Source organism: Delftia sp. JD2 (assembly GCF_001682645.1).
GTDB lineage: Bacteria > Pseudomonadota > Gammaproteobacteria > Burkholderiales > Burkholderiaceae_C > Comamonas > Comamonas acidovorans.
On the sequence record NZ_LFJT01000003.1, the window covers coordinates 110,258 to 218,024 of the forward strand.

Annotated in this window: 87 protein-coding genes and 2 pseudogenes; 18 read left to right on the plus strand and 71 right to left on the minus strand. The window is 57.4% G+C overall.

Going from position 1 to position 107,767, the window contains the following annotated elements:
• Nucleotides 1-130 precede the first annotated feature (130 nt).
• The 5 genes from ACM14_RS02705 (at nucleotide 131) to ACM14_RS02725 (ending at nucleotide 8,138) form a co-directional block, all read left to right on the plus strand.
• Nucleotides 131-388, plus strand: a complete 258-nt coding sequence (locus tag ACM14_RS02705) for a hypothetical protein (RefSeq protein ID WP_065345221.1) — start codon at nucleotides 131-133, stop codon at nucleotides 386-388.
• Entirely contained in the window at nucleotides 385-2,724 is a 2,340-nt protein-coding gene (locus tag ACM14_RS32350) for a tyrosine-type recombinase/integrase (protein WP_065345222.1), read from the plus strand. The genes ACM14_RS02705 and ACM14_RS32350 overlap by 4 nt, the downstream gene beginning before the upstream one ends.
• Before the next feature lie 232 nt (nucleotides 2,725-2,956).
• Complete coding sequence (gene imuA, locus ACM14_RS31275; RefSeq protein ID WP_065345223.1) at nucleotides 2,957-3,757, plus strand: translesion DNA synthesis-associated protein ImuA; 801 nt, start codon at nucleotides 2,957-2,959, stop codon at nucleotides 3,755-3,757.
• On the plus strand, nucleotides 3,702-5,006 hold the full coding sequence (locus ACM14_RS02720; RefSeq protein WP_065345224.1) for a DNA polymerase Y family protein: 1,305 nt from the start codon (nucleotides 3,702-3,704) through the stop codon (nucleotides 5,004-5,006). Before imuA ends, ACM14_RS02720 begins: the two co-directional genes overlap by 56 nt.
• 9 nt (nucleotides 5,007-5,015) lie before the next feature.
• A complete protein-coding gene (locus ACM14_RS02725) occupies nucleotides 5,016-8,138 on the plus strand; it encodes an error-prone DNA polymerase (RefSeq protein ID WP_065345225.1) in 3,123 nt (1,040 codons plus the stop codon).
• Nucleotides 8,139-8,201: 63 nt separating this feature from the next.
• Here ACM14_RS02725 and ACM14_RS31280 read toward each other — a convergent pair whose 3' ends face one another.
• The 25 genes from ACM14_RS31280 to ACM14_RS02840 all read right to left on the minus strand — a co-directional run bounded on the left by ACM14_RS31280 (nucleotide 8,202) and on the right by ACM14_RS02840 (nucleotide 36,136).
• Complete coding sequence (locus tag ACM14_RS31280; RefSeq protein ID WP_139093339.1) at nucleotides 8,202-9,260, minus strand: hypothetical protein; 1,059 nt, start codon at nucleotides 9,258-9,260, stop codon at nucleotides 8,202-8,204.
• 583 nt (nucleotides 9,261-9,843) lie between these two features.
• Nucleotides 9,844-12,750, minus strand: coding sequence for a hypothetical protein (locus ACM14_RS31285; protein ID WP_139093340.1), 2,907 nt, complete (start codon nucleotides 12,748-12,750; stop codon nucleotides 9,844-9,846).
• Nucleotides 12,751-13,391: 641 nt separating this feature from the next.
• Nucleotides 13,392-15,263 carry a DUF4942 domain-containing protein gene (locus tag ACM14_RS02740; protein WP_175403228.1) on the minus strand — a complete coding sequence of 624 codons (1,872 nt, stop codon included), beginning with the start codon at nucleotides 15,261-15,263 and terminating at the stop codon, nucleotides 13,392-13,394.
• 78 nt (nucleotides 15,264-15,341) lie between these two features.
• Entirely contained in the window at nucleotides 15,342-16,052 is a 711-nt protein-coding gene (locus ACM14_RS02745; protein ID WP_065345229.1) for a hypothetical protein, read from the minus strand.
• 22 nt (nucleotides 16,053-16,074) lie between these two features.
• Entirely contained in the window at nucleotides 16,075-16,272 is a 198-nt protein-coding gene (locus ACM14_RS31290) for a hypothetical protein (RefSeq protein ID WP_139093341.1), read from the minus strand.
• A 673-nt stretch (nucleotides 16,273-16,945) separates the two neighbouring features.
• Nucleotides 16,946-17,368, minus strand: coding sequence for a hypothetical protein (locus tag ACM14_RS31295; protein WP_139093342.1), 423 nt, complete (start codon nucleotides 17,366-17,368; stop codon nucleotides 16,946-16,948).
• 466 nt (nucleotides 17,369-17,834) lie between these two features.
• Nucleotides 17,835-18,458: a hypothetical protein gene (locus tag ACM14_RS02750; RefSeq protein WP_139093343.1), complete on the minus strand. Its 624-nt coding sequence runs from the start codon at nucleotides 18,456-18,458 to the stop codon at nucleotides 17,835-17,837.
• Nucleotides 18,459-18,544: 86 nt separating this feature from the next.
• Nucleotides 18,545-19,150, minus strand: coding sequence for a hypothetical protein (locus ACM14_RS02755; protein WP_065345231.1), 606 nt, complete (start codon nucleotides 19,148-19,150; stop codon nucleotides 18,545-18,547).
• Between the two features lie 980 nt (nucleotides 19,151-20,130).
• Complete coding sequence (locus ACM14_RS31985; protein WP_167368409.1) at nucleotides 20,131-20,268, minus strand: hypothetical protein; 138 nt, start codon at nucleotides 20,266-20,268, stop codon at nucleotides 20,131-20,133.
• Nucleotides 20,269-20,311: 43 nt separating this feature from the next.
• A complete protein-coding gene (locus ACM14_RS02760; protein WP_065345232.1) occupies nucleotides 20,312-20,596 on the minus strand; it encodes a hypothetical protein in 285 nt (94 codons plus the stop codon).
• 121 nt (nucleotides 20,597-20,717) lie between these two features.
• Nucleotides 20,718-21,050, minus strand: a complete 333-nt coding sequence (locus ACM14_RS02765) for a hypothetical protein (protein ID WP_065345233.1) — start codon at nucleotides 21,048-21,050, stop codon at nucleotides 20,718-20,720.
• Nucleotides 21,051-21,395: 345 nt separating this feature from the next.
• Nucleotides 21,396-21,692: a hypothetical protein gene (locus ACM14_RS02770; RefSeq protein WP_065345234.1), complete on the minus strand. Its 297-nt coding sequence runs from the start codon at nucleotides 21,690-21,692 to the stop codon at nucleotides 21,396-21,398.
• Nucleotides 21,693-22,065: 373 nt separating this feature from the next.
• On the minus strand, nucleotides 22,066-23,553 hold the full coding sequence (locus ACM14_RS02775) for a DNA cytosine methyltransferase (RefSeq protein WP_084027265.1): 1,488 nt from the start codon (nucleotides 23,551-23,553) through the stop codon (nucleotides 22,066-22,068).
• A gap of 71 nt (nucleotides 23,554-23,624) precedes the next feature.
• Nucleotides 23,625-24,071, minus strand: a complete 447-nt coding sequence (locus ACM14_RS02780; protein WP_065345236.1) for a hypothetical protein — start codon at nucleotides 24,069-24,071, stop codon at nucleotides 23,625-23,627.
• A gap of 104 nt (nucleotides 24,072-24,175) precedes the next feature.
• Entirely contained in the window at nucleotides 24,176-24,358 is a 183-nt protein-coding gene (locus ACM14_RS02785) for a hypothetical protein (protein ID WP_065345237.1), read from the minus strand.
• A gap of 283 nt (nucleotides 24,359-24,641) precedes the next feature.
• Nucleotides 24,642-25,673 carry a hypothetical protein gene (locus ACM14_RS02790; RefSeq protein ID WP_065345238.1) on the minus strand — a complete coding sequence of 344 codons (1,032 nt, stop codon included), beginning with the start codon at nucleotides 25,671-25,673 and terminating at the stop codon, nucleotides 24,642-24,644.
• Between the two features lie 157 nt (nucleotides 25,674-25,830).
• Complete coding sequence (locus ACM14_RS31300; RefSeq protein WP_139093344.1) at nucleotides 25,831-26,061, minus strand: hypothetical protein; 231 nt, start codon at nucleotides 26,059-26,061, stop codon at nucleotides 25,831-25,833.
• A 1,083-nt stretch (nucleotides 26,062-27,144) separates the two neighbouring features.
• Complete coding sequence (locus tag ACM14_RS02805; RefSeq protein ID WP_065345241.1) at nucleotides 27,145-32,076, minus strand: helicase-related protein; 4,932 nt, start codon at nucleotides 32,074-32,076, stop codon at nucleotides 27,145-27,147.
• A gap of 243 nt (nucleotides 32,077-32,319) precedes the next feature.
• On the minus strand, nucleotides 32,320-32,622 hold the full coding sequence (locus tag ACM14_RS02810; protein ID WP_139093345.1) for a hypothetical protein: 303 nt from the start codon (nucleotides 32,620-32,622) through the stop codon (nucleotides 32,320-32,322).
• Nucleotides 32,615-32,980 carry a hypothetical protein gene (locus tag ACM14_RS02815; RefSeq protein WP_139093346.1) on the minus strand — a complete coding sequence of 122 codons (366 nt, stop codon included), beginning with the start codon at nucleotides 32,978-32,980 and terminating at the stop codon, nucleotides 32,615-32,617. The genes ACM14_RS02810 and ACM14_RS02815 overlap by 8 nt, the downstream gene beginning before the upstream one ends.
• Nucleotides 32,981-33,103: 123 nt before the next feature.
• Complete coding sequence (locus ACM14_RS02820) at nucleotides 33,104-33,556, minus strand: hypothetical protein (protein WP_065345243.1); 453 nt, start codon at nucleotides 33,554-33,556, stop codon at nucleotides 33,104-33,106.
• A 335-nt stretch (nucleotides 33,557-33,891) separates the two neighbouring features.
• Nucleotides 33,892-34,107 carry a hypothetical protein gene (locus tag ACM14_RS31305; protein ID WP_139093347.1) on the minus strand — a complete coding sequence of 72 codons (216 nt, stop codon included), beginning with the start codon at nucleotides 34,105-34,107 and terminating at the stop codon, nucleotides 33,892-33,894.
• Between the two features lie 389 nt (nucleotides 34,108-34,496).
• On the minus strand, nucleotides 34,497-35,030 hold the full coding sequence (locus ACM14_RS02825) for a hypothetical protein (protein WP_065345244.1): 534 nt from the start codon (nucleotides 35,028-35,030) through the stop codon (nucleotides 34,497-34,499).
• A gap of 75 nt (nucleotides 35,031-35,105) precedes the next feature.
• Entirely contained in the window at nucleotides 35,106-35,426 is a 321-nt protein-coding gene (locus tag ACM14_RS02830) for a hypothetical protein (RefSeq protein ID WP_139093348.1), read from the minus strand.
• A 488-nt stretch (nucleotides 35,427-35,914) separates the two neighbouring features.
• Complete coding sequence (locus ACM14_RS02840) at nucleotides 35,915-36,136, minus strand: hypothetical protein (RefSeq protein WP_139093349.1); 222 nt, start codon at nucleotides 36,134-36,136, stop codon at nucleotides 35,915-35,917.
• A 697-nt stretch (nucleotides 36,137-36,833) separates the two neighbouring features.
• Between ACM14_RS02840 and ACM14_RS31990 the strand changes: the two genes are divergently transcribed.
• Nucleotides 36,834-36,986, plus strand: a complete 153-nt coding sequence (locus tag ACM14_RS31990; RefSeq protein WP_175403229.1) for a hypothetical protein — start codon at nucleotides 36,834-36,836, stop codon at nucleotides 36,984-36,986.
• A gap of 107 nt (nucleotides 36,987-37,093) precedes the next feature.
• Here the strand turns inward: ACM14_RS31990 and ACM14_RS31995 are convergent, their stop codons facing one another.
• The 12 genes and pseudogenes from ACM14_RS31995 to ACM14_RS02895 form a co-directional block, all read right to left on the minus strand.
• Nucleotides 37,094-37,528 carry a hypothetical protein gene (locus ACM14_RS31995; protein ID WP_175403230.1) on the minus strand — a complete coding sequence of 145 codons (435 nt, stop codon included), beginning with the start codon at nucleotides 37,526-37,528 and terminating at the stop codon, nucleotides 37,094-37,096.
• Nucleotides 37,529-38,072: 544 nt separating this feature from the next.
• The gene (locus tag ACM14_RS02850) at nucleotides 38,073-38,465 is read right to left on the minus strand and encodes a hypothetical protein (RefSeq protein WP_074921996.1); all 393 of its coding nucleotides are present in this window, start codon (nucleotides 38,463-38,465) and stop codon (nucleotides 38,073-38,075) included.
• Nucleotides 38,466-38,475: 10 nt separating this feature from the next.
• The gene (locus ACM14_RS02855) at nucleotides 38,476-39,408 is read right to left on the minus strand and encodes an ArdC-like ssDNA-binding domain-containing protein (RefSeq protein ID WP_065345250.1); all 933 of its coding nucleotides are present in this window, start codon (nucleotides 39,406-39,408) and stop codon (nucleotides 38,476-38,478) included.
• A 64-nt stretch (nucleotides 39,409-39,472) separates the two neighbouring features.
• The gene (locus ACM14_RS02860; protein ID WP_065345251.1) at nucleotides 39,473-40,126 is read right to left on the minus strand and encodes a hypothetical protein; all 654 of its coding nucleotides are present in this window, start codon (nucleotides 40,124-40,126) and stop codon (nucleotides 39,473-39,475) included.
• 248 nt (nucleotides 40,127-40,374) lie between these two features.
• Nucleotides 40,375-42,375 (minus strand): adenosylcobalamin-dependent ribonucleoside-diphosphate reductase, encoded by a 2,001-nt coding sequence (locus tag ACM14_RS02865; RefSeq protein ID WP_065345252.1) that lies wholly within the window; start codon nucleotides 42,373-42,375, stop codon nucleotides 40,375-40,377.
• A 491-nt stretch (nucleotides 42,376-42,866) separates the two neighbouring features.
• Nucleotides 42,867-43,148, minus strand: coding sequence for a hypothetical protein (locus tag ACM14_RS02870; RefSeq protein ID WP_139093350.1), 282 nt, complete (start codon nucleotides 43,146-43,148; stop codon nucleotides 42,867-42,869).
• 35 nt (nucleotides 43,149-43,183) lie between these two features.
• Complete coding sequence (locus tag ACM14_RS02875; protein WP_254661983.1) at nucleotides 43,184-44,020, minus strand: toprim domain-containing protein; 837 nt, start codon at nucleotides 44,018-44,020, stop codon at nucleotides 43,184-43,186.
• A gap of 66 nt (nucleotides 44,021-44,086) precedes the next feature.
• A pseudogene (locus ACM14_RS32700) lies at nucleotides 44,087-44,371 on the minus strand (primase-helicase zinc-binding domain-containing protein); the annotation flags it as partial.
• A gap of 157 nt (nucleotides 44,372-44,528) precedes the next feature.
• The gene (locus ACM14_RS02880; RefSeq protein WP_084027271.1) at nucleotides 44,529-45,020 is read right to left on the minus strand and encodes a single-stranded DNA-binding protein; all 492 of its coding nucleotides are present in this window, start codon (nucleotides 45,018-45,020) and stop codon (nucleotides 44,529-44,531) included.
• Between the two features lie 215 nt (nucleotides 45,021-45,235).
• Nucleotides 45,236-45,892: a hypothetical protein gene (locus ACM14_RS02885; protein WP_065345297.1), complete on the minus strand. Its 657-nt coding sequence runs from the start codon at nucleotides 45,890-45,892 to the stop codon at nucleotides 45,236-45,238.
• Nucleotides 45,893-46,114: 222 nt separating this feature from the next.
• Nucleotides 46,115-47,410 (minus strand): recombinase RecT, encoded by a 1,296-nt coding sequence (locus ACM14_RS02890; RefSeq protein ID WP_065345256.1) that lies wholly within the window; start codon nucleotides 47,408-47,410, stop codon nucleotides 46,115-46,117.
• 111 nt (nucleotides 47,411-47,521) lie between these two features.
• Nucleotides 47,522-48,370 carry a PD-(D/E)XK nuclease-like domain-containing protein gene (locus ACM14_RS02895; protein ID WP_065345257.1) on the minus strand — a complete coding sequence of 283 codons (849 nt, stop codon included), beginning with the start codon at nucleotides 48,368-48,370 and terminating at the stop codon, nucleotides 47,522-47,524.
• 1,445 nt (nucleotides 48,371-49,815) lie between these two features.
• On the opposite strand from ACM14_RS02895, the gene ACM14_RS02900 reads away from it, so the two are divergent.
• Together ACM14_RS02900 and ACM14_RS02905 are read left to right on the plus strand one after the other, a co-directional pair.
• Nucleotides 49,816-50,781: a hypothetical protein gene (locus ACM14_RS02900; protein ID WP_139093351.1), complete on the plus strand. Its 966-nt coding sequence runs from the start codon at nucleotides 49,816-49,818 to the stop codon at nucleotides 50,779-50,781.
• 7 nt (nucleotides 50,782-50,788) lie between these two features.
• Nucleotides 50,789-52,576: an ATP-dependent helicase gene (locus tag ACM14_RS02905; RefSeq protein ID WP_065345259.1), complete on the plus strand. Its 1,788-nt coding sequence runs from the start codon at nucleotides 50,789-50,791 to the stop codon at nucleotides 52,574-52,576.
• A gap of 77 nt (nucleotides 52,577-52,653) precedes the next feature.
• On the opposite strand, the gene mobH is transcribed toward ACM14_RS02905, so the two are convergent.
• Genes mobH through ACM14_RS02920 form a run of 3 tightly spaced genes read right to left on the minus strand, consistent with a single transcriptional unit; the run spans nucleotide 52,654 to nucleotide 56,183 of the window.
• Nucleotides 52,654-55,425, minus strand: a complete 2,772-nt coding sequence (mobH, locus tag ACM14_RS02910; RefSeq protein WP_065345260.1) for a MobH family relaxase — start codon at nucleotides 55,423-55,425, stop codon at nucleotides 52,654-52,656.
• Between the two features lie 7 nt (nucleotides 55,426-55,432).
• The gene (locus ACM14_RS02915; protein ID WP_046989155.1) at nucleotides 55,433-55,897 is read right to left on the minus strand and encodes a FlhC family transcriptional regulator; all 465 of its coding nucleotides are present in this window, start codon (nucleotides 55,895-55,897) and stop codon (nucleotides 55,433-55,435) included.
• A 10-nt stretch (nucleotides 55,898-55,907) separates the two neighbouring features.
• Complete coding sequence (locus tag ACM14_RS02920; RefSeq protein ID WP_065345261.1) at nucleotides 55,908-56,183, minus strand: hypothetical protein; 276 nt, start codon at nucleotides 56,181-56,183, stop codon at nucleotides 55,908-55,910.
• A 95-nt stretch (nucleotides 56,184-56,278) separates the two neighbouring features.
• On the opposite strand from ACM14_RS02920, the pseudogene ACM14_RS32705 reads away from it, so the two are divergent.
• Nucleotides 56,279-56,476 (plus strand): annotated as a pseudogene (locus ACM14_RS32705) (helix-turn-helix domain-containing protein); the annotation flags it as partial.
• A gap of 36 nt (nucleotides 56,477-56,512) precedes the next feature.
• On the plus strand, nucleotides 56,513-56,857 hold the full coding sequence (locus ACM14_RS30400) for a hypothetical protein (RefSeq protein WP_065345262.1): 345 nt from the start codon (nucleotides 56,513-56,515) through the stop codon (nucleotides 56,855-56,857).
• 2 nt (nucleotides 56,858-56,859) lie between these two features.
• Here the strand turns inward: ACM14_RS30400 and ACM14_RS02930 are convergent, their stop codons facing one another.
• The 3 genes from ACM14_RS02930 to ACM14_RS02940 are packed head-to-tail and all read right to left on the minus strand — an operon-like array spanning nucleotide 56,860 to nucleotide 61,334.
• Entirely contained in the window at nucleotides 56,860-60,081 is a 3,222-nt protein-coding gene (locus ACM14_RS02930) for an ATP-binding protein (protein WP_065345263.1), read from the minus strand.
• Between the two features lie 21 nt (nucleotides 60,082-60,102).
• Nucleotides 60,103-60,975, minus strand: a complete 873-nt coding sequence (locus ACM14_RS02935) for a hypothetical protein (RefSeq protein WP_065345264.1) — start codon at nucleotides 60,973-60,975, stop codon at nucleotides 60,103-60,105.
• A 2-nt stretch (nucleotides 60,976-60,977) separates the two neighbouring features.
• Nucleotides 60,978-61,334, minus strand: a complete 357-nt coding sequence (locus ACM14_RS02940) for a hypothetical protein (RefSeq protein ID WP_065345265.1) — start codon at nucleotides 61,332-61,334, stop codon at nucleotides 60,978-60,980.
• A 220-nt stretch (nucleotides 61,335-61,554) separates the two neighbouring features.
• Here ACM14_RS02940 and ACM14_RS02945 point away from each other — a divergent pair, with 220 nt between their 5' ends.
• The 3 genes from ACM14_RS02945 to ACM14_RS02955 are packed head-to-tail and all read left to right on the plus strand — an operon-like array spanning nucleotide 61,555 to nucleotide 64,554.
• Nucleotides 61,555-62,817, plus strand: a complete 1,263-nt coding sequence (locus tag ACM14_RS02945) for a GspE/PulE family protein (RefSeq protein WP_084027282.1) — start codon at nucleotides 61,555-61,557, stop codon at nucleotides 62,815-62,817.
• Nucleotides 62,814-63,551, plus strand: coding sequence for a hypothetical protein (locus tag ACM14_RS02950; RefSeq protein WP_139093352.1), 738 nt, complete (start codon nucleotides 62,814-62,816; stop codon nucleotides 63,549-63,551). Before ACM14_RS02945 ends, ACM14_RS02950 begins: the two co-directional genes overlap by 4 nt.
• Nucleotides 63,541-64,554, plus strand: a complete 1,014-nt coding sequence (locus ACM14_RS02955) for a hypothetical protein (protein ID WP_065345268.1) — start codon at nucleotides 63,541-63,543, stop codon at nucleotides 64,552-64,554. Before ACM14_RS02950 ends, ACM14_RS02955 begins: the two co-directional genes overlap by 11 nt.
• 71 nt (nucleotides 64,555-64,625) lie before the next feature.
• Here the strand turns inward: ACM14_RS02955 and ACM14_RS02960 are convergent, their stop codons facing one another.
• From ACM14_RS02960 to ACM14_RS02975, 4 genes are all read right to left on the minus strand, one after another.
• The gene (locus ACM14_RS02960) at nucleotides 64,626-64,952 is read right to left on the minus strand and encodes a hypothetical protein (RefSeq protein ID WP_065345269.1); all 327 of its coding nucleotides are present in this window, start codon (nucleotides 64,950-64,952) and stop codon (nucleotides 64,626-64,628) included.
• A 198-nt stretch (nucleotides 64,953-65,150) separates the two neighbouring features.
• Nucleotides 65,151-65,885, minus strand: a complete 735-nt coding sequence (locus ACM14_RS02965; RefSeq protein WP_065345270.1) for a DsbC family protein — start codon at nucleotides 65,883-65,885, stop codon at nucleotides 65,151-65,153.
• A 570-nt stretch (nucleotides 65,886-66,455) separates the two neighbouring features.
• A complete protein-coding gene (locus ACM14_RS02970; protein WP_139093353.1) occupies nucleotides 66,456-67,340 on the minus strand; it encodes a hypothetical protein in 885 nt (294 codons plus the stop codon).
• Nucleotides 67,294-68,211 (minus strand): tetratricopeptide repeat protein, encoded by a 918-nt coding sequence (locus tag ACM14_RS02975; RefSeq protein WP_065345272.1) that lies wholly within the window; start codon nucleotides 68,209-68,211, stop codon nucleotides 67,294-67,296. The genes ACM14_RS02970 and ACM14_RS02975 overlap by 47 nt, the downstream gene beginning before the upstream one ends.
• Before the next feature lie 227 nt (nucleotides 68,212-68,438).
• Between ACM14_RS02975 and ACM14_RS31310 the strand changes: the two genes are divergently transcribed.
• Nucleotides 68,439-68,663, plus strand: a complete 225-nt coding sequence (locus ACM14_RS31310; RefSeq protein ID WP_139093354.1) for a hypothetical protein — start codon at nucleotides 68,439-68,441, stop codon at nucleotides 68,661-68,663.
• 26 nt (nucleotides 68,664-68,689) lie between these two features.
• On the opposite strand, the gene ACM14_RS30405 is transcribed toward ACM14_RS31310, so the two are convergent.
• From ACM14_RS30405 to ACM14_RS03090, 24 genes are all read right to left on the minus strand, one after another.
• The gene (locus ACM14_RS30405; RefSeq protein ID WP_084027293.1) at nucleotides 68,690-72,550 is read right to left on the minus strand and encodes a conjugal transfer protein TraG N-terminal domain-containing protein; all 3,861 of its coding nucleotides are present in this window, start codon (nucleotides 72,548-72,550) and stop codon (nucleotides 68,690-68,692) included.
• 8 nt (nucleotides 72,551-72,558) lie between these two features.
• The gene (locus tag ACM14_RS30410; RefSeq protein ID WP_074924355.1) at nucleotides 72,559-74,061 is read right to left on the minus strand and encodes a conjugal transfer protein TraH; all 1,503 of its coding nucleotides are present in this window, start codon (nucleotides 74,059-74,061) and stop codon (nucleotides 72,559-72,561) included.
• 1 nt (nucleotide 74,062) lies between these two features.
• A complete protein-coding gene (gene traF / locus ACM14_RS02985; RefSeq protein WP_217491951.1) occupies nucleotides 74,063-75,016 on the minus strand; it encodes a conjugal transfer protein TraF in 954 nt (317 codons plus the stop codon).
• Between the two features lie 2 nt (nucleotides 75,017-75,018).
• Nucleotides 75,019-75,990, minus strand: coding sequence for a hypothetical protein (locus tag ACM14_RS02990; RefSeq protein ID WP_139093355.1), 972 nt, complete (start codon nucleotides 75,988-75,990; stop codon nucleotides 75,019-75,021).
• Between the two features lie 566 nt (nucleotides 75,991-76,556).
• Complete coding sequence (traN, locus tag ACM14_RS02995; protein ID WP_065345299.1) at nucleotides 76,557-80,477, minus strand: conjugal transfer protein TraN; 3,921 nt, start codon at nucleotides 80,475-80,477, stop codon at nucleotides 76,557-76,559.
• A gap of 87 nt (nucleotides 80,478-80,564) precedes the next feature.
• Nucleotides 80,565-81,746 carry a TraU family protein gene (locus tag ACM14_RS03000; protein ID WP_139093356.1) on the minus strand — a complete coding sequence of 394 codons (1,182 nt, stop codon included), beginning with the start codon at nucleotides 81,744-81,746 and terminating at the stop codon, nucleotides 80,565-80,567.
• 2 nt (nucleotides 81,747-81,748) lie between these two features.
• Nucleotides 81,749-82,756, minus strand: coding sequence for a TrbC family F-type conjugative pilus assembly protein (locus ACM14_RS03005; RefSeq protein WP_254661984.1), 1,008 nt, complete (start codon nucleotides 82,754-82,756; stop codon nucleotides 81,749-81,751).
• A 154-nt stretch (nucleotides 82,757-82,910) separates the two neighbouring features.
• Nucleotides 82,911-83,438 carry a signal peptidase I gene (gene lepB / locus ACM14_RS03010; protein WP_254661985.1) on the minus strand — a complete coding sequence of 176 codons (528 nt, stop codon included), beginning with the start codon at nucleotides 83,436-83,438 and terminating at the stop codon, nucleotides 82,911-82,913.
• On the minus strand, nucleotides 83,435-83,998 hold the full coding sequence (locus ACM14_RS03015; RefSeq protein ID WP_139093358.1) for a TrbI F-type domain-containing protein: 564 nt from the start codon (nucleotides 83,996-83,998) through the stop codon (nucleotides 83,435-83,437). The genes lepB and ACM14_RS03015 overlap by 4 nt, the downstream gene beginning before the upstream one ends.
• Before the next feature lie 52 nt (nucleotides 83,999-84,050).
• Nucleotides 84,051-86,492, minus strand: a complete 2,442-nt coding sequence (traC, locus tag ACM14_RS03020; protein WP_065345277.1) for a type IV secretion system protein TraC — start codon at nucleotides 86,490-86,492, stop codon at nucleotides 84,051-84,053.
• Nucleotides 86,493-86,521: 29 nt separating this feature from the next.
• Entirely contained in the window at nucleotides 86,522-86,890 is a 369-nt protein-coding gene (gene traA, locus ACM14_RS03025; protein WP_167368404.1) for a TraA family conjugative transfer protein, read from the minus strand.
• A 38-nt stretch (nucleotides 86,891-86,928) separates the two neighbouring features.
• On the minus strand, nucleotides 86,929-87,417 hold the full coding sequence (locus ACM14_RS03030) for a TraV family lipoprotein (protein ID WP_074921724.1): 489 nt from the start codon (nucleotides 87,415-87,417) through the stop codon (nucleotides 86,929-86,931).
• Nucleotides 87,418-87,420: 3 nt separating this feature from the next.
• The gene (locus ACM14_RS03035) at nucleotides 87,421-88,920 is read right to left on the minus strand and encodes a TraB/VirB10 family protein (protein WP_254661987.1); all 1,500 of its coding nucleotides are present in this window, start codon (nucleotides 88,918-88,920) and stop codon (nucleotides 87,421-87,423) included.
• Nucleotides 88,917-90,026, minus strand: a complete 1,110-nt coding sequence (locus tag ACM14_RS03040; RefSeq protein ID WP_065345279.1) for a type-F conjugative transfer system secretin TraK — start codon at nucleotides 90,024-90,026, stop codon at nucleotides 88,917-88,919. The genes ACM14_RS03035 and ACM14_RS03040 overlap by 4 nt, the downstream gene beginning before the upstream one ends.
• On the minus strand, nucleotides 90,026-90,850 hold the full coding sequence (locus tag ACM14_RS03045; RefSeq protein ID WP_065345280.1) for a TraE/TraK family type IV conjugative transfer system protein: 825 nt from the start codon (nucleotides 90,848-90,850) through the stop codon (nucleotides 90,026-90,028). The genes ACM14_RS03040 and ACM14_RS03045 overlap by 1 nt, the downstream gene beginning before the upstream one ends.
• The gene (traL, locus tag ACM14_RS03050) at nucleotides 90,847-91,125 is read right to left on the minus strand and encodes a type IV conjugative transfer system protein TraL (RefSeq protein ID WP_065345281.1); all 279 of its coding nucleotides are present in this window, start codon (nucleotides 91,123-91,125) and stop codon (nucleotides 90,847-90,849) included. Before traL ends, ACM14_RS03045 begins: the two co-directional genes overlap by 4 nt.
• Nucleotides 91,125-91,730 (minus strand): hypothetical protein, encoded by a 606-nt coding sequence (locus ACM14_RS31315; protein WP_139093359.1) that lies wholly within the window; start codon nucleotides 91,728-91,730, stop codon nucleotides 91,125-91,127. Before ACM14_RS31315 ends, traL begins: the two co-directional genes overlap by 1 nt.
• Before the next feature lie 143 nt (nucleotides 91,731-91,873).
• Nucleotides 91,874-95,626, minus strand: a complete 3,753-nt coding sequence (locus tag ACM14_RS32355; RefSeq protein ID WP_254661988.1) for a hypothetical protein — start codon at nucleotides 95,624-95,626, stop codon at nucleotides 91,874-91,876.
• Nucleotides 95,627-95,657: 31 nt separating this feature from the next.
• A complete protein-coding gene (locus ACM14_RS03065; protein ID WP_065345284.1) occupies nucleotides 95,658-96,080 on the minus strand; it encodes a lytic transglycosylase domain-containing protein in 423 nt (140 codons plus the stop codon).
• A 280-nt stretch (nucleotides 96,081-96,360) separates the two neighbouring features.
• Entirely contained in the window at nucleotides 96,361-97,047 is a 687-nt protein-coding gene (locus tag ACM14_RS03070; protein ID WP_065345285.1) for an EAL domain-containing protein, read from the minus strand.
• Nucleotides 97,048-97,049: 2 nt separating this feature from the next.
• Nucleotides 97,050-97,661 (minus strand): DUF4400 domain-containing protein, encoded by a 612-nt coding sequence (locus ACM14_RS03075; RefSeq protein ID WP_065345286.1) that lies wholly within the window; start codon nucleotides 97,659-97,661, stop codon nucleotides 97,050-97,052.
• 2 nt (nucleotides 97,662-97,663) lie between these two features.
• Nucleotides 97,664-99,577: a conjugative transfer system coupling protein TraD gene (gene traD / locus ACM14_RS03080; protein ID WP_065345287.1), complete on the minus strand. Its 1,914-nt coding sequence runs from the start codon at nucleotides 99,575-99,577 to the stop codon at nucleotides 97,664-97,666.
• 17 nt (nucleotides 99,578-99,594) lie between these two features.
• The gene (locus ACM14_RS03085) at nucleotides 99,595-100,014 is read right to left on the minus strand and encodes a hypothetical protein (protein WP_065345288.1); all 420 of its coding nucleotides are present in this window, start codon (nucleotides 100,012-100,014) and stop codon (nucleotides 99,595-99,597) included.
• A gap of 200 nt (nucleotides 100,015-100,214) precedes the next feature.
• A complete protein-coding gene (locus ACM14_RS03090; protein ID WP_046987403.1) occupies nucleotides 100,215-100,547 on the minus strand; it encodes an H-NS family nucleoid-associated regulatory protein in 333 nt (110 codons plus the stop codon).
• Nucleotides 100,548-101,075: 528 nt separating this feature from the next.
• Here ACM14_RS03090 and ACM14_RS03095 point away from each other — a divergent pair.
• From ACM14_RS03095 to ACM14_RS03105, 4 genes are all read left to right on the plus strand, one after another.
• Nucleotides 101,076-102,233 carry an AAA family ATPase gene (locus ACM14_RS03095; protein WP_046987402.1) on the plus strand — a complete coding sequence of 386 codons (1,158 nt, stop codon included), beginning with the start codon at nucleotides 101,076-101,078 and terminating at the stop codon, nucleotides 102,231-102,233.
• The gene (locus tag ACM14_RS31320; RefSeq protein WP_139093360.1) at nucleotides 102,220-103,482 is read left to right on the plus strand and encodes a hypothetical protein; all 1,263 of its coding nucleotides are present in this window, start codon (nucleotides 102,220-102,222) and stop codon (nucleotides 103,480-103,482) included. The genes ACM14_RS03095 and ACM14_RS31320 overlap by 14 nt, the downstream gene beginning before the upstream one ends.
• A gap of 1,800 nt (nucleotides 103,483-105,282) precedes the next feature.
• The gene (locus tag ACM14_RS31325; RefSeq protein WP_139093361.1) at nucleotides 105,283-106,218 is read left to right on the plus strand and encodes a hypothetical protein; all 936 of its coding nucleotides are present in this window, start codon (nucleotides 105,283-105,285) and stop codon (nucleotides 106,216-106,218) included.
• Nucleotides 106,219-107,183: 965 nt separating this feature from the next.
• The coding region (locus ACM14_RS03105) for a ParB/RepB/Spo0J family partition protein (RefSeq protein WP_368072931.1) at nucleotides 107,184-107,767 on the plus strand (584 nt) is incomplete at its 3' end.

Here is a 107,767-nt window from a genome sequence, read left to right on the forward strand (position 1 = left end):
CAGCCGCCTGGTGATCCAACTCGACCGTTCCCAGCAAATTCTGGATGCGCTTGCGAGCCGCGCTTCACCCTGGCCAGCGCGGTTGCGCCCCGAAAAAACTAAAGATCAGTGGCGGAAAAACTAATGTGTAGTGGCGTTCCGCACGCAGCAGCAGCGCCAGCAGCCCATGCCTGTGATTTCATACAGCGTTGCTCGCTCAGGCTACCAGAATACATTTAATTTTTTCATCATGTTAATGATACTTAACACAATGAAAACGAAGTGGCTAAAATTGGGTGGCGATGCCCTGCTTCAGTTTGTGGGGTTCCGGCCGCTCCGGCTGCAGGCCTTGGCCAAGGTGTTCAAGGCGTCGCTGCTGTCAACGATCCATTTCACCCCGCTGCCATGACGAGTGACCCACAACAGAACGACATCCACGCCGAAGTGGGCTTTGGCACTGCCGCCGTCGATGAGAACGACCAGGTGCTCGAATCACCGGTCGCCGCTCGCACAGCTCGCCGGCGCGGCCGCCCGCCCGGGGCCAAAACCCGCGCGGCCAACACGCACATCACGGCAGACGAATTTGCGGTGCTTCGAGCGGTGGCCCAGGGCATCGATGTCGGCATCGCTTCGCGGCAGTACCTCCTGTGGACCAGCCGCGTTCCAGAACGCGCCAAGTTGATCGAAAACTTCGGCCTGATCTTGGCCAGAATTGAAGCCGGCGCAAAGAGGCTCACGGACGCTGCTGCGGCTCGGGGAATGGTTCGAGAGCTGCTAGCCCTACAGGCCGACGTTGTCGGCGCTGCAGCATCGATGCTCTCTGAGTCGGCGCCGCTCGTGGTCCAAAGCACCGCAGCGCCCGACGCTCCCGAAAGACCATCGCTCGAAGAGTTTGCATCGCGGTTCCCTGAGGATATGTACTCCGAGGCGGATCTCATAGAAATGTACGAGGCGGAGTATCCCGACGAGCCGAGCGCTGCGGCAGCGCCAGCAGGGCAACCGCTGGAGGCGTCTGGCCAAGACCCTTCCCAGCGAGGTTCAGAGGGTACAAAGGCCGCTTCCGCCCTGTCAGCGACTGAGCGCACGGAGCGCCTACTAACGGCCATCGACTGGTTGGATAGCCAGCTGGGCAGGCGCCCGAGCCGGGATGATCGCGTCGAGCAGTGGTTGAGGATCAACCCCCAGCAGCGCCAGGCGCTCAATGAGGCGGGCGTGCTCACTCTCGGCAATCTGGTCGATTGGATGGCCCTTCGCGGCGATCAGTGGTACGGCTACGTCCCAGGCTTCGGCGTCCGGCGCGCCGAGGATATCGGGCTGTGGATGGCCAGGTGGAACATCTGTGCGGCCCAGGGCCTCAAGCAGCGTGCCTTGGTGCCCCAGCAAGATCCAGCTGATGAGCCACGGCCCCAGCTGGCTCCACTGTCCCAGCTGAATTGGCCCGAGCATCTGCGCGGCCAGGACGGCATGCTGAGAACGCATGCACCGAACAGCTTGGATGCCAGCAACGACATGGAGGCCGTTACCGCCTGGTTCCAGCTCATCCTCCAGAAGTCGGCGGCGACGCAGGTGGCCTATCGCAGGGCTATTGAGCGCTTGGTGCTGTGGGCCGTGCACGTTCGGTTTGTCAGCTTGTCCTCCATGACGCTACACGATCTGCTGGCGTTCAAGGACTTCCTGTCGGACCCGCCCCCGCAATGGGTCCAGGACCGCAATGCGCCCCGCACAGGCAAAGCCGAGGACTGGCGCCCTCTGCGAGGCCCGTTGTCCGATACGAGCCTTGAAGTCACCTTTGTCGCGATTGGCTCCATGTTCAGGCGGTGGCACACGAGCGGCTACCTCACCTCGGATCCCGCAGACGGCATCGTTGGCTCCAAGCGCAAGGACGCCAAGATGGACGTGATGCGCTCGTTCAGCGAGCAGGAGCTCGAAATCATCGGGCAGACTTTTTCTGAGATGAAGGATGGGTATGCCAAGCGACGGCTTGCGGCGATCATTCGGATACTGGAGTCAGCTGGTCTGCGGCGCGAGGAACTGGCAAATGCCACCTGGGGTCATCTGAGCCGCTTGCGCATCGACGGTCGTGATACCGAGCAATGGGGCCTTAAAGTTGAAGGAAAAGGCTTGCGTGTAAGAAACGTGCCTATTAATGTAGATACCTACGCAGCACTCCTTGCTCATAAGGAAGATAGGCTCGCATTGCAGGCCCGTGGAGTCATCCCCAAGCCAGACAAAGAAAATGATATGCCTTTAATTGGCTTGCTGGATGAACGATGGATAGAGTCACGTAAAAAGATGAAGGCGATCAAAGAAAATGAAACTGACTCAGAGAATGATGGCCGTCAACTGGTTGTGGCAAAGGACCATAGGTTTCAAATGGTTCTCACTAGGGAGGATGGCTCCCATCCGCAAATAAAGGCTGAAGAAAAGGCAGACCAGAATAACTCGAAGAGTCATGCCGGAGGCCTATCAGCTGCTGCCATTTATTCACTCCTCAAACAGTTCTTCCTTAAATGCTCCGAAGTGGCTGGTGAGTTGCCTAGCGAGAAACGCACCACCTTCAAGCGGGCCTCTACGCATTGGCTTAGGCACACATTTGCACACCACGTGCTCAAGGCCACGGGAAAAGATCTTACGGTCGCGCAGTCACTGCTGGGGCATAGCTCCATCAATACGACCGCGATCTACGTGAAGGCCGACATGCAGGCTCGCGCTGCCGCCGTCAACGCCGTCCGGCCTTCTGTGTGAGGTCATCCCTGTTCCTGATGCGTGGTTGGGCGACGATGCGAGACCCGGGCCATGTCCCCTACGCAGACTCAAGATTGAGGCGGACTGCCACGGCTTGGGTCGCAAAGTCCGCAGGGCGCTGCTGGAACTGCCTGGCCCGCTCCCGATTCGGAAGCGCAGCTGGGACACCCGTTTCGACCCTAGGCAGCGGAGAAGCAGGGCCTCTATACTGTATGCAAATACAGCTATTGCCATGCTCCACGAACCTATCAACCCTACCCGCTGCCCTGCGGCCTTCGACCGGTGGCAGTTGCCCACCCATGTTGCCGAGGCGGTATGGCGTGGCTCGGAGTTAGGTGCTGCTGCAGGGCGCACCATACCGTCCGGCCATCCGGCGCTGGACGCGGCGCTTCCAGGCCAGGGGTGGCCAACCGCCTGCCTTTCTGACGTTCTTATGCCTCAGGCAGCTGTGTGCGAGTGGCGGCTACTGGGCCCCTCCCTCGCATCGCTCTTGGCAGAGAAAGGCAGCTGTCTCTATCTTGTCGCACCCCCGAAGCAGCCCCATGCCATGGGCTTGGCACAGCTAGGCGTAAGGCCAGAGCAGTTGGTCTGGATCGACGCGAAGGGGCCGGCAGACCGGCTTTGGGTCACGGAGCAACTGATCAAATCCGAGCCGGTGGGCGCTGTGCTGGCCTGGCTTCCCCAGGCGCGGCCCGAACAGATCCGGCGTCTGCAATTGAATGCACATAGCTGCGATGCCCCCGTGTTTTTGTTTCGTCCGGAAACGGCTGTGCGCGACACGTCGGCCGCGCCGCTGCGGCTCTCCGTCAAGCCCGGCATGGGCTGGCAAATCGACGTGCAAATAATCAAGCGCCGGGGCGCTCCGCTCGAAGACATGCTGCATCTTGACGCGATGCCCAGCAACTTGGGGATCGTGATCCCGCCAAGGTTGCGCAATCTTGCGCAGCCCGCGCATATCCCTTGCTCGGAGGTGACCCATGTACTGGGCCGCTTTAGTCCCGCTCAGTTCGACGGCGTCCGAGTCGCAAATTGATCAACACTCGCTAGGCATCTGGGCCCTTCAATTCTCGCCGCGCGTGGCGTTGGTTGAAGCCTCGGTGCTGGTGGAAGTTGAGGCCAGTGCTCGCTTGTTCCATGGCATGGATATGCTGCGCGAGCGCATTGAGCAAGGGGCATGCGAACTGGGGGCTCGCGTTGCGTGGGCACCGACTGGTCTGGCAGCGCTGGCGTTGGCCAAGCATGGCGTCGGCGACGGGTTCAGCATGCCGCTGCAACAGGTGCTCGACAGGTTGCCACTAGACACTATCACCGCCGTAGCTCGCCATCAACCTACGCTGGCCAGAGTCGGGTGCCGCACCCTCGGGCAAGTACGTGCGCTACCGCGTGGCGGGATCGGCAGGCGCTTCGACAAGTCTTTGTTGTCTGCACTGGACGAGGCGTATGGTCTGCGGCCTGAAAGCTATGACTGGCTCACGCTTCCCGAGAGTTTTCATGCACGCCTCGAATTGATGTCGCGGGTGGAAACGGGTCCTGCACTGCTATTCGGTGCCCGCAGACTGCTGTTGCAGATGGTTGGATGGCTGCGAGCTCGACGGTTGGGGACCACGGCGTTCACGGTGCGCTGGTGCTATGACGTGATGCGTGGCAAAAGCACCAATTCGAGCGGTGAATTGACGGTACGAACTGCCACGGCCACGCAAGACGTTGAGCACTTGGTGCGGCTGCTGGCCGAGCATCTGGCGAAGGTCGAACTGGAGGCACCTGCAGGCGAGTTGGAGTTGCGCGTTGCCGAGGCGGAGCCGCTCGTTGAGGAGAGCCGCGCGCTCATCCCGGACACGAGACGCAAGGGTGCGTCCATGGCCCTCACGCTGGAACGCATCCAGGCTCGCCTGGGAGAAGACTGTGTGCGGCGGCCGATTCTTCGCGAAGACCACCGACTGGAATGGATCCAGACCTGGGTGCAGTCGGCGGGGCGCACGCGCGCCCCTAGCGCTGAAGGGGCCCACCTGCCCTTGCCGAGTTGGATTCTGGACAAGCCGCTGCAGCTGCTGGAGCGGGAGAACCGACCGGTTTATCAAGGCACGCTGCAGCTGCTGCTGGGGCCAGATCGAATTGAGGGCGGCTGGTGGCACCGGATCAATGCGCAGGGGGAGGAGACCGCTCTGAACGTGCAGCGCGATTACTGGTTGGCGATCAGCCCATATGCGGGAGTGCTGTGTGTGTTCCAAGCCCGCTTGGCGGGCGACAAAACGGCCTGGTTCCTCCATGGCCACTACGGCTGATCTTTCTCCATGTCCTTCGTGCCATCCTCGCTTCCTTCGTATGCAGAGCTTCGTTGCATGACGAACTTCACCTTCTTGAAAGGCGCCAGCGAGGCCGATGAACTCGTGGAGCGCGCGCAGGAACTTGGCTACGCAGCGCTGGCCATTGCCGATGAATGCAGCATGGCAGGGATCGTGCGCGCACACGTTGCCGCCAAGAACGCCGGTCTGCCGCTGCTCGTCGGGGCGCATTTCGCGGTGCAGCCGCGCACAGAGCGAGACGGGACGTTCACGCTGGTCGTCCTGGCGCAGAACCTCGAAGGATACGGAAACCTTTGCCAATTCATCACCCGGCTGCGGCGCGCCTCGGCCAAAGGCGAATACCACCTAGACACAGCTGGGCTCAAGCATGGCGAGCTCCAGCACTGCCTGGCGCTGCTCTGCCCTGATCGCTCTTGCACCGACACCAAGCTGGAAGCCATGGGCCGCTGGGCCTTGAAGCACTTTCTGGGGCGCGCTTGGATCGGCGTGGATCTGGTACGCCGCATGGACGACGAACTTTGGCTCCACCGCATGCGTGAACTTTCCTCCCTGACCGCGCTGCCGCTGGTCGCCGTGGGCGACGTGCATATGCATGTGCGCTCGCGCAAGCCGCTGCAGGATGTGTTGACGGCGACCCGCATCGGGAAGCCGCTCACTGAATGCGGCTACGCGCTGGAGCGCAGCGCCGAACGGCATCTGCGCAGCCGCCTGCGCCTGGCCCAGACCTTTCCTGCCGATCTGCTGGCCGAAACGCTGAACGTCATGGCACGCTGTAGCTTCAGCCTAGACGAGCTCAAGTATCAGTATCCCGAGGAGGTAGTGCCGCCCGGACACACGGCCGCCAGCTTTCTACGCCAGGCCACTTATGAAGGCGCCGGCCGTCGCTGGCCACAGGGCATCCCCGTCAAGGTGCAAAAGCAGATTGAGCATGAGCTAGACCTCATCTGCGAACTGAAATATGAACAATATTTCCTCACTGTATATGACATTGTCTTGTTCGCGCGCTCGCGGCATATCCTGTGCCAAGGCCGGGGCTCGGCCGCGAACTCGGTCGTCTGCTATTGCCTGGGTATCACCGAAGTGGATCCGGCGCGCATGAGCGTTCTATTCGAACGTTTCATCTCGCGCGAACGCAACGAGCCACCGGACATTGACATTGACTTCGAGCACCAACGGCGCGAGGAAGTCATCCAGTACCTTTACGAGAAGTACGGGCGCGACCGCGCGGCCCTGGCCGCTGCCGTCGCCACGTACCGACCGCGCTCCGCGATCCGTGACGTGGGCAAGGCGCTGGGCTTCGACCTGGAGACGGTCGATGCGATTGCCAAGGGACAGATGTGGTTCGATGGCAAGCGGGTCCGGCTTGAGCGGTTCGACGAGCTGGGCATGGATGCGGACTGCCTGCAGGTGCGCCAGTTGCTGGAACTGACCGACCAGCTCATCGGCTTTCCAAGGCATCTATCGCAGCACACAGGCGGCTTCGTGTTGACGAGGGGCCTGCTGTCCCGCATGGTCCCCGTGGAAAACGCATCGATGGTCGATCGCACGGTCATCCAGTGGGACCGGGACGACCTCGATGCAGCAGGCCTGCTGAAGGTCGATGTGCTGGCGCTTGGCATGCTCTCAGCGCTCAGGCGAGGCCTGGAGTTTGTCGGGCAGCGTCGCGGCTTTCAGTTCAACATGCAAGACATCCCCGCCGAAGACCCTGCCACATACGACATGATCTGCAAGGCCGACACGGTGGGGGTCTTCCAGATTGAAAGCCGCGCGCAGATGTCGATGCTGCCGCGTCTGAAGCCCCGGACCTTCTATGACTTGGTGGTTCAGGTTGCCCTCGTGCGGCCAGGCCCAATCCAGGGAGGTATGGTGCACCCGTATCTCAAGCGCCGGCAGGGGTACGAGCCCGTGACCTATCCCAGTGATGCGCTCAAGGAGGCCTTGGGACGCACGCTCGGTATCCCGATTTTTCAGGAACAAGTTATGCAGGTATCTATGCAGGCGGCGGGCTTCACCCCCGGCGAGGCCGATGGCTTGCGCCGGGCGATCGCCGCGTCGAAGAACAAGGGCGGGGTGGAAAAATACTACGACAAGCTCGTCCGGGGTATGACGGAGCGCGGCTACGAAAAGTCGTTCGCCGACGCCATCTTCGAGCAAATAAGGGGCATGTCGGCCTATGGCTTCCCTGAGTCGCACGCGGCCAGTTTTGCACTGCTGGTCTACGCCTCATGCTGGCTCAAGCGTCATGAGCCCGCAGCGTTCCTCGCCGCGATGCTCAACAGCTTTCCCCTCGGCTTCTATTCGCCCAGCCAACTCGTCCAGGACGCCATCCGACATGGCGTCGAAGTGCGCCCGGTGGACGTGATGCATAGCCAGGTTGATTGCACGTTGGAAGACATCGAGCACCGACCCGCCGTGCGCCTGGGCTTGCGCCTGATTGGGGGCCTGAGGGCGGATAGCGCGAGACGCATCGAGGCGGAGCGGGCCCAGGCGCCGTTCGATAGCGCCGAGCAACTTGCCAGGCGCGCAGGTCTTGAACAGCACGAAATGAAGCAGCTCGCCGCCGCTGATGCACTGGCCTCGCTGTCGGGGCACCGGCGTCGGCAGGTTTGGGAAGCCGCAGCGCTGTACGCTCCGCCGCAACTGCTGCGCGACGCGCCAATCGATGAAGACGAGTTGGAGCTGGAGGCCGCGCGCGAAGGCGAAGAAGTGCTTTGGGACTACACCTCGATCGGCCTGACCCTGCGCAGCCATCCCCTCAAGCTACTGCGACCCAGGCTCGAACGCTACAAGCTCAAAACCTCCGCGCAATTGCGCTGCGTCCCTAACGGCCACATCGTCCGCACGGCCGGCATCGTCACGCTGCGGCAGCAGCCGGATACGGCCAGCGGCACGATCTTCGTGTCGCTGGAGGACGAGGACGGCGCGACTCAGGTCATCGTCTGGCCAGATGTGCGGGATGCGCAACGGGAGATCCTGCTCAGCGCTCGACTGTTGGCCGTCAAAGGCCGGTGGCAACGCAACGGCGCGGTATGCAACCTGATCGCGGACAGGCTCGCCGACCTGAGCCACCTGATGGGCCGCTTGGCGACAGAAAGCCGGAATTTCAAGTAGCCCAGGCCGTTCAATGAAAATGGCCGGATGCTCCGGCCCTTCCTTCTGTGTCAGTGCACCTAGTCAGTCCTCATCGTCGCGTACGTTTTTCACCGTAATCCGAATTTCAGGATTGAGGTGTTCACGAAGGTGGTAGAGGCCCTTGACGTTCTTCAGCCCTGCCCAGACCGCAACTTGGCTGGCTGGCACGCCTTCATTGAGCCACATCACCAAGCGGGTGTTGCGAAGGATCTGCGGACCCAGACGAGCGGGGAGCGGCTCACCCGCCGTCTTAGCCGCAGCGACGAGAAGGTCTCGCACCAGCAGGAGCAGGGTCACGGGTGTCATCTGCCCAGCCGGTTTTCCGCCAGAGCGGCTTGCCCCACGATTCGTGCAAAAGAGACTCTCAACTTCTGGCTTGCATGCGACGCGGGACCGAATGGCGAGCCAATCCTGAAGGGCCGCAACAGCGACCGTGGGTAGAACAACCCGGCGCCGCTGGTTCTTGCCTGGGCCATCAAGCTGGAGCTGATGAGGTCGCTCCGTCCCCTCCTCCGTGGCATACACGACCGAATCCAGCGTGAGCGTGCGAACTTCCATAGGTGTCAATGCCATCGCGGTCAGGCAGACAAGCAGCGCGCGATTTCGGGCACTGATCGGATCTCCATCGACAGGTGCAAGCAGGATGGAGTTCAGGGCCGCCCACACCTTCGGCGTGACGATCGCACCAAGTGGATCTTCGCTCGGCGGCGTATCCATTCTTTCGAGAGCCTTTGCAGGGTTGGACGATACCCATCCTTGTTGCAGCGCGAAATCGTAAATGCGCTCTAGCAAACGCCAGTATCTGCGGCGGGTAATATCACTGACTTGAGTGTCTTCTTTGCGGCTTTCTGGTCCAGATGTCAGAAAGCCGACGACATCCTCACTAGTAACGGCCTGCCACTCTATAGGGGCTGGCAGCTCCGCATTTCTGCCAGTTTTCAGATACTTCGTCCAGGTACTCCAGAAGTACCGATACGATGGCTCGCCTTTCAGGCCAATAGGATCTGAGTCAGCGGAATAACCATGATCGAGCCACAGATCAAGCAGGACCTCTGCGCTCGGCGGCTCTCTGAAAAGCGATCCTTGAAATAGCTCAGACATTAGTCTACCTTTCGAGCATCCTCAATTTCCATATTATTACCCAAGCTACCGAAAACTGCGAGCAACAGGCTTGATAAGCAGGATAATTTAGGCAATACGACAGGTCATGTAATATCAATACAACACTTATCCAAACTTAACTTCAGGATTCACAGGGTTCTGAGAAATGCAGTGCCTTCCTCAACAGCACCCTGCGTCGCTTACGGAGAATCGGATAAACGGCCGGAGTTCCCTCTTCCACCACTCACTAACTAGCGCAATAGTGAAAGCGTTATCAACTTTCCTATGCTGCATCTACCAATAAGACTCCCCTCCTCCAGACACTGATTGGCCGTGTCTTTAGCGCCAGTTGGCGAGGTCATGTAATATAAATTGAATCTTTCTTGCGGCGAAGATCGTGCCAGCTCCTCAGGTTAATCACCAATTCCGACCAGGCTTCCCTCACCCTTGGCCAGGTGAGGCCCCGGTCGTCTTGGTGATGTGCCCATGCCCGCTGAACGCCTCCGGACTAGCGACACAGGCTCCTCAACCCCCCAAAAAAAGAAGGGGCCGAGGAAATAATCCTCGGCCCCTTACGGCTCCATCATTTCACTTCTTCGGCAAACCCGATACCCGAGCCACCTTCCATCCGAACACCGAAACGACCAATCGACGTTGCATCCTGCCCCGCCTTCGCCGGAGAGCCATCGTAGGTGATGGTGAGATCGTTGACCGCGATTGAAGCTCGGTTCAGCTGAAACGGCATGTCATAGGTCCGGTTCGCGTTCAGCACAACGCCCTCGCTTGCCAAGCCGAGGTGGAGTACGTGAGGACCATCCTTCAAATTCAACGGGACGGGGACGCTGAACGCCTTGTATGACTTCGCCCCTTGGAGCTCCAGCCCCAGAGGTGACAAAGCATCGATAGTGCTCGTACCAGCAAGGCTCACCAGGCATGGCCATTGTTCTATGAGGCCGTTGATCGCACTCATATCGGCGTTCAAGCTCGCGCCGACCAAGCGTGCTGCCCTGCACGCAGGCATGTGGCCCGGGTCAATGGCCTCACCGCTCTTGGCCACATTCAAGGCGGCAACGACGCGGTAGTTGTAGATTTGGCCGCGCACCGGTGGCACGTCGTCCACAACCCTTACCGACTTGCTGGATTGAATCAGCTCTGCGTCACGGTATACGTCGTACGTGAAACCTGCTGCGCCATCCGCCGGCGCATCCCAAGTAACACGTACCATATCCTCCAAGGTGCCATCCGTGGCCTGAAGGTTCTTGACCGGCATTGTCGGCACGCTCGCAATCGTTGTAACCTCAATGGGCTTCAACAACGAAACACCTGCTGGTGCAACGGCACGAGCTGTGCCCACCAGGCTCTTTCCGTAGAGGACGTTGTAGTCCAATGCATGTTGGCGGCTGCCGGATTCGCCCATCGGCAAGAAGCTGTCCAAATCCGACCCGCCCTGTACGCCGAGCTTCGAGACCCAGCTCCCTTGAGGCCCGCTTGCGTAGGGAAGCGATCCCCCTCGGCCCATTGTGGTGGAAGCAGTTAATGGGTGACCCGAGCCGAAGCTTAGCGAGAGGGTGTTGTTGGCAGGGGCAAGAATCAACTCTATTGGAATTTCGAGGTTCTTGCCTTGGTCTGCGGCCGCAGGATCCGCGTATTTTATACGGAGCAGGTACCCACGCGTACCCCACGCGCCTGGCCTCCATCGCACGACGCTAAGGTTCGCCGCCTCTGCACCGGCAGACAGGGCAGCAGTCCCTCCAACTTCGGTGGGACCATTGGCCAACACGAGCTCCAAAACCATTGGCAAGCCTTCAGTGCGATTGACTGAGACTTTAACGAACGGGTCAACATCTGTTTGTCCCGTGACGAAACTGTTACTACCAGGCCCTGTGCCGATAAGCGCCTGAAGCTGAACAATCGGCGTTTCGAGCGGACGCAACTCAAACGTTATCTCGCAGCTAGACGAAGTAACCACGTTACTCACGTCAACCTTCACTCGATAGGTACCAATACGCCCACCGTGGTCGGAAAGAGGGACGTCAAACTTGTAGACACCAGCCGCTGCCGTGGGATTGTAGATCCTTGCCCCCAACGCCCCACCCGCTTCGTTCCAGACGCTTGCTGACATTACTGTCGTCTGGTTGTTCGCCGAAAATTGAACGCTCACCGTCCCATTAAGGTCGTACAAATAGGCCTTGTTGACAGAAATTCCACTGCAGGTTGCATCGCCCCAAACTCGGATATTCACAGGCGCGGAAGGGGCGCCGTACGGGATGCCCTCCTTGAAAAACTGGCGAGAAAGGACGTAAACACCTGGCACGGAAGGTGCTATAAGGGAAACTTGGGAAGTGGCGCTCGAATTCTGTGTGACATTTCCGGGGAAGATGGCCTTGCCATCACCAAAATTACCAGAACCTGTTGCTTGTGCTAAATAGAACCTGCCGTCGCTTGTCCAAGTTGTGTAGCCGTTATTCTTCCAAGTTTGTGGAACTATGAACGTAGACCCGGCTCTTACGTTTTCTGGCGCAGATTGCGATACAAACAAGGGCATTATCTGTGGAATAATGAATCCTTTAGCTATATTACTCCAGTCTCCGGCACCAGCGGCGTTGGTTCCTCTCACTCGAAACTCAAATATCGATTCGTCAGTGGTGGCAAAGATATAGCCAGTACTTGCAACGATAGAAGTCCAATTCTCCTCCGGCTGACGACGATATGAAAGCTCATACCCGGAAGCCCCTTCCACCGCGCCCCATGTGACTTGGATTTTTCCAACCAGTGTCCCTTGAGTAGCGGAAATAGTCGCAGGCTGCACCATGCTGGCAATGCAACTACCAGTCACGCTCCAACCATTAGGAACCCTGCATGTAGCTGTCCCGTCACCGCCGACCCCCGTTGCATTGTTGGAAATAGCCACAACCGCATTCGGCTGACCGACGCCAATAGAGGCCTTGCAAATACCCCCTGGCCCCCAAGCAACGGTAGCCGCAGCACAGTTATATACTTTGATCTCGTAAATAACGTAAAGCGTCTGGAACCCACGATACTCTGGATTCGCACTTGGCGTTCCGCCAGTCGAATAGTCATATCCACCAAGCATCGCTCCATCACGCTCCTCACACGGCTTTGTTTGAGCATCTGCGTAGGACGTAGTACTAAATCGACTACACAATTGGCCCAAACCAATAGTGTACTTATGCCGGACCATCAAGCCATCACTCGATTTAGCGTGATTGATGGTCTGACTTGCACCTGGTGCGAGGGTAATTTTCGTTCCATCGCCCGTCCCGCCGAACACGGCACCATCATTCTGGGCGGTGAGCTCTAGAGACATTGTCGCGTTGTTTCGGACATAAGCAGTCCCGGCATGCGAGCTTATGGCGGCGAAGGATAACAGTGCAAAAATCAAGGACTTGCACAGTCCAATGGATAGCACTAACAAAAACCAATTTTTTTGAGCAATCGGCAATACGGGCGCGCGAGCTTGAAAACTCATGATTTTCTCCAAGTGAAGAGAGTTGCCATATCGGCGGACAGCACACGAATACTTCCACGTGCTGGCCCCTGGCGTGCCTCTGATAGTACAGAGTACCCTTAGCGAAAATCAGGCGAAAAGCTTCCGTGTAAGTAGCTGTTCGAGGGAAAACGCCCTACGGGGTGTGGCCGCGAGCTGTTCAACGTGTTCCACATCGTCAATATGTAGCGGCCCTTGCTTGAGGACTGCTCAGGCGGCTCTTGGGCAGCCCCTGCTACTATGTCGGCCATAGAACGTCTTTCTGCCTTAGGTCGTTCATATCCGAATTGCCCATCGACTGTACCGCTTAGGCCGAAAGGGGCAACGAACTGCTGAGCCCGCTGATCAACATCAAAACCGTAAGTTTCGAAGAAGACTGCTTAGCAACAGAATGCTTTAACACACTTAATATTAGCTATACATTTACATGATCGCGGCAGCCCATAATTGGCAGCAGTGGAATTCATAACCTCCAGAAAGACACGCCACGATTATGTCGCTTTCCGAAGAGCAAACGGTTGACTCTTGGGAAAGCCCCCACCGAAGTGGAAGCCTGTCAGCACCAGTCACAGCGGAGGCGAAGAAGTCGGAAGACTCCTTCGCCTGCACGTGGCGGTTCCGCTTTACGCTGCAAGCAAGAGCAATTGCTCCTGCCTGGAGTGTTCATTACTATGAGGTCGGTCCCCCATGCAAATTGATTTCACAGGATGTGATGTCGTCAACGCAGGACCGCAATGAAGGCCTCGCTGGGTATGCACCATGTCAACCGCTGCACTCAAACGGTCAAGCTGGAGCGTATCTCCTTCATCCTTTCCTTTAAGGTTCCGAAGGAGCGCGATCGCGGGACGATCATAACCGTAGGAATTGCGAGCACTCAACTCGTAGGCCTTCATGTATTCCTTCGTTAGCGCCTCCCCGCCCTCGTATTGCTTCTGAAAATCGCTATTTGCCTCGTCCATATTCCCCGGAATCCACTGACGCAGCTTTCCGACAAATTTATTGATTTTCTCCACAACCTCGCTGGACTTAGGATAGAAATGGAGTGTTTGAACCCCCTTGTAATAGCGCACGTCGAAATAGCGCGAGGCTATTCGTTCACTTGAACGCAGATCGGATTTCTTCATGGCAGCAACCAGACCATCATACCCATGGGGCTCGCCCATCAGATATCCCCACACCTTGTCTACGTCCGCCAAGAACCGTTCAGACTCGTAGTCCAAAGTTCCGCCGAACGAAAGTTGAAAGCGAGGCATGATAAAACGCGATTTTCGAATGCGCATACCTATACGGTGCTTCTGATTTGATTTCCAACTCCTGTAAAACACCACATTGTCGGACGATCGCTCAATAATGGCATCGAACAGATCCACAATCATCTCCTCGTAGATAGATGGCAGCGATTGAATGACCCCCGCAAGGAAGCCGTGGATGTTTGCCACACTGAACTCCATGGCATAGATGCTTTCCGCCGATGCCTCGACTTTCCTTCGCGCTTGGTTGCTCAGTCGGTCATTCAGGAGCGAAGAGCGCAGGATCTGCCCCCAGGCTCGCTTCTTAAGGTTTTCGTACCGCACCGTGAAGTCTGCGTTGGCTGCAGCACGAACGTTGCCAGCCTCGGTGCGGAAATCACTTCCCACTCCCTTAGCTTGCATCTCATCGAGCGTAAGTCCCATGCCCTCAGCGAAGTGATCTGCCAGTGCCACGGCTTCGCTTGCAGCGCGAGCTGCAGCTACTGCTTGGCGAAACCGGTAGGACGTGTCCTGAATGAAGTTTGAAGGAAGGGAAAGGGCAGTACAGACCTCAACCTCTATCTCGCCCCTCAAGGCATCCCCCTTGGTGAGCCCTCCAAGCAACCTGTCCAAATCCATGTAGCGCGCAGGCGTCTTCTCCAAGTAAATGAGAGCTACTTCGACGTCCGTCGTTCGTTCAACATCGTCTATGAACTGGTCGCGCAGAAACTCGACTGTCCCGTGTGCCGCAATCAACTCGACCAAGCGCTGGCGCTCTTGAGTCCGTGGATTCCGGATAGACTCTGCGTTGATAATGGCTACAATTTCTGCATCGTATACAACGTCCCACGCGTGCAAAACATGAGCCTCACCCCGAGCAAACGGTGGATTCATGAGAACAGACGTAACCGTTGCCAACGACTGCACGTCCATGAAGTCGTAACCCAGTATCTGGATATCCAACTCCTTTAGGCTATCGTGATGCCGCGCATCGATTTCTGCGGCCGATACCTGTCTAACGTCACCGAAGCGTTTACGCGCATAGTCGAACACTCTAGCGCCGTTTCTCCCAAGCGGCCGATCTTCAATATCTGCAAGCCACGGTAGAGCTGCGTCTGGAACTCCGATAAACCCTTCTCGGGCATGACGGATTAGGTGCCCTTTCCCAGCGCTCGGATCGCAGAGGTGGTTGACTGGCCTTTTAAACTTCGCATACATGCGGGCTGCCGTATGGGCGCCGGTCGGGTAATACTGATAAGAACTCATGGTGATCTCCAGTGATAATCCGGAATCACCCCCCATCCGGGAGGTGAATCCCGGATGGGGTTAGTAACGTTTAGCTAATCAATCCAGGCTTGCGCCGGGGTATGACTCAGGTTGTTCGCCTGCTATTTCCTCGAATGTGAGAGAGGTGAAAGCAGGCAGCAATAATGCCTTGCGGCAAAGCAGTGGATCATGGGCTTCCCAGCACTGAAGCGCGTCGTCCCAGATCGAACGGTCCACCTCGTTTGCGTCGAGCGGACACTGCTTCACTGAGGGAAACCGCACGTCGCCGTCTTCGCGCATTGCCAAGCCGTGAAGTACTCCATCCACCAGGATTAGGTATCCATGGAATGGAGCATCGATCAGGGCCGTGCCCGAAGGCTTGTCTGCCAGCAGCGCAGCTGCCGCAGCGCACCAGCCCTTGAAGGTTCGCAAATCCAACCCTTGAAGAGCTGGCTTAAGTTCCTGTAGGCTGGACTCTGCTGCCGCGACCAGATCAGCATCTCTCTGCGCTATCGCGATTTCAAGCTTGAGGCCGTAGATCGCCTGCGCTAGACACGCGGTGTTGAGTGCCCCAGCGCCAGCTAAAAGGCTATGCATTCGGTCGAACGCGTAGTCGATGGCCGAGAGCGCCTCAAAGCGTTCTGCACCGGCGACCTCGAAATCGACACTCGCATAGTTTGTGTTGCAGTTCAAGCAAGTCTTCACCCATTCCAACATTGAAGCCTCATTGCGGAATACGCCGTCGGCCTTGTTGATCTTCATTTTTAGAAACACCGTTTGCGTGCTCATAGATAAATCTCCAAGAAAGACGTTAATAGGCGCGTGCCTTAATGCGAACCCTGTCGTTGGGGTTGAAGTAGGCAGTCCAAGTGTCACTATTGGCGTGAATACCTATACGGCCTGACGAATTGTGCGAGACACGTTCGACACGAATTTCTCGCTTCGGGTTGCCGAAGCAGAGAACATCGTTTTCGCGCGCCTCTCTTGCCCTGATGTAGAACTTGCTCATGGCGTCTACTGCGGGCTTTCCACGAACAATGGATAGGGACTCCACCCATTGGCTGTTTCCAGTTTGATGACCCGGCCACGCAATGGGCACTGCTCCACCGCATAAGCCAGCGAGCCACCCTCTGCCACCGATTGTCTGGCCTTTGCAATAGCCGTGATGAAAGCGCCCATCCGACGAGCGGGTGCGCTGATTGCATGAGTAATCATACTGACCTCCAAATGAAAAGCAGGTCAGCACCCCTTGCGGGTAGATGACCCGCATGGGTTAAAAGGCCCGGTGAAGGGCTGCATTTGCTGGTTGCTTTGATTCCCCCGAGCTGGGAATGTTGATCGTCAGGACTAACCTGGCGAAACAATGCTGCTTTCCAAAGATCCTTTGGATAAGGGCCTTTGGAAAGCACTGCAGAACCCCGAAGGGTCTGCAGATGCATTAAAGGGACTACTTGCCCCAGAAGTACCCCGATGGAGCACTGCAATTACCTGCTATAGATTGAAGCCCTGGCATCCTCCGACGCAGCAGCTTGCTCAGAAACGAGTGGTCACCTCCCTTCCAGAACCGAAGTTTGGATGTGACGTGGTACCGCCCGTCCTCGGTTCTCCTTATGAAGACACGCTTACAACTCAGCCGCTCCAGGTCGCGATCACTGTCAATTATGATCTCCAGTTCTCGTCCTTTATTCACCGTTGTCTTCCTCGTAGAGCGATCGCAGTTCGTCGGAAACGAATATCAACTCGTTCGGCGCGGATTCGGTGAGCAACTTTTCCAATGAAACGAAGTCCATGAGTTCCGATTCAATATTGCAGTCGGCATCCTTGGCAAATTGACTGAACCAAAAACACCGAGTGGCTACCACGACCTCTGGCTCGGAGAGCTTAGCTTCCTCCTTTGTGTCTCCTGGCCCCCAAACATCGGGTTCGTAATAGAACCTCGCCTCGGAAAGCCCGGCTTCCTCTACTAGACGATGCACTTGAACGAGTCGTCTGAGAAATTCCAAAGATATCCTAGTAGCGCAGTACTGAGGACCTTCAACAAATTCATGTGTGGCACGAGCACCAATGACCAAAATTTGTTGCTTAGCCATATTTTCGAGATTCATCCGTCGCTCCTATGAAAAGCGAGGACACTGGACCCGTGAGGCCATCAAGTGCCCTCGCGGGTTAAAAACTCTCCCGAAGGAGAAAACGCATGCTAAATTGACTCTTCAGCCCATAACAGCCGGCTTGGCGGTCTGCAGTTCTCCGCTATACATGGACATATGTCCTTACCGAATCTGCGTGTTCGACTCGACATTCCCAGAAATGCTGATTCCCTCGATCCCCAGCCACCGCTCGGTGAAGAAGGAGGTGGAGTGCATGTACCTGGCACCCCGGTGCGATCGGGGGCTAAGACGAGTAATCGCCCCTGCCTGACGTTGTCAGCGATTTACGCGTCCAACTCATACTCAAGGTTGTAGAGGTGCACTCCAACACTCCCCGCGCGCTTGTAGAGGCCATGCACCGCGCCGTGGCCCTACGACCCCAAGGAGACAACTAGCCTTTGTTGAAAGCAAACATCGCTGTCTCCTACGACCTCGACTTAGCCTTCGGCCAGAAGTCATCTTGCTCCGCGACAAGCTTCTGCGCATCCATGTTCATGAAGAACTCACGCATCGTGGACGCTTCCGCATAGGCAGCCTTGCCTTTGAGCAAGAACTTCACAGTGAGAAGACGAAGCAGCGCGGAGGGATCTCTTCTGTTGATATGGTGCATCACGTACACCAAGGTGCCTTCCGACGTATCCTCGTCAACGAGGAACGATATATCGGGGGCATCGGGCCAGTCCACTGAGGAGCGAAGCCAGCGGGCGTCTACTCCAGGTGCTGTGACCCAGTGTACTGAGGTCGCTGCCGCGATCAGGTAGCGCTCCAGAGCATCAGCCACAACGGTTGCGTTCGGCCGGGACACGCCTGGCTTGGCCCCACTCGACTCCAGTTGCATCGCTGCACTCTCGAAGAGGTCAGCTTCCTTGGCGAGTCTGGCAATGCGATCCCGGTTGCCTTGCGCTTCTTGGCGCAACGTGGCCTCTGCGGTAATGCCCTCGCGAATCAGAACCATCTGATCGATCCGCTCAGTTTTGATCTTGAGGTAGTGATTCCCACCGATGGTCGTCTGCAACAGATTGAGATTACTCGGGTTAGTTCTTGACATGGTTCATCCTTAAGAAAATGGATGAGCCCCACCCGGAGGGATGGAGCCCGTCCGGGGTTGGTCAGGCACGCGCCTGAAATCGATTTCTACTCAGCGTTCAGCGCCCAAGCGGGCAGTTCAGTCGAACCCTTCAGTCCAAAGTCTGCAGGGCTGAGAAGTGCTTCATTGACGCCGATGACGCTTTCCTCGATGTTCGTGCGCATGGACTCGCTCATGTTCTCGAATCGAAGGCCAGTCCACACATGCGCCGCCACGACACGAGCAGTGCGAACTGCTATGGCGATGCGGCAGCGCGTTTCCCGGCGCCCTGGGCCGAACAAGTGGAGCCATTCGCCCGCGTAGTACGTCGGCTTGCTGGCGATGGAGGTGTCGAGCGCTTCCCGGTCGCGACCACCCTGGGCGATCACCCGCGCTGCGGCGGAACCATCCAGGGAGAGTCCAAAGCCCTCGGCCATGGGAAACATTGGGCACTCGGGGTTTGACTGCTTCACATAGTCGTTGAGACCCGCCTCGACCTTGTAGATGAGATCGGTTGCGCCGGCTTTTAGCCCCATGGCGCGGAGGCTCCTCATCAGTTCAGCGCAGGTGTCGCCAAAGAGCTCGTTCAGGTCTTTCGCCTGCTGGTACGTTCCCTCGGGTGCACCGTCAGCGCAGCGCTTGAAGGCGTCAAAATTGCTGTTGAGTATTGTCATCTGAGTATTCCATTGAATAGCCAGGCACACCGACCCACGCGGGCGATGCCACCCGGCAGGGTTGAAAATAGAAATGTCTAGGCTATTGGATGTAGCCCTGCAGCGTAGCTACCAACTCTTCCTGCCCAAAACGGTACGCAGTTAATACATCTTTACACCCGTCATGCGTGACGACCAGGAATTCACAACTACTGGGGGCAACCTGCTTCGCAATAAGGAAACAATCTTCCGAGCGGGAAAAGACAAATATTTCGCCTTGGCTCCAAATCTTGCTCTCGCGTTGCCGCGTAGCCATGGACTCGATGTCTGGGTAGTAAGAGACTTGCGCAGGATTACATGACTCATCGCATGCAAACAGAGCGCTTCGCACGATATCAATGGAAAGTTTGTGATGTGGGCGCTGCGAACTCGGATCCACCGGCTCGCGGTAATCGAGCGCCTCGCGTCCCACGCACTGCGGGGAAGGGTTTTTAGAAAACATACGACTCCTTTTCGGGAATCGTCTTCCCACTGGAAGAGATTCCCAGTGAGGTGAAAAAAGCCGTGCAAGCACGACCGTAAGTTGCTGAATCGCCCTAGGCGCGGCCAGCTACCGCTTTGACTCCATCGCACCAGGCGGATGGAAAGAAAAACTAGTTCTTCTAAGCGCCCCAAGGGCACTTAGAACAACAAGCTCGAAAGGGCTCGCTAGTTTGTCGCGGGCGTCAACGGGCTTCCTCGGCACAAGGAAGGCCTTAGCCCTGCTTCCGCGCGCGTTCCCACCGCAACCCGATCGCACCCAGATTGACGAGAACGGCTACGACGATTGTTCCGAGCAAGATGCGGTCAGAGAGGATCTGGTGAAGGATGTCAGGCATGTCCTTCTTATATTCCAGGCAGCTTGCTGCGTCAAGGCTTTACCGACACTCGTTAGACAAAAAGGCAGACCACGCGATGCGTAGCCTGCCTTTTCATTCTAGGCGCCATACTGCGCCTACCAACTATTCGTTATTGCCTTCACACAACGTGGCACCCTCGTTCGATGACATCTGCCATTTAAGGCCGATGACAGCAAGGTTGATGAGTACGGCAAAAATAACCGTACCCAGCGCCACAGGATCGTTCAAAAACTCATTCATGATGTTCCTTCTCCGTACGCAGCTGCATAAGTCTAACGCGAAGTTACTTATGCAGCGCATGCTTCATGATCGACCGGATACCCAGCACGATGGCAGCGAACGCCGCCAAGTACACCAGGGTGAGCGAGGTATTGCCAGACATCGCTGCATCGTACATCCCGTCAAGCGACTTGGAGGCCAAGTGCGGCATGAGCAGAGCGGTGACGATCCAAGTAGACCGGGAGTTAAGAAATGCTCGCAGCGCCATTCCGCCTAGCATCGGCAGAGCCACGAATGCAGGGAACAGAAATACGAACAGCAGGAACAATAGTCCAAGCAAATGCGCCATAGGCAGACTCCTTTATTGATTGCGCTGGCTCACCCCCTTGCCGGGGAGGATCCCCAGCAGGGTTGGTAAGCCGCGCCTCAGGAGGCGCGTAGACGTGAAGCCCTTGGCAAAAGGGTTCGGTTCAACGGGCGTTGCCCGCTTGTTGCTCCGGATATGGCGAACGATTACCGTCCGTTACTCTCAGAGGTGGAACGATGCTGCGCAAGGCGTCATCGATGTGCCTGTCGTTGAGATAGGCGTACAGATTGAGATCGCCCCGCGCCAACATGCCACCGCCGAGACGAAGGCGACTGGCGCGCAGCAAATCCCAGCGGTATCGAAGATCCCAGTTCTTGCACCGCTTTGCCTGGGCGAAATTCCCCAAGGTGTACGCTTCACGCCGTTCCGGCGTGTCCTCCGGTACCACTGCGTCTTGCAGCGTCTGGAGATCTCGCGGTCTTATCCTCAAGTCCATCTTGTGCTCCATCCAAAAAGTCGGACAGAGCCCCCTGCGGGAACTCTGCCCCGCAGGTTGAAAAGGCGATTTCGGTTAAAACCAACTACACCCCAAAGTACGCCCGGACAAGCCTGCGCCTCTCCGAGTAGCAGCGCCCACGAGTAATCTCGATGGGCGCCGAGCAGACCAGGTTGCGAAGTGCCGCAGCACGCATCAGCGGCGAATACGACTCAGCGGACCGGATGATCCGTATCAGGTGAAAGCTGGGCAGCACAGATGTGGCGCGAACGTGCAACCAAAAGCGTTGACGCTTCTCGCTGGCTAGAACGTACACCTCATCTAAGGTTGGACTTCCCATGCGCGTCACGCGACGACGAGCCGTTCGCGGCGCATGCGGCGCGCAAGAGCCGCAACACGGCTGCGAAGTTCATTGGCCTCGGCGGAGCGGAACGGCGCCAGCGCGCGAAAGGTGATAAGCCCCATCGCTTCAGGGACGCCCATTACGCTTGCCATGCCTTCGCCAGGCTTGAGCTGGACTCCGCAGAGCTGGCGCGCGAGGTTCGCCGTGAAGCAATGGGCCATATACACAGGCCGCCGCTTCCATTCCTCGAACCTCTGGGCGCTTGCAGTACAAGCCAACTTAGCTGATGGCATAGTCATAGAACTCTCCTTTGAAGTGGGCGAGTCCATCCCCGGCAGGGATGAGCCCCGCCCGGGGTTTAAAGCGCATTGATCGGTAGCATCGCGGGTGCGTGCCGTATGGATCAAATTGCTCAGACAGGGGACCAAGAAATCGAGGCGCCCTACCCCGCTGGGCTAGTGCACCCACAGGGTTAACAGTTCGCACAGATGTGCGTGACGAATGCTGATGTGCACGAGGCGCGGACAGCTACCGCTTCAGACCAAGGCAGAAAGCCATGGAGATGAATTTGCTTTCCAAAGCCACCTGCTGGAGGCTTTGGAAAGCCCGCGCACCGAAGTGCACGAGCAGGATCGCCGAAGCGGGAATGCCTAGGTCATCGACCTGCAGCCCTCACTCAAGAAGTGAAAGTTGCGCTGGTTCGACGATGGGCGCATGTTGCAGTGCCGTGGTAAGCACGCGCACTAAAGAGGCATTGGAGACCTGGTCGGCGGCCAACTGAGCAGGTGATGGCAGCACGCCGGCATCGGCCAACATGAAGATACCGAGCAGTTCTCCCACGGCCTTGAATGGCTGGTAGCACACGCTCTGCCCAAGCAGCTCATGGCCCAAGGTCAGCCCCAAGCCCTTGATGAGATGTGGCGGCACTCCCTTCAACAATGCGTGCTCCAGCAGGGTGAACTGGCGAAGCAAGCTCGGATCGTGGCTGCTGCGCAGCTTGGGATCCGTGCTGCGCACCTTTGCATAGCCTTTCGTGATCGTTGGGCAGGATGTGCTGTCCGCCGTGACGATCTGCATCTTGAAACTGTTCCCCTTCTCGCGATCGCGGTCTTGCTTGGCCAAGAGGCCCGCCATGGTTGACCAGCGATCATCAGCCGGGGCTACTGTTTCAAGAATCTCGGCGATGCGTCGCTCCACCTTGACTGGGCGGCTCAGCAATGCGAAATCAAAGTCGAGCCCCTCAGTAGTAGCAACCATGCACAGGCGTTCACGGTTTTCTAGGACATTCCACTCGGACGCCTGAAGCACTGCTTCGTGCACCTGGTACCCGAGGTCTCGCAACTGGTGCCGCAAGATGAACATCGAGGCCGAAGTGCGATAAGGCACCACGTTCTCGACGAGCACGACAGCAGGCTGTGTCTTCGCGACGATTGCAAGAAACGGCGCGATGAGATGTCCCACTTCCGGATGCTCCTCAGCGTGGCCAGCGCCGCGCTTTGCCCTACCGCTGCGGGAAGCTCCACTGCAGGGAATGCCAGCGCACAGCACCTCAACCTTTTCGATGCGGTCCATGGCCCATGCATCAAAGGCGAGCAGCTGCATAGGAGCAGCCAGCGAGACCGTCTCATCATCCCAAGCGTCATTGTGCGCACTGGCGTGCTCCAGCAGCTCGGGACGGATGTCGTTTGCGAAGGCGAGACGGGACTTCACTCCTGCGGCCTTCATTCCGGAATGCAGTGCATGATCCAGGATGCCACCACCGTGCGAGATCGACCCGACTGAAATGGCTGCTGCCGCTGCGATCTTTGCCCGCAAACGCGCAAGCCGCTCTTTCTTTGCCAGCTCGACAGCACAGGGCAGGATGACGATTCGCAGCTTCTGCGAAATCACACGCACTCGCGTGAAGCCGGTCAGGACCGCCAGGTCCTCAGCGCTATTGATGTCGATCACAGGCAACTCACCAGCGCCAGCAATCTTGCGCGAAACCCCGCGCTCACCGTCGGCATCAATTTCCAGCACCAGCATGCTCCGTGTTTCGTCCTTGCGGACACGGAAGCGCTTGCCAGGGTGAAACCCAGCGCGCGAGGCCTTGCGGCCCTGCAGCCAGAGACGGGGATTGCCCCGGTGATGACCGATTTTTGTGGTCTCGTAAGCTTTCATGTGAACTCCGTATAGAACGCGGAGCCCTGCCCCAAACGGGACAAAAGCCCCGCAGGTTGGGAAGTGAGCGATCAGACGCCCTGTTCGATCAGCAACGCTTTGAGCGTCTGGAGGCGATGGGAGTCCATTTGAAAAGTGGTGCCCAAATAGCCCGTGTACGTCTCAGCGGTGCGGAAGACCCGGCAAGGTATCGAGAAGTCCACACGGCCGCCAGGCTGCGCACGCCCATCGCGGAAGAACCAGAACGTACCAGGCAGAGTTGCGCGGGTCAGCTCCAGCGATTGCCTGGGTGTGTGAGGGTTGAGAGCCCCTGAAAACTCGCCGCTTCCAGAGGCATGCAAAAAGAATGACCCGCTGGGGGAAGTCTGGAGGCAGTCGTCCCAGGCGTGACTGAAGCGTTCAATCTGACCCGTGGAGAACACCACGAAATCGCCGATTCGGGGACCTTCAATGCGCTCTCGGTTTGCCTGAATTTGCGTCAGGCGCTCTTGGTCATGCTTACCCATTTCGAGTGTCATACCCGTTTCCTTTGAGTGGTGGAGACGGGCACCAGCCTTGGGGGCTTGCGGGGCCCGTCAGGGATGGTGATAGCGCAAGGGGTCTCCTGGCGCCTGGAGGTGGTTCAGGCTTCCGCGCGCGCTTCCATTTCGAGTTGCTCGCGAGTCAGTCCTTCTTCCTCCATCCGTTGGTTGCACAGGGATACCGTTTCTGCAGAGCGATCACGCACCTCTTGAGGAAGGCTCGGATCATCGCGACGGGCCTCTGCTTCCAGCAGGATGTTCAGGAGCATGGAAAAAGTCATCATGGCAGTGCCTTTCATTCGAAGAACGGCAGGCACTTCCCCATCGCGGGAGCTGTGCCCGCCAAGGGTTACAAGAAGCCAGGGTTGAACTTGCCCCCGGCTGGGCTGTTGACTTACCGACTCAAACGAGCGGAAGGAACGTGATGCTGATTTTGACTCTCAGCTGGAGTTTTCGCAGCAGGCGTAGCCGTGCTGATGGAAAGCTTTCCAAAGGTGCTAGCACAGCACCTTTGGAAAACCCTCGCGCCCGAGGGCGCAAGGATCATGGGATGTGGTCAAACCACTGTCAGGTGTTGGAAACAAGCCCGGAAACCCAGCTGGAGGGCGGGCTTTGTGGCTTGCTTTCATCGGTAGAGTCACTGGTGGAGCACGATGCCGTGTCCGTTGCAGCCCCCTCCTCGGCCGACTCCTCTCCAGAGGTCGAGCCCTTGTTGCGCTTGCCTTTCTGGGCTTCGGCCAGTCGGAAGACCTGCATCAGTTGGTACAGCGCGTGAGCGTCAACTGACACGGTCTTCCCATGCAGAGTCTCGGGGTCACCCTCGAAACCTTCTTCCTTGAGGCTGCCCACCAAGGAGCCGACCGAAGCATAGATCGCAATCGCGCTCTTGCGAGGAGGTGTCCATTCGCGAACAGCTGCAGGACGGATCTTGGTCTTGCCCTTTGCCTGCTCTTCCTGAAGCTTATTGCGCAAGAACTCAAGAGCACCGTCGCCTCGCTCGCGCAGGACCTCGATGGCAGTGGTAGCCGATACCTGGTCGATATTGACCATCCGCTGGATCTCAACCGGTGCCTCGGCCAGCACAAGCATGGCCTGCACGTGAGACAGTTCCTTGTTGCGCCGCTTAGCGATCTCCTCTTCGGTGGCGCCCATGTGGACCAGCTTGAGATAGTTGCGAGCGATGCCCACCGGGGTGAGCTTGAGGCCGTCTTGGCTGTCCATCTGGCAGTGCACGCGGTCCATGTCGTTGCCCCGGAAAGGGATGCACACGAGAAACGGGACGGATGTGCCGCGCGAGATTGCGAGCATGGCGCCCCGCGTTCGCTGGTGGCCTTCAACGATGTAGAACTTTCCAGTGCCGGCGTCGATGCGAACCACCAGATGCGGCACGAATTGCCCTCGGGCATAGGCCTGAGCGAACTCCTCGATCTTGGCCACTACGCGCGGATCGTCGTAGTCGCGTTCGTTGAACCCTGGCTCCTCCAAGAGGAGATGCGGCGGGATCTTGAACACATCATCCTTCTTGACGCCCGTCTGGTCCGAATGCGAGGCCTGGGCTTTGAAGGACCTGTGGATGGTCGGTGCGGTGCTATTTGTCATGGTCTATCTCCTGTGAGAAGCGCCCTGAACGCACCGACCCCCCATGGGTCAACGCGCCCATGGCAGGGTGAAAAAGAAAAGGTCAGTTGGGCTTCAATGCCCGGGTTGGAACACCAGCAGCTTAGAGGGGCCGCCAGCAAACATGCAGCACAGGGCCTCAGGCGTCTCGTTGATGAACGCCGGTAGGTCGGGCGCTTCCGGGTGCGGCCAAGGCAAAAGCTTCGTTGCAGCGAAGCTCCAACAGAGCAGTCAACTCAGCGGCATCGCGATGAGCATCGACGCAATCGCGCCGCTCATCCTCTTCAATGCGCCTGATCAAGGCGCGGGATGTTCCCAGGCAGCCCACAAGCTCTCGCTTGCGCTGCTCGTACTTCGATTCGTGGCTCATGCAGTCTCCGAGAAGAAGCGAGCCAACGCTAAACCCGTGCGGGCTATAGCAAGCCCGCCAGGGTGAAAAACAAGCCCCCGAAGGAGCATATGTGTCTGCAGATTCAACTCCGGCAGCTAGGAGCTTCATGACCTGGCAGAGCCACGTCATAGAAAATTGATTTCCGAAACCCACGCCACGCATGGACTTGGGAAATCAGCCGCCCTTCGTAGAGGATCAGCAACTTCACGAAATGATACACGCCCGCGCACGGAAGCGACACCCCTGCCGTGGCCACATCGCGCCAAGCAACGGAATGCGGCCTGCTGCGTTTCCGAAGGCCCCTGGTTCAAGAGCCTTGAGAAACGCCCCTTGGCCAAGGCCAAGGGGAGAAAGGGCATAGAGCGCCCCAATAAACACGCGGCTAAACGTTCACACCGGTCAGCGGCTGTCCGTCACTGTGCATGTGGTGCGAAAAAAAGCTGGTATTCAGCGGATGGTCCCAAGACCATCTACCAGGCGAAGTACCAAGCCTGACAACTATTGTTTTGGCTTCCGCATACGTCTCTGCTGGCGCGAGCGTCCCAGCGACTTGAATGGTGAAGCAGCCCGATGAGCCATGCCCGAGAGAAGTGGCCTGCGAACTACGGGGGAACGCATAGCCGATCACATGCTCGGCGCGGGGTGTGGCCGCCAACAAGCTCGATTTCTGATTTTCCATATTGAATGCTCCAAAGCTACGGAGCCGCTCCCCTGCGGGGAATAGGCCCCGCAAAGGTTGAAATCTCCCGCCAGGTACGGACGGAAGGGAATGCTCTAAGCGAAGCCCGTTCTGGCTCTGCGTAGGCGGATTCGGCCGTGCCCATCTCCGACACGTTCGAACAAGAACCCCAACTGAGCGTTGACGCCCCGGGCTCGCAAATCAAGAAGCGCGAACGCCCCATGATGAGAATCGCTGTGCCTTGCGGCGAGGGCGATCGCCTCATGGCCGAGTGCATTACGCACACGGAACAATTCGGATTTTTGAAGCACCCTCTCCGGTGAGGAAGGTGCTTGAAAAAACCACCCTCCATGCCCCAATGGGCATGAGGGTAGTTCGCAGGGTCAGGCTGCGACGAGGTCCTCGGCCTGCACCGATTCATCGACAGCAGAAAGATCTCCCTTGCTCAGATCGAGCGCTGTGTCGATCTCGATTTGCTGCTTTCGCAGGTCATCAAGACGTGCCTGCTTGTCAAACGGCTTTCCGATCACTCCGGCCAACTCGCGCATCTGGTTGTTCAGACCTTCTACGCGCGCCTCCGCGATCTTCAAGTGCTTTTCCAAGCTCGATTGAGACGTCTCCAAGCTAGCAGCACGCAGGACCTGCGCCCCACGCGAATGCCGCCCCAGCTCATACTCCCAGCCGCCTTGCAGAGTCAGCTCACACCTGCGTTCGGCCGGGTTTGAAGCAATGAGCTTGAAACCGTTGATGGCCCCAATCTCTTGCATACGCCCAGAAACGCTCTGAATCGCCACCGTCAACGCCTTCGCGGCTTTCGACATGTCGGTGTAGGTTTTACCCCCCACCTTCACACACGGCGCCTTGCCAGCCGCCACTGCGTTCTCCATGTCGATCCTGATCAGCTTGACCGCTTCCTCCATGTACCGGATCGATGCAGGCAGTCCTTCAAGCTCACGCTTGTTGGAATAGCTCTGCCTCGCCCATTCCTGATATAGGACGTTCAACTTCGCCAATTCGGCGTCCACCCCTGCCTTGCGAAGCACGAGAGGATTACCTGACGCCAGCGCCTTGATTTCAGCGTACGACAACGCAGCCAACTCAGCGTCCTCGGCAGTTCGCAACGCGGCATTGCCGGTCATGATCTGCGCGATGAACCTAGCCTTGCTATGGAGCAGCTGGTACATGTAAGCATCAAAAGAGCCTTGCGTGATGTACGTGAAGATGAACACCTCAGGGTACATGTTCCCCTGGCGCACGATACGGCCTTCACGCTGCTCCAGATCACTCGGCCGCCAAGGGCTATCCAAGTGGTGAGCCGCGATCAACCTGTCCTGGATGTTGGTTCCTACGCCCAGCTTCTCGGTACTCCCCAGCACCACGCGCACCGCCCCTTTTCTTACGGCCCTGAACAGCGCATCTTTCGATGCATCGCTGTCGTGGTCATGGATGAAGGCGATCTCATGAGAGGGTATCCCCCTGCGCACCAAGTTCAACCGCATCTCGTCGTAGGCACTGAAGCCCCCGTCGTTTCGCGGTGTCGATAGGTCGCAGAAGACGACCTGAGCACCCTTCGACTCGGCGTACTCCTTCCAGATCCTGTACACGTTGTTCGCGCACATCTGGATCTTTCCCCCTTCAAACTCTGGCGCCAAGGGATCCACCAGCCTCATGTCCAACGCGGCCTTGCGGCCGTCGCTGGTGACCTTCAGCATGTTGTCCTTATTGGGCTTCACGCCGCCGCTACGGATCTTCCCCGCGCGCTCGACCAGTTCACCAACAAAGGCCTTCAGGTCTGGACTTCCCGCTACCGGCACCGTTTCCTTGCGGACTTTGGGAGTCGGTAGATCGAGCATGTCGGCGGTCCTGATGTCCGCCACCATGCGGAAGATGGACATCAGCTCAGGGAGATTCACGAAGCGTGCAAACCGGGTCTGCATCCTGTAGCCACTGCCATCAGGTGCAAGCTCCAGCGCCGTCACGGATTCCGCGAAGTTCGCGGCCCATGAGTCGAAGCAGTCAATCTGGTGCCGCTCCAGGGTGGACTGCTGCAGGAATCGCATCACAGTCCACAGCTCGGCCATCGTGTTGCTTATGGGCGTTCCGGTTGCGAAGGTGACGCCCTTCCGGTCGCCACGCCGCTCCATCACACACCGCGTCTTCACGAACAGATCAAATGCACGGTCTGAGTTCGAGGACGGCAAACCTGCGATCCGCTCCATCTGAGAGAAGCGATACAGGTTTTTCGCGAACTGACTCTCATCGATCATCAGCCAGTCCACCCCCAAGTCCTCGAAATCCAGAACGGAGTCCTTCTTCCGGGTGTTGTTGAGCTTGTCGAGCTTGGCCCTCCATGACTTTTTCGCCCTCGCCAATTGCTTGACGATCTTGTTGCCACGGTCCTTGGAATGCAGACGGATTGCTGATTCGATCTTCTCCAGCTCATCTTCGACAAAGCTGGTCATGTAGTCATCGCTGACCCTCATCGACTCGAACGTCGCTTGTGTCACCACCACTGCATCCCAGTCACACATCGCAATGCGCGAAAGCATGAGCCTGCGCCGGTCGCCCTGCAGATCCTCTTTCGAGGCGAGCAGAACATGGGCGCTCGGATATGCCTCCATGAAGTTAGCGCCAAACTGGTAGAGCATGTGGTTCGGAACTACGTAGAGCACCTTGCTTGCCTGACCCAACCGTCGCAGCTCCGCACCTGCACAGATCATTTCGAGCGTCTTCCCTGCCCCGACCACGTGGGCCAGCAACGTCGGATATTGGCTCGACACGATCCGCCACACCGCGTCACGCTGGTGCGCGCGCAGTGAGTAGATCGAGGACATGCCTGGCAGCACCAGGTGCTCACCGTTGAACCGGCGGGGTACCGTGGAGTTGAAGAGCCTGTTGTAGAGCCCAGCCATCTCATCGCTACGGTCCTTGTCGGACCACAGCCACTCAACGAACTTCACCTTAAGGTCATGCTGCTTTTCTCGCGCCGCGATGGTCGCATGCGAATTCACAACAGTCCCCCCGGCTTTGCCCTTGTCGTGCACCGTAGGCCTGCGCTGGTTCAGTTCCATCTCGAACAGTTCTACGGCGCTCACACGCCCCGTTCCGTACGTCTGCGTGTTGCGCACGTCCGATTCAGAGATCCACGGCGCCTCCACGTTCCAAGCCCCTACGCTCCCTTCGTAGGTCACCTTAAAGCCCTTCCTATCGAACAGCGTGCTCAGGAACTCCTCGTAGACACCTGTGGGGATCCACGTTGAGCCAACGCGCGCGGTGATGTCGGCTGGGCCCAATGGCACGGGAAGGACAGCCTTGAGAGCTTCGACGTTGCGTTCGAAGCGAGCGCCACAGGACTCTGCTGCCAGGAGCTTTTCGCGCACTAGGCCAGAGAGGTAGGCATCCGCATGCTCCCAATGCCCCGAATCCGGGTCAAGGAACACATGGCCGCCCTCCTCCAGCGCCTTCATGACCTCGTCAGCCGGTTTCCCGACCAATTCAGCTATGCGCAGCGGCAGCACGCGAGCAGATTCACCGAGGCTGACTTGCAAGGCTTCCACTGCGGTTTCGCATGAGGTCACCCGCTTGTATGCTCCGGCAGTACGGCGTTCGAAGATCGGCGCCTTGCCTGCGCGCTGCTCTTCTTCATTCCAGACTTCCAGCGACAGCAGCAACGGCAGATCGGGATCCACTTTGAAAGCGCGCCGATTGACCCTGTCGTTGATGTACCCGTTCTTCGCCACGAAGGCGTCGTAGGAAACATTGAGGGCCGTGCGATACACGCCCAGCATGCCGTCGTCGTCGGAAGCTGTTTGGGCCTTGATCAGCTTTCGGGCTGTGTCGCGCAACTGGATCAGACCCAGCACACGCTCCAACGTACGCCCTGCGAGATCGGAGGGAACGGCCTTGTCGCCCAGCACCTCGAACACCTTGCCATCGATCAGCGAGAGGCCAGGCCGATGCTCACCTTCAAGCTGCAGAGCCGCCTCGCGACGTTCATGCTGCCTTGCGCGCATCGCCGTGGGCTGATAGATCCCATGCGGCATCATCCCGAGCCGGTCTGCCAGTTCGCCCCTGAGGTCGCCCTCAAAGTCACAGACAAGAACCGTCCTGGACCCCATTGAGCGGGTGCGCAACTTTCCGATGACAAGGTTGGCGTTCTCAACGAAATACTCGTTCACCATCAGGTGCGACCTGCTGCCGTAGCCACTGTCGCGGCTGTACAGCGGGGAACCCCAGGCAACTGGTTTCGTGGTGGTCCACCCGGCCTTCTCAACGTCCGCGACAGGCGTCGCCAACTTCTGAAGGATCACCAAGTCTGTCACGACCTCTGTCCCAGCTATGGCCGCGAAGGTTGTACTCGGCAGTCGGATGGCGGTTACCAGCTTGGCCTGGCCAGCCAGGTACTTGCGCACCTTGTCATCCACAGCGTCCATGGTGAAGCTCGACGTGATGAACGCCACAAGCCCCCCAGGACGAACCAGCTCCAGCGCTCTCGCAAAGAAGTAGTTGTGCACTGTGAAATCGGCAAAGGCCACGTTGCGCCTCTCGGCTACTCCGTGATTCCCAAAGGGCACATTGCCAATCGCGAGGTCGTAGAACCCCTGCGGCAGCTGCACGCGCTCGAAGGCACCGTGATGTGTCACCACACCGTAGGGGCGATAAAGAGCCTTGGCGATCCGCGCTGGTATGGAATCCAGTTCCACCGCAGTCACGACGCTGGCGCTTGCCACATCCTCGGGCATTGCACCCAGGAAGTAGCCAGCGCCGCTGGCGGGCTCCACGATACGCCCCCCGGCGAACCCCATGGCCTTGACAGCTTCCCAAACTGCCTCCACGACCTCGATGGGCGTGTAGTGCGAATTCGGTGTACTTTCCAGCGCAGCTGTGTACTCTTCAGGACTCAGCAGCTCCTTGAGTTGCGCGGCACGCGCTACCCAGGCTGTGTCGTTCTGCTCCAGATTGAACGCTTGCGGCAGGCTACCCCACCCGGTGAATCGGTTGAGGACAACGCGCTCACGGGACGTGGGCTCGCGGGACTCTACCTCCAGCTTGCGCAGGAGATCAATCGCCGCGACGTTCGCCTCGAACTTCGCCACCGGCCCCGACAAGCAGTCGAGATCCGATCCCAGCAAGGCTGGCCAAATAGGCCTTCCGTTGGTTTCCGTGCACGTTGGCGCCGGCGAAGGGGGGACGCTTTCAGCCACTGAAGCGTTGGCCACCGAAGCCCCTAGCGGACCCAGGACCTGCAGCGGATCTTCCTCGGGGCCGAAGCCCGGGAGCCACATGCACGCTTCGGCGATAGGTTTGATTTTCATGGTGTTGCCTCATTGGGAGAACCCCTGGAGACAACACCCCCTCTGCGGGAATGCTGACCCGCAGGGATAGATGAAAAAACCGCCTTTCGGCGGTACGGTTTGCTGAGTTTTTGGCTCCGTCAGCTCGGAGGCTTGTCACTGCAGCATCACGCCGCAGAGTCAAATCGGTTTTCCTAAGCGTGCGTAGGGCGCGCTTGGGAAAACCCCCTGGCGCGTGGCCAGGGCGGTTCAGGGGATATGGCGCTAGCGCCAGGTAGGGGCTACACCCAACATCGATTGGGGTCGTCGGTTCTTCACCAGCTTAGAAGCCTCATGGGCTTCCTCAAGCGTCGCGAATTCCACTGGCTCAATCTTCAGCACACGTTGTTCGTGTCGAAGGATGTAGCCGTCAGGCCCGAGCGCACGATCGTCGGCAGTGCCACCGAACGCAGGGTCGCCGTCGCCGCAATACTCGATGACGATCATGGACGTTGGCTCAACGCCGCGCCACTTGGCGCGTATGCGGCTCACGGCTCCAGGGTGCTCAAGGCTGTGCGATTCAGGCATGGGGATCTCCGGTCGTCACAGAAAACCGGGCAAGCGAGAGGCGTGTCAGCCATTTCGGGCCGAACTCGTTTCGCACCTGGCGTAGGAGGTATGCATCGGGATGACGCTCCTCTTTGCCGTCGATCCAGAGCGCCTTCAGCTTGGACTTCCAGTAGCGTCCATGACGCTGAGCGAACCCACGCAGGGCTTCGACTTGAGCCGACGTTGGCTGATGGACGCTGGCAACACAGACAGAAGCGGCCTTATGTGCGCAGGCCCCCTGCGCCAGCGAGAGACTCATCTTTTCGGGAACGGCCATGATCCTTTGCAGGGCCTGTTCCACTGGGATCGTCATTGCCCCCGAGGGAGTTTTCTTCATCACCATTGTGCTTCCTTGAAGATAAGGCGGCGCCTAACCCCGACGGGGATCAAGCGTCCGCCAGGTTTGAACTGCCAGCCAGGCCGCTAAGCTGCAGCGACTGGCCACATGGGATGCGTAGAGTCAGGAGGCCGTGGCGCCAGTATCCTGATGCACGAGCGCCCGCACTACTTCGGGATGGTCCTGCAGCGCAGACACGATCGCCTCCGCAGACGTTTCGAAATCGTCTTCGCAGCCGTGGTAGCTGTACAGCCCTTCCTCCGTTGGAAAGATCTCGCAGCCTGCCTCTCGCAAAGCACTGAGGAGCACATCCTTGTCGTGGCCACCAAAGCCACCGTTGGGGATGGGCAGGATCCGGCGCGCCATCGTTCGGAAGGCATCGAGCCGTAGGATCAGCAGATCGACATCGCCGACCAGATCCGCCTCGGCATTCGTGGCCAGTTTGGCCAGCCAATCCTGGCAGATCCTGAGTCCCGCTTCCTTGATGCCGTAGCCGAACATCTCGACGCCCGCGTGAAGGCTGTCTTGCAGTTGGCCAATGCCCGCTTGGGCACTTGAAATTTTGTTGGTTTCCATTTCAGTCTCTACCTTGCAAATCGACAGGTGTTCCCAACGGGGAGCACCCGTCAGGGCTATCGAAATCCTTCGCCCGCCTTCGCGAGCCAGGGTTCAGGGCAGTGTCCGCGTTGCCACTTGTTGGGCCCCGATGGACATCGGGTACACCTTCAGGCGCGATGCGGCGTTGGGAGTCATGGACGAGGTCCGTTGGACAAGCACATCCGTGCCCGTTTGCCATTGACGTTTGATGAATTGCGCAACACGCCGCTCCCTCTCGTCGAGGTCGTCGCTACTGCATCCACCTAGCAAGGCCGCAAGCGCCGTGCGCTTTGCGCGTCGGTACTGCTTGCGCGTCATATCGAGGCCTCTGTCTCAGGCACCGAAGAGATGATCCCGGTGCGCTTGTGGAGATACAGAGGACCCGCCGCAGGGCAGCCCGTGGTGTATGTGCCGATGCTGCCATCGCCATTGTCTACAAGGGTGCTCACGGAGCCGTCTGCGTTCCGACGACGGTCACCGATCTTGGAAAAGCGCGCGCGAGGGGCGAGCGCATGGGTTTTGCTGGTCATGTTGGTTTCCAAATAAACACGAGCCAAGCCCCCATGCGGGGATAGTGGCCCGCGTGGGTTGAGTTTTGGAACGGCAAGCCGTCCGGTGGGTACTGGTTTTGGTCTCTCCAGCGCGAGTTCTCAACTCAGGATTACCCTGGGCAGTGAATGAGGTTTTTCCAAACCACTCGAAGAGGCGAGGCTTGGAAAAACCCCCTGCATAACGGCAGGGAGTATTGAAGGTGCGCGACAGAATCGTGGCGGCACGATTGAAAGAGGAGATCGATTGCACACCGTGCCATGCCGGCCCCAGTTCAAGCTGAAGGCAGCGGCCGATGTGATGGCCATCAGCACCGCGTCAAAGCCCGCTCTTGCCATTGGTGGACAGAGCGGAACGACGGCGCATCGGATTACTTCGGGTCTTCCTCAAGGCCCTTGCGTATCAGATCGAGGATGGCTTGCTGGGTGGGCTTGACGTAGGGACTCAGCATACTCAACGCCAAGTCCACCGCCTTCTTGCGGTCCTCCAGCCTGGCCGCGCCTAGGTGCTCCAAGTCCTTCAACCGTGGAATCACACTCACGGCAGTGAGCAGGTCATTCTCGGCGCGCAGGCGTTCGTGATTGGCGACCAACAGTGGGCAATGGTCCGCCTCAGCGACGTGCAGTCCCGCAGCCACTCGGGCCTTCTCAACCTCTGCAAGGTACAACTCCCAGTCACCTTCTGCGAGCAGATAGGCGTGGTCGGGGTGAAGGACCACCAGGTCCTCCCTGCCGTCCTGGAACTCGGGCGATACCTTGAGCTGCAGGCGAAGCAGGACTGCCTTCTTGTAACCGTTGACGATGGGGTCCAACGTTCTTTCGATAGCGATCGCCTCGAAGAGCCGTTCGGCGGCCTCGATCATCTTGTCGGTGAAGATTGCGGGGCGGTTGAGTTTGTTGCTCATGGGGTTTCCTTTCGCGGATGAAAAAGGGAGCCCCACCCCTTGGGGTTCAGGCCCCCTGGGGTTGAGATAGAAGCGTCAGCGAGCGAACGACTTGAAGGCGCTACTGAAGTAGGAGCCGATCAACTCGCCACTGGCATCGAAGACGTGGAAGACGGCCTCGGTCCTTTGGGTGAGATTGCTGAGGGTCCGCGCTGCGTAAGCAACGCCGACCACAGCGCAATCCTCCAGGCTCGATGGAACTGTCAAGTGCGCCGCCTTCAACAGATCCAAGTCCAGGACACCCGTCCTGAGGCACATTGCTCTCTCATGGGTATCGATGGCGCTGTGGACGTGAGCACGCTTGCGCAACTCGGCAGTGGAAAGTGCAACTGACGGGGGATTGACGACTGTCGACATAGTTACGCTCCAAAAAATTGAAGGCGCAGCCCCCTCGGGGGCTGAACCCCCGAGGGTTGAAAGACAGATCACACGAGGCGAGCTTCCTTGGCGGCCCTGAAGAAGGACGCCATGGACGCTCCACGAAGCGGCTCGGGCGCTGGTTGCGCTCGGCCGGTATGGAAATACTGCTTAGTCAACGGCAACCAAACTGCCCTTGTCAGGCAGAACTTGGTGTCGCGATCCAGGCAGTGGACATCACCGCTTTTGACGGTGAACTCCCCGAGCCCACAGCTACGGGTGTTTTGGCTGGTGCCATAGGCAACAAGCGCCTCTTGGCGCCCATCGCTCCTGGTAGCCACTTGCAGAACGAGCACGGGCCTGAATTTAGGCCCAGGCACCATTACCGCTTCCGATTCAGGGAACCAGACGCGCACGATCGCCCCTATTGGGGCGGATATTTCACACATTGAAACTCCAGCCCCAACAGGGGAAAAGGTTGAGTAGAACTACTTTTGCTGTTGCTTCAGCAGGCCGTGTGCCTGGAACAACTCGCTCAAGTTGGTGGGTTCTGGTGATGTCGAAACAACTGGTAGACCGTAGGCACCGAGGTGCTCCGCGATCGCTCTTTGTATCAACGCTTCAACAGAAATGTCCAACTCGCGCGCCCTCGCCTCCAAGCGCTCGGGCGTGGTGTCGCTCTCGTCGAAGTGAACTGGGATGATTGGCATATCGCTCTGATTAAAAAAACGCCGCAACCTTGACCTCGAAAGGCTTGGCTTCAGGCGCTCCATAGTAGAGCGAACCATCGCCGAGTGGTTAGACCATCTCGACATTTCTCGCACCCGGGGGGCGCGTAACTTCTGCATGTGACCTCCAAAACGGAGGAGGCCACAACCACAAGGGGTTGTAGTCCCCAAGGGTTGAAAAAACGGTTTCCCGTTGACTGATGCTGTAGTTTTGACTCCTCAGCTTGGAGTTTTCAGATTCAGGCAAAGCCTGCATCGATGAATTCTTGGCTCGCGACTCGCGCCGCCGTGAGCAGCCAGCGAAGAATACACCCGCGTAGCGGTTCTATCAAGGGCGCAGCATCTGCGCGCAGACGCATTCACAGACTAACGCCGAGCACGCCATTCCAGCGCCTTGCAAAACGGCAAGACCATAGTCCGCACCAAGCAAGGGGGAAAAAGAAGAAGCCGGACAAGCGCGAACCTGTCCAGCCTCTATTGAGGAAGCTCGGCGCCAACCGAGCAGACCTCGTGACCCGAACCCCTTCTCACAAGGAAACGAACCATGTCGAATGATGCCGCGCAGCGCGCGGTATGTCAAATCCCTCGCTACAGTGCGATGACTCCAGCGCGGGACTCGACACAGTGCCGACCTCAATCAAGGGCGCAGCACCCAGGCACAGAAACATGCACAAGAGGCATGAGAAACCCACCATCCGCTGCGGAAAACGGCACGATCATGAACCGCGTAGAGCAAGGGGAAAAAGCAGAAGGCCGGCAGCGCGAACTGCCGGCCTTCGCCCGAGAACTGCGCGGCTGCAACCACGCGGAACTCTTGATCAAAAACCCATAGGACGGAATTTAGACCATGAAGAATGATTTCAGACCATGAAGAATGATGCCACGCCTCGCGCAGCACGTCAAACGCAAGGAAGGACTGGAAAGATTCCCGCGTGGAACTCAGCGCAATGCCGACACGAGCTGAACACCTACGGTGCAGAAGCCGTAGCTCCACGCAGCCGCCCCCGTATCGCGCAACAGCGCCTCATAGTGAGCCTTGTACTGGCTCGGCATGGCGACAAAGCCGCTCGCTACCTGGAGAGCTTCTTTGAGGCCCTGCTGGCGCGCGTGCTGGCCGTTGTCGCCGTGGATCTCGTACCAGCCGGAGTCCTCCTCCTTGATGATGAACGAGATGCCTTCAATTTCCAAGCCGCCTTCGCGCAGCAGCGTGCGCTTGCCGACGTAGTTATGACGGTCCCTTTCCCAATTGGGCAAGTCGGTGCGTTCGGTCGTCCATACCGTGCGGTAGTCCTGGTGAATAGCAAGGTACTCTGCCAGCGAAATGATTCGAGGCACGGAACGCTTCGGCGATGCGCTTGACTGTTGTGGTTTCATATTGACTCCAAGAGGATACGGAGTCACGTCCCCTAGGGGATCAATGACCCCCGGGGTTGATGGATGCGTGCGGATAGACCGCCAGCATGAGGTTGCTGCTTTTACTCCGCAGCTGGGAGGGTTTAACGCGAACGAGTTCGCGTTGAAGAAAGCGATTTTGGGAGACACCCGTGCGGGTGTCGCGCGAAAGCGCCTTTGCAGTCATTGGGTTGCCTCAGCGACGGATGTTGGCGCATCCGCTGCTGACCTACCCAGTGCTTTGACCGAAGTCTTGGCGTCAAGCGACCGAGCACAATACTGGCTCGGCCGCCGATTTGCCCATGTGACTGAGCAAAAACTATCGGCCTGAAAGTTTGGCCTTGACCCATTGCAGCCAGCCCACCCTGCGAGTGCCGAGCACTGCTAGTGGCTTTCGCGGTGCGGCGACGACGTGGGGCAGACCTTCAATGCGAGCGATGGTGATGCGCATGTTCCGTTTCCTTGTGAATTTGACGGACAACGACCCCCTTGGGCGATCGGTGCCCGAGGTGGTTAATTCAGACCTCTAGTCACAGGTCCATGGAGAGAGCTCAATCGGCTGGAACGGATGCTCCAGCTTCCAGCCGAGGCGCGTGGCCACTGGTGCTGCGAGATAGAGCCAGTTGCCGCTGGGCGGCAACGGAACCTCGACGGACAGCGTGGGATCCGGGTCGAACACAATCCCCAGTGCGTCTGCGGCGCGTTCGATTTCCGTGACCACGTCGTCCACGCAACATTGGTCGTTGTACTCCAGCACCAGTCGCTTGCGCTGGTGTCCCTGTCGCAAGCTGGAGCCTGTCTGCCTGAAGTCAGAGTAGAAGACCTCAACCGTATTACCCGTTGGGAACCCGAACCGCAGCACTATGCCTGTAGAGCGGTACTGGTTCGCCTCAGGACCAAAAGCAATCATGATCTCCATCTTGAACTCCTTAAGCAAACAGAAGGCACTGGCCTGAAGGGTCGGCCGCATGCTGCATGGGGGCGGGACTGGACGCAGGTGACATCACTCCTGGCTCGTGCTTGACAGCGCCAGCCTTGAGGATTCGGTTCGCGGCCGTGAAGACCCGGCTGGCGCTCTTCTTGAACGCCTCCCGGGTGCTGCCGCTACCAAGCCATGCTTGCACATAGCCCCGCGCTTCCTCCAAACCGGGTAGGCCTAAAGCCGAGCAGCAGAGAAATGCGGTGGCCTCAGCCTCCGCTTCTCGAATGCTCTTGTCCAGCTCGAAAAGACATGCGAACTCCGCCTCCTTGGCGTGGAGAATGCAGTGCGCCAATTCGTGGAACAGGGTCTTGTGAGGCAACTTCGCCAACGGCGAAATCGACACTTCCTTGCTCAACGGGCTGGCATAACCTTGCGTGTTCCCGCTCACCATTTCAAAGGGCACTTCCGTGACCTCTAAAACGGCCAGCGCCTGAGCTTTGTCCCATCCGCAGACAGGTGTCTCGGGCGGCGAGTATGACGGGCAGTCTCCGCGCTCATCGGGTTCGGTTTGCGAGTAAGCAAACCAGTTGTTGCGTATGACGAAGATTCGCTTGCTCCCCGTTTCCGAAGTAGCATCCGCATCGCCGTCTTTGGCATCACCCCGAGCCTTGTCGCCCTTCACGGTGACGGGCATCCATAGGCCTAGGGCTTTTTGTCCCTTAGCCACCTTGCGCCCCTTTTCCTTCCACGCGTGAAAGCTGGAGATCGGCGATATCGGCAGACCGCGATCAACCAACTGCATCATGGCCAGAACCTGGTTGCCCAGGCTGTACTCGTGGAATGCGCTGTAGTAGGTCCCCAGCACGCCTGGATCCGTGAGGATGGAGTCGAACAGCTTCGACCAATCAGGGCGCCAGGGCTCAGGCGTTTTCGTTTCCATAGTCTTCTCCAAGAAGAGCGGAGAAGCCCCCTTGCGGGGTGCTATCCCCGCAAGGGTTGATGGTTTACTTCACGATGTCGAACTCGCCTTGCCGCTCGCCTTGAAGGGGCGGCTGGTTCTCCAGGCCGTCCAAAGAAGGCACTTCACGTGCGCTGCGATTGCCAGTTGACGCGGGTGCCGGGGACGCTGCCGTGACGACCCCCGCTCCATCGGCGCCTTTGCGGGCGGACCGACGCTTTGGAGCACCGCCAGCTTCGGTGAGTTGACGCAGCGTGGCCTGAATAGAGTCCATCTGCTGGGCCTGCGCCATCACAGTGCTGGCCAGGAACGAGATCTTCCCCTCCAGCGACATCTCAGCATCGGCCGTTGCAGAGGCGGGCGATGCAGGAGCTGGTACTTCCTGAACTCCAGCAGCTACAGCGCCTGACGGGGCCGAAGGTGCGGGTACAGGCAGAACGTCAGAAAAGCCCGCGAGGCCTTTCTTCATGCTGTTGACGATTTCGACCAGTTGAAGGACGGCGTTTTGGGCCTCCTTCGCCTGTTCGAGCCTCGCCTTTTCTTTAGCCACTGCCTCGGCTTTAAGAAGCGCCTCCTTCTCGACTTCGAGCTTCGCCTTCTTCTTCGCGTACAGAGCCGCGAAGACCCCGGCGATGCGATCGAAGAGGTAGAGCGCAGACCCAAGCAAAGCGATAGTGAACAATATTTCTTGAGTAGACATGGAATACCTCTTTGAGTTGAAGAACCCAACAGGCACACCACTCCCCATCGGGAAGTGTGTCCCCGATGGGTAGGTTTAAGCACCAGGAGCCTGGCACATAGATAAGCTGTATGCCAGACGGCGGGACAGCGGGCCCCTTCTCACCAAGCCATTACGGACATGGATCAGAAATCGGTTTTTCGAAGCATCCTCGCCAAAAGATGCTCGGAAAAACCCCCTTTGCAGGGGGTTAAGAAGTCTCTGACTTTTCAGCCACAGCTTCCGAGGTAGCCACAGCATTGGAGACTGCTCATCACCGTCTCGGGCAATGCATGCAGCCGCACTTGGCGGTCAGGATCGCTGTGGTCCAGGTCATTCACTGGGTGGCCATTCGGCTTACCGATGCCGTTGCTTTCACCGTTGTCCACAGCGCGCACCGAACCCAGTTCAGCGTTGGGCCTGTAGGTCGTCAAACCTTTGAGCCCACCTGACCAAGCATCCATGTAGACCGACTTGAAGTCCTCGTAGGGGTAGTCAGCCGGGATGTTCACCGTCTTGCTGATTGCGGCATCCACCATGGGTGTCAGCACATTCAACATCTCGACGTGCGCAGCGACTGGCAGCTCCTGCGAGCTCTCGAAGTAGTCTGGCAGTTTCTCGATGTCGCCGCCCAGCTCTTGGTAGCGCAGAAAGGCGGCGTTCAACACGGCCTCCTCCCTGATGCTCCCGTCTGCTTTTCCGATGCGGCGAATTTCCTTGAAGCTGAATACAGGCTCACAACCGCTGGAGCAGTTGTTGCCGAAAGTCAGCGACCCGGTGCCGGTTGGGGCCAGCGCCAGCAGGTGACTGTTGCGGATCCCATGTGCGCGAATCTGCTGCTTGATCCCTTCGGGCAGCTGGCTGGCGAAAGTGCCCTCCATGTCGTCCCTTACACCTTCAAGGAACAGGTCGGCGTTGAACAGCGGGAACGACCCGCGCTCCATAGCCAGTTCGGAAGAGCCGGCGTACGCAGCATCACGGATCGTCTCCTGCACCTTTGCAGCAAATGCCCTGCCCTCGGCGGAGGAGTATTTCAGGCCCATCATGATGAGTGCATCGGCCAGGCCAGTGAAGCCTATGCCGATTCGTCGTTTGGCCTTCGACTCGGCCTCATGCTCCGGCAGTGGCCAGGGCGTCAGGTCGAGAACATTGTCCAGCATGCGCGCCAGGACGGGCGTGAGCTGGGCCAGTCTATCGAAGTCGAATTCAGGCTCGCCTTCCCACACCGTACGTTTCACGAAGCGATGCAGAGCCAGGTGGCCCAAGTCGCAACAGCCGTACGGAGGCAACGGTTCTTCACCGCAAGGGTTGGTCGCTGTGATCGCTTCGCAGTAGCGCAGATTGTTGTCCTCGTGGATGCGATCCAGAAAGAGTACGCCTGGCTCAGCCCGCGCATATGTGCCCTGCATGATGGCGTCATACAGGTCACGGGCGCGAACCGTGCGGTAGATCCACTTGCCATCGTCACGCTGGACTACTCCAGCGGCGATCTGCGTAGGGGACGGCATCGCGTCATGAACGAGGTCGAACCTGCCATCGGCCACTACAGCTTGCATAAGCTTGTCGGTCACGCCCACGGACAGGTTGAAGTTGCGCAGCGGCCTAGCATCCAACGGGATAGAAAGATCCGACACCTTCTTGCACGAGATGAACTCGAAGATATCGGGGTGGTCGCAGCGCATCACCCCCATCTGAGCACCACGACGGGAGCCTGCAGAGATGACGGTTTTGCAGATCGAATCGAATATGTGCATGTAGCTGATGGGCCCACTGGCGTAGCTCTTCGTAGAGTTAATCCAAGAGCCCTTCGGACGTATCACGCTGAAGTCGTAGCCCACACCGCCGCCAAGCCGGATAGTTTGCGCGGCTTGGCGAGCGGACTCCATGATGCTGGGGACGCCATCGACAGATTCGCAAAGCGAGTCCGATAGGGGCTGCACGAAGCAGTTGACCCACGTCGCTTTAACACCTGGTAGCCCGGCAGACGCGTTGATGCGCCCGCCGAGGATCGTAAAGTCGAGTGCTTCGCGAAACCTGGGTGCCCATTCCTCGGGCGTGTGCTCGACGGCAGCAAGGCCGTTGGCCACACGATCCTTCACTTGCTCCGGCGAGGTCTCTCCGCCGTGCGCGTACTTTTCAAGCAGCACTGCAAGCGAGATCGGTTGGAGCTGAGTGGCCTGGATGACGCCAGTGCTGCTGTCTGCAGCGTTGGCGATTGTTGCGATTTCCATGGGGTACCTCCTAGATCAAGAACCCAGCAGGCACACCGCCCCCAGCAGGGAGAGTGTCCCCACTGGAGTGGAAAGAACCGGAAAGCCGGCTAAGAATTGAAAGTGCCGCTTGTCTTGCGACGGGCTGGCAGCCCTCTTGAATGCCATGGTCATGCGACCCTGGCTGCAAATGCGATTTGCCATTTGGCGAACTCCTCTCGTGGTTGCAGACACCCCATACAGGGCCTACCGCAGCCCCCAGCAGAGCTAGAGACTGGGGTAGGCCCTGCATGGAGCAAGACGTCCACATCGACTTGAGAAGATCGTGATTTCCAGGCGCCGCACGCAGCGCCTAAGCCATCAGAGTTTCCCCCTGGCTTCTCTGGAATTTCAGTTCTCCAGCGCGAACTTTAAAACTCAGGGCATAGCCACAGAGCTTTGAAAGCGGCTTTCCAGATGCCACCGTTGGCGATGGAATTTGGAAAACCAGCCCCTGACGGGGCATGGTTCATTCATAGTGCGTCGGGCGATGCCTGCCTCCTCGCTTTATCCGCTTCACTGGAAGCGTGCATCTTGGTCCACACCCTCTGCATCAGCCCTGCCGCGATGTCTGCGTAGGGGCCGAGATAGACAGGGGGTGTAGAGCCAGCGCGGTACATGCGGGCAACCGTTGCCACGTGTTGATGAACGCCCTTGTCGGTATTCATCCTGCGGATCAGGAACGCCCTGTAGTCGCCATCAAACCCAGTAGGCGGCGCAAACGCCGAGCTGCTACCGGGCGTGGTGTCGATCATGTTGAAGTTGATCACTCCGTACACGATGAGCTTCCTCACGCGGCTTTGCCGAAGACTTGCTCCAGCATCGCGCGGCGAACCGCTTCGAAGCTGGGGAACCCTTTGGCACCATCACGGTTGAGAACATCCAGCCAGTCCAGCGACTTCTGCCCCTCAGGAATTTCGCCCTTGGGTGTGATCGCCATGGCTTTCTTGTTCATCGCCCACATCCGTCCCACAAGCGCTCGGGAGGCCTCTTGGCCATGGCCTCTTGGGTGTCGCGGCGAAGGACGATCCTTGTCACTGAACACAATGATCAATTCCACTTCATCAGGAGGCACGAAGTGCTCCATCATCGTGGCGTTAACCGTGGCCCAGACAGGGATACCCATACCCTCGCTCGCGGCATAGGCGGTCTCGATCCCCTCTGCTACACCCAGGACCTTCCCCGGCTTCATGAGCCGAATGGCCCCGCCCAAGATCTTCAGATCATCGGAATAGGCCATGAGCTTCTTGGCTTCCGCAACATCCGCCTTGCGGCCGTCCTCATCGAGGTACGTCCGGTGGAGAGTCACAGGGTCTCCTGTGGCGGATTGCACGACGGCGACCATGGCAGGGTGGAACCCTGTGATCCGGTCCCCGTCGCTGTATGCCAGCCTTGGATGAAACATCACCGAAGGAGACTTAAGCGGTGCAAGTCCACGTCTTGCCAGATAGAGCCTCAAGGGCTCGGCGCTGGGGTGGGACATGGGCACAACCCGCTGCATCGTCTTGTTGAGAGACTCGCGTTTCTCATCATTGCTCCGGGTCGGCTTGGCCTCTTTCTTCGGCGGCAGCTGGCGCTGCACCGGTTCAGTGAAGCGGTGACTGGAGTCACCCGTCAGGAAAGCCATCACAGCTTCCACCGTTTGCCTCGCCGTCCAACCGTTTGCCCACTCCAGGACACTGAATCCATCGTGGAAGTGGCCGCAGGTATTGCAGATAGCTCTACCGCTTTCGTGGTAGTTGGGGAACACTCGAAACCCGTCAGTACCTCCATGCACGGGGCAGGGGACGTGACGCTTGCCCTCTTGGTTCAAGGCATCTGTCAGGCTTGGGGCCAGGGTTCTCAAGATGGAGTCCCAGCGCCCACCGGCTAACGATCTCGCCTTGTTCCAATACTGTATCCAATACTCTTTCCATTCAGCATCGGTTCTTTCACGAAATGACATGGCTACTCCTAGTTTGACCCCGAATCGAGGCATACCAAAACGCCCAGTGGGACATTTCGGTATGCCCCGACTCGGAAGGAAAGCCAGCCGATACACCGCCCCAACCGGGATGGTTTCCCGGCTGGGACGAAATTGCGGCGCTGCCGCTAGATGGATTGACGACTACGCAGCACGCTCACAGCTACGACCCTTAGAAGACGGTTCGCGTAGGGTCGCCGTAAGCCTCGTCGTGGCCGCCGTGGGCAGGCCCTTCGGGGCGCTCATCGTCATCCTGTTGAGGTTGACTCTGAGGCCCAGTCGGCGCGGCATTGCGACGCGCCAAAGAAGGTGCATCGGCGCTACGAGGCGCAACCCTTGCGTGCAGTCGCAGCTCCTGTGCGTTGATTTCCGTGGTGATGCGCTCCTGCTCATCACCGTCCTTCCAAGCTCGATGGCGGGTGACGCCCTCGACGTACACGGAGTCTCCCTTGCGGAGGTTCTTTTCCGCATAGTCGACGTCGCCATTGCGCAGGATCACGCGATGCCAGGTGACAAGATTCCTCCACTCGTCGGTCGCCTTGTCCTTCCATGACTCGGTCGTTGCTACATTGAGAACACCGATCCTGAAATCGCCTCTTTGGATGATTTCAGGATCACGTCCGAGGTTGCCAACGATCATTTGCTTGTTGAGCGAAAAACTCATTTTGAATCTCCAATGAGAGGCCGAGAGGACTCCCTACGGGGTTAAGGTCATCATTTCAGGCTGGCCGTAATAGCCATCTGAGCAGCACGCCATGATTTAGCAGGTCGAGAAACGAGATGCCGGTCTTGCCACGTGAACGTGCCATCCGTGTGTTGGTGGATGAAGCAGCCCTTGTAGCCTTGAGTGACGGCGCATAAAACGAGTTTCATGCGACCTCACATGCGTTCGAGACGGCGGACCCGTGTCGGAACCATGACCGTTGCCTCGACGACCATGTACTTTTCGATTGCACTGATGAACTCATTGCGGACGCGATCGCAGGCGCGGTCAAAGGACAGCACCAGGTCTGCGCGATCCTTCAACCCGGTCAAGGACATGTCCATGAAGTCATCCATGGTCATGCCTTGGTCTATCGAGCTGCTTTTGGTACGAGTCCAACGAAGCGGCGCTTTGAGGTTCCTCCGCTCGGCCCTGCAAACGCCACATGAATGGCTGGCTGGGCTCACCAGTTGATAGTTCAGCTGGCCACACTTGGGACACGTGCTCTTGTAGCCAGGATCGTAGATCTCAGACTCGAACAGTACCAAATATCCACCCGAGCGGCCATTGGTGCCAATGGTGTAAGCGCCCATCATTTCGCGCTCGAAATCACGGATAGGCCTGGAAATTTCGTCCCAGTAATCTTCCACCGAGATGAACTCGTAGGCTTTTTCCAAAGCAGATCCTGTCAAGCCAAGTCGGTTGACCTTCACGCAATTGGCATAGCTTGTAGAACGATTCACAGAAGACATCGTGTAGTAGCGGAAATGATCCAGTAGGAACTTCGCCACCGACTCTTTGCTACGTGTATCGATTTTCTTTTCAAAAAACATGGTTCCTCCACTGAGAAAGGAGACATGCTTCCCCATAGGGGAAACGTGCCCCCAAGGGTTAAGAAAGTGATTGATTTGCTGCTTGGGGAAGGCGAGCTACCTTTTTTTATCCAAGGCCATTACGGCGGAGGATGAAAAACTGTTTTTCGGCACACACTGCGTTCAATGTCTGCTGAAAAACAGCCCCCACTGGCCGAAGCCATGGGGGGTGTTTACGGGCCATCAGGCCGTGGTGAAAAGATCGCGGCGCGTCGGGTTGAGCTGCGTTCGCATTTCATCGTACGTGCGGTTGATCAGTTCCAATGGCGCGCCAGAGTAGCGCGCCTCCAGCCTGATGACGATCTCATCAAGATCGACCATCTCGCGGCAACTGCGCATGCTCGCCAGCTCGTTGTCCAACTCTTGCTCCGCTCTCGACTTGAGTCGATCCTGGTGCTGGGGTTGGGCTTCGCTCTGGGGGGGGCGAGGAGTCCCAGACCTAGTGGATGCAGGCGCTGGTTGGGGCGCTGGCGTTCGAGGGGCCGCTGCAGGCCTCACGGGCGAAGCGGTCCGTTGCGGTCGCTCTGCGGGAGGTTGCGGCGCTCTCTCCGTAGCCTCGCGCTCAGCACGTGGGCCTTGAGAACCACGGGAAGCGGGCCTGCTTTGGGCAGGCTGTCGAGCCCCATCGTTACCGTCGCCAACCTCCACAGGTGGAAGGTTGTCGAATGCTGGCGGCTCATAGGACCCGTCAGCTGCTTGCTCCAGCTGGATCCCTTGCTTCACGCCCATCAGGTCAGCCTTGTCGAGCTGCAGCGCGATCTGCAGTTCAGCCGACATCGGTAGTTGAGAGTTGCACAGGAGGCGGATAAGGGTCTTCTTGCCCATGGCCACAGGATGAGTGTCCCAAGGCGTGGTGTTACCTCTCCGCTTCGCAGCCGCATAGCCGCGAGTCGCGTCGCGGATCGCGTCAACGTCGAGCTGGTGCTTCATCACAAAGGTGGGCGTTCCATCGTGCAGCAAAGCCACGGCATAGTAGCCAACCACCTTCCCTCGACTGCTGTCTGGCGCTGGGAAGTTGCCTTCCCCTGCCATCGGCTTGTGTACCAACCTGCGAGCGGCACCCAAGTCATAGTCGAAGAAGTCGTTGATCCGGACCTCATGCGCAAAGATGTCGCGCACAAGGCCGGAATTGCGAACCAGCTTCATCAGGCCCTTGTAGCCGGGGATCAGCTGGCACTCATCTTCGTACGGGACCAGGAATGCCTCGCCGTTTTGATGCAACTCCAGTCCAAGCTGCGACGCCTGGACCACGGCTGCCACGACGCTGATCGGCTGGCACTTTGCGAGCGAGTCATTTTTGCGGTAGGCCGTGAGTGCGACACGCATGATCCGGTCCACGGAAAGGTGGTTCGGCAATGCGCGCTCGATCGCACCCTTGTGCTTTTCCAGTAACCGGGGGAAGTCAAGGTTGTAGATCTCGGCGCTGGCGCCGCCCGCAGCCGATGTGGTGCGGCGGATGTTTCCCATCAACTGAGACATGGTGTTTCTCCAAAAAATAGGGGAACACCACCCCATGCAGGGTGACGCTCCCCGCGTGGGCTTCAAAAAGGCCTCTAGGCCCGCTGATTTTTTCGCAGGCCTGGCCCGCGCTTAGATTGCCTCTTCCAGGACGCTACGCGCGTACCAAGAGGGAACCTCGATCACTTCCGAATCACCGAGCTGATAGCTTGGCCAGCGGGCGTTTTCACGACACCACTGCAGCAGCTGCAAAGCTGTCCGGTACTTCTTTCGCCCAACCTCCATCGTGACGGGGCCAACTTCATAGGAGGCGACGCCATGGGGGTACGAGCTTTCCACCGGGATGAGAAAGAATGGGATACGGCGGCCGAGCGCCTCGCTGATAGCGTCCGAGTAGAACGCTGCCTGCAAGTCGTAGCCTCGGTCACCAATTTCCCTGGCGAACTTGGCTTTAGATGCGTTCTGTGCGGACTTCAAGTCGGCAGCGCCGATGATCTCGCCGGTTATCTCATCGAAAATCAGCAAATCTGGTCGGATGCGGCACTCAATGCCGGTATCTTCATCAGTCCAGAAAAAGCTTTTCTCACGGTAGCTGTTGCGGATCTTCAGAGCGATATCGTCTCTCTCACACAGCGCAGCGAACATTCCTTCGATCGACTCCTTGTCGGCTTCAGAAATAATCGTTTTCCCCGGGTTTTCTGCATCCCAAGCTGCGCTGTTCTCCTTACCCACGGTCGTCCGAAGATCGAACTTGGGCTTGACTACGAACTCTGCTGCAAACCGCTCTGGCTCAAGAACCTGCGTATGAAACGCGGTTCCGAATTCCATAGCAGGCGTGACCTTGCGGCCACGTTGCAGATCAGCGTAATAGTGCTTGGGAGAGTGAAGGAGCGAAACAAGTGCCGAATGCCCTACCACGGCGGGGTCGCTGTGGTATTCGTCGGCGGGCATGTCGATGAACATGCTCAAATCGTCAGACATAGAGTACCTCCAAGAGGACGAGGCACTCCCCTGCGGGAATGCCCCGACAGGGTTAAAAATGGTCACTTTCGTGACAGTGTTTGCTGAATGCCATGTGGCGGGGCAGCGACCCATTGAAGCTACTCGATTACCGAAGTAGCATGCAATTCTCTCGTATGAACCCGGCATCGGGCTCATACGAGAGAACTACCGCCTCGCGCCACGGCGGGCGCGAAGGCGGCGTCTTCAAGCATGTTTGAGAACCTTCCCTGCTTTTCGCACTGCATCACGCACTGCGGCGCGCAACGCTGGAGAATTCTCCTCGCCGGACCTGAGCCTGGCATGGAGTTCAACTGCGGAGCGAATAGGTAGCGCTCTCATAACAGCGCTAACTAGAGGGTGCTTTTCTGCTTCGTGTGCTTTCACGGCGCCTCCATCAGCGACGCATTGCGCGGATGAGAGGGCTGCTGATCACGAGACCAGCCACGATGCAAAGAGAAAGCGGAAATACTAGATCCATGATTGACCCCTGTGATGGTTGAAAAACCCCACAGAGTGCTTCACGGGACTTGGAAGTCCGCAGCACCCCGCAGGCCAGAGAATTCGCTTTCAGAACTCTCTGGCCTGCGGGGTATCCACGGACTGAAATGAATCGTGGGCCTAAGCCCACGATTCATTGAAGGTGATTACAGACCGAACGCCCGCACCACAGGACGGCTAATCATGTAGCCAGAGATGCAGCAAGCAACGAGAACGAGAGTCATGGTGTTTCCTTTGAGAGAAAATGCCCAAGGAAATGCCATTCCCCCTTGGGAATAGCATCCCAAGGACGTTGAAACCCATCCGAAGATGGGAACTGCATCGCTTGTCCTGTGAGACAAGCAATGTTTGGCACGCACGAAAACACAAAAACGCCATTACGACGTTAGAGATTTTGGTGAGTGAAAAACCGGCCCGCATCACGCGGGGCGGGAAGAGAAGCCCTTCTGGGGTCAAGCTCTTCACGTTGATGTGCCATCGAAGGCAGGATTGCAGCGGACGCCCATCAACATCCCAACGGGATGAAGTCCAGGTCTTACTCGCGCTCCCAATCCAACTGCAATAACCCGCAGCATGAGGGTTGGGAGCTTCGCTCCAATCGTTGCTAGGCAACGTAAGAACACGCATTACGGTGTTCGATAAAAGTTCAACAGAACAGCTTTTGCCGCACTGGTTGTTCACCTGGAACAACTACTGGATTAGTCTGATGAGGCCAGCTCCGCATACAAGAGGACGGCGTTACGCACATCGCTCAAAGGTGGCCCGATGGTACCGTCGAGTTCTCGGGGATGTCAACAAGCGGGGGGAGCTTCACCACCTCGCCACTCTTTTCTTTGAACAACTGCGGAATCGAAAGCTTTTCGCCCCATTTTTAACAGGGCTGCTTCGTACCATCGTCTGACCGTTGTCCAACCCTAGGAGTACATATGGCTGAAGTGACCGAAGCCACTGCCCAAGCTCAAACCGAGGCGCCTCAAGCCTCCGCGGAGGCCTCACCCAAGCCCCAGCGCGCGCCCCGCTCGCCCCGCAAGCCGCAAGCAGCTGCCACCGATACCAGCGAGGCCTCATCGCCATCCGCGACGAATGCTCAATCATCCACCCAAGAAGGATCCAAGCCCCAGGCCGTGGCCAAGGCTGGCGAAGGCGCGCGCCGCAACCGCGATCAACCGCCCTTCGAGCCATGGTATGTGAAGCAGCAGAAGCAGCGCCTGCAGCGGATGAGCAAGGAGTCGATGCCATTCCTTAAGCAGAAGCTCAAGCTGCAGACGCGTCACGCTCAGGAGATGTATGAGCGAGCTCACGAGCTATGGTCAGAAACCGTCATCACGCTCAGCGTCACCATGCGCAACTTCAAGCGTGAAGAAGAATGTCTCACGGTGGATGCCGAGGTCGATCGCCTTATGGGCATCTGCTCGGATTCCATGAAGCAAGAGATAACTCGCCTGAAAACCGTCGCTGACAACAACGGCGTGGACCTGGATGGCGCAACTGATGTTGAGTACACCCACCCGATGGAGTACGAAATGCAGATGTCGTCCCCACGCGAGCGGCGGTTTCACGAGTTGCTGCTGCTGCTGGACAAGCTGTGCATCTGTCTGGATATCCTCTGGATGGCCACGCTCATTAGCGACCGTGCACGCAGCAAAAGCGCCTACGACGCGAAAAGCCTTCTCCTGCGCACTTGCGGCAAGGCTCGCATTCTGGTGTTTCGTGCCCAAGCATCTGCGCAGCGAAACGGCGTACCTAACGCAGCTGACCCCCGCAAGGGCACTCAACTCGAACCCGGGGCCGAGACGCCAGTAGCAGCTGCCACCGATGTCGAAGCGGATCCCGCTCCAACTTCAGTTGCTGCTCCCTCGGCGGAAGCAGAGCCTGCACTGGCGGTCGCCTGACGCACTCGTGGAGCTGAACAGCTTCCAAGAGAGAGCCGTCCTCACGCCGGGGCATTGCACCATCCTCGCCTGCCCCGGCTCAGGCAAGACCCGCGTACTCACAGCTCGCGCTGGCCACATCATCACAAACAACGAGCTGGGCCGTCTGGCTGCAGTCACCTTCACTCGCGATGCGGCCACTGAGCTTCTTTCGCGCATCATGGCATCCTGCCACTCCGATCACGCGAGGCGCATCGCTGTCGGAACGTTTCACTCCCTCGCTCTCAACCAGCTTCGTCGCAACAGCCGAGGAAAGATGCCGCGCCTTATCAATGACGGTGAGCGCATGGCCGTCCTCAGACGTTGCTGGAAGGACTTCGCCCCGAGCCTCAGGTTTGAGGATGTCATCAAGCAGGTGGACCAGGCCAAAGGATCGGTGACCCCATACGTTTTCGAAGACATCCTCATGGAGAGGATCTTTAAGGCCTATGAAGATGCACTTGCTGCGGACCTCGCGATGGACTTCAGCGATATCCTTTTGCGCGCTACCAGGGGGATGCTCGATGGATCGATCCAGCCTCTCCCTATCCGATGGCTCCTGGTGGACGAAGCCCAGGACATGGACGCAGTGCAGATGGAATGGATCCTGGCACACGGGAGGAACGGCGTTCAGATAACGCTAGTTGGGGACGACGACCAAAGCCTTTACTCGTTCCGCCACGCGCTTGGCTACGAGGGGCTCCAAGACGTTTCGATGGCCCTCAACTCGGTCGATCTGTCACTCCCCGTCAACTACCGGTGCGCTCCGAACATCCTGATGCACGCCGCAAAGCTCATTGCGTGTAACGCCAACCGCGCAGCGAAGAACATCAAGGCCGAGAAAACTGAATTGGGCACCATAAAGGTCTTCCGGCGCGCAGACCGAATGGATGAAGCCACAGCCCTTACCAAGGCGATCCTTGGTATCGAACCCGGGTCAGCACTTGACACCGATCCGAACGCCCTGGCCATGAGAAATTTCGACCCCAAGTCCATGGGTGAATGGGCAGTTCTCGCGCGCACCAACCTCCTGCTCGATGAAATCGAGATTTTCCTAAAGTCGGCAGGGATAGAAGTGAGGCGAGCTGGGAGCAAATCGATATGGGAGCACGGCGTGGGCGCCGTTTACTCTGGCCTGATCCGCAGCGTCGCTACCGACTCATGGATGGGTATGGCCAACGCCATCTCGTTCTGCGGAGGCAGCAACTCCTGGGTCAACGAGCACTCGCGCGCCAACTGTGGCAATGTGCTGGCGCGGTTTGATGCGGCTATCGACTCTGCCCCGGATGATAAATCTCGTAAGCTGGCGGTCGCCCTGCGGGAGGGCTACATATCTTGGTCCGAGCAAGCTCGCAAGAGTCGTGTCAACCTGGTGGTGTTCGGCATCACGGCGTTTCTTGCTCCCCACTGCAAGCCGCCGCAGCGCAGGCTGCTCACTATGATGCAGAAGACTTTCACTGAACGGCTTCAAGGAAGCCTGCTTCAACGCCTCAACATCCTTTCCAGAAGCGAGAAGGAGAAGGACGTTGAACAAGGTGTGGTGCACCTGCTGACGCTGCACTCTTCCAAGGGCCTGGAATGGGACAACGTGTGGATCGCCGGGTGCGAGGAAGGCACCCTACCCCACACCGACTCCACCGAAGAGGAAGAGCGTCGCTTGATGTATGTGGGGATGACGCGGCCCCGCTCAACGCTCATGCTGAGCAGCGCCATCTCAGAAGGGATGGAGTCGCGCTTCCTGGAGGAGGCGGGCTTGGGTGTACAAACAGCTCGATAGCGCTGGACCCACCACTCCCCACGTGTCGGCGGCGGTGGTGTCTCTCCAGAACATGCAGCACCTGGAGCCCGAAGCTCTCACTTCGCAGTTTTCAGTCGAACACTGGCTCCGGAGATATTGAGATAGTCGCTCGCATACTCCGTAAAGGATTGCAGGTCACGACGGTTTAAATCTAACCCTTGAGCCTTGCAGGCATCAATGCACGCCTTGCGGTCCAGCGAAATCCAGCCGTCACCAGTCAGCGTTCCATCCATAGCTTTCACAATGGCCATGAACTTGTCAAACTTCGTCTCTTGGAAGGGGCTCTTGTGCTGCAATGGCTCGGCGATCAACGTTGACCGCTTTTGAGCTAGCGAAGGCTTGGAGTTTTGCCCACCGCTGCCTTGCGACGATTTGGATCCCTCTCCCGCCTTCGGCTTTGGCACAGCGGCCGGTTTGGAGTCCACCGGCGCATCACCTTTCTGTCGCTCGGTTGCGGACGCGACCGGTTGCTTCGCTCCCGTATCTGGCCTGAGGGATCGTTTAGCTCTTGCGGGTGCTTGCCTCGGCGCATCCGGCTCTCCAAGGTCAGTGAATGCCACGGGGGCAGGCATGTCATCCATAGCCATTTGGGGAACCTCATCCAGGTAGGCTGGAGGTCCACCGTCTAGGTCCAATGTCCCCTGCTCGGCCGCCGCTACCTGGCCAGAGGCACGATTCTGGGAAGGCGCGGTCTCGCCCTGTTCGTGCGCGTGTGGATCGGAAGACTTGGTTGCTTGCTGCGCACTGGACGGCTGGTGTAGCGTGCCTTGGCTTTCGCCCTTGTAGCTTGCCTTGTACAGGAGCGTATAGGTCGCTTCTGGATTGAGCCTAACAGCCTTGCACGGTTCTCCCTGGAACAGCGAATCTATGACCCGTACCATTGGCCGGTAGGGATCAATCCACAGCCACTGCTTCGACGAGCATTCGTCCAAGATGGCCTTGGGAGAAAGGCCATAGCCGCTGAACGCAACTGGCCACTTGAGGTGCACCATCTCTTCCTCATCGACCCGGGCGTCAGTTTCCCAGGACTTGGTGCCACTTTTCAGATCCTCCGCCAAGGCTTCGAGCAGCTCCCCCACCGCGCCATCAAACTGCAGTGTTGGTGGAGCACTGAGGTCAATTCCTTGGCGCTTCGCCTTCTTTACCGGTGCTGATAGCTCTGGCAGCGACCTCGGATCGACTTGTCCCGCTTGGACGACCTGGTCGTCTTGCGGCGACTCGGCTTCCTTTGGTTTGAGCTTCAACGCCACAGGTGAAGAAAGCCCACTTGTGCCGTCGCCGGCCAAGGCCCCCTTGCGCACCGCCAGCTGGCGCTGCGAACCGTCTGCCTTGGTCACTGTTATGTTGAAGATCTCACCCGTCGTTGGGTCGATCTCCATCTGGGCCGGGGTGCGCACCCCAGAGCCTTCCGACGGCGCATGGGAGTCGTCGCCTTCATTCTTCGCGCCACTCGCCTTCGGCTTGGAGACGCGCGGCTTCTTGGGCGTAGCCGCCTGCTCAATCGCCTCTGATGCTGGCTCCTCTTCCCTCGCCCCTGCAGCAGCGCAGCTGGGCTGTTCTTGAGGCTCCGGAGTCTTCTCGCGCACAGCTTCGACAGGCTGGGAATTCGGGCCGTTCGTTACCACTCCTTGCACTGAAGCAAGGGGCACTGAGGAAATCATCGCGTCGTCTTTCAGACGCACACATGTGAGAACGACCCTCTTGTTGAACTTGGCCTCCAGAACCTCTGGAGCGACCTTCCAAAAACGATCGCCGTCCTCATGATCTCGCAAGAAGGCCAAATGGCGTTCCACAAGCATGTCTAGGACTCCATCGCCGGTGCGCGGCATACCTTGCGCCCCATCTTCTCTGACCTTACTGGCGATCTCATCGCCTGCCGCTGGCCATACCAAGAAGATCGAACCGTCAATGTTCCAAACGCGAGCGCCTGGCTCGTTCACCTGCCAGACACCCTCGCGGATCAAGCGTCGCATGATGTCGGTCAAGTGGCGTTCCACCGGCACCCCGAGCTCGTATCCAGCCATTGCAACGCCAAGTGACTTCATGTCACGCTCGACGCTTGCCTGATCCGATTTCACTACCAGGTCGTAGAGGGGGTTCCGGGCCCCGGGATTTGCGTTAAGTGACTCCATGAGCCACACCACCAGTTCAGTTCCGCCCTCGTCGATCCACGCCAGCGTCTCTGAGCCGATGATGCGATCGGCGATCAGGTTTGACAGCACCACGTGCTGCTTGGCACGCCCTACCCGCCAATCAAGGAAATATGCAGAAATCTTATTTGCAGAAGCCCAGTCCGACAGGTTCTCAGTCAGAGGCTTCCAAACTTTGGTGCGATCATGACTTGTCACCACCAGGTCGATAGCTGGTTTGCCCACGTCATGGCACAGGCCAGCAACAAACGCCGTGAGCTGCCATCGAGGCTCAATTTGTCTGCGCTGGGCTGGCGTCTTTCCAAGATCCAGAAGCAGCTTGTCGCTAGCCTGCGCCGCCCACAAGCCGACCTCGATCGAGTGACGAAGCAAGCCCCCCGCGCCCCGGTGATGGTGGGCCTGTGATGCGGGCAAAAGGTGGCAGTAGGAGACAAAGCGCCGAAGCACTCCGAGGTAGTGCTGCTCGTAGAGCGGCTTGCTCACGGTGACCACCCGAGCCAGCTGTACCAATAGCTCGTCCTGAGACTGGATCAGGCGCTCCGGTGCAACTGCCGGCAGGCCTTTGACGAAAGGCGGATAGCGCGGGACTTCGAGGTCGATTTGGGTCGTGTCGACCTTCTGAACCGTAGCATCGCCCGTCGAGCCCCACCAGGAACGCAACGTTTTGAACAGGCTCATCGTGGATTTAGCCGATGGGGTTGGTCCCGCAGTGGGGACAGCGACTTGTCAGGTAGGAGCCAGCGTCATGTATGTATTGCCCCTCACATCCGCCACAGCGGATAAAGTTGACAATTTGGGTGCGCACGTCACGGAGCGCGAAGTAGGCAGCATTGATGTCCAGCTCGCCCAGGATCTCCCGGTGCGCACGCCAGGATTGGAGCAGGTGTTCCGGCTTGCTGGAGGGCTCGCCGAACAATTGCAGGTGGACACCGACGAAGGCTGATAGCGTAGCCGCCTCGGTGCGGTTCGACATGAACGAGAGTGACGACTCGGGTAGTTTGCCCTTCCGAGGGATGTCGTGGTGGATGTCGCGCCACAGATTTCTCAACTGCGGAATCGACAAACCGGTCAGCGAGTGAACTATGGTGAGCCGAAGCTTTGCTTCAATGAGATCTTTGGCCACCACCCAAGAGGCGATCTGCTCAAGCATCTTTTACCTGTCACCTTGCCAGGGCACTGACGAGGTAGCTTGCTGCAGCGGCTGGCTTGGTCTTGCTGGTTTCCAGAATTCGATCAAGCGCGGCCGGGTCCACGCGAAGCGTGAACATAGTGATCGGAAGAAGCTGAGAGAACTGCTCGATCTCGGCGTTGGTCATGTCTCCGATGCGTTTCAACATGGTGGGTGAAAGCCCCGTGGTAAGCCCACCTTCGGGCTTTTTCGCGGCTTCACGGGCTTGCAACAAGAAGTTACGATTAAGAATGGCTGCGTCCTGCATGGCTGCTAAAAGATACAAACTGCAAAAATCTGTAAATGCAGTGTATCAAAAAGCTCGCCAAAACGTCACTTTTTGACTGAAGCTCCTTAAAAAAGATGCAAAAAAGTAACTTTCCTGGGTCACATGAAGCGGACCCTAGTGAAGCTCCAAATTTCGGCTCCATAGCGATCGGCGAGCGCCTTCGCGCTTGGCGAAGGAGCATGAGGCTCACACAGAATGATCTCGCTACACAGCTGGATGTGAACAAAGCAACCCTTCGCAGATATGAATTAGGACTTAACGCGCTCACAACTTCGCACCTAACCCTCCTCTATTCACATGGCGTCAATATGAACTGGCTGCTCACCGGCGAAGGGGGCATGCTGAGAGCGGACAGTCCCCTCCCCCTTGAGGTCAGCCCTGCGGAGAAGAAAATCAATGAGCTCGCCGAAGCCCTGCGCAAACTGCGCGAGGAAGCTCCAGAGAAGTTTGACCTCCTCACAAAGGGCTTTGTGCTGCGTTGTAGGGAGGCGCTTCACCTGGCCATCCTAGAGGCCCGTTATGGCAAAAAGACGGGCTGGGATGACATCGTGAAACCAGGTGTCGGAATGGACAGTCCGGCTGATGCGAGCATCGCCGACATCCTTTCAGTGCCCGTGCCGTCTTCAAAGGACGCGGACCCGTCGGAAGAGTAGCGCTAGCGGCACACGTTGATGTCCGCCGTGTTGAGGACAGGCAGGCTATCGGCCAGTACTGAAAAATAGTTTTGCCTCTGCCAAAGACTGCGGTCACCGATCACGTATAGGCGCTTCTTCGCCCGCGAGTTGGCGACGTTCAGTAGATTGGGCTTACTTGCAGCCCAAGCCTGCGCCCCCGGCAGGCGCGGGTCCCCACCCAGCACAAGTATGACCACATCCGCTTCTTTCCCTTGTGCCGTATGTACCGTGCCCACCTTGCCGCCGTCAACGCTCATCTCGCGCGCGACGCGGCGAAGGTTCTGTGCGCAATCTCGGAAAGGAGAAATCATCGCAATCTCATTTGCATGGGCTCCGTTGCCGAGGATGCCCGCAACCAGTTTACGCAAGCAGGCCTCTTCTTCGACGATCCAATGGCCCGCCGCAACCACGCCCTGCACATCAAGCCATCCACTGGGTGGCAAGTTGTTTGGGGTGCCGCCAAGCTTGCCATGGACCATCATGCCGCCGTAGGCAATTGTGTTGCTGACCGTGAACATTGGCTCATCGCAGCGACGGTGAAGTCGCAAGGGGCATCCGACCCAGATCTTCTCGCCAGCTTCATCAGGAATGAAAGTGCCAAGACGTGCAGAGCGATCAGCCAAACTCTGAGCTGATACGCGGCTGGGGAGCCACCCGTCTTCGACCTTCAGCGTTTTTGCGAGCATGTCTTCCACCTCCACTGGTATGGTGGAGACGGGCTCAAGCTGGCGGGGATCACCCACGATGACAGTGCGGCGCGCACGCCAGATCGCACAAGCGGCATGCGATGGAGCGGCCTGCCCCGCCTCATCGATCAGCAGCCATCCGATTGCCTGGCCACCAACGCTGGCGAACATGCGCGGCATCGACGCGAAAGTGGTGGAAATCACAGGTACAACAAGACACAGCGAGTCCAGCGCCAGCTTAGCCAGGTCCTGCGGCATAGGCTTGCCATTCAACCAATCGCTTGCGAGCCCAAGGTTGGCGATCATCTGCGTAGGGTGCGACTCGATGAAGGCACGGTGAACGTCCAGGGCAGCCAGGAACACCTCTTCACGGGCTTTCAGCCATGCCGGGTGGGCCCAGGGCGAGGAATGCTCACGCTGCGATGGATCGACGTTGATCATCGGCCAGTTGGAGCCCAACTCGCTGATCGCCGCGCGCAGCTTGAATTCGTGTGTTTCCAAGTTGGCCTCGGCTGCATCAATCGCTTCTGCCAGCAGATTCTGTCGCTTGGTAAGTGCTTCGATGTGTGCGTTGAGTTGCTCCATTTCAGAAGTGATCGCATCGAGTGCGGCTTGCTTGGCGATGGCAGCTTGGCGTGCTGCATGGCTTTCCTTAAGAAGCGCCTGGTTTCTCTCACCCCATTCCCGGGCTGCCAGCCCCAACGTCGCCATCCAAGCGAGTGCACCGGGCTTAGTCAGGGAATGGAGTTTCTGAGCCGTTTCTGCCCGGTTGACCGCCTCTACCGCAGCCCACAGGTCTTTTGTAGCGAGGCTGGATTGAACTCGTAGAGCCTGGGACACCGACTCCCGCTCGTAAAGCTGCTCCTCAATGTGAGTCAGTGCCGCTTGGTCACTGTTCCGTCGAAGCGTGATGTGGGCAACATGCTCAGGTAACTTTGACAGCGCCAGCATCTTGGCGCGAATTTGCTCTTCGCATTCCACAGCTTCCTTGAACTTTGCGGCAGCGTCATCCCAGGAAATGCGCGGCGACAACACACCTTGTTGAATGGAGCGCAGCAGCTCGCGCAAGCCGGGTGCCTTTTCGGAGTCAGGATCTGCGGAACGACTCTCGCCCCACCAGAAGCGGCTCAGGAACTCGCTGCGGTTCGAGCGCTTACCGAGGGGCGCGGCTATCAGACCCCATGCGGGCTTACCGATGATTCTCGACGCAATCTCGGGGAAGTACGACGGGTTGACTCGTTGAGACACGGCCTGGGCGCCCGGGAGCTCAAGAGACACGTTCTCGACGGCCCCGTTGTTGCTGGACGCTACGACGATCGAGGAGCCCTGAAGGCACTCGTGCATCTTGTAGAAGGGTAGCGACACCCCGGATAGTTTGAAGACCTGCTTGTCCGTGAACTTCCGCGTACGCGACTTGACCATCTGCATGGCTCGCTGGGTTACGACTGACGCTACCACGTCTCGCAACAGCGTCGTCTTACCGGTACCAGGCGGCCCGTTAACCGCGAACAGCCCAGCGTCATCGCCCAGCGTTGAGACGGCTTCGTTCACTGCCAGCTGCTGGCTGAAGACCAAGGCGTGGTCCGAGGGCCACCTACCAACGGGGATCCTGTCCGGGCGGATGCGGTCGAGCACTACCTCGACACAGTCCTCATCACGCACATCAACTCGATCAACTTCGAAATTACCTGTGCCAGCCGCAATGAACTGACTCAGCCCCTTTCCTGCTTTGCCCGTAGAGAAGGCAGCCTCCGCACGACCGAGGTCCTCCACAAAGAAACTTGTAAGAATGTCCGGGGCACTGGGCTTGGCGGAGGAGTCGATGTCTTGCGTTGCTACCTTGACGCGCACAGAACGAACACGCAGCGGAGCCCGCTTGTCGAAAGCGATCAAAGGGATGCCCAGACGCTCAGCCACCTCATGAGCGAGTTGCGCAAGCCAAGCCACTCCAGCAGGGCGCGCTTCCTCTCGCATGCATTCGACCTGGTCCGCTACCAGTTGCATCAGCGCCATCGAGAGCATGTCAAAGCCCGCATAGCCACTTCGAACCTCTGGAAGCGTGTTGCCTGGCACCGGAAGTCCCTCAAGCCGCGACACCCCGCCACTTAAGAGACTCTCGACATCTCCCCGCTCGCGGATCAGCAGGCCGCTCGCCCAGGCGGCTAGCGAAAGTGCGAATGTATGTGCGATGGGGTATCCATTGCTGTCCATCGCCAGATCGAAAAGGCGTGACCGAGCTCCCAATCGCTCCTGCCATGGGAGTTCAGGCATGGACGCAGCCGACACGAGAAGGCGCGAGACTTCATCGACGGAGTAGATGCCGCACTGAGCGATGTACTGCCAGCGCCATCCGGCCTCGATCCGCTTGCGCTGGTGAGCGACATCCTCCCAAGGCATCACACTATCAATCGCCAGCCCGTACACGGGGGAAATCGGATCAGCTGCGTCGATGCGGGCCGCTTCAGCGGGCGTCAGGGCCTCGACCGTCTGCCACAGTTGAAAAATCGAATTTTTCATGATGCACCTTAGGCTCGATGCCTATTTACGAGACAGGTGGAGATGCCCTTTTACGAGGCCCTGCCCAACCATGTAATCAGGAAGCACGATCAGCGGCTCATAGGGTGACAGGCGAATGACCGTCGCGACGATCAGCCCCACGGAGTCTCTCCGAACTACAAGCAGCACACCCGCATCTTGGAAATGGAGGTAGTGGCAATCTTTGCCGTACTTGGCTTCAAACTTCGCCTTCACCTTCGGAAGCAATTCAGCGCGGACAAGGCTGGGATTGGGAAAGATGCGTGCGAACCAGCGCCAAGCAGCGGTCCATCGTGCGTCCGCCACGCTGCTTAAATCCGATTCATCGAGCTTGTCGCGCTTCTGGTCGATCCGTGCGACGTATCGATGCATGGCGTGCCGCGACAGCGAGACAGACTCGCCCAACAAAGGGCAGTCGATGGTGATACGGTCGAACTGCCTACCAAGGTCTTCTACTTCTTCACAAGGCACAACGGACTTCGGCGTCATTTCTGGCCAGCGAGCAACCTCTACAGTCGCCTCAAAGTATTTGGTCGCGAGGAAGGTGGCCGCATTGGCAACAGCTGCCTTGTCAGTCTTTCCGGACATGGTTTTCTTCAAGGCGTTCTTCGCGAGCGCCTTTCGGATGGCGCCGCTTGAAACGCAAAGCTTGACGCCATTTCCGAGCCGCCTTTCGCCGTGCACATGCTTGTGCTCAAGCAAGTAGTACAGCCCCTTAAGTTCTGCCAGGGCCCCGCGATCATCCTTATGGTAGGCATCGACCTCAAAGCTCAGGGAGCCGACCGTAGGTTGGGCCGCACCGTGCGGCAACCACTGCCACTCCACCAGGAATGCACCAGTGGCGCGTTCGCTGACGCGCGTGAAAAGCTTGTCCATGCTCACCGCCCGCGCTTGATAAGAGAGGTGATTCGATCCCGAAAGCGCGGCATCAACTTAGGTGCTTCGGCAAAGCCAAAGGGCCGTCCGGCATTGATCGCTCCTGCATCGTCCAAAGCGTGGAAGTGCTCCATCTGCGCTTCAGCCTTCTCGCGGATGAGCAGCTTCAAAAGCTCGGCAAGCTGGCCCCCCAGCTCGGAGTCCTCCATGTAGAGATGGCGAGCATTTAGGTTCGAGGCAACTTCCACACATTGCGAGATACGGTCCATGCGCTCGAAGCGGCGGATCTGCGCGGGCGGGAGGATCTTCCCAAGGATCTCAAGGGATTCCGGCTTCGTGCCGGGCAGGTGAGGCGACATGGATGCTCCAAACCCCGGAGGGCAAACGCTTGTGGCTCGCTGCCCGGATGAACAGCTCCCGCAAGACAGTTCCAATTTTGGACGAATTGCAGAGAATTGCAATACTTAATTGCACATTTACGCCAATTAAATAGAACACCTAGAAGCGCACGCAGAGGTGTAACAATTATTGACACAAAGCAATTTTTTATCGGACAATTACGCGTCAATTTAAGAATCTATGAACGCTAATTCTTCATCCGAACAAGTCGCGATGCAGGTGACCAGTGGGCCTGCTGCGGAATTCATTTCAACCAGTTCCAAGGACGCGCCCGTAGCCACCTACATGAACGATCTGTTCAGGGAAGCTGCTCGTCGCGGAGCCAGCGATGTGCACTTCGACGACCAAGAATCAGATTGTCTCGTCCGCTTTAGGTTGAGGGGAGAACTTCAAGAGGAAGGCCGCCTCACTCTCGCCATCGGGCGTGAGGTGGACCGGAAGATTCGTTCCAGGTGTCGCTTTTCTTTGATCGAAACGCAAGCCCCCCAGGACGGAAAATTCGAGATGAGCGTTGACGGCCGCAACGTTGAATTTCGCGTCAGCATCCTTCCCCTGGCGCGGGGGCAGTCCATCGTCTGCCGCCTGCTCGACAAGAGTGAAAACCTGACCCCCCTAAGCAAAATGGAGATGCCAGCGGACATTCACGCGGCACTTCAGCGCGTCATAAGCCAGCCTCAAGGTATGTTGATGGTCACCGGACCAACAGGGTCGGGAAAGACGACCACGCTTTATGGCGTGTTGCTCCAGCTGATCAAACCGGCCGTCAAGATCATCACTATCGAGGACCCGGTCGAGTACCGCATCGAGGGACTCACGCAGGCTCAGGTGAACCCGAAGCTGACATTTGCCAAGGCATTGAAGGCGATGTTGCGGCAAGACCCGGACGTAATCCTGGTGGGCGAAATACGCGATGACGAGACTGCAGGTATTGCTGCTCAGTCTGCCCTTACCGGTCACCTCGTTCTGACGACTCTCCATACCAACTCGGCGCTCATGACACTCAGCCGCATGTTGGATCTGAAAGTGGACCCCAACGTCCTGGCTGCATCGATGGGCGGAATCTTGGCTCAGCGCCTAGTCCGAAGGCTCTGCCAGCACTGCCGGCTCGCGGCCCCGCTGACTCATGAAGTGGCTAAGCTCATCGAAAAATCGGGCGTGCCCGCCGAGACGATTTCCGCCCACTCCTCCTTGTACACACATAACCCCCACGGTTGCGAGCATTGCAAGAGCGGATGGAGTGGTCGCAAGGGCATCTATGAACTGTTGCTGCCCACGCAGGCTGTGCGGCTGGCGATCGAAGAGTCCAGCCTGAAGGATCTCGCCCGCGCCGCCGAGACGCAGCCGCAGTATCGGACATTGCTCCATGACGCGATGCTCAACGTGCTCAGTGGTGACACCTCCTTGGCAGAGGCCCTGGATGTCACCGGACGCGAAGTTCTTTGAACCCCTTGCTCAATATGACACTCCTCACAGAACGGCGACAAGCTCTCGCCACCCTTGCAGGCATCACCGCAAGCCTTGCACTCCCGTCAAAAGCAGCCGATTTGCCGGCGAAGGCCGGAACGCCTGTAACCGACGCTGGCGAGATGAAGCCGTACGAGGTTCTGAACCCTCCTATCAAGGGTGACTTGACCCGGGTTCGTCTGCTCTTTTCGTACGACTGTCCCTTCTGCCGCAACTATCACAATGGCCTGGTGCAATGGGGAGCAACCCTTCCAAAGCCTCTCAGCTTCGAGGCCACCCCGTTGATCACCAGCGAAGGCGAAAACGCATTTAACGCGGTGCTGGGCCGACTGATCACGCAAGACGTTGCGCCGCAAGCCATACAAACTTACGACTACCTCATGTACATGAAGCTGCAGGGTGATCCCGAGTTGGGAACGCCCCCATCAGGCAGGCTCACAGTTACTGACGTGCTGCGCACAATCGTCCAAGCAGGCGGTGAGGGCAAGGCAGTCCAGGCGTACCTGAAGGGGCGCGGCCGGGGCGTCGAGAACCGCGTTTCGAGCCACGCTCGACTCGTGCGGACGTACAAGCTCACCTCCACTCCTTCTGTTGCGCTGGCGGGGCGTTTCGTCGTGACGCCCGACAACGCGCAGGGCAATCCCCAGCAGTTTCTCCTCCTGCTCAACGGAATGGTGAGCCGCATCATTCAAGGGGCTGGACATGCGCTTTAAACGGCTCATCCTATCCGCATCGATCATCGGCCTGTGCGCCCATCTAAGCGCTCACGCGGTTGACTTTGGAGGTCTCCTGAAAAATGGCAAGCCCAAGGGACAAGACGCAGCAGCCGCTCCTGCGGCCCTTGATGCTCCTAGCGTCCTGCGCTCGGAACCAATCGATTCCAAGAGCAAGGACCTCCCTGACTGGCTAAAGGACAGTAAGAGGTTGCAGGACATGCTGGGCGCGGATGCGAACTACAGGGTCGAAAACCCGAAGGTGATCCGCCGTGTAGAGGCACCATTCCCTGGTCTGGAGGGCTATGTGGTTGAGGCCACGAGCTTTTCTGATGCGACACCTGAAGGGAAAAAAGAGCTCTACGTCTTCTACACGGACAAGTCCAAGCGGTACCTCATGGTCGGAATGATGATCGACATGCAGAAGAACCGCGATGTGAACGTGGACACGGAGCGCTTCGTTCGTGGTGAGCTTGCCGACAATCCAGCCAAGGCTCTGCGGCCACAGGACATGCACGCCATTGTTGTGCCAGGCGGCGCCGGTTCGGCTGTCAGCTTCGTGGTGGATTTGGGCAAACAGGCTGGGCGAGACAGCTTGCTCAACTTGGTGAGATTTCACCAAGCTCTGCGCCGCGAAGGCGCGGCGGTGCGCCCTCTGCGCCTGGTGCTTGTGTCCGCAGGACACGACGAGTTCGCCACGGCCGCAATGGCCATTGCCTACGGCGCGGAGACGATCAGCGGCACCGGGCTCGCTAAGGCCATGGAGTTTGCGGAGAAAGCACGAGATGTGGCTTGGCTCCAGCCCAAGTCTATGGGCAAGGACTCCGAAGTGAAGCGCATCCTAGGTACCGGGGTCTTCAAGATGGAGGACAACAGCACCCAGGCACTGCTCGCACGATTGGACACCCTGCCACTCGTTTACGACGGCGAGAAAGAACGGATGGTCAACGTCCCGCTTCCAGCAAGCCAAGCTGACTGGAAGAGACTGCTCACCAAGAAGTAACCGGCCGGCAAACCAAAAAAAAACGCCCCTGAGGTCGTCTCTCCGGGGCGTTCTTACTGGAGCTGGGCGAACTAGGCCGTACCGGCTCTGTGCTGGAACTGCTCGCTGCCCCAGTGCATGGTGTCACCGTAAGACAGGGCGCGTTCTTGCTCTGGATCGTGGGCGCCCCCGTTGTAAAGGTGCACGCCATACCAGTGGGAAATCAAGTTTCCGACGTATTCGGGGGACGAGAGCTTGAAAAAGTCCGGGTTGATGTTGGAGGTCGCGCACAGACGCTCGATCGCCTCCCAGTTGAACCGCACCAGCCCATCATCGTCAAGACGGAGTTCCAAGTCCGAGAACTGCAGATCCTCGGGAATCGTGAAAACCAATTCTTTCGTGGCAACTTTTTTGCTCATCCACGAAATTCTCCCTTCAAATTTTGCAGAAGTAAAGTTTCAAGCAAAGCCGAACACATGATGTCAACTCCATTTTCATCTCGTGAAACGCTTTTACTCACCAGCCGGAACCAAAAAAAGACGCCCCAAAAAGGGGCGGCGAAGGCGCTGTCACAAGGGAGGGAGGGAGGATAAAAGGACAGCGCAGACAGATGATACTCAGCTTCCCTGCTGGATGGCCCGTAGAAGCTCAGGCGCAGGCATGTAGCCAGACGACGCGTAGCCAGTGTTCGTCACGATGTGTGGAGTCCCCTTCAAACCAACCTGGTTGGCGGCGCGAGCAATGCGCTCAAGTCCTTGTGCCTGGTCGCAATCAGCGCCAGAGGAATTCAAGGAAGGGTTCGCGAAGAACCGCATAAGGGCAGTCTTCTTGTCTGCGGCGCAGAGAACCTCCGAAAGTTGGCGCGAGGTCAAGGTTCCTTCACCGGAACGGGCATAGAGCGCGTAGCGCACCGTTACACCCAACTCGTTCAGCTTGGGGATTTCGTCATGCAGACGGTGGCAGTACGGACAGGAGGGATCTGTGAACACCGTGATCACCTGCTTCTCCGGGCCCGAGGCCTTGTAGACGATCAGGCTTGCGGGATCCAAGTCCTGCAGCGCCTTTGCGCGTTGCGTGGAGAGCGTCCTTTCGGACAAATTTTTTCGGGCAGGGACGTTGAACATCGTCCCTTGGATCATGTGTACGCCGTCCAGAGTCACGTACGCCACGTCCCCTCCCGACACGACTTCGTAGAGGCCGGGGATGGCGCTCGGACTAAGCGAGTCGATAGTCAGGCCGGGCATCGACTTCATCAACTTCTGGGACAAGGCATCCGTCTCTGGGGAAGCGTGGCTCAGCGTGGCTGTAGCCATGAGCGTCAGCGCTGCAGCGATAAGTTTGCTAATCATCATTTCAATTATTGCTCCACTTTATTTGCAATCAAAATAGCTCTACATGAAACCCCATGAAAGCGAGCTTTTTTGCTTACTACACATCAATTTATTGCAATTACTTTATTGCTAATTAATTGCATTTTTTCAACGTCGGCTTTGATTGAAGGTCCTTGGAGTCCACCGGCCAAGTGCCAACGCTGCAACCGCTGAACACCCCATGGCTTGTGGCGACCTGTCCTCCAAGAGCGATGGCCCTGCACCTTGCAGCTTGAAGCTCTCGATCTCCAACACGTACGCGGCAGTGCCCAAATTGGGAAGAGCTGGGCGGCGGCCACCAGCTGCCTGCCGAGCACCTTCACCCGGTCCGCATCGCTCTAACCCTTTGACGAGCTCACACCGCAACACGGTCCTGCCGCCCCTTTCTACATTCGCCTTCGCACCAACATCGATCAGCTTCACCTTGGCCAGAACCAGCCCTCAGTCGGCATCAGCACCGCAGAATTTTCGATTCTTGGTTTTTGCCTGTGCCCCCCGGTTACAAATGATCTAGATCTCGCAATAAGCAGAGTTGTCCTATCTCGCTCCATGTCACCTATCGAGTATGTCGCCGAAGATGTGAATCGTGCTATCTACTGTTCGCAACCGTTTCAGAATAGTCTTGGTGGTGAACGTTGCCGTTGCGTAAGTTCCGTGCTGCGGCAAACGCACTTCGATAGCGAACCGCCCTATATCGAATAGCAATGTTTTGTCAGTTGCCTCGCTGTCAGGATCCCCCAGGAAATCCGGCTCAGCCAGGTTTCTGTAGCGGCCAGTCATCCTCTCAACCAAGGGTGTGAGATTCCTGTCCTTCCATCCGCGATTGACTCTGAAGACGACCATTTGAAGAATCTTTCGCTCATCGAAATCCAGCGTCAGCATCTGAAGGCCAGGCTCATTCAACATCCCCTCTGGCAAGGCCATGGAGAGGTTTATAAACATGCCTCCAGTCTCCGCCGACGTGCCTTCTTGGATAAGTAAAGCTCCCTGATATTGGCTCTTTAGCTGCTGAATCGGCGTCCGCACCTCATGAATAGTTGTCTCAGCCAACTTAAGCCATGGAAGCACAGGAATAGATTGGACGAAGTTATTTCGTGCAATCTGAGCATCAGTCGGTCTCGCTTGCGTAGCGCCACTTGCGAGCACAATGGCAAACACCATGGCAAGGCTGATGTTTCGCCGTGACAAAGCATCACGCGAACTGTCCACTGCGGTCTGCAACTTCAGCAGGATCTGCAGTGCTGCGCCCTTCAATTCCGCTAGGAACTGCCCCCCCCTAGATCGGTGCGGAATCACATGCATTCCAGTGCTGTACGATTTCAGGCCGCTTGCTAAACTTGCAATACCGAGCCAACTTGCAAAGACTGCGCAAACTTGGGCCATATAACAATTAATCATTTTTGAGCGCAGGGGAAGCAGAAAGTTGGATTCGTTCATCGCGCTTCATTTTGATTTCCTTGAGGAACTTCGCTGCTTGCTTATCACCATTTTTTGCGGCCAGGCTGAGGTAGTAGCTTGCTTCCCCAATGTCCACTGAAGCGCCCTTACCGGTCATCAACATCCAGCCATAGGCGGTCATCGAATCAACATGTCCGCCTTTCGCCGCTTCGTGATACCAATGCAGTGCTGCAAGATCATCCTGCTGCCCATGCAAACCGCGAACGAAGTAGTAAGCCATCGCGGACTTTGCCTCCGCGATGCCGTCCTTCGCTGCAAGCGAGTACCAATAGAATGCACGCTCATAGTCCTTCGGCAGACCAAGAGAACCTTTGTCATACACTTCGGCCAGAAAATACTTCGCCCGAGGGAGACTGGCTTCGATAGCCAGCGTAAGGAATGTCAACGCCTCACTGGCTCTACCTTCCATAGCGCGCCGTTCCGCCAGAAGTAACGCCGCTTCTGGATGCCCGCATCGGACGGCTCTTTCGGCTAGATCATCACCGTCATTGCGATGTCCGCGCGCATAAAAATCCTTGGCGGCGTGAAACATCGCATCGGCGTCGTGGTATTGCGAACCCATCCAATTCAACTGCCGAGCAGCGAAGGCGCTGCGCTCAACGCCTCGCCCCTTCTCTAGCATTGTCGCCAAGTACCGATAGGCCCCTCCACTACCTCTCGAAGCCTCTATGTTCATCGCACCATATGCCTTCCATGCTTTGCCCTCCTTGATGAACTCGTCCGCCCTCGCTGAAGCGCCCGGGGGCAGCTTTGACTCGCACGCATGGAGGAGCGACATGCCGCTAAGGAGGAAAACAGCGCTGACCTCCAGCAAGCGGCGGATTACCTTACGACTGATCTCGCGGGACATGGGCTGGCTCAAGAGTGACTATAGACTCGTATATGCTATCGACAAGGCAGGCCATTTTTGCCCCGAAAAGCTCGAAAAGAATGCACTTTTCACGGAAATTCCTCCTCGGTGATCACCCGATGCGAGCCCATGGAGCCAATTGCGCTAAATCTGGGCCATCCTGTTATTAATTAGCAGTTGCAATTAGATGCAACACCTCATATAATTATGCCAGAAAGGGGAAACAAATGATTCAGTTGAATTTTCTAGCGTTTCTTTTTGCTGCAGCTATAGCGATCTATTTTATCTTGCGCACCAACGCAAAAAAGATTAAATCTAATAAGGTATCAGATAGCCATAACGGCCATCCTGAAAATACTGATTTATTTGAAGAATCCATGAAAGATGTAATTAATCCAGAAAGGCAGTGGAATTCTTGTAATATTCATCACAGAAATCATGACGCAGAGTAGAAAGAGGCCCTCGAAAGGGCCTCTTCTTATTTAGGAGGAGCAATCGTTCTCTTTGCGTTTCCGCCTGGAGTCTGACCAGAAGGCGTGCCCGACGGCGATCCCTTTTCCGGCTTTGCAGGTACATCTTGGCCTGGAGCCATCCCGGGGCCACCTGAAGGCGAAGCCTGTCCAATAGAGGGAGGTGTTCCAAGAGTCGGGAGTGAGGTGCTGCCGGATTCTCTTGACACGTTCTGTACAACTGCGCTGCCCGCGCTAATGCCATTCGACGCTGATGCCGCCAACGAACCAGCTGCACTCAGCATGTTTACAGTTCCTCCGCTTATCGCGGACGCGGCAGGTGAGACGCCTCCAGAATCAGACTTTGGCACCGAGCTAACAGGAGCCGCTTGCCCGCTTGAAGGCTGCGCGCCTGCGCTCAGTGATGACGGTCCGGCGATTTCTTTTGAGATGGTCTGTATAACAGAGCTCCCCGCGTTAATTCCACTTGTTAATGACGTGGACAAAGCTCCCGCAGCACCCAGCATGTTCACGGTTCCGCTGTTTATGGCAGAGGCAGTTGGTGAAATGGTATGGCTGTCAGGACTAGCCTTTTTGCCCCCAGTTAGAAGATCCCCGTTTGAAGACGGCGTTCCTGGTCCCTGAATTGAAGACCCTACTATGTCTTTTCCAAGGTTTTTTGCAACGTCGGCTCCCGCGCTAGCACTGCCCGTAACTGACTCGGCGACCGAGCCTGCTGCATTTATCGCTTTACCAGTCGCACCGCTTACCGCCGAAGATACTGTACCAACACTCCCAGCGCCAGGTTTCACTCCGTATTCGGAAGGCTGAGATTTGTCGCTGATTGCATAGCTGGCACCATCGTTTGACGGTGCAAACTGCTGGCGCCCCGTAGCAGTATCAAGCTTATTGATTAGAGGCGAACCATCAGCCACATGCCTCTCAAACGCAACATTACCTTGGTGGCTTTCACCGACTGACTCCTTGCCTCTCGCCTCCACCGCGCCAGTCTGAGAAACAGTTTGCCCGTATATTCCACCTGCCGCTGCGCGACTTCCGGCAATCCTTTCGGACGCACTGGCTGTAATCTCGTTTTGGCGGGCCGGATTGAGCCCGGTTGCAACCGCTCCCTCAGTCTTGGCAATGACTGGCGTCATATTTGCTTGCATCCCTGCCAGTCCCCTTTCTACAGATGCTACGCGCTCAACGGCAGCAGCGGCTGCAGTAACTCCAGCTGAAACATCCGCGATATTGGCGGCAGTTGCCAACTTAGCCATCGCACTCAGGGCGGATAGTTTCTCCGAAGGGCTATTCGCTGATGAATTCATTGAGGACAAGGATTTCCAGGCTGCTGCACCAGCCATTTGATCTCTGCTCATGCCAGACCCGAATGCCTGCTCAAGTTGCTTATAGTTGTTTGCGAAAGAGCCAAGGAATCCTTGAAGTGCCTCGCCATTTAGCGAGCCGCCCAATGCATTCTGAATCTTCCCAAGCGCGTCAGCCTGATGTCGGGAATCGCTCCCGTTCTTACTCAGCTGAGTCTGGCCCCACTTATTTACAAAGTCAGATCCCTCGACCTTAGCTCCAGTCTTTGCCGAAGCGTCCATAGCAGCGGTCTTAGAAAGTTTATCCGCCTCATCTAATGCCTTAGTGCTAGACGCCAACTGAGTGAGGGTATTCCCTAGCTGAGTTGCCTTCTGTCCTATTTCCGACCATTGTGCGCCAGATTTTCCTGAGGATCCGGTGCTCGCGTTTTCACCAGTAGAGGCTGCATCACGAATCCCAGCCGAGGTACTGGTCTCCTTCCTGAGGCTCTGTAACTCGTCAAGTGCCGCCGTTTGCGTTGAACCGTGAGTAACTCCAGTTGATGCTTGGAGACCGACACTCGCAGAGACCCCACCAATGGCCCCAAGCACCTTACCTGGAAGCGAATCCTTAGTGTTTAAACCCGCTTGGATATTTCCAGACAAGGCTGCATTTCTCGCAGCACTATTCATGTGCCCAGTGCGTAAGTTGACTGACTGGCCATCGGAACTAAGCGTTCCAGTACCAGAGTCCCAGGTTACCGTGTGACCTTTGCTAGAAAGATAGCTTGCGACTTTTGCACCGTCGAGGTACTTACCACCAGATGCGATGAGGGAAGAAGTATCGTTCAGTGCCTGCGATTGCGATTGCTCGATCTTCTTGCGTGCGGCTGCCGATGTTTCAGATGAATAATTTGCTGAGCTTGCAACACCGCCGCCGAAATCTATGCTCCCCAGACCAGATAAATTCGCAGACGCATCGCCAAGCACTCCAACGGAATCGCCTGTCATACCTCCACGCATTGCGTTTTCGGATCCGGCAATTGCCGCGCGCTGCGCAAGAATAGGACTGCCAGCGGATCCTGCGCCGCCAACAAGAGGCGAGCCCTTCCCACCGCCAGAGCTTCCACCTGCGCCGCTTGCTTCTCCTGTAGCGCCACCACCACTCCCGCTAGGCACCGCTTTGCTGATCATGCTCGACATGGCAAACATCGAGCCAGTAAGTATCGCGAACATCAGGTATGGAGCATTCTGGATCATGTTCCCAGCTGCTATCGTCGATGTCATCGTCTGGCGCATCATCATCGCCATGTACGCAGGGGATAAAGGCTCGCCCAATGGAGGAATAGGCGCAGGAATACTCAGAATATCTCGCTGATACCAACTTGTAATGATTGCCATCATCGGAATCCAGCTTTGAGTCCACAGCCCAAATACGATATACGATACAGCCACCTTTACCCCACTTTGGGGATTAGCAGCAAGCATAAACATGACTATCGGCGTACTTGCAATGAATATAAAGAACAACACATCCATGAATTTTGGAGCTGTTGTACTTACCATCATGCTTTGGGAGGCCTCAGATTTTGCCCAATTGAACAAGCCCGAGTCTCTCATGATGGAAATCGGCTGATCAATTGGCGTATGGCCAACATACTTCAGCGAATCGGCCATTGAATATGTCATGATGTTGAAGACACTCCTGGTATCAATCCTTGAGGAGCTATCGGTCAACTTATTGATCATTCCCATGGCGGTATCATAGTCAATCGTCCCATCATCGCGAATGACTGCTTTGTTTTGCTTTATTTCTGCTTTGTTTGCGAGATTTTTTATTGTTTCAGTTACCTCATTACTGCTTCCATTGCCAACACTATCCTCATAGTTTCTAAGGTATGAGGCCGCTTCTGAGCAGGACGCAGCGCGTCCGCCGCCACCGCCCGTTACATACGGATTACCATCATCATAGATTACAGTACTTCCAGTCTCCGTCAGAGTTTCCGACAGTGCCTTCAAAACATAGCGCTGGTTAGCAAATTCGGCTTTAGACAAGCTAGGGCCTGAACAGTAGCGTACCGCAAGGCGCATTGTCTCAACTAGATTCTGAGAAAGGCAACCTAGCGGTTCAAGAGGGCAAGCTGCGAAGCTCATCAACACCCGTGCAGGCGAGAATGGGTGCACATCACCAGACACCGATAGATAGTCTCCATTAACGTTGACCATTACCTGCTCTATTCGATTGGTCATCATTAAGGCAAAGCTGCCGGCCAGCGTTGCGGGAAGCGCAATTGCATACGGCACGTTGTCCACGACCCGTGGCGGCGCCGAATTATCAAACTGTTCTATATTGACAGTCGTCTTAGGAAGAAAAACAACCCAAACTACAATTAGCTGAATCAATATTACATCGAGCCGCAAGCCTTTTTGGACGACAGTTTGGCCAAGAATGAAGAGGAGCGATATCAATAGCCCAGTCTTGACGATCGAACCAACCAATGACTCTTGACCGAAGAACATAGCCATCGACGTCATCGCACTTCCGATCACGACAGGATCGGAAATTGTATAGATAGTAAACGCCATATTCTTCCTTAGCGCTTGTCGCCAGAGCCGGACGCGCCACGCATTTGAGATGCAGTTAGCCGTTGATTTATGACCAACGAGTCGTATACAGCTTTGACCATAGAGTTCATCTTGTCGGCATCAGGCCGCATCTTCATGAGCGCCTCTTCTTTGATCTTCAACTCCGCAGCGTACCCATCTGGCATCATGGCTTTCGTTTGCTCAGTGAAGGCCGACTTTCCTATGGTAAGCAATTCGATGCCGAGCATATAGCCGAAGTAGTCTGGCAAATACTGAGCCACGATCAGGCCGATCTGTTCAGGTGCGCCTGGTATCTTCTGCGCTTCAAGCAAGAAATGCAGCAAAGGAAATGGTGTCATATCCAATATAGCCTGAGACCTCGCATCGAGCGATCCTGAAACAAGCGGCCTCTTATTGGCAAAAGAACCAACAATGGAGCTATCCGTCCAGTTACTTCTAATCTCAGGCCTGGTAGTTCCAAACAGCGCTTGATTGACAATATCCTCGACACCACCCCATTCGCTAATAGGAAGTTTCCTGCTGGAATCGATTTTTGTACATTCCTGACTTTCATTTATGCACGAGTAAATCCCGACTCCATCAGGACTAAATCTGCTGGCTTTGAGAACCTGGTCCCAATTGGCAATCTTCGAAGGGTATGTCTGCACCGGTTGATCACAGACCTCCGGATTCACACCTGGTCCGCAGCTCTCACCGGCCTCTGTTGCACGGTTTACAGTGGTACCAAACAAACCCATGATTATTTCAATTGCTTGCCTTTTTGTCATGAAGACCTGGAGGGTGTTAGCGCCTTTACCCATTGTCTCATTTGCAGCGCGCCACACGAAATTGCCCACATTCGGATTGTTATCTCGGGCTTGTGCATTTCCACCAGCCGTTGCTGCGTCCGAAGGCGTTTGACTTTGACGCTTACTTTCCCCGGAGACCCAGTCCGCAGTTAAGCTAAGCGCGCCAGATAGCGCCGTCCCCACTCTTGCAGCTTGCTCCTTCAGCTTAGGCTCAATCGAGCCAGAAACCATGGAGTTCGCAATGGCACATGTGTTTTTCGCCATTGAATTGAGTGTTTCCATTGCTTGTTGAAGGCGCGATAAAATCTCGTCACATGGATTGCACATCAATTTGATGGCGGCCTTTACGGCGAACCCTGTAGCATTCGCAGCGATAGAGCGCAAGAGCTGTTCAAACTGCGCACCATTTATAAATGAGAAGCTGCCAAAGAAGATATCGATTCCACCACACCCCGCGTCAATTCTGGGGGGTGCAAACTGGACAATGTTGATGCCTCTTCCGGGCGATCGTATAGATAGCGATCCGCCGTAAACCCCCATAAGGCGCTGCGATTTGTATGTTTGTGCATTTGTTGAAGTGGTCACAAACATGTCATTCATTGCTTCCTTTAGGCCCGCACTAGCCTCGGCAGGCATTAAGGCTGCCATTGCTGCAATTGTGATTGCGGTTACGGTAGCTCTGAACCTTCGAGCTTTTGCCATGTCAATACCTCTTTTGAATTTTTTCTTGCGCGCTGGGGACAATTGCTTTCGGATCCTTTTCAAGCGCGCGGCCAATTTCCTTGATGTCTTCGGTCGTCAGGATTCCTCGCTCCTCAGGGAACGCATCTTTACGTGCTTGCCCAGTAACCAGTCCAGCAACATCCCCGGCGATCAGAATCCGCTCTTCCAGCAAATCCTGAGACAGCATCCCTTGAGTAATCACGGTGATGTTGTCCGGCGGCGCCACCAGCGCGACGGCGGGCCTTACCTGTATCTTTAGGTGGCGGCCTTGGCCGTCATCCTTCCGAACGTCGCTTTTCCCCATGAGCCAACTTGGCCGCTCCCCATCGGGGGTGATGTAGATCACCTCAAATCCACGCTCTTTCGCTGTTCGTTCCACGATTGGGTATTGAAGCGAACAGAAATGGCACTTATCGTCTAGGAAGACCCACAAGCCGGCTTTTTTTGAGATCGCCTCCGTGGCCTTCCTCTTTTGTTCCAAGGACCACCGCTGGTAGCTACCTCGCATTGCACTGGAGAATGGTGAGCGTACTGACTCATCCAGAAGTGGATCCAGAAGCGATTGACGCTGAAAGGTCCGAGTGAAATTGCTTGCCTTATCCAGCATCACCCGCGTTGCATAGCGGTACGCCTGGACATTCTCGTCGGTAGGGTTGTCCACCGCATTGTTGAGCAGACGTGGGTACTCAGTCTGGAACCATTCCACCGATAGCGCTTCTGGCTTCTTAGGCTTGCCGATTTGAATAACTGCGGGCGCTTGCTTCTTCAGCTGCTGTGGGGCCTCCTCATTTTTGAGCGGCTCTTTCGGCTCTGGCTCGACCTGGTACCAGAACCAACCCTCTTCTGTCTTCTTGAAGGGATCTCCTGCTTGCTGCGCTTGAACTGCGGAAGCTGCAATAGTCGCTATTGCTACCGACAAAAGGATTGTTTTCATATTCACTCAGCGCACAGATCGACGAATTCGAGTTCGTTTTTAACGGCCATTGTGTTTCTATACCCTGCTTCAATAGCCTCTTCGAGACGCTTTTCCATCTCAGGCGAAAGCCTGCGCACCCGGGTTTTTAGCGCCCCTTCAAAATCCGCGATTTCACGAGCAGCACCCATCCTTGCAGCCATTCGCCAGTGGTACTGGGCCATGAAGCCGTCCTCGTCTGGAAGCCATCGGGCCGCGTAGATGTCTCCGGCCAAGAACATGATCTCGGGGGATTGCCACTTCCAGCGGTTCACCATCATCCGGATCTCTTGCATCACTACACCCTTTTCGGTAGTCGGGAGCTTTGGTATGGACTGGACCAGCAGGCGCATGTAGTGGTAAGCGCCAGGCACGTAGGCATTGCGAGCCGAGGTTCGGTAATGGATAAATGCCTTCTTGAGATCTGGCTTGCCTGCCGTGCCTGCCTCGTTGAGTAGGCCGGCAACATAATGTGAATATGAGCCGACCAACCCACGCGAATTCTGCGTGGCAGCGCCAGATTTCTGAAGCAAGTCCAAGATCAGGCGGGCATCACTTGCGCTTACGCCATTGGGGCTTCTTCGATAGAGCATCAGCGCACCATTCCAGCCCGCTTCTACCGAACGTGTGGCCTTAGAGTAAAGGCGGTATGCCAGCTCCTCGTTGCGCTCATAGCCATAGAGTCCCTTTCGCGCTACATCCCCTCGGGCGCGCAACATGGCCACGTCCTGATTCTTCAATCGCTGCGTGACCAATTCGACGGCCTTCTTCTGGGTTCGCGCGTCCGCCTTCGATGTGCTGGCCGCTTGACTGAGTAGGAGGCACGCAGTTAGCTTCGTTGTGTCCTGAGTAGATTCGCGGATGGCCGTGACCACTTGGTCAACATCGCCGGCAAAGCAATAGCCGGACAACAGCCCCACAAGAAGGCCCGCATTCATACGCATACGCAGACTCATGTCAGCAGCGCCTACGTGGGTCGTTGTTGGGCGCGATCGCCTGGATGCGCGCCTCGTCAGGCGGGGGAATCATTAGCGAGGATTGGGGGAGTGCCGTACCATCATCCTCGTCCCCGCCTGCCACCGCTCGGCGGGGCGAAACGCCGACGCGGTCCCGTGCTGAGGCGGGCGACCTGGGGGCCTTTCGATCCCGTGCATCGCCCGCGCGTTGGCCATCAGGCTTTGCTGCCCCAACAAGCACTAGCGCAACGATTGCCAATCCACCCACTGCCGCCATCAATGCTGCGCCAGAATCCATCTCGCAATCCCCCTTCGTAAGACGACAGGAGCTCCTCAAATGAGTGCCCCCTTGCGCGTCCTATCGTACGGAGTGAGACCAAGAAAAGTGGCCCGAAAAGCTACTGAAACAGAAGCTTTTCCAAGAAAAATTGGGGCGATCGAAAATCTGGAGCATGGCGTACCGTAGGCATTTCATCGCCCCCCGGGAGTTGGAAGCAACCGCCAAACCGATCTCCGGCCGTTGTTTCTAGGAGCCTTCTGCAGAATCCATCAACAGCTTATTCTAATTATGGCTTTGTATTGCACCCAGGATATACGAACGGCATTTTCTTCTTATTTGCGTCGTAGCAGTGCTCCTCAACTTCGTCCTTAAGAGCATGGGTGAAGCTTGTAGCCCTGTCCATAGTCGTTCCAAGGATCTCGGCAGACTTGACGGCTGGAACTCTATGGTCATACGCATTTTCTGTGTCTGGATTTCCGGCAATCGCCATAGATGGCTTGATCTTGTTCTGCGAGATACCGAAGTTTGTCGTCGGATCAGCGGGATTTAGAAGCCCCGCTTCAATCAATGTATCTGTCCATTCTGTCAAGTCAATCCTCGACCAGTCTATCGACGCTAACTCAAACGCGGTGAATCCTCCGCAATTTATGCTGCAGCCACCCAGTTGGCGCCCATCTTTTGTAGAGCGAAAGCCATAGGGGCGCTGACCCGTAAGGTTCTTGGAGACTATCTGTTCGCTAATCACTCGCGAGACAATCGATTTGTAGCAGCAATATAGCTGCCGCTTCTCGACGCAACCAATCAGAAAGACTTTCTTCGAACAACAGGAGCCGACATCGGTACATAAACGCCACTTGTCACTCATTCCCCATTCGAACTCCTCTTGCTTACAAGCGAAGATTATGTGGCCGATTAGTCGTGCGATTGAGTAAACCATCATCACTGTGCCTAATCCGTCAACCAAGTTCTGCATTCCAGGAGTTAGTTTGAGCGCACCGCCCGGTGCGGCCTGAAACACCATGCCGGAAAGTTCTTGACCACCGATTTTCATCAAGACGTCATTTAGACCTTTGTAGAGGAACTGTTGAAACTGTGTCATTAGCCCTTCAATCCCCAACCCTTTACTCACTTCCCCCACCCCCATGCTCGCCACCTCCGAAGTGGCTTCCGAGCCTATGAGGGTATCGAAAGAAGCGCGGAACGGTGCCACCAGGTTGTCAGTCACCCACGACGCCGCCGAGGAGTACAGGTTCGTCACTTCGGACGAGACATCACCGAATGTTCGAGCAATCGAGTTGTAGATGTCGCTGCTCGCCATCACATCCTGGACCACTTTCGTCCGGCCCAACTTGTTCAATGCGGACATCGCCTGCAGGTACTCCATCCAGCCGGGCGCTGATTTGGCCCCCTTTCTCGCTTCTTTGCAGCAATTTGGTGTGAGGCCGATCTGATGCCCAATCGGAATCTTGCAGTACATTGCCTTGCCACCAAAGATATATGGCGTGCACGCCTGATCCACGCTCTTTGGTGGCTCGCCCGTCTCTTCGCACACCATTTCATTGACCATTTGATTGATGGCCTCCATGCCCGAAGCAGCGCGAGCGAAATCTCCTTGATGCGAGCCAGTCAAGTTCGGCCGATGACACTCTGTCCCCAAGCAACGCATTGCACCCGAGCATGCATCGCCCTGCTCTTCCACCGAGACAGGGATTTTCAACTCTCGGGTAACGCCGCAGTCGTAGGCAATCGAGGGGTTGTAGCACTGCCCGGTGAAAATTCCTTTGAATCGGTTGTCGCACTCATCACGTGTTGTCGCCCGCTTGCATGAGGGGGAGCTTTCCAGCGGCACATCGTTGTCGTCCGTCGCCAGATTGCAGTCGGTTGCCCATTCCGCACCGTCCCGCATGAAGGTCTTCAGCCTGCTACTTACCTCCATCGTGGCACAGCTCGTGAACGATTCGGCGTTAGCCTGCCAGCACATCGGATCGTCAAGCAGCTTGAGTGGCGGCCCGTTCGGTGTTGGCTCCGCGCCTGATCCGTTGTCGTAGTCTGGTTGAACGACCGCTGATGCATCAGTGCCCCATTTTTTGAGCAACTCGACGATCCCTCGGTTCGGAAGGTTGGGCCCGAAAGTGACGTCGCCAACCGTCCGCGTTGGAGCAGTATCCGTGCAGGTCAGCTTTGCACCCTTGCAGAACCCGTCTGCGGCGTACTGCATGTAGCGCTCGCAGCCCGCGAAGCTGTTAATCGCAATGCTGTAGATCTTGGCCATTAGCCTGACTTCGTGCAGTGTGCCGTCCGCGAACACCGTGCCTGTCGGCATCCAGCTTGAGCCAGACACGCCATAGTCCGTGAAGTCTCCCGTTCCTCCAGCCTGTGCATAGACGCCATTGACCACGAAGAGCTTCGGGTCACCTCCCATGGGGGTATGGCGGTACTCTACATACTGGCCTTCGCTCGATCCGCGCGGATCGTCAGGCAGCTTTTCGGTGGTGCAGTTCTCCCCCGCTGGGCACGTAGCTGCCCCCATGATTGTGAAGTCGGTTCGCAGGGAGCCTGTCACGTTCATCGGATCTTTGCGGTAGGTAAATTGAGGGAAACCCTCCGCGTCCTTGACCTGCAGCTTCGTCACTGGGTCGATGATCGGCACCTTGACCTTGTTGAATGCCGTTACCGACATGAAGTTGTGCTCACCGACGTATGCCAGGCCGAAACTGCGTTTGACACCCTGACAACCTTGTGGAAACGGGTTCACAAGGGTCTCAGAGCACATCTGAATATCGGGATCTCCGTAGGTGCCACCCTGAATCACATCAATACGCGAAACCGAATCACGTCGGCATGAGCCGATCAGCTGCTTGGCCAGATCACTGTTCCCAGCATTGACGCCGCGTATAACGCCTGAGCGTAGATCGGCGTTCGCGGAGAAATCGTTACGGCTTGCATTGGCCGCAAGCTTGTCATTGAACTCTTTGCCGAAGCGATCCGGGCTTGGATTCGCGGCATCGTTGTACATGAGAACAATGTTCGCACCGTAGGCCCCTGGGCACCAACGTACGGGGTCACCACCAACAGATGGCACTTCGCATTGCTCGGGCGGGTCGGGGGGGCATGGCACGCCGTCCACGGGCTTTGAATACGTCACCTCCGATTGGTACAGATCAGCGGCGAGATACGCGGCTGAAACGCCGTAGGGAACCGCATATCCAGCAACTGGTTTCCAGCCATCAGATGGCGTTCCATAGCTCACAAGTCCAGGGTCGAGCACCCGTTCGATGGCTCCTCCACGTGAGACACCGAACCAGTGGTTGTATGTGAAGTAGTTGCGCCCCGTGGGCTCGGCGAAGGGTGTGTACGTGTAGCGGATCGCGAACGTCTCATCGACTTGGTCCCAGATAACGTTGGCCACGCCGCCAAGCGTTGCCCTCAGCATGTCCACCTTGCCGCGCTTGTACGTTGTGGGCTTTGTGATGAACTGATGATCGACTGGGCTAGTGTTCGGAATAGCCACCTTCTCGATGTCGAAGAACTCGACCTTGAGAATACGATGTTCAGGCGATGTAGGAGCCAGATCGATGTTCTGTCGCGACTTCAGCGCGAACTGAGTTCGACGGCAACCGTCTCTTCGGAGGTTTCGCCTGTTTTGCTCGGCGATGGACTCCATCTTTTCTGGGTTGTTGTACATCTGGGCGCCGATCTCATGCATCTCGGCCACCTTTTGGTCGCTGAACCCCGGCATCATCTCGTTCAAATTGGCGCGATGGTTTGTTGTCTGGTTGACGCCCGGTTCGGCCCTCTTTGTTTCCAGCGTGTTTTGATGGAAATCCATGCGCTGGTAGTTTTCTTGCGCTACCGAGTTCGCCGACTGGGCGCTGCGCACCATGTCTTCACGCGTCCGCTGTGTCACACGATCTGCTTGCTTTGCCGCGCGCTCTGCGTCGCCCGGGTCTGCGACCATCTTCGGTGTCCGCACCGGGGCCGACGTGTCCTCGGTCAAGTTTGGAGACCTTAGCGCCGCTCCAGTTTGATACTGGCTACGCATGAGCTTCGACGCACGCTGGTTGATCAGCTGGTTCGCGGTCCCCTCATCCTGGGTGCGCGCCGTCGCGGCCCACTCATTCTGCGCTGCCGTAGAAGGCGCGGGCAGCGCCTGAGCGTAGGTGAGTACGGAAGTGGTAGGCATCACTACCAAGGCCCACGTGAGCATGAACCGCCCACTCCAAACGATAGCTGGGTTCCGGGACAGCGGCCTATAGACCTCGGGAAGATCAGATCTGTGCATCATTCGAGGCTCTTACGGAGTGATGCCGAAGCAGCAATCGGTCCACTGGAAAATCAGATAGGAATGGTCTTCGCCAGTCGCTGGAACATCCCGCCACATCCCCCAAGCCGCAGAAGACGCGCCGGTGGCATGGTTGCAAGTGCTGAATCGAGAAGGCGGATTTACCTCTCGCACCTGGGATGTAGTGGCGGTCGGCGGAGGAGCGCCAGGCAGGCGCCCGTTCGACTCCGGGGAAGGAGCTAGAAACTGCCAACGGTAGGCGTCTTTGCGTATTACGAATCGCGGGTTGCGCTCACAGACGTTAGCTTTGCCGATGGTCTCGTTGAGTAGGCCTAGGCGATGCAGCAGCGAAATTCCGCGCACTGCGGTCAGGCTTGTGAGAGACACTGGATCGGCTTTTGTGTCACCGGACCCTGACGCGAACCCCGTGATTGGGTACATGGGACCCCACGCGCCGGCTGTCCAGAAGAACGCGTTAATGGGTGTACCGAAGGACGATGAGGCGGCATCTACGGGGAGGGCAAAAAGAGAGGTCACTCCCGTGAATAGCAGCATCTCGGGGTTGATGAACGTGGTGTAGCGACCGAGCACGTCATTCCAGTTGGGGAACGCAGGGCTAACCTGCAGCAGGTCGAATTCGGTCATTCCATCGGGTGGGCAGGCGCCGTCATCGATGAGTCGGAGCATGTAGATGATCGGAAACGTGTAGAGCGCCCAGTTCGCAAAAAACGAGTTCAGCCCCCCTCGTCCCATGTTCGCCCCGCCGTTAAGGAACTCAGCGCCAGCCAGCGGCAACTTCATCCCCCCGAGGGACGGCAGGCAGTACGGCTTTCGGGTCACATCCATTATTTTTGCCGGAGCCCAGAACCCAAGCGTGAAGCCAATGCGGGGCAGTTTGGCGTCCGAGAGACTCCCTCCGCATTTGCACAGGATGTCCTTGTTCGCATCGGTCGGCACGCCCGACTTACCATCCATGAACGTTGCCCCCATGAGCCGGAAGGGAAACATCCCGCTCCAACACACGTCCTTGAACATCGTCTCAAGAGGGCTGTAGTTGCTGCAGTCAATAGCGCGAGCGGAGGACGTATCCCTGGAGCCCGCTCCCTCCTCTTGCGCATAGGCCTCGTTCAATCCGAAAAGGCTAGCCACGAGAATTCCAAGAATTGCCAAAGCGCGAAGAATGGTTGATTTCATGATCACTTTGCGAGTCCAGATGCTGCGTCGAAGTAGCGAATTCGCAGATTGCGTCCCTCTTGCTCCACGATCGCAGGCACTGCATCCACGCCGAAGCGCTCTGCCAGGCGTCGCGGCATTGGGAACACAGGACGCTTGAGCAGGTGCTGCAGGTCCGATGACAAAGGTGTAGTCGCGTCGCGCGCAACAGCATTTGAGCCCACCACGAACACGTCCGCGCCCTTGTACTCGGGTCGCTGGATCCATTGCCGCACCATGCTCAGCTGGCGGGCGTCCGTTGCGTCGAAGACCAACACGGGAACTTGCAGACGGGTGTAGTCGAGTAGAGCGAAGGTCTGGCCAGCGCGAGCGATCAAGACTTCCCCTCTGCCGTTTTGCCCTGGAGAAGTTATGTCATGCGGCGCCGTGAAAGTCGGAGTGAAGTAGGCCGTTGCATTGCGCGATGAGGTGGGAAGATCGAATGTTGGCCGCAGGTTCTGGGCCGCTCGTGCCTGGGCACGTTTCATCGCGGGCTCCCAGTCGTATTTGCGTGCCCGCTCCTCGATCACCGCCAGGATGTCGGGCTCCGCTATCGGATACAGGTCGCCAGCGTTGTAGCTTCCACCCCTGCGCGCAAAATCCTGTGCGAGGTCCAAACTAGCGGTTCCGCGAATCTCGAACCACTTGTTTTTTGCCTTGTCCTTGATCAAGTACACCGGCACGGCGTCCACCGCGTAGGCTCGGAACGCATTCGGATCGACTTCCACGATGACGTCATCGTTGTACGGATCTGGGAGTAGATGGCGCAGCTTGCTCAGCAGCGCGCCGACTTTCTGCGGCTCGAAACCACGAACAACGAAGCGGATGCGTTTGGGGTCTTTGGCCAGCGCCTGTTTGAACAACTGGCGCAGGACGCCTTCGGGCATGCCCGTGGAAATGAACACCTGCAAGTCGAAGTCCTGCTCCGGCGCATTGCGGCTTGCCTCCGACTGAGGAGCCTTGCTCTGCACCCGTTGCTTGGCTTCGTCCATCCATTCAGCTTTTTGCGCAGGCTGCATAAGGAAGTCGCGCAACGACCGCATTGCGGGCTGTTGCGGTGCAATGGCCGTGGCGTCTGCCGCAGGAGGCAGATTGTTGAGCCAAGGTGCCCTGCTCTCCGCCTGGTCCGCGCACCAGGCGAACGAGCTAGAACAGAGGGATAGCAGAACCAAGAATCGCGTCACGTTTGACAGGCCCCCAATATCTGGAATCGAAACTTTCCTTCGTTGTTCCCATAAGAAACAACTCACCATCCCCAAGCGTCACCTCGCGATCGAAGTCCCCCGGCGCCTTGCCCGGGATGCTCTTGGCCAACCACAATCTGTCGTTGTCTTGACGCTTGCCGTTGATGTACAGCTCAGTGCCTTCTACCTTGACCGTATCGCCGGCCACAGCACGCACGCGCTTGACGATGCGGTCCCCTGGGCGCGCGCCAACGCCCAGCCCGGTAGCAGGCATCCTTGCGAGGATGTAGTGGCCCACTTTTGCAGGCTCGGACAGGCCTGGGTTCCAGATGTAGACCAACGAGGGCATGCAAGCGGGCTCGCCGATGAGGCGCTGGACATCAATCCCGATGCGCAGGCCGGACAGCCAGAGGCCCAGCGTGATGAGGGCGATGCTTACCGCATTGGTAACCAGCCACACCCGAAAGAACTTCCTCACCCAGGATTTCATTGCGCGTCCTTGCGGGCTTCGGTGGGCGCATCACCCTTTTCAAGCTTGCGCTCCATGAGCCCTTCCCGCTGCAACTCAGTGCGGAAGCGGTCAGTCAGGTCAGGGATGTCATCGGGAGCGCCCAGTACTTGTTCGCTGCGCAACACGATCTTTCCCTCTTCTGTCTGGGACTTGATTTTTGCCAAGAGGGCGGACATGAACTGTTCGCTTAGCCTGGGCATGTCCTTGGGCTCGATTGCGCCAACGCGCACCTGGTCGCTTAAGGCAGAGATCTGATCTTGCACAATCGCCTCAAAATTGACGGTGACGATGGAGTCCTGTAGAGAAGCCTTCCCCCCCGCCGTGCCTAGCCATCTAGGCAGGAACACCGTCACCGCGACTGAGACCATTGCAGCGATGATGATCATGAACACGAGTTCGGTCAGAAATGTGCTGACGCCGCCGGCATGCGCCGGGGTCGCCTGGGTCGCCGGGGTCGCCGGGGTCGCCGGGGCGATGGTTTCAAGGGGCAATGCTGCGGCTTGGCCTGCTTGCGCAGGCGCGCTTTGGTTATCAGTCATGAATGGGGTCCTGGATTGCTGCGAACGGCGGTGAGTTCTCGCTGGAGCAGGATCAGCCGTAGCGCGCGATGTGGTCGTCGATGGCCTGGACAGGGTGTGTTCCTGCCTCAATTGCTTTGATCACCTCAGTGCGCTCGTTTCCGGAAGTAGAGAAAAGCACCTGCGTGAACCGGTCTACAACGAGGCGGGCGATGTCCATGCCCTGGTTCGTGTAGACCATGATTTCGGAATACTTCCCGTCCAACGAATGAACCGTACGCAACTGGCTGTAGCCGAATTCGCCGATAGCCAGATAGCCTTCCTTCTGCGACTGGTCGATCGTTTCGTTGTTCTGCCTCAGGATGAACTTGAACGCAGAGTTTGCTGCTATGGCCTTCCCTGAGGGAGAGCCATACAGATCCGCAATGCTCTGAGTAACGATGACTGCAGATCCCTTGTACTTCCGGAAGCGACGGTAGGCGTGCTCCATAAAGCGCGCAATCATCGGGTCATCCAACAAGTCCCAGGCTTCATCGATGATGAGGACCTTTGGGCGACCGTCTTGCGACAGGTACATTTCGTGCTGGATGGCCGAAATGATCTGCATGAGCACGACCTGTTGCAACGTCTTCTTGCTCTTCAGTTCTTCCAGCTCCAGGACCACAAGGTCTTTGTCCATCTCCAGGTTGGCGGTGCCGTCAAACCAATGGCCTTCACTGCCATTCCTCGTGAAGCTGAAGAGCATATGCCCTATGTCCTGCACATACTTGTCGGGCTGGTTAATCATGTACATGGCCACGTCGGTGATCGTTGAGGCCCGGCCGTTTGCTCCCCACACTGCCTTGATCGCCTCCTCGATCCGCGAGCGGTGCAAATCGTCCAGCCCGTCGATCGGCGCGGCCATCTTCTCGATCATTGCCTGCAAGAGCCCCACTTCGTCATCCAAGTCTTGGATCTTGCTGAAAGGATTCATGCATAGGTCAGAGTCCGCCCCGAATTCGATGAACGACCCATCGAGCCACTTGCACAGCTTGAGGTAGCTACGGCCCACGTCGATTACCCACACTTTGGCGCCCATCGACAAATATTCGGTGACCAGCATCTGCGTAAAGAAGCTCTTGCCCGCGCCGGACTCCGCGAACACCACGCCATTCATGTTCGTCGGCGAGTCATAGAGGTCGAAGCTCATCAACTGGCCCCGGCGACTCTGCAATAGGAACCCGTAGCCCTTGCCGGGCTGAGGCCGAGACGTCCCCTTCCATTCACCGAGGATCGGCAGGAAAGTCACCGCCTGTTCGACTGCCAGGGACTTGAAGCGAAATGTGTTTTTGATCGTCTCCGCCGTGGGGAACAGCGGAAATGCATTCCAGAAGCTGGGCGACAGGACGCGCTTCTCCTCGCCAGTCGAGAAGTCGAACGATTGCAGGTAGCTGCGCAGCGCTGCGAGCTGGCGTGAGCCATCCTCGCGCTTCTTGCTGAAGACCGTCACACTAAGGCATGCCTCGACTGTGGTCGCTCCGCGCTCGATGGCATTGATCATCACGTCCATGCCCTTCTTCTTGAAAGCGAGCTTGGGGACGAAGCGAAGCAGCGGGCCGAACGCTTGGTAGTTGATCCAGCCAGCCTTTTGCTTTAGCGCCGTGCTTTTGTTGTACTGGTCTGGGTAGTGCAGGGTCAAATTGATGTGGTACGGCAGCTTGAGCTGGTTGTTCGCACCAAGCGGGTCACCGATGATGAAAGCCATGGTGCTCAGTGGGTTCCTCTCGGGCCAGCGGCTCACACCAAGCATGTGCGCAAAGGTGTTGTCGGAGAGCACCAGTGCGTCCTTTTCCACATCGAAGCTCTCGCCCACATCGAATACCTGGGACTTGAGAAACTCGTCGGACCGCGCCGAATCAGTTTTTGGCGGATCGTAAGGGTGCGTGAGGCGATATGCAACGCGCAGATACTCGTCCTCCGTCATTCTCTTCGTCATCAAGCCGACGGTCTGGAGTGACTCAGACAGCTTCGCGCCAGACTCGGCGATGAGGTCAACATCCTCTTCTTCGGGCTTGTCACCCTTGAACGGGATCTTGATAGAAACGACCACAAGCCGGTCCAGCAATTTCACCCCGATCTGGGGCAAATTCGATTCCATGCGCGAGGCGCTGAGGTAGTCGGCTCTGCGCTCGGAATACGCCGTCAAGGCTTCACGTGCAAGCGGACTCTGGATCCGGCCCATGCCGTTTTCACGACGCGCCCGGTACAGGGCCAGCGGCAAGTCAATGTCGGGCATTCCGAGCAGCGACACCTGGACAAAGCTGCCAGCGGGGAGCGACAGGGACAATGCCCCCTTGAGCATGTCCACTGTCGAGTCGTCGGCGCCCCGGATCGGACTGCCCCAGTAGCACACCCCCAGGTGGCCATCGTCGCATAGGAAGATCCCGTTCTCTTCCATGTACGCTAGCGTAGGAATGTACTCGTCAGGCGTGAAACGCTTACTCGCTTGACTCAGAGCTTGATGAACTGCCGACATTCAACCCCCCTTTTTGTTTTTTTGACGGCTCAGATCGGGGTGGTGATGGCCATGCCCGTGCTGATCACACCGTCGATCACGCCAGGGCCAAAACCTGCCGTCAGCGCCATGGCGATGCCGACGACGGCGGCGATCACGCTTTGCTTGATCACGCCGACACCCAGGCCAACGAGCAGCGCGGCGATACCCAGCACCTTGCCCAGCGTGCCGTTGGACCATCCGGTCAGTTGGTCATAGACCTGGGTGAACTCGGTACCGCCTGCACCTGCGGACGCTTGCATTGGCGCCAGCGCAACGACCATTGCCAGCGCCAGCAGCACGGGGGCCACGTGGTCCTGGGCCTGTTTTGCCTGTGCCGACTGGAGAAGGCGAGATTGAAAGTGGGTGAAGAACGTCATGGAAAAAGCTCCTTGGCTTGGTGGATGAAAAGAGTGAATCAGCGGGGGACAAAACTAGGCGCCATCCCCTGGTGGCGAACTTCTTGTTCGCCAAAGCTCCAGCGCTTCGGCGTGATCTCGGTAAAGACGTAGCCCGACCAATTCAAGTTGTCCTGGGCATCGACCCAAGGGGAAATCCAAATGCGCATGACCTGCGGTGCTTCACGCAGAGGGCGCGCGGCAGGCTCGCCGGCAACAACGAGCGCGGACTCGCTGGACAGCGCCAGCAGGTCGGAGCGCAGTTCATGTCCGCCAGCCTTTCCGCCCTTCTCTTTTCCACCCTTCCAGGTTGATGGCGTGCGCCCTCGCTGCACGGAAGGTGCTGAGGCGTGCGTGTCCTCATACACCTCAAGAGGCGTCGGGCAGTTGCGGTTGCGGTCGCAAGCGAAGTCGGATGTTTCACCCGTGTTGAATGTGCTCGCACATCCCACCATTGCGAGGCAGGAAGCAGTGGCGAGCGCCTTGATGACGTGGTTGAACATGCTCATGCGTTACCAGGAGAGACCGTTGGAGAAATTGGGCGTAGCGCCGTCGGCGTTACCCATTGCTGATGAAGTGGCGTCGCGCGCAGCGTCCATCACGTGTCCCATGCGTTCGACAGGACTCCTGGGCTGAGCGCTGACAGCGCCGGCAGCTCCGGAATGCTGATTTGGGCTTCCGCCCCGGTTGGCCAGAGTGGCGCCGCTGCGCGGCTTCTCGCTAGGGTCAACGTAGCGCTGCAGATTCGTGGACCCCTTGAGTGGCAGCATCGAGCCTCGCGTTACGACGATGGTCACAGCCTCGCCTGCGGGGACCTCCACAACCGGGAAGGTTTCCTTAGCCATGTCCAAATAGAATTTGGCGATCATGTTGGTGGCGGACCCGATGCCACCGGCGACACCGGATTGGGCGATTGAGGAAACGGATTCGCTCTGGTAGAGCGAACGATCCTGCATAGGGTCGATATTCAAAGATGGGACGCGGGAGCGGTTGAGGGCTTGCCCAATCCCGCCCAGGGTGCCTGCAAGCAGCGTTTGCGCGATCATCTGCCCTTGCTTGGAGACCAGAGTGCCGGGGATGCCAGCCTTGCCGTCAGTTCCAACGATGTAAGCCTCCAACTTCGTCTCGATGACGTTGCCGTCATGGCGGACGCAAGAAAGCGCTTCGGAGCGCATCATTGCGCGATGCGTAGCGAGCTGACCCCAGCCGCCAATGACCGCAAAACACTCCCGCACATCGATCGACGCATAGTTGGGAAGCACTGCCTCACGCTTGATACGCAGTACAGCCGGAATCGGATTTTTCTGAGCGACCGCTGAGGTTGGCGCGTCCATGCCGGTTAAGAGCACGCCCGTGAACATCGCGCCAGCGGGGATGAATGCTGTGTCGTTCGCCGGCGCCTTCTTACGGGTGTCCTCGGGCTTATTCAGCTTCTCGGCGGCGTCTTCTTTCTTGAGAACGCCTTCGGGCCCCAGGATGCGAATACCGCGCGGCTTCGACGCGACATGTTGTTGCGCACGCTCTGGTACCTGCGGCGCATGGGGGGTAACTCCGTTGCCTGTAACTCCCGGCACGCTGGGCTGGGAAATCGGCGGTGCCGGAGGTAGGGCCGGCGCCTTCGACGCCGGGGCGTCGAAAACAGAAGTCTGGGGACCTAGTTCGGGAAGATCGTCCTCTGCCTTGCGGGCGGGCTCGCTTTGTGGAGCACCCTCGGGCTTTTCGGAGGTACGCCGCTCCATGGCCTCGGTCAGCTTTGCAATACGCTGGGCCAGGTCGCCCTGTTGCTTCTCCATCACGGCCATCTTTGCGCCGAACTGCTCGACACCCGTTGTCCGTGCCGGAGCCACGACGGTAACCTCTGGCTTCGCCGCGCGAGGCGTGCTCGCCGATTTGCGCTCAGCTGCGCTTCCAAGGAACCAGGAAACGAACAAGATGATGCTGATCGCCCCCGCCACCATTACGACGCGACGGGTCTTGGGCTGGAGATTGTTGAATTGCGCGGCGAGGCTCATTCGAACACCTCGCTTTGTGCCTGGGCGGACTTTGGCTTATCTGCAAGCAGAAAGACGTAGCCCGCTTCGCCTGGCTGAAGCGAAATACTGGGAAAGAAGCTGACAGCCTTCACGCCTTTTCGATAGAAGGCAGTCTCTGCAAGATCCACAACTTCTTCGCTTGCGTTCTTGATTGAGTAGCGGTACACGTCCACCGTTGAGCCAGTGAAGGCGTACTCGGGGGTGACTTCGATCGCACCCAACTTGGCCACACCACCTTCGATCGGCACTGCAGCAAACCCACGGATCTTTCCGCGAACGGCCTGCGCCATGATCTGACGCACATTGCCCACGTAGTCTGTGGAGCGGGGTTGATTGATCTCCTGCTCCTCGGCCGAGCCTCCTCCGGCCAACGGCTTCACCGTGCGCAGGTCCTCCAGCTTGACGATGAGGTTTTGCCCAGGAATCTCAGGGGTAGGAATGATCGTCAGCGAAATGACCTGGCTGGTGTTTGCGCCATCTACGATGAATACGCCCATGGGCTGCTCGCCTTGCGGGCGCAGATAGACGTCGCTCCCGACGATTTGCTGGCTGTCGTCCTCGGGCACATCGCCCACTACCCTTGGGTCTTTGAACGGTGTCGCTATCCGGTTGGGAAGGCGGCTGGAGAGACGTACGATTTCGTTTACCCCGTTCCGCGTGTGCAAAACGGTCGGGCGCGTGGCCGGGTCGTCCTTCTTCAGGCCGGGGAGGTTGATTTCCTTTTGGTAAGCGTCCAGCGGCACGCCAGCCGCGCGCTGCGCATCGCCGATGACCCGAGAGATATCGGCAGGAGCCTTGCCCAGCGGTCCATCGGGCAACGTCACAGACGGAGCGGAGCGAACAGATTTCACGCCACCCGTCCCCGGTCGTGTAACGAAGCGGCTGCCGGTTGTCGCTGCCTTGTCAGGAGCTGGTTCCGAACTCAGCGGCGTGCTGATGGGCTTCGCGAGCTCGGCCTTGATAGCCGCCTCAGTCTTCTGCAGCTCTGCCTTTGCCTTCTCGGCCTCCGATTTCGAATCCTGTGCATAAGCAACGCCACAGGCAAGGGAAGCTGCCAGTGCAAAGGATGACGCGCGGGGGAACATCACGTGGGCTCCTTCATATCAACTATTTCTGCGGCGCCTGCAGGCGCGATGGAGGGCTCGGTGTGGCGCTCGCCAGTGGCGTTGGCATCGGACGCGGCAGCTGGGTTCGGCGGCGCCGTTTCGCGCATCACGGACAGATCCGCTGTTGGCTCAACGACATCGGATTTCCCTCGGGATTTGCGATCCTTAAGGGGGAGCGCGTATTCAGGAATGGGTTTCCCTTCCTTCTGCGCATGGGTGACATGCCAGGTGACGGTCCGGGGAATCGATCCCTCGTACGAAAGGAAGTGGGTCACAGATGGGCGACCGTTTCGAATCGAGGTACCCACCTCGTAAACCACTTGCTTTTGATACTTCTGCGCGCCGCTTGTGGAGGTAACGAGGGTGCCGGTAACAAAGACGCGACTGGTCTCGGCTTCGTACTGGATAGAGGCAGGCAGGAAGCTGATCACGGACCCAGAAGCCCTGAACACCGGGTCCTCAATCACAGCAAGGAGTTGGCGGCGGAAGTCCGTGTAGATGGACGGATCCATGAATGCCGACACAGCGTCCAGCACCACGGTAGACGACTTCGGCTGAATATTGCCAACCAAGTTGGCTATGAACAGGCCAAAGCTCTTTAGGTATTCCCGGTCCGCGTAATTCCATGCGATCACCGCCTTAGCATCCATATTCGGTGGGACCAGAACAATGCGGTCGCGCTGGTTGTTAAAGTGGACCACCGCATATACCATTCCAAGGGCAAGAATTGAGTTGGAGATAATTATCCCCTTTGTCATGGCCTGGAGTTGGCCCATATTTCGCAAAGCATCTTTGAATTTCATTTCACAGCCTCGCGTACAGCGCCATTTTCAAATTTCTTGTTCATAGTCATCAGGCCAACCCACCAGACCATGTGAAAGAGGACTCCGGGCATGTGATTGTTTTTGAAGCGACCGAATAGCTTCACAAAGACAAGCGACGCCCCCATACCCATCAGCAATTGATCCCACAGGTACAGGACAATAAATATCACCAGTGATGGAAAGAATTCGTCGACTTCCCAGAAAAAGAACTGGGGTTGATCGTCAACGTAGTTTGGAATAGGAACTGGAGTCATTATTTACCCACTCGCACCATCACAATGGCGTCAATTCCTTGATCATATTTGTTGCCACCGAGCATGACATTGGTCATACCCAGCCCCCGGGATTTAAGACGAATAGAAAGCGCCTTCCAGATGCTCAACATCGAATCAACTGACTCTTCAGACATTGGCGACTTGTTCAGGAATTCAACGTAGTAGCGCGCTTTGGAGTTGGACTGAAATCGTTCAATTGCGAGTTGGGCTTCAACGCTCAATTCGCCGCCGACAATAGGGAACTTGAAGATCTCAACAAGGGCATCCCCCCGCTGCCCAGCGTCAGGCTGAAGTAGCGACGCCAAGTCGCTTCCGCGTTGGTGGATGCGTTGAAATCGACTCTTCTGAGGATCAACCCCAGCGACCCAAACTACGCGCTCATCCGAGCTGAGAAATTGATTGGTTGCAGATTCAATTCTGACAATCTCGCGGCTTGCAGAATTTCCTATTACCGAGTGCTGGACTTCGGCCTCGCGCTCAACCCAAACTATCTTTGTTGGTTCAGGAGGAACATCAATGAAACGCGGCACGCATGCAGTGCAGAGGCAACATGCAACTACGGCCAGCGGCGTTACCGATTTCACTATTATTTCTCCATGCACATACGAACAAACGGTACATGGATACTATCGGGTCACATAGAAAAAATTAGGGCGAAAAGCTTCCATTTTCGAAGCAATTCGCCAAAATTTCCATTCCCCCGCTGAAGTCACGGGGGGGCCCCCCTTCACTGGATCAGCACGGGCTCTTCGGATTTAGCTCCGAGGTCCGATTCGATCGTCAGGCGGAGGTTGGAGACACGGTTGGATGCGAGCCAAGCTTTTGTCACCAAGAACGTTTTTGACGTTGCCTTTTGGGCGACGCCGTCCAGGTCATAGGTCCAAGTGAGGGACTTGATGTAACCCGCAGAGACCGTGCAAACCGGGGTCAGCAGCAACCCGCTAATACTGGTAGTTTGCTTCAGCTCGCATTGCGGCCGTGGTGCTTCTTGCACGTTGACCTGCAGCGCTTGCTCGCCATAATTGCCCGCCTTGGTGATAGTCCGCAACAGCACCTCATAGTTGCCAGGGTCAGTGAAGGAAACATAGTTACCGCTCCCTGTGAATTCCCCGACCTTGGCGCCGTTGATCAGCACGTCATTCCGAAGGAACGAATCTCCTCTTGGCAGCTGGGAGATTTTCAAACTGATGTAGTAAGTGCCAGGCGCGTAGTACGACTCACCGTATTTCGACACCATGGAAGCCTGGGTCTGGACAGTCGCAGGAGGCAGGATCGTGAACTCGTCGGAATAGACATTGACAACATTCCCGCGCGTATCCGAGACCTGCAGCGCCAGCTGGTAGGTGCCTTGCGCCGCAACAGTGAAGTTCCCTGCCACGTCGTTGCCGCTAGACCGGGTGATACCGCTTGGCAGTGACCAGGTGTATGTCAATGGCTCGCCGTTGAGCGTCTTGAGGTCGAACCCAGGCGTCTCCACTTGATACTTGATGACCGCCGGAACATCGGTTTGCAGTGCGGACAAGCGAACGTTCCAGTCTTGCGGCCAGTTGTATGCCCAGGTCTTGAACGGCAGAGTAGCGACCGTTGTCTCTTCGGGGTAGCCCTCAACGTAGGTGTAGTAGCTGAGCAACTTGTCTTCCGGGCGCGGAACGAACTGCAACTCTGTGCCATCCACACGCGTGCCATCCGGCAGGCTCCAATAGCCGAGCACCTTGTACGCCTTCTGCGCAGTGGTGGGCACCACGTCGTTGATCTGCGCTTTGAAAGCATAGCTCTTACCGGCCTCAAGGTAGGTTGGGCCGCTGATCGATGCGCGCGCCGCCAAAGGATTTACCGCCTTGACCCCGAGCGTTTTCGTGACATCGGCAGCTGGGTTGTCGGGAGCGCTCGCAGAGCGCCCCTTGACCTCGATCGCATAGTTTTTGATTTCGGTTGGCGTGAACGTAAAGGCTGCGGTGTTCTCGCCGCTCACGCCCTCATAGCCGCCAGTCGTAATGATGCGCCACGTGTAGGCAGCGTCGAATCCGTCGTCGGCCTGGACTTCCAACGTGACAGGTCTGCCCACCTGGACTACCCCTGGCGCAGTCACTCGGAACGAGGGCACGTCGAAAGCCGTCAGAGTCAGGGGATCAGTGGTGAACTCTGCACCGGAGTATTTGTTCATCAGCACTGCGCGGTACGTGACACTCCCTGCTTCCGCTACCTGCGCAGTAAAGTTGATGCCTGTCTGCTCAACTGTTTCAGACCGCATTACACGCGCCCACGTTCCATCGGCCTGGAGGAATTCCCAGGAGACTGCCCTCACGTTGGCCAACATCTTGGAGTTCTTGACGTTAGCGTTGATGGTCTGCACAAAGGGGGCCTTGCCGCTGGTAGCGCGGGAAGACAGGGAGGCTTCAATGCGCTCGCCGGCAGCCGTGATGAGGGCGCGCGATTTGGAAAGCACCGAGCTGTTGGTGACCAAACCGTCCGTGCTGATCATCTTTGCTTCGGCCACGATGTACCGCGTGCCAGCTGTAAGACGGCCCATGTTGACGGTGAAGGTGCCATCCTCTCCAACGGCGACAGGTGCGGACAGTTGGTTGTTTGTCTTGTCCTCGCGGATAACTACCTGCCACTTCCCCATCGAGGCGGGGTCAAAAACGATTTGTGTACCCTTCGGAATTCCCACCTGGCCATGGATCACAGTCTCTGCTTGATCGTGTGAGGCGAATGCTTTTTCGAGATCCACGAGAGGCGTCGCAGGCACCCCGATAAAGTCCAAGGATTGTTCGGTCTTGAATTCTGGCGCACGCTGGTACCAAGACTCGACCTTCACCGGGTACGACTCCCACGGTTCGGTCGCTTGCATGATAAGTGCGACATTCGATTCGGCCACGGAAGAAAACACTTCCTTCACCACATCACCGGGGTAGACGATGCGCGTCATGATCTCGCGATAGCCACCTTTGACGTTCATCACGCCCAGCGCACGCGCCTGCGTACGGTCCACTGTGGCAAAGTTCTTGCCAGGGTACTGATCCGCATTCTTTGCATAGAAGGTGTCCAGCAGCTTGTCGTTCTTGAACGCCAGCGCGATAGGGGCCGGAACAAGACCTTCGACTGCCACTGCGCTTCGGCCTTTGCGCGACGGGTAGAACGCCGTCTGGCGTGTGCTCGGATCGGTATACACAACGCCAGGTGTGTAGTCGATGACGTTGGCACCAACCACGGGGAGGGATCCGCGAAGCGCGTTCGATGCGTAGGGGTTGTACTTCAAGCCCTCGGGCAGATCTCCGAACTGGATCGCGCAGTTCACGCCTGCAGTTTGCGACAGCATGTAGCCAGTACGCACCATACTCAAAGAGGAGCAGGTTTCCTTGGTACCTCCTTCCAGCTTGGCGCTGATGTCGATGTCCTCAACCTTTATGGCTGCACTATCTTTCGACGACTTCACCATGATCTTGGAAGAAGGGTCCCATCGCTCAGTTGCCATGATGATGTTGGGACCATCTGGCAAATCAACCCAGAGCTTGACGGGCTGCATCGACTCCACCGTCCCTGCATCCTTCACGACTGTGGGGTACAAGCCCGCCAGGTTAGCTTGGCGTGGCAGCTTCATGGCAGTACCCTGCTCCACTTTCGTGCCATTGATCTCCATCGACTCTACCGTCGCAGACTCGATGACCACGGGGATCTCCGCTACGTCCAGCGAACGGTTGTTCAGTGGGTTGGTGGGCGAAATTTTGGCCGTCGTGCCAGGGAAGCCCTCGACAATCGGTAGTGAGACGGGGACGCTCAGAATCGGCCGCTTGTAGTCAAAGGGGACCGACTTCACCACTTCCCCACCGACGCCAGGCAAGGAGGCCCGGATTTCGAAGCTGTCATCGCGCAGCGCGGGGTAGCCCGTTGCATTCACAGTGTTCGGCGCGGTTCTCGTCATCTTCAGCGGAACGTTGGTACCGTCGGCCTTCACGAGCGTGAACGGGCTGTTGGCATCGGGGAGTTTGAAGCTGCCCCTCTGGTCTGCATCCGCAATGGGGATCACGGTCATCCCGGCCACGCGCATCGACAGGCGAACATCCTGGATGGTGTAGTGTCCTGGCGGAAGGGATGCGGAGAACACCTGAGCGATGAACCCTGAGTTCACCAGCGCGTACTGCTCGGGCGTTATCTCCCCATCAATCTTGTCCACTATAAGATCCGGGCGCGCCTCGATCCGCTGGACGGGAAGCTTGTACGAGACCAGTGTGTCTTCGTTGCGAACGATGACAAAACCACCTGCAGGCTCGTTTGGTCTGTCGTTCGTTGCCATATCGAACGCATACCCACGGATCGTAAGAACACCCGCTGCAGGGATCGCAGGTGCGCTTGCTCCGCCACACACTGCAATTCCGTTGACTTCGCAGACGCCCGCGACAAGCGCTGCGTGCGCAGGCACTCCTCCGCAGACAAGGGAGATCGCCACCGCAATTTGGCTCAGCTGGTGTTTCCGAATCATTTTCACTCCAAGGGGCCAGTGGCCAGTTCATTCAGGATTGAGGTTTACCGCCCAGCAGCACGCGGGAGACTTTTCTGGCGTAGATGAGCCGCTTGGATTCGGTGGTGGCGTTGTATGCACCAACGGCATTCCAGGTCATTCCGAAGCGGGCAACGTTATGTGCAAGAACCCAGGCGCCGATGTTCGTGTTGACGCAGGGATCCCGCAGCTTCTCTTCGTCGATCCCGTACCGAGCGAGTGTGGGAAGCCAGGAACTGTTGATCTGCATATGGCCGATATCGAAGGAGCCGTTGGCGTTCTTATTTCGGGCCTTCGGATTTCCGCCAGATTCGACCGTCGATATCGCCTTGAGCAGGCTAACGGGCACGCGGTAGCGCTCGGCCGCTTCATCAAAACAAGCCGCGCCAGCGCCCACAGAGCTAAGCATCAAAAGTGCAAAGAGAACGATCCGCATGGCACTCGATACTACGGAGGGACCCAGAAAAATTTCGGGCGAAAAGCTTGCTCTGGGAGCGCTGTTTGCAGAAATTTCGCTGCGCCTTCGTTCATACCGGCAGCGCTTTGGAAACTCGGTCAAAGCTCGCCAGCGGCGGGCTCGGTCCAAGGGATGACGATGTTCTTGTCCGACTCATGTCGGGAGGCTCGGCCTCTTGAGCGGACAATGTGCTCGCTGGCTTCCAAGCTCTCAAACCCTGCGCCTGGCATGTAATTGGCACACAGCTGGAGATTCAGATCTAGGCCACCTTCGTCAACGCCATATTCCTGGCTATGACGCCTGGCGGCGTGAACTCGGCTGGAAACTCGTGCTCAACATGAACGTCGCACCAGTACCCTTGCAGTTCCGTAGCTCCGATTCGCTCAGCGTCGGTAGCTTGCTGCAGTGTCTCGATGCGCTCTACGACGATCTGCGTGCCCAGTCCCAAACCGCAATCGGCTAGTTGCCTCAGATACCGAGGCTCGTTCACCTTGACGAACTCCGGGGAGAGTTCACGCAGCATGCCCATCTCGATAGCCTTCCCGGTCCAGTCGTCCATGGCCATGACACCGCCCATTCGACGGAGCCATTGCACGGTTTGGCAGATTCTTGAGAAGGCGCGAGAGCATGTAAGGCTGTCATTGCGCTCAACTAGTTCGACCACAACGCCTGGACACATGTACTCAACCATGGTGTCGGTCCAGAGCAAGCTGCCCATGGAAGATATTTCAACGTTGCAGTGGACGCGCATTGAGCCTCTGTAGTGGTTTGCCACCGCCCATGCTGCTTTAATGGCGTCCACGTCAGCCATCAGCATGCCCTGAGGGTCGTTGAAATCTAGTCGACTCCTGCTCAACAACTCCAAGCCCTTCACCGACTTAGTCCGGGCGCAGATGATGGGCTGTGCCCGGAAGCGGCGTTGCGCCGTCTGAAGTGCATCGGTCATCTTCAAAGCCTCTTTTGAAGGTTAGCCATCCACACCCACCAAGCAAACGACATGACGCCTATCGCTACGGGAGCCACCAACGTTGAAACGAAAATTGGCGCGAAGATCCACGCCACAAGGCAGGCCCCGACGAGCATCGCGAGATCCACACCGCCCTTGTGCAAGCGTGGGCTCTGCGACGTGAACGAGGCCTTTGCAATCTGTCTCTGGAAATAGCCATCCGAGAAGGCCGCCATCAGGCAAGGAAGTGCGAATGCCATCCACATAATGATCATTCCGAGCCGGTAGAACACGACATGGGACCAGATCGCTGCTGCGTGGATGCGATCGAGTAGCCAAAGGTCGATCTTCTTGTTGCCGCTGTTAGCCGCCTGCTCCATGATCTGACCCGCTTCGGCGTTTACCCAACTGAGGGCGTCCAGGATGCGATCCATGATCCACTGGTCCGTCTCCGCTCCGAGCCAGTCCACGATCTGCCGTTGCTCACGCATACGAAGGGTCTGGAATACCTCAACCGGCACGAAGGCGAGCACCGCCAGCGAACCAAAGATGACGATCACAAGCACGATTGATGCGAACGAGTGCTTCCCTTCGCTTGATGCTTTCGTTGCCATCGTTAGCCGCGCTTCGCCTTGAGCTTTTCCGTAGTGCTGTGGCGAGCCCTACGTGGCACTTCCTTCCGTTCGCCAAGGATCGGGATACGCGTCTTGTAGGTTCGCCCACCGGACTGCCGTATGTAGCAGTGCAGTGGCGGCAGCTCGCTGAGAATTCCGGGCGGGATCAGTTCGGCTTCCTCTGCTGTGGCTTGTTCCTGATATGCCGCGCCGTACTCCTCACTCATCGTCGTCGTCAGGCTATGGCCGTAGCGGACGGACATGGATTGGGCTTTGATCTTCGGTATGCCGTCAGAAACGTACTTTTGCGTTTCCGCGTCGAGCACCCGGAGGATGATCTTGTTGTTGGTGTTGCCGAGCACCTGGCGCGCTTTGTTCTCGTCGCCCAGGCGTGCCGCGAAGTCCGCGAACGTCTGGGTTGCGATATACATCTTGAAGCCGGCCCCACGGCCCTTGTTGAGGAGCTGAATTGTCGGCGTGTTGATCACCTCTGCGGCTTCGTCGACAAAGACGTTGACGAGCTTTTTCGAGCTCCCTCCGTAGTTGTAGATGTCACCTGCCACAGCCGTCATATCTGCAAGCATCACCGACCCAATCGCGCTGCCCACGGTGGAGTCGGCGAGGGAGTCGAGCCCCATGTACAACACCATGTCGTTTGTGATCACCTTCTTCATGTCTGTCGAGATCTTGTCGTGCCCCGGCTCGAAATCCGGTGACAGCAGGTCCGCCAGCGGGTCCGTTGTGAGCATGGACAAGATGGGGATAAGCGAGGCGACCATTTTCGAAAAATGGTCACGGTTATGCTCGAAGGTAGAAATCAGGCCCGCCAGGTCTACGTTCGGGTGCTCGTGGATAACTACATCCTTGTAGAACTTGATGTACGCGCGCAAAACTGGACTGTCATCCTTGGAGTTGCTCTGTGCCTTCTTTATCAGTGGCGCCAGTTTCTCCTCCCAGTTCTGAACTTTTGCTCTGAAGTGGAAGCGAAGAGCCTTCAGCAACAGATCGTCTGGGCCACCTTCGATGTATCGGCGCAGCTTCATCAAGTTGGGACGCTCTTCCGTTGCAATGAGAGCACCGCAGATGTCCTGCAGCACTTTCCAGCCGAAAGCCACGAATGCGTCGGTGCCAGTCTCTGATGGGATCAGCGCAGCCACGCGTGACGCAAGTTCGGTTTTGCGGTTCCAGTTCCGCAAGGGGTCGATGCTTGCGGATTTGTCCGGGTGAGCTGGGTTGAAGTAGATGAACTTCTCGGGATGCCCCATGAACTCGCAGACCTTGCGCGCGTTGTCTGCAAGGCCCTGGTCACCTTTGGGATCGATGATCACGACCGGTTCACCGCGCATGATGCACTGAGCGATCAGGATGTCGAAAAGTCTTGTCTTCCCCACACCCGTGGTGCCGACGATCAGCGTATGCCCTTCCAGCAGTTCCAGTGGAACTCCCACCGACTCTTCTTTGGCCAGGCCATGCAGCCAGTAGCTTCCGTCTCCATGAAGCGCAGTCTTGCCGAGCATCTTTGCGACACCGGCCCCCATCAAGGAATGCATCTTGGACGCCTCAATGTCCGTCCAGTGAAAGCCTCGTCCCATCCACATTTGGGGCGTCAACTCGCCCCGGCCGTTTTCCATCTGCGCGAAGGGAGCGCTGATCTTGAACAGATCCGGAATGGTGATGAACTCCTTCTGTGCAAAGCTCGTCCGCCACTTGTCCGAGGCCCTCTCCCAGGCCTTGTAAGCCCGCCACATACCGACCACACCGCACGCGCTCGCAGTAACGGTACCGAAGGTCGTTGGGAGAGGTAAGAGCGTAGCCGTAGCCATACACCCAACGGTCGCACCTAGCCAGGAGGCTGCTTGCCGGCCCTCGTAGACGGGGCGCCACGGGTTGTCAAAATCGAAAAGTTCGCTGGCCACGGTGTTGCCTTCGAGGATCAGGCTTGCTGTGCCAGCTGCTGCGACGCCTCAGCCAGGTGAGCGTTGGTCGCCGGTGAAATTGAAAAGAGGAACTCCGCCTTCGAAAAAACGCTGTCTACAGAATGGGGTTTCGCCGACCGCCCTCCCTGCCCTTGCGAGCCTTTCTCTTCGTCCACTGCCAAGCTGGTAGCCAGCAAACGCTTGATCTTCTCGTAGCGAGGATGCAGGCCGAGGACAACCACTCTTGCGAGGGTCGGTCCGTCATGACGAACTGCGTTACTGCGCCAATTGGCAACGTACTTTGCCGGAAAGCGTGTGCCGAGCAAGCGGATCTCGCCACCTTCCAGCACCAGCAGCATGACGTAGCCCCCCTCTTCGGGTTGCGCATCTCTTACTTTCAATTCCAGGTGCTCTGGCGCGCCGTCGTACAGCCACACTTTGCTTACTCCTCTCTATCAACGGGATAGAGTGAGAATATCGGCAAGTGCTTTTCAAAGTTCCCCCAAAAGCTTCCGATTTCGCAGCTGTTCGCGGAAATCCAGCTAGAGGCGTGTGCGGCATCATCGCTTGCGATACGCCAAAGCACAAAAAAGGCCCCTACCAGGGGCCCTTTGTTGTTGATCGAGGCAGCTCAACGTCACTGCGGCAACTCGATCCTGTACTTCTCTAGGTCCTCGCCCTTTGCCTCGATCTCACGCACCCACATGGGTTTACGCCCTGGCCCACCCGACCAAGTCTCCCCAGTTGGGCTACGGTACTTTGCAGGCCGGTCCCTCTTGCTCCGCCCGCTACGACTTGCTGCAAGTTGGCTACGCAAACCCGGGTACAGATCGTCAGGAGCAATTTTGTACTCTTCAATTTGCTTCTTGATGGAAGCAACGACCTTTGGGACTTCTAAAAGGCGTGCACGCTCCAAATCGGATTGCATTGCCTCGACCTTTTGCTTGAGTTCCAGATAGTTGTTTTCCATTGCAATTCTTCAGGGTGTTACCTACCTAAATTTTAAGCTCAGATACGTTGCAATGTTCAAGCAGCTAGCACAAATTCTGGCGCCAATGATTAATTGGCAATGCATTGCAATTCTTAGGATGAAACAAATTGAGATTTTTCCACCCCACAGGCGTAATCCCAACTTTCTGAATACTGGCGCGGGGTTACGCGCCTCAGCAGCAGCGTAGGGCGCCGAGCCTTGAACGCAAAAACACAGCATGCGAGGACAAAATTTCCTCGAAAAGCTGCGAAATCGCGCGCTTTTCGCCAGAAAATATTTCAAGTGGTTTCATAGAATCCTTGCTTCTGCCGTCCGACCAAGCAAGCCCCGACCACCAGAACCCAACCCATCTCTGATTGTTACAGGCAAGAACGCGTCTACTGAACTTATGCTCCGTGTGTCCGGTTTATAGGTTTTTTTGCGAAGTTGCCACTTTTACCTATAAATTTGCTTGACCAGACCCTGCCGGAGCGTACAAAATTCGCCCCATCATCCATAGGCCGTGACATGACTCAAGACGCTCCACGCAACACGTACGCCAAGATCGACGCACTCAAGTACCGCACTCGCGCCGCTTGCGCGCTGCTGGGGGTCTCTGATGTGACGCTCCGCTCCTACTCGGAGAACTCAGGCATCGAGATTCAGCGCGCGGCGACTGCAGTCGCGGTTCGCCTCTTCGACATCAACACGCTTTTTCGCCTGACCGACTGGCGCCGCGCGAGCGGCCTGGTGAAGGTGCCGAAGCAAGCGGGTAGGCCGGTCTTCGTGACTGTGGATGTGGTCAAGGGTGGGACCGGCAAGACTACAACTGCCGTCGAGACTGCTATTCACCTCCAGTTTCTGGGGTTGAGGGTGCTTGCCATCGACCTGGACGTACAAGCCAACCTCACCCAATGTTTCGGCTACGAAGACGACATCGTGTTGGAAGAGATTGAGCACTTCGGCGTCACGAAGGAGGCGCTGATCGAGCAGACATTTGCGAAGCTTGTCAAGCCCTTCATCGAGTACAAGCGCACCCGTCGTGCAATGCCTGACCTCACCGGCATGATCAAGAAGCCTTTCGGGCAGCATGGTCCTCATGTCATCGGGGCTGACACGTACTTGGGCGACCTGGAGCTCGACATCGCGAACTCTACTGGCCCCCGAGAAATGCTCTTCAAAGCGATGTTTGATCTGTCGCTCGAAGGGAAGATTCCTGGTTTCGACTTGAGCCAGTATGACGTGGTAATCATGGATTGCCCCCCGAACGTCAGCCTTACATCTACTGCTGCACTTGCTGCAGCCGATCTCGTTATTGCGCCCGTTCGCATGGACTCCTTCGCCGTCAAAGGTCTGCGCAGGTTAATCGGTGAAATCGAATCCGTGGAAGAAAGCTACAAAGTCAGGCCCGAGCTGGTGATTTTGCCAACTCATTATTCGCCTCAGTTTTCGCGGATCAGTCGCATGCAAGCTAGCGTGAACCAGTACGCGGACTCGCTGGCCCCGCATCCGATTTCCCTGTCTGAGGAGTTCCCCAAGGCCATCGAGAACTATCTTCCTCTGGCGCTGCAACGCCCGACGTCGAACGCTTCCAAGGAGTACCAAGTGTTCGCGGAGTTCATCCACGGCAAGATCTTGCAGATCGCGGCGACTAAGGCCAAGAAAGCAACTCATGAAACGTCGTAAATTTGCGCCTGTCCCCGACCCGCAGGAAGCGGGTGCGACGGCTCCCCCGCCTTCGTCGGCCGGCTCTCGGCCAAATAGGCTCGCCGTTCCGATGCTCCTTCCTTCGTTCTCGAACGCCAAACGAGCAGATGAAGCTGGGCAGGACGGTAGCACGGTGCAAGTGTCTGACCCGTCTGTAACTCCAGGCGAGCCGCATGACAGTCATCTTCAATCAGCGGCGGCGCAAAGCACGTTAGCGAGCACTGTGCAAGAAGTTGGACATGCGAGGCAGGACGGGAGCGACGCAGAAGAGCTCCTTCCTCCAGCGTCCCCAGTCGAGCACTCCAGCACGGATACTGTACAAACATACAGCCACGCACTTCCGACACCGACGCAAGATTTCTATTTTGCGGAGTTGGATGCGACCCTCATTGATCAAAATTCTCATCCCCCGCGCTCGCTGTATCTGGATGATGGCATCCGTGTCATTGCAGACTCCATGCGCGTCGATGGCCAGCGAGATGCGATCCACGTCATCCCCAATCCCGCAAAGCCCAATCGTTACATCATCGGCGACGGTTGGACTCGGGTCCTCGCCACACGCTCGTACAACTTAAACAATGGTGTTCTGCTTGCCAAGGTTCACACCAACCTCTCGGAAGAGCAGGCTTCGTGGCTTGGATACTCCCAAAACAAGGACCGGAACGGGGCAACCGACTATGACCTAGGGGTCTACTACCAGGGCTGGAACGCCTCCGGTATGGATTGGGACGAAATCGCCACTAGGGCGGGTGTATCTAAAGCCCAGATGTCCTACTACGCGGCCTTTACCAAGCTGGAGTCTGATGTGCTTTCGCTAGTGAAAGCTACCCCTCAGCGGTTTTCGGCCAATGTTGCTTATCATTTGTCACGTCTTCAAACCCAAGCAGGCGTTTCGGTCGCGGCAAACCTCGCGAACAAGTTCCTTACGAATGAGCAAACGATCAAGTGGCTAAAGGAGCAGGTTGATGATGCTCTTGAAAAGCTTGGACGACAGGGCCGTAAGCGCAACGATAGCAACACGGTGATGTTTCAGCGGCGCTTCTCCGTTGGACACTATCGGCAGCGAAAAAATGGTCAGGTTGAGATGGCCATCCAAATCCCTGACACATCTCGGGTCGCGGAGTTCAACCAGGCTATTGAAAGCTTGTTGAAGCAATATCTGGACCCTAAGGATCTGCCAGATGGCGTTCCTACCGGCGCGGCTCCCCCAGGCGATGCGCCTGAGTAGATCCTCTGTTATGCGCGTGTCCAGCCGCCTCGACCCTGCCAAGCCGCACCCCCAAGGTGTGGCTTGCTGTCTTTCAACCACTCCATTCCGGGAGTGGTTCATACGTATGAACCGGCACCACTCTTGGTTTCCGGTTCATACGTATGAACTGGAAGAAGACCGCCTGTCTTCACTGCCTCCGGCCGTGTTCGGCAGCTCACCCGTTGTTCGCACCTTCTTTGCGGGCCCGAATCGCGTCCTTTTTTCTGTATTTCGCTCACATCTATTTGATGATCGGTGCGACGCGCTCCCACGCGAGTCTGCCTTGTTCGACGTGTTGCAGTTCATACGTATGAACTCGGATGGCAAGGACCGTCCAGTTCATACGTATGAACTTGGGAGCGGATCGCCCGCCGAGGCTTTCGGCCAGCGGAGGGCTCATTCCCGACGCTGCTCCGAATGCTCCAAAGCTCAAGCAGCTGAAGATTACGCAAGCGATTCGAGCACCGATGTTGACGGCGGCTTCATGCCTGATGACTGGCTCTTGTCACAGTTCATACGTATGAACTTGGGTGGCAAGTGCCGTCCAGTTCATATGTATGAACTTGGGGATGGATCGCGCATCGAGTCGTCCGGCCTGGCAACCCTTTGCTCACCCCAGCCCGAACGCTCCGCAGCTCAAGCAGCTGAAGATTACAAAAGCGGTTTGAGCACCGTTGTTGACGGCGGCTTCATGCCTCATGGCTGGCTCTCGTCACAGTTCATACGTATGAACTCAGGTGGTATGCGCCGTCCAGTTCATACGTATGAACTTGGGGTTGGATCGCGCATCGAGTCGTCCGGCCAGGCAGCCCTTTACTCACCCCAGCCCGAACGCTCCGCAGCTCAAGCAGCTGAAGATTACAAAAGCGGTTTGAGCACCGTTGTTGACGGCGGCTTCATGCCTCATGGCTGGCTCTCGTCACAGTTCATACGTATGAACTCAGGTGGTATGCGCCGTCCAGTTCATACGTATGAACTTGGGGTTGGATCGCGCATCGAGTCGTCCGGCCAGGCAGCCCTTTGCCCACCCCAGTCCGAACGCTCCGCAGCTCAAGCAGCTAAAGATTACACAAGCAGTTCGAGCACCATTGTTGACGGCGGATTCATGCGTCATGGCTCGCTCTCGTCGCAGTTCATACGTATGAATCGCTCGTCCGCGCAATTGCCTTATGAGCAGGCCTTTGGAAATGAGTTCGAACCTGAATCTGATTCAGGTTCGAGGTGCGCGAACTTCGTCCTGGACGCGGCAAGTTCTGAGAGTGACGAGGCTTCCTCAGCTATATGGGGAAGGCGCACTGGAAGAACACAACATGTGCCAAAGACCACCAGGAAGCTACCGGTTCATACGTATGAATTTGGCTCGCCGCCGCCGGGGTTCGCCTACAGCTGCGCAGGAGCCCAGTTCATACGTATAAACCATGGCCCGGGGGGCACTTGCACCTTACCGACGTTGATGGTTCATACGTATGAACCATCAACGAGGGCGAGGATGCCCAACCTACCACCATCAGCTTCCGCACTCCCCCCAACCGAACCCCGCCACCGAGCGGGGTTCGGCGTTTCTGGAGTCCACGTTTTGGAGATTAGGCCCATGACTTAGCACAGGCAATAAAAAACCCCGGAAGCGCCAACTACCGGGGTTTCTGCACTCGTTAGACGGGTGCTGTGACGGAACCTGACTTCTACCGACGCCAATCGGAAAAAATCCAGACCACGGATTCAATAGTAAGTCGTTCCTCCAGCTCCGTCAAGGAATCGTGTCCTTATTCGGAGACTGCGATGGAAACGCTCGCACCTACAAACTTCCCGTACCTGATCACCAGGGCTTGCACAGCTCTGCCGCATACATCGGCCTTCCATGCAATGCCAGATGGATTCCTGCGCATCGTACTGCGCATAGTTCAAAAGATTGACCTGAAAAGCCCATACACGGGGATCTTTGCCTCTCGGGCCACCATTGCTGAAGAATCTGGGAAATCCATAGACTCGGTGCATAGAGCTGTCAAATGGCTCGAAGGCAACGGTTTCATTGAGCGCGAGCGTAGAGCATTCTTTGGAAACCGTGGCTCGACATCTCCTATAACACCAACTCGGAGCTTTCTGCTGGCCTTGAATTTGGTCGATCAGGAGGGAAAGCCTATTGCGAGCGCACAAGATCGGACTGGCCACCCTCTTAGGACTAAACAAGTCGAACCACCTAAGTCTCAAAGCTCTACGGCTGAGTCCACCAAGGCTGGGCGCTCCGCCTTCGTCAAAGTGGGTAACGCACTTCTTCCGAAGGAACTTGCCTGGCTCTGTGAGAAAGGTGTCAGTGCATTTGGTGTTCTCGCCCTGATGCGAGCGGCGAAAGATGCCCAACAGCGTCTTTCCGACATCATGCTGACCGCTAGAAAGTACGTTGAGGAGCTTCCTGCGAGGGAGATATTTGCCTATATCCGAAAGCTAATCGGATCAGGAAGGGATTTTGGATACTCTGCAAGAAAATCCGAAGAAATTGAGAAAACTACCAAAATTTCCGAATTTTTGGCAAATAAGCTTGAAGCGATGGAAGGGCGCCATTACATCGGTCGTAAGAACAACCGGGCGTTCTGCGTGGAAGGGGGGGTGCTCTATGAGGTGCAGCCAAACGGCACGCGCCTGGTTCACATCATCAGTGAGGCATTCGTCGAGGCGATCCATGACGGGCGGATTGTTCCCAAGCGAGACACTGAGTAAAGCCGGCGATCATGTGGGAACCTTGCAGCTTCAGTATCTGTATTTATGCAATCCTTCGGAAAACATCCCGTTGGGACCTTTAAAGTTATCCACAGGTCAAATTCCGGACGAGTCCCTATCGCTCAGACGATGCTGCAAACTGCAGCGTGCAACAGCGAGGACTTCGATGCTGCAGCAGACAACGGGTGGGCCACTGACATGGCTATCGTGACGAAGGGGATGCACCAGCTTAGTCACCCAGATGCAGGGACTGACCCATGCCCTCCAGCTGCAGTGGCAGGTTTAGAGCGCGTAGAGTCCAACACCAAGTACGAATGCAAGGAAGCCTTAGCAGAAAGGGCCGATTGCGACTGAGCGGCGACTGAGAGTTGAGTGGCAACCTGGATCCTCTATCAAATGGATTGGTTGCTACTGAAAGGCGACAGGGGACATACAGAATCACAACTGAGAGGCTGCCGATGGCAACACCGCTACTAAGCGATCACTGGGAATGCACTGGCCAGCAACAGGCACAGCGACACCCTCATCCTCATGTGAAGGCTGCAGGGGTCTGCGTCCGACATTCGCCATCGACGTTCAAGACCGCTGTGGGCTCCTCGCGGCCAGTTCACGCAGACCGTGGCCGCTGTTGTCCCATGCATTTCAGGGGCGCCGCCTGGCAGATCTCCCGTAAAACGCTATCGCTGTTACGCTTCCACCCGAAGGCGGTGCAACTCCCATAAACAACTAAACGCCCAATGCCCCATCCCTAACGTGCTGAATACATTGACTATTTTTGCAATTTAATTGTTGCAGATTGGCAATTAATTGTTATGCAAATATTGACTTAGGTAATTGTTGTAGTACGATCGCATTTACAGTCAACAGCTCTCGTGGGCTGTATGAGGAGCTTTATGGCGACAGCCGCAACCCCAACCATCCACAGGTCCTTCAAGGCGCAGGCCTCGCACTCGGAGCAGACGGGCGTGAAGAAGGACGATGTCTTCAAAATCCCGCCGCACCTGCTCTTGGAAGAGCCCGGCTTCAATCAGCGGGAGTATGACGATCCTCGTGTGGTCGCCAAGATCGAGGAATTCGCGGAGGCGTACGCCGAAGGGCGGTTCGTGCCGCACCTGGTGGTCCGCATCGACGCCGGCACGGGGAAGTTCTTCATTGTCGAAGGTCACCAGCGCGCCCGGGGTGCCATGCTCGCAATCTCGCGCGGCGCATCCGTCCCATTTCTCGTATGCATCCCATTTCGAGGCAACGATGTCGATCGGGTGAACTGCCAGCTGGACAGCCAAAGTGGGCTCAAGCTCACCCCGGTGGGCATCGCTCGCAACTATCTCAAGCTGGTCCACCTGGGCGCCACCGAAGAGGAGATCGCGAAGCGACGCAACAAGGAACTGTCGCATGTGCAGGGCATGCTGGTGCTGGCTGAGGCCCCGGCTGAGATTCAGCGGATGGTCAATATCGACCAGGTATCGGCTACCACTGCCATCGAGGTCCTGCGCGAGCGAGGCGACGGTGCTCTTGAGTTCTTGCGCAATAAGCTTCAGGAAGAGCAGGC

Bases quoted from the DNA above. Each gene is read 5' to 3' on its own strand.
- ACM14_RS32350 (WP_065345222.1), top strand. From the start codon at position 385: ATGACGAGTGACCCACAACAGAACGACATCCACGCCGAAGTGGGCTTT.
- imuA (WP_065345223.1), top strand. From the start codon at position 2,957: ATGCTCCACGAACCTATCAACCCTACCCGCTGCCCTGCGGCCTTCGAC.
- ACM14_RS02720 (WP_065345224.1), top strand. From the start codon at position 3,702: ATGTACTGGGCCGCTTTAGTCCCGCTCAGTTCGACGGCGTCCGAGTCG.
- ACM14_RS02725 (WP_065345225.1), top strand. From the start codon at position 5,016: ATGTCCTTCGTGCCATCCTCGCTTCCTTCGTATGCAGAGCTTCGTTGC.
- ACM14_RS31280 (WP_139093339.1), bottom strand. From the start codon at position 9,260: ATGTCTGAGCTATTTCAAGGATCGCTTTTCAGAGAGCCGCCGAGCGCA.
- ACM14_RS31285 (WP_139093340.1), bottom strand. From the start codon at position 12,750: ATGAGTTTTCAAGCTCGCGCGCCCGTATTGCCGATTGCTCAAAAAAAT.
- ACM14_RS02740 (WP_175403228.1), bottom strand. From the start codon at position 15,263: ATGAGTTCTTATCAGTATTACCCGACCGGCGCCCATACGGCAGCCCGC.
- ACM14_RS02745 (WP_065345229.1), bottom strand. From the start codon at position 16,052: ATGAGCACGCAAACGGTGTTTCTAAAAATGAAGATCAACAAGGCCGAC.
- ACM14_RS31290 (WP_139093341.1), bottom strand. From the start codon at position 16,272: ATGAGCAAGTTCTACATCAGGGCAAGAGAGGCGCGCGAAAACGATGTT.
- ACM14_RS31295 (WP_139093342.1), bottom strand. From the start codon at position 17,368: ATGAATCTCGAAAATATGGCTAAGCAACAAATTTTGGTCATTGGTGCT.
- ACM14_RS02750 (WP_139093343.1), bottom strand. From the start codon at position 18,458: ATGTCAAGAACTAACCCGAGTAATCTCAATCTGTTGCAGACGACCATC.
- ACM14_RS02755 (WP_065345231.1), bottom strand. From the start codon at position 19,150: ATGACAATACTCAACAGCAATTTTGACGCCTTCAAGCGCTGCGCTGAC.
- ACM14_RS31985 (WP_167368409.1), bottom strand. From the start codon at position 20,268: ATGAATGAGTTTTTGAACGATCCTGTGGCGCTGGGTACGGTTATTTTT.
- ACM14_RS02760 (WP_065345232.1), bottom strand. From the start codon at position 20,596: ATGGCGCATTTGCTTGGACTATTGTTCCTGCTGTTCGTATTTCTGTTC.
- ACM14_RS02765 (WP_065345233.1), bottom strand. From the start codon at position 21,050: ATGGACTTGAGGATAAGACCGCGAGATCTCCAGACGCTGCAAGACGCA.
- ACM14_RS02770 (WP_065345234.1), bottom strand. From the start codon at position 21,692: ATGACTATGCCATCAGCTAAGTTGGCTTGTACTGCAAGCGCCCAGAGG.
- ACM14_RS02775 (WP_084027265.1), bottom strand. From the start codon at position 23,553: ATGAAAGCTTACGAGACCACAAAAATCGGTCATCACCGGGGCAATCCC.
- ACM14_RS02780 (WP_065345236.1), bottom strand. From the start codon at position 24,071: ATGACACTCGAAATGGGTAAGCATGACCAAGAGCGCCTGACGCAAATT.
- ACM14_RS02785 (WP_065345237.1), bottom strand. From the start codon at position 24,358: ATGATGACTTTTTCCATGCTCCTGAACATCCTGCTGGAAGCAGAGGCC.
- ACM14_RS02790 (WP_065345238.1), bottom strand. From the start codon at position 25,673: ATGACAAATAGCACCGCACCGACCATCCACAGGTCCTTCAAAGCCCAG.
- ACM14_RS31300 (WP_139093344.1), bottom strand. From the start codon at position 26,061: ATGAGCCACGAATCGAAGTACGAGCAGCGCAAGCGAGAGCTTGTGGGC.
- ACM14_RS02805 (WP_065345241.1), bottom strand. From the start codon at position 32,076: ATGAAAATCAAACCTATCGCCGAAGCGTGCATGTGGCTCCCGGGCTTC.
- ACM14_RS02810 (WP_139093345.1), bottom strand. From the start codon at position 32,622: ATGCCTGAATCGCACAGCCTTGAGCACCCTGGAGCCGTGAGCCGCATA.
- ACM14_RS02815 (WP_139093346.1), bottom strand. From the start codon at position 32,980: ATGAAGAAAACTCCCTCGGGGGCAATGACGATCCCAGTGGAACAGGCC.
- ACM14_RS02820 (WP_065345243.1), bottom strand. From the start codon at position 33,556: ATGGAAACCAACAAAATTTCAAGTGCCCAAGCGGGCATTGGCCAACTG.
- ACM14_RS31305 (WP_139093347.1), bottom strand. From the start codon at position 34,107: ATGACCAGCAAAACCCATGCGCTCGCCCCTCGCGCGCGCTTTTCCAAG.
- ACM14_RS02825 (WP_065345244.1), bottom strand. From the start codon at position 35,030: ATGAGCAACAAACTCAACCGCCCCGCAATCTTCACCGACAAGATGATC.
- ACM14_RS02830 (WP_139093348.1), bottom strand. From the start codon at position 35,426: ATGTCGACAGTCGTCAATCCCCCGTCAGTTGCACTTTCCACTGCCGAG.
- ACM14_RS02840 (WP_139093349.1), bottom strand. From the start codon at position 36,136: ATGCCAATCATCCCAGTTCACTTCGACGAGAGCGACACCACGCCCGAG.
- ACM14_RS31990 (WP_175403229.1), top strand. From the start codon at position 36,834: ATGAGAAACCCACCATCCGCTGCGGAAAACGGCACGATCATGAACCGC.
- ACM14_RS31995 (WP_175403230.1), bottom strand. From the start codon at position 37,528: ATGAAACCACAACAGTCAAGCGCATCGCCGAAGCGTTCCGTGCCTCGA.
- ACM14_RS02850 (WP_074921996.1), bottom strand. From the start codon at position 38,465: ATGGAGATCATGATTGCTTTTGGTCCTGAGGCGAACCAGTACCGCTCT.
- ACM14_RS02855 (WP_065345250.1), bottom strand. From the start codon at position 39,408: ATGGAAACGAAAACGCCTGAGCCCTGGCGCCCTGATTGGTCGAAGCTG.
- ACM14_RS02860 (WP_065345251.1), bottom strand. From the start codon at position 40,126: ATGTCTACTCAAGAAATATTGTTCACTATCGCTTTGCTTGGGTCTGCG.
- ACM14_RS02865 (WP_065345252.1), bottom strand. From the start codon at position 42,375: ATGGAAATCGCAACAATCGCCAACGCTGCAGACAGCAGCACTGGCGTC.
- ACM14_RS02870 (WP_139093350.1), bottom strand. From the start codon at position 43,148: ATGATCGACACCACGCCCGGTAGCAGCTCGGCGTTTGCGCCGCCTACT.
- ACM14_RS02875 (WP_254661983.1), bottom strand. From the start codon at position 44,020: ATGGCTTTCCTGACGGGTGACTCCAGTCACCGCTTCACTGAACCGGTG.
- ACM14_RS02880 (WP_084027271.1), bottom strand. From the start codon at position 45,020: ATGAGTTTTTCGCTCAACAAGCAAATGATCGTTGGCAACCTCGGACGT.
- ACM14_RS02885 (WP_065345297.1), bottom strand. From the start codon at position 45,892: ATGTTTTTTGAAAAGAAAATCGATACACGTAGCAAAGAGTCGGTGGCG.
- ACM14_RS02890 (WP_065345256.1), bottom strand. From the start codon at position 47,410: ATGTCTCAGTTGATGGGAAACATCCGCCGCACCACATCGGCTGCGGGC.
- ACM14_RS02895 (WP_065345257.1), bottom strand. From the start codon at position 48,370: ATGTCTGACGATTTGAGCATGTTCATCGACATGCCCGCCGACGAATAC.
- ACM14_RS02900 (WP_139093351.1), top strand. From the start codon at position 49,816: ATGGCTGAAGTGACCGAAGCCACTGCCCAAGCTCAAACCGAGGCGCCT.
- mobH (WP_065345260.1), bottom strand. From the start codon at position 55,425: ATGAGCCTGTTCAAAACGTTGCGTTCCTGGTGGGGCTCGACGGGCGAT.
- ACM14_RS02915 (WP_046989155.1), bottom strand. From the start codon at position 55,897: ATGCTTGAGCAGATCGCCTCTTGGGTGGTGGCCAAAGATCTCATTGAA.
- ACM14_RS02920 (WP_065345261.1), bottom strand. From the start codon at position 56,183: ATGCAGGACGCAGCCATTCTTAATCGTAACTTCTTGTTGCAAGCCCGT.
- ACM14_RS30400 (WP_065345262.1), top strand. From the start codon at position 56,513: ATGAACTGGCTGCTCACCGGCGAAGGGGGCATGCTGAGAGCGGACAGT.
- ACM14_RS02930 (WP_065345263.1), bottom strand. From the start codon at position 60,081: ATGAAAAATTCGATTTTTCAACTGTGGCAGACGGTCGAGGCCCTGACG.
- ACM14_RS02935 (WP_065345264.1), bottom strand. From the start codon at position 60,975: ATGGACAAGCTTTTCACGCGCGTCAGCGAACGCGCCACTGGTGCATTC.
- ACM14_RS02940 (WP_065345265.1), bottom strand. From the start codon at position 61,334: ATGTCGCCTCACCTGCCCGGCACGAAGCCGGAATCCCTTGAGATCCTT.
- ACM14_RS02945 (WP_084027282.1), top strand. From the start codon at position 61,555: ATGAACGCTAATTCTTCATCCGAACAAGTCGCGATGCAGGTGACCAGT.
- ACM14_RS02955 (WP_065345268.1), top strand. From the start codon at position 63,541: ATGCGCTTTAAACGGCTCATCCTATCCGCATCGATCATCGGCCTGTGC.
- ACM14_RS02960 (WP_065345269.1), bottom strand. From the start codon at position 64,952: ATGAGCAAAAAAGTTGCCACGAAAGAATTGGTTTTCACGATTCCCGAG.
- ACM14_RS02965 (WP_065345270.1), bottom strand. From the start codon at position 65,885: ATGATGATTAGCAAACTTATCGCTGCAGCGCTGACGCTCATGGCTACA.
- ACM14_RS02970 (WP_139093353.1), bottom strand. From the start codon at position 67,340: ATGAACGAATCCAACTTTCTGCTTCCCCTGCGCTCAAAAATGATTAAT.
- ACM14_RS02975 (WP_065345272.1), bottom strand. From the start codon at position 68,211: ATGTCCCGCGAGATCAGTCGTAAGGTAATCCGCCGCTTGCTGGAGGTC.
- ACM14_RS31310 (WP_139093354.1), top strand. From the start codon at position 68,439: ATGATTCAGTTGAATTTTCTAGCGTTTCTTTTTGCTGCAGCTATAGCG.
- ACM14_RS30405 (WP_084027293.1), bottom strand. From the start codon at position 72,550: ATGGCGTTTACTATCTATACAATTTCCGATCCTGTCGTGATCGGAAGT.
- ACM14_RS30410 (WP_074924355.1), bottom strand. From the start codon at position 74,061: ATGGCAAAAGCTCGAAGGTTCAGAGCTACCGTAACCGCAATCACAATT.
- traF (WP_217491951.1), bottom strand. From the start codon at position 75,016: ATGAAAACAATCCTTTTGTCGGTAGCAATAGCGACTATTGCAGCTTCC.
- ACM14_RS02990 (WP_139093355.1), bottom strand. From the start codon at position 75,990: ATGAGTCTGCGTATGCGTATGAATGCGGGCCTTCTTGTGGGGCTGTTG.
- traN (WP_065345299.1), bottom strand. From the start codon at position 80,477: ATGCTCACGTGGGCCTTGGTAGTGATGCCTACCACTTCCGTACTCACC.
- ACM14_RS03000 (WP_139093356.1), bottom strand. From the start codon at position 81,746: ATGAAATCAACCATTCTTCGCGCTTTGGCAATTCTTGGAATTCTCGTG.
- ACM14_RS03005 (WP_254661984.1), bottom strand. From the start codon at position 82,756: ATGGACGAAGCCAAGCAACGGGTGCAGAGCAAGGCTCCTCAGTCGGAG.
- lepB (WP_254661985.1), bottom strand. From the start codon at position 83,438: ATGAAATCCTGGGTGAGGAAGTTCTTTCGGGTGTGGCTGGTTACCAAT.
- ACM14_RS03015 (WP_139093358.1), bottom strand. From the start codon at position 83,998: ATGACTGATAACCAAAGCGCGCCTGCGCAAGCAGGCCAAGCCGCAGCA.
- traC (WP_065345277.1), bottom strand. From the start codon at position 86,492: ATGTCGGCAGTTCATCAAGCTCTGAGTCAAGCGAGTAAGCGTTTCACG.
- traA (WP_167368404.1), bottom strand. From the start codon at position 86,890: ATGACGTTCTTCACCCACTTTCAATCTCGCCTTCTCCAGTCGGCACAG.
- ACM14_RS03030 (WP_074921724.1), bottom strand. From the start codon at position 87,417: ATGAGCATGTTCAACCACGTCATCAAGGCGCTCGCCACTGCTTCCTGC.
- ACM14_RS03035 (WP_254661987.1), bottom strand. From the start codon at position 88,920: ATGAGCCTCGCCGCGCAATTCAACAATCTCCAGCCCAAGACCCGTCGC.
- ACM14_RS03040 (WP_065345279.1), bottom strand. From the start codon at position 90,026: ATGTTCCCCCGCGCGTCATCCTTTGCACTGGCAGCTTCCCTTGCCTGT.
- ACM14_RS03045 (WP_065345280.1), bottom strand. From the start codon at position 90,850: ATGAAATTCAAAGATGCTTTGCGAAATATGGGCCAACTCCAGGCCATG.
- traL (WP_065345281.1), bottom strand. From the start codon at position 91,125: ATGACTCCAGTTCCTATTCCAAACTACGTTGACGATCAACCCCAGTTC.
- ACM14_RS32355 (WP_254661988.1), bottom strand. From the start codon at position 95,626: ATGATTCGGAAACACCAGCTGAGCCAAATTGCGGTGGCGATCTCCCTT.
- ACM14_RS03065 (WP_065345284.1), bottom strand. From the start codon at position 96,080: ATGCGGATCGTTCTCTTTGCACTTTTGATGCTTAGCTCTGTGGGCGCT.
- ACM14_RS03070 (WP_065345285.1), bottom strand. From the start codon at position 97,047: ATGACCGATGCACTTCAGACGGCGCAACGCCGCTTCCGGGCACAGCCC.
- ACM14_RS03075 (WP_065345286.1), bottom strand. From the start codon at position 97,661: ATGGCAACGAAAGCATCAAGCGAAGGGAAGCACTCGTTCGCATCAATC.
- ACM14_RS03090 (WP_046987403.1), bottom strand. From the start codon at position 100,547: ATGGAAAACAACTATCTGGAACTCAAGCAAAAGGTCGAGGCAATGCAA.
- ACM14_RS03095 (WP_046987402.1), top strand. From the start codon at position 101,076: ATGACTCAAGACGCTCCACGCAACACGTACGCCAAGATCGACGCACTC.
- ACM14_RS31320 (WP_139093360.1), top strand. From the start codon at position 102,220: ATGAAACGTCGTAAATTTGCGCCTGTCCCCGACCCGCAGGAAGCGGGT.
- ACM14_RS31325 (WP_139093361.1), top strand. From the start codon at position 105,283: ATGGAAACGCTCGCACCTACAAACTTCCCGTACCTGATCACCAGGGCT.